We start from the raw sequence: 115,343 nt of genomic DNA, 5'->3' as shown, positions 1-115,343 counted from the left end.
TTTCTTCTGATGTTGCTTGATTTACGGTTCCATTCCCATTACTTTGTTCCTTCGTAGCAGTACCCGTCCCGCTTGAGCAAGCACCTAATAATAGAGAACCGCAAAGCAGTAAAGCCGCCGTCGTCTGAGAGTGTGTCATTTTAAACATAGGTAATTCCCCTTTTTCCGTATTATGATAATGATTATCATTATTAATATACTGTTGAACGATGGGTTCAAAAATAGAGGATGTGGGGAAGTTTAATGGACTTTCAGCAACTTTAGGCCGCTGTAACTCTCTTGTTCTAAAATGTGCAGGGGATTCACCTTTTCTTTTCTTAAAAATTCGGCTGAAATAATATACGTCTTTATAACCAACGCTTGCTGATATTTCTCCGACCGAAGCATCTGTTGTCATTAAAAGCTCCGTTGCAAGTTCAAGCCGAAACCGAATTAAGTAATCAATCGGGCTCATACCTGTGTGCTCTTTAAACAAGGATGACAAATGATAAGCACTGAAATTAAATACTTCCGCAAGAGAATCTAATGTAATGGGCTCCGCATAGTAGTCCTGAATGTAGGTGATTACCTGGACTGCAACACTGGTTTGTTTCACCTCAGTCTCTTTTCTATGTAATTCATTTAAGACCTGATGAATAAATTGATAAAAAAGTGATTTTACGTTGAGTCTCTCTTCTTGCTCGTTCCATTTTTGATACATCAACTGCATTTTGTTATAAAGTAAAATGGGTGCATCAGGGGAAAAACAATATTGTAGTTGAAACAGATCCTCCTCTTGCATCCATGCACGGTAATAAATGATATAGTAAACAAAATTTTTGCTTGTCGGAACAATATTAAGGGTCGCTCCTTTCCCGCTATGCAGGACATGAAATCCTGTAAAAGAAAATTCAGACTGATCTAACTGAACATGAGCGCTCCCTTGTGCCGAAAGTAAAAATATATTGGCAGGAATCTTATACTTATGAAGAATTTCCCCCTGAACCCTTTCAATACGGCGCACATCCAATAACTTGACCGTCGCTTGGTCCCAAAGCAATATTTGATTGCTTTTGTGCATAATGACTACCCCTCCGTTATCTGTCTAATCCTCATCATAAATGATAACCATTATCAATAACAGTCAAGATATTTAACTTAATAACAAAAATCCGATCGCCCTATAGGGTGCAATCGGATTTTGTAATATAAATTTATTGTTCAGACGCCAATTGCAGAAAATGATCTGCAGCCAAACGGACAGCCAGAATACTTGCGCTATTGAGTGAGTTATCAAAGATAAGTACATGATTGTTTTTCACTGCTTCCAGTGAGTTCCACACGTTCGAAGTTTCCTTGTCCTTGATGGCTGCCTTTGCGATATCCATATCATGCTGGATAATAATATAATCAGGATTCATGCTGTATATCCCCTCCAGAGAAAGTGCCCCTCCCTCTTCAGGATATCCCTTCGGTGGCAACAACCCAAAGCCTACAGTTTGATTGTAGTACATTGTGTTTTTAGAGCCTTGCGCATTGAAATTGGCTTTTCCGTCGACCCGTAGTAAAGCAAAGGTTTTATTCTCAAGACTACTTAACTGTTCTTTTGTTTTTGCAATCATTTCCTGGGTTTCCTTAATGGTTTGTTCCGCTAATGTCTCTTTACCAACAATCTGAGCACACAGCATCGCCGTTTTTTCCCAGGTATCGGTGTAGTCAATTAAGATGACTGGTGCAATCTTATTCAACTCTTCATAATTGCTATCAACAGAACCCTTGAAGGTTACAATCACATCTGGCTTGGCATCCATGATCATTTCCAGATTCGCATTGCTGCTGCCCAAATCAATAATTTCAGCAGTTCCAGCGTAGGGCTGTAACGTAGCAAAATCCTTCATAGCTTCCGCTGCGTTGGTTGATGCGATTGGAGGCGTATCTAGAGCAAAAAAGTAATCTAAATACAAGGGATGCAAAACCGCTATACGCTCAGGTCGTGTCTTGAGCACCACTCCATTGTCGCTGGCATCCGCAATTGTTCTTGGCCATCCCGCTTCTTCGATCTTGCTGGCATCTGGTGTAGGCGTGACTGAAGTTTCGGAACATCCAGACAGTAATCCTGCAAGTATAATTAAGGATGCAATCCATCCATATAGTCTTTTCATTTGGCTCCCCCTTGAGTTGTTATCATTACTGTCTGTATAAATGCTTCATTTAATCACGGTTTTTCTGCGTGAACAGGTCATTATGTGAAGACACCATCCCGGATGAATTAGCCTCCGGTGTGATGTATTGTTTGGCTTGGTTTACCGCATTGGCAGCATCCTGGAATGCCCCCGCGATCAGGTGCAATTTCCCATCATGATGTAGAACATCACCTGCCGCATAAATACCCGGCATGGATGTCCCGCTCATTACTGAGCCTGAAATCCGGTGTTCCCACAGATCCATTTTAATTTCACTGTTCACCAGCAGTTCTTTGTCGCGCTCATAACCGTGATTAATGATGACCTCATCGACAGACAGCTCAAATGCCTCTCCGTTGTCATTACTTTTCAGCAGTACAGTCCCTATTCTTTCGTGATCCGGTGTGGCAATCAACTTTTCGATTGAAGAATTTAATAAGCACTCTACGCCATTGTTTGCCAAGCGTGAAATATCTGCTTCGTGCCCCTTTAAGTTCTCTTTCCGGTACGTCAGAAAGACCTTTTTGGCAATCGGAGCCAGTTCATTCGCCCAGTCAACAGCAGAATGACCGCCTCCCGAGATTAGGATAGTCTTCTCTTTAAATCGGGCAAGTGACTTCACCGTATAATGCAAATTTGTGATTTCGAATCTTTCGGCACCCTCGATTTCAAGCTTGATCGGCTTCAGAATGCCTCCTCCAATGGCTAATATGACAGTTTTAGTGAAATGCTTCCGGTTTGCGGCTGTGTGTAAAATAAAGTAACCTGTTTCATCTTGCGAGATGGATGTGACCTTTTCATTAAAGGCAACCTCCGGTTGGAAAGTCATCCCTTGACCAACCATTTGTTCAATAAGCTGCGAGCCAAGAATAGGCTGTAAGCCTCCCACGTCCCAGATCATCTTTTCCGGATAGACATGCACCTTGCCGCCAAGCACAGGTTGGAATTCTATGATTTTGGTTTTCATTTCACGGAGTCCGCTATAAAATGCAGCAAATAATCCAGCCGGACCGCCGCCAATAATCGTAACATCAAACAAATCCTCTTCATGCATCGTTCAATCGCCTCATTTCTCTTTTTTAAATCCCTAAATGCTCACGGAAAGTGCTACCCGTATATTCGCTCCGGAATAAGCCGCTCTTAACCAGCTGCGGTACCAACTTCTCAAAAAACAGCTCCATAGATTGTTCTGAACCGCCTGGCAGGGCGATGAAGCCATCTATAGCTCCCGCTTCAAACCGTTCAATAATATCGTTCAGCACATCCTCGACTGTCCCGACAGATACCCAATGTGCAGATCCGACAACCTCCGGCCTGTCCAAGATTTCTTTCACTGTAGGCTGGGTTTTGATCATATACCGCCGTAACAATTCGGCATGAGTCCGGCTGCGGACGGCCTGACTGGAATCGGGTAACATATCGGCAGTTACTCGCTTATCTAAGGGATAACCGCTTAAATCAAGACCCAGCACCGATTTGAGTGAAGCATGTCTGCGTTCAAGGCTTAAATTCGCATGTGCAGCCTTATGTAATTCAAGTGCTTCTTCGCGTGTATCGGCCAGGAAAAAATATAAGCCCGGCAAAACTTTGATAGCATCCGGAACACGACCCTGCTCAGCCGCTCTTCTTCTCAGATCATTCCTTAGTTCCACTCCCGATTCGATATCCGGCATTGCTGCAAAAATAGCATCAGCTACAGATGAGGCAAAATTCCGTCCAATATCCGAAGCACCAGCTTGGAATAGCGGCGGCGTTCCTGACTTGTGAGCAGGCAAAGTAAGTGGCCCTTTTACACTGAAAAATTCCCCAGAATGATTAATGGCAGTGATTTTATCCTTATCCGAAAACATACCTGACTGACGGTCGATAACAATCGCTTCATTCGGAAAACTCTCCCAAAGCTTGCGTACAACATCCGTGAACTCCATAGCCTTGGCATATCTTTCTTCCGGTGACGGCATAGGTGAGTCGCTGAAATTATCGGCGCCTTCAATAGAAGTGACAATATTCCAGCCGGCGCGTCCATTGCTCAGCCAGTGTAAGGACTGCAGCTGCCTTGCAACAACATACGGCGGATTAAAAGTAGTGGAAATCGTCGTTACCAGGCCGATTCGCTCGGTTTCACGAGCTATCGCTGCAAAAAACAATGCAGGATCTGGGCTGCCGAAATTTGAGGAATCTCCTAACATCTGCGGGCTAACATACAGATAATCAGCCCTGAAAAGAAAATCGAGCTTTGAATTCTCAGCCATTTTTGCCAAATCAATATAGTAATCAATAGTCTCCATCTTCTCTACTCCGCTATCCGGGTGCCGCCAGCCGTCTCCTTTCATCCAGGTTGCATTTAAGGACAGGCCAATACATAATTGTCTTGGTCTTTTTTCTGTCATATCTACCAGCCTTTCATTTATAAATCAATTTACTGATAATGATTCTCAGTTACAAAGGTGAGTTTATCAAAAATTTAAATAAATTCAAATGTACAAATCTCAAATCCAGCATGCATCATTATTTAATCTAAATAAAAAAAGTCTGCACTTCTGGCTTATCACCAGTAGCTGCAGACGTAATTCAAGTACAAGAAGCTCATTATGTACATTATTTATAGGCAGAGGGAGAAACACCGAATTTCTTTTTGAATAATCGGCTGAAATATAGTGGATTGTCATAACCAACACGGTCAGCAATCTCACGGATAGGAAAATTACCTGCTTTGAGTAATTCACAGGCCCGTTCCAAACGATAATTAACGACATAGTCGATTGGTCGTAGTCCCGTATATTTATGAAAGAGGTAAGAGAAGCGGTTGGCACTCATTGCATGCTGTTCCGCTAACTCACCGAGTGTAAGTGAATTCATATAATGAAGTTTAATATACGCAAGGGCTTCGTCTACCATCCTTTGATTCGGAGAACTATCGTTCTCTCTGTAACTGCACGCAATCAGAACCTGGTGCATCAGGCTTAAGAACAACTCCTTGATACGCAGCTTCCCAATCTCACCGGATGGATGGGTATTCTGATGGAGCATAATTAGTAATTCAATAATTTTTAGATTCGCCCCCGGCTCCAGCTTGAAATGAGAGTCAAATTCGTAAATACTATTTTTTTCTTCCGGCATATCCAATTTATAAAAAAGTGAGTAATACTCGAGCTCAGATTGTCCTATAACCTGCGAATCCATCTGCATGCCCGGAGCAGCATGAAAAACTGAGCCTGCCCGTAATTCATATACCGTTCCATTCACACGTATTCTGGCTCCCCCGCGAATGATAAATAGAAATCCATGCTTAACGGTGGTGAATTCACTTAATAAGCTTTTGGGCTGGATGACTAAGCGGCTTCTATTTTCTATTTCATAGACACCTTTAGTAAATGCCTTTGCTAATTTGTCCAAATTTATCAATGTTCTGCACCTGCTTCCAAACCCCATTCATTCTTAAATGGATCCAATGCTTTTTTGGATACTGCAAATGATATCATTCCTCTTCTCTCCTTTCTGCTGATTAATCACATTTTTTTATTTCGCCACGGTAATTGGCCATTCTAAAACTGGCTCCGCATCCACATGAAGCTTTTGCATTAGGGTTATTCATAGTTTATCCGCCTACCATTCCACTCTCTTCATAGTCAATTTCAAGACCGTCAATATACGGAATACTATTCGGGTGAACCAATATACTAAAATCTTTTTTATTTAAAATAATATCCTCTTCTGCTTGCTGCTCATCCACGACTAGGGTATAGGATAATCCACTGCATCCCTCTTCATCTACACCCACTCTTAGAAATGGATTTCGGATATTCGCACTTAATAAAATTTCGGCGATTTTATCTGATGCCTTATCACTGACCTCGATGATCATTGTGAACTCCTCCTTCGTTTCGAGAGCTCTCTTCTTAATTTATCTACCCTGGCTCTACACATGAGCAGCCCAATCGATTCGAAATTGTTTTCTTAATGTCCATTCCTTTCTTCTATTAAACTGCATACTTTATTCTATCAAAAAGAAAGGAGCTGAATGCAATGGGACTTAGTTTTCGTAATAGTACCAGTGTAACCATATATGTTGCCTTCGCATATTACTCCTCTGCAAGCTGTAATAAGGGCTCTATCCCCTTAATACCTTGGCCCAGCTGGTATGAAGCGGTTGGTTGGTACACAATTAATCCAGGTCAAACGGTAGAGGTATTGAATGGGGCAGTCAACAATCGTGAGATATATTACTATGCCGAATCTGCAGATAGGCGTCTTGTATGGTCAGGTGTTAACTATCTTACTCTACCGCAAAATGCTTTCAAACTTTGTGGTGGCGCAGGTTACTGTGCTGCTCCGCTTTGTAGAAGGCTTGGATTGAGAAAAATCAGTATTGGTAACTACAGAAATTACACGGTCAATATTGTATCCACTAGTATTCAAAGTCAATCTAAGTTTTCAAATGTCAACACGGCAGTTCCTGGTAAAAGGAAAAATGTTGGCCGGAGTACCTCTCCTATTAAAGGTCTTCGAGTTGTACGGCCTACTGCAGGCAGGAAATCTATCTCGAAACAATAGGCGAAAATTAGAACCATTCTTGGACTTTCTTATTCAGTCCAAGACTGTGTTGCTGGAAAAAATCGGTGGACTGGAGCCGGGAGATCCCGTTGACCCAAGAACTCCTACATATGGTGATTAAAAGTGATAGAAATCGTCGTTATCAGTCCGATTCGCTTGGTTTTATGGGCTATCCCTACGAAAACAATACGGAACTGGGCTGCCTAGATTAGAAGAAGCTAGAGGAGTAGATTTGTTTATGTTTATCCTTACTGTTTATTTGAGTGATATTTCACAAATGGGAAATTTAGCGGAAAGTTATGGATAGCTTTGTTCATGGGAAAATGGTAGATTATTCTATGGTTAATCCCTCAGCTTGTTCGTGTTCGATATATGTTATTGGGATTACGCGCAAGCCGGGAGATATGTTTAGGCTTATATAATCTATATTTGGGGCGGGTGTCTGCATGGACAAAAATTCTGGTTATAGAACAAACGTTATAGGCGCTGGTGAGGTTGGCATCGCCATCTCGGTCGATATGGATAGGAATACTATTCATGAAACAAACAGCTTATTTTGGGATACGAAAGGAAATGAAGTTTTAGGAGCTACTGCACTCCCTCTTTATGGAGCATTTGTATCGGAAGAACAATGCCAACTTTTTGGTGATGTCTCAGGTAAAAAGGTGCTGGAGATAGGCTGTGGAAGCGGTCAATCTTTGCAATATCTGGGGGAACGCAATGCATCTGAACTATGGGGTACGGATATATCGGAAAACCAAATCGAAAAGACTAGGCAACTTTTGACGGCGCACGGTCTTTCAGCAAAATTGAGCTGTTCTCCCATGGAAGAAGAATGTGGCCTGCCAGAGGATTATTTTGACTTTGTTTATTCGGTTTATGCCATAGGCTGGACAACTGACCTTGAGGGTACTTTTAGCCGGATTGCTTCTTATCTTAAAAAAGATGGATCATTTATTTTCAGCTGGTCTCACCCTATACACAAATGTGTTGTTGCAGAAAATGATATGCTTGTTTTTAAAAAATGTTATTTTGATGAATCTTGGTATTCAGTATCTCTTGACGAAAGTACGCTAACTTTATCAGATCGTAAATTATCAACCTATGTGAATGCGCTCTCTAAAGCGGGATTTGTTATTGAGCAAATGATTGAGCAATCTGATGACGAACTTATGCAGTCGCGGGACGATAGAAGCGATTTTGCAAAAAAAGCAAAGATGCTTCCTGTAACTTTTGTAATTAAAGCAAGAAAACTCTAGCATCCGATACTTATTGAACAACTTACAACGTAAAAATTATTTTTCTAAGCCGATCCAGAAAAGGATCGGCTTATTTGATAGCTTTTTTAAGATCAATCTTGTCTGTTCTCAACAGATTTCATGCGGTTTTGATCGTCAGGCACTCGGTCATTACTGAATTCCTGGCCTGCTTCTGCTTCTCCATGACCGGAAGCACTTCGGGCAAAATTTGTGAACTGCCTCTTCTGCTCATCCAGCTTGTGTTTGCTTTTAAGAAGCTCCTGCGGATCTTGATTTGTCATCATTATCACCTCGCAAAATAAATTCATGCTGTTTATTCGCACTACATAAGTTTTCCATAATAGGGCGGTGCTTATGCAAGATAAAAAAACTCCTGCTCACCATAAGCAGAAGTTTCTAAATGAATTTCTAGTTAACGAAAAATATCAATTATTTTATGCAAAACAAGGTATTCCAAAACAACAATCCCACCGCAAATGAGTATAAAAAACTGAAGTCTTGCCGTATTCATTCTATCCTTCCAATACTCTCCCCGGAATAATGAAATGATATTAGGTGTAAAAGTATGCCTAATCGATTCGCTATAATCATCATTATCCACGAAGAACACGCGAAACAAAAATTTATATACTGGAATATTTAAGAACAGTAATAAAATGATCATCACAAGATTCAATGTCCTCGCCTCCCAAGATCCAATTATCCTAATTTTACCACATGGATAACTGTAGAAATCGGAAACTGATGACAACTTTATAACCGCTCCATTAAAAAAGACCTTCCTTTTAGGAAGGCCCTTTTGAGTTATATTCACTTTCAGCTGCGTAAACGACTATTTATGCTCCAACCACTTACAATCTGTAATTTCCATTTCCGTGAAAACACCTTTAAATGAAGAATTCTCTGGGCTACAAGCATATAAGCCAAAATTTATTTCCTCATTCCCTTCAAACAAATGAAAAATACGCATCTGTTCAAATGTAGTCCCGTCCAAAGAGCTTTCAATACAGAAATCACTTTCACGTCGACTTAGTCTATAATACATAGTTTTAATGTTTGCATCGATATCTGTTGTTGCCCAATCTGAATATCCGTGATTTGTAACCACACTTCCAAGTCTTTGGAATTCCTCATTTTCATATTCTACCGATGCCTTGAACCAATTGTCACTGTCCTGATAGATGACTATCCCACACTGCTCGTATCTATGTGTACTATCATAATCTGTTCTTACTATAAATGAAAAATACTTCTCAGCAGTTTTCATTAACAGTGCAGGTGAATTATCATTTCTAAAACCATAATAAGTTCGTTGCCAAAAATCTGTATTCGGCATCGTTACAAATTCAATCCTGTTTTCTGAAATAGAATAATCATTGATTGGATTTATCCAAAAAAGCTGTTCTTTATCAAAGTTCATTGCTATACTCCTCACTTTTTATAAAGATTTGTCAACCATTTTCATTTGCCAAGATTCCAAATACAATTTAAATAGTTTTCAGCAGTTCATCCTAATAATACCATTTGAAAAATATAACGCACATCATTTTTAAATCTTTTATATTGAAATATCCAGAGAATTAAATAAAAAGGTTGTCCCGTTCACATAAGCTCTCAAAATCGCTTGAGCATATGGCTGCTCTTCAATCAAACCCTCGGTCTCAAGCGGATTCTCTGCATGAAAGCTATAGGCTTCGATTATTGCCATGACTAAGAAGCACTCTAGCTTCATTGTGTGTTCATCTTCAAGCTTCCTGATTCTCTGATATCCTTCGACGAAATAAGCTCTTTGTGTTGGGTATAATCCCATAATAGCCTGTGCTATATCATAAAGATGATAGCCGAAGCCACACCTGCCAAAATCGATAGGATACGGTTCATTATCCCGAAAAATGACATTTCCATTATGTAAGTCCGCGTGGATCATCCCATAATTTTGTTCATGTCTTGTGAACCTTTCGAGACATGTTGCCATTTTAGTGGCAGCTATGGAATACAACTTAAAATCCTCATCCGATATGAAATGTTTGCGATGTAGACTTAGGTGATTCCAGTCCCGTTTAAAGCTCAGTGCCCCCCAAGAAGGACGAGTAAAGCCGCTGGAAGGACTAAAATCAGAGCTGGCCTCATGAAGCTTTGCCATCAATGATCCGGTTTTACGGATGCCTTCCTCCGTTAGTTCACTTTTGTCAACATGCTTTCCCTCAACCCATCGCATTAAGCTCGAATAAAACCGTTGTCCGTCACGCGCCGATGTTTCCGTAATAAAGGCTCCTTCACGATTGATTACAGCTTCGGGCAATATGAGGCCCTTGCTCTTCAAAGCGAACAACCACTCAATTTCTGATATGGTTCCTTCGCGTTGTTTGTTATCCGGGTGAATGCGGAGCAAGAACTGTTCCCCTACATCGCTTACAATACGGAAGGTGACATGTTCGGATATTTGTATGAAGTGAATGGAGTTCCAGTCTATTTCATATTCCTGCAAAGCATGAAACGCCGCTTGCTTTACTTGCCTCAGAGTTCGGTGTCGGTTCTCCTCAGTATTGATCCGAAAGCCGTTATTCATTGCTTATCTCCTTTGTCTATCATACTTCCATCATTTTAACAGTCTAGACGGATAGCTGTAATGATAAAGAATGAATATGAAAAGAGTTTTCTCTTTTTGAATCACCTATAAAAATAGGGAATTCATTGCCACTTAGGCATGAAATTCCCTACTCTTCAAATCTAATTAGATTGTTCTACAAGTGAAATTGCAACAGGTTCTATGACATTAGTATAAGTGCCATCACCAAGCTGGGCTAACCCATTATACCCCCAGGTCAGCAAGGTTCCCTCCTCACTAACCGCACCGCCGCTCATATAACCTGCACTAATAGCGACGATACGAGTGCCAATGTTGAGCTTAGATGCGAGGGAACGCTCCGACTCAGTACTACCACCGAGCTGGCCCTCATTGTTCGCTCCCCATAGCCATACGTTTCCATCGCTTTTCAGAGCCATGCTATGTAAGGCACCAGCGGATACACTGATAACTGAACCAAGATCCAAGGCTTGAACGGGAGTATAATGATCTTCGGTTGTCCCATCCCCCAAGATTCCCTTAACGTTCGTTCCCCAGCTCCATACGGTTCCGTCTTTTTTCACTGCCATGCTGTGATAAAAGCCGGCAGCTACGGAAGTAACGCTGCTTAACTCAGCAACCTGCACGGGAGTTGAGCGATCGCTCTTTGTGTTATCACCGAGCTGACCGTAAGCATTGAACCCCCATGCATAAACCTGACCATCGTAGCTAACCGCTAGATTATGAAAGGCTCCGGCTGAGATCGATGCGATTGATTCCAAACCTGCAACCTGCACTGGTAATGCACTATCCTCGGTGGTTCCATCTCCAAGCTGACTATATGTGTTAAGTCCCCATGCCCACACCGTTCCATCGGACAATAATGCTAACGAATGCTGCTCACCTGCTTGAACCGCTATGACATTCACCAATCCAGGCACTTGCTGCGGCACAAGCTGGGGCTCCGACGTACCATTACCCAGCTGGCCCACGCTATTGCTTCCCCATGTCCAAACCGTTCCGTCCGTCGCGAGCGCGATGGAATGGTCTTGTCCAACGGATGTGGCGCTTATCTCCGGCAAGCCTATAATTCGCACAGGCTTATTACGAGCAATAGTTGTGCTATCACCGAGCTGGCCCTTCCTATTATTGCCCCAAGCCCATACGGTACCATCCGGTTGTACAGTCAATGTATGAAAGGAATTCCCGTTGCCCATGCTCATAATGGGGCCAACATTACTTACAACATCAAGTGTACTAACCTTCAACTCGTTACTATTTGCTGATTTGTTCCCTGCTTCGTCTATAGCTTGTACTAGAAAGGTATACTCCTGTCCAGGCTTCAAATCGACGGCCGTGTAGACCGTTGTACTAACCGTTACTTCTGCCAACAGATCAGAGTCCTTATATAGAACATATTCCGCAACTCCGACATTATCCTCGGATGGACTCCATGCCAAGCTAATGTTATCTGATGTGCGACTGAAAAGAGTTAGCTCGGGCGTACTCGGCGATTCTTGATCGGCTAGTGGGAGTTCCTCATCCTTCGTTGTTGATGGGTGCGCTTCCGCTGGAAGCGTACTTGCGATTAAAGGTGGACTTGTTTTTGACACGGGTCCGGATATGTTTACGGCTTGGACCGTAAATGTATAGCTCCGGTCGGAAACCAATCCCTTCACCGTATACTCCGTTAATTCGCCTGCATCGAAGGTATAGACCACATCGGTTATGCTAGGAATGGTAGACTCCATTAGATTTACCTTATAACTCACATCCGTGTTAGAGGTTCCCTCTACGGCATCCCAGGTAAGGCGAATACTCGTGGAGGTTGAATCGCTGACTGCCAGATTCGTTGGTGCAGCCAATAGCTTTACTTGTTCAAAAGAGCGTCCTTTTGCATCTCCTACAGACGGGAATTGAATGACGGATGGAAATATAAGAACTAACACCAACATTAAGCTCAATTTTTTTATCGGAAATAGCTTCCTTGCCATTTTCAATCACTTCCTATCAAATAAAATGGATGGTTCCTACCTCAAGTCTTGAATTACTTAATCTCAATTCCGGCGCTCGCATAACCTGTTAGTGTAGTTCTCAAGTCTAGACCCGCAGTTATGGTAGGGAACAGTACTAACATTAAGCGATCGCCAGCATGAACAGCCGTATTAAAGCCTGTGGATGCTCCGTTACTAGTAGATCCAGTAGAAATTATTCCTGTCAAACTAGGCAACAAGGTTACTGTTGGACCACTAATAGGTGTAAAACTGTTACTGTTACTTGCCGCTTTAAATAATTGTGCTTGAACGTTTACGGACGTGCCTACTAAACTCAAAGCTACAGTTGTGCTGAAGAAAGCATATATTGAAGTGATCGTACCATCACGTGGAACGATAAACGCCTGGTTGTATGGATCATTTGTAGGATTCGAACTATTACTTTTAGACAAATCTATTATTCCACCTGATATACTAGCACCTGAGAAGGAATTGCCAAATCCGAGCATCGCCACTGTGTTGTTTAATCCCCCGAGGGCAGTCGTTATGGTAATTGGTGCTCCTGAAGAGAATGGAATTATCGTTGATGCGCCAGATGCCCCGGTAGCTCCGGTTATCCCTTGAATCCCTTGTACACCCGTAGCTCCGGTTGCGCCAGTTACGCCTTGAATTCCTATTGCCCCTATGGCTCCGGTTGCGCCAGTTGCTCCAGTTGCTCCAGTTACCCCTTGAATTCCCTGAACTCCTTGGGCCCCGGTAGCTCCGGGTTCACCTTTAGAGACAAGCAGGGTAAAGTCGTTATTTATATCAGAAGGTACTCCAGATGGGTTGTTTATGGTAACGATGTAGATACTTCCTAAATAAGTAACGACTTGTCCTGCATGATAGGAAATCGCTGAACTAAACGGAGTAATGCTATCAAGACCAATGCCAGTTGCACCAGTCGATCCGTTAGCACCGGTTATCCCTTGGATACCCTGTGCACCTGTTACGCCAGTTGACCCCATCGCTCCATTAGCGCCAGTTACACCGTTAGCACCAGTCGCCCCATTTGCTCCGGCTGCTCCAGTAGCCCCGACAGCACCAGTCGCTCCATTAGCACCAGTTGCTCCGATTGCACCCGTAGCACCTACAGCACCAGTTGCTCCGGTTGCGCCAGTCGCTCCGATAGCACCAGTAGCTCCGATAGCACCAGTAGCTCCAACAGCCCCAGTAGCCCCGACAGCGCCAGTAGCCCCGGTTGCGCCAGTCGCTCCGATATTACCAGTAGCTCCAACAGCCCCAGTAGCCCCGACAGCGCCAGTAGCCCCGGTTACGCCAGTCGCTCCGATAGCACCAGTAGCTCCAACAGCCCCAGTCGCGCCGACAGCTCCGGTAGCCCCAGTGACACCTTGCGGTCCAATTGAACCAGAAGCCCCGTTTTGACCCGCTGCGCCGGTTGCACCTGTGTCTCCTTTTTCCCCTTTCGGACTAGTCTGACCTACAGCCCCTAATCCCAACACTTCAACGAAGGATGCCATTCCTCCATTATGAATGAGCGTCACCAAAGACCCCGTAGGAAACACTCCCTTGCCATTGTCCCCGAACAGAACAGATTTGCTATTGATTTCGAACTTCTCCGTCTGACCGCTGCTGCTCAAGAGTTCGATCGAATTTTTGGACATCGAGACGACAGAGCCATGGATAATCCGATCGGATACCTTGCTCGCAAATATTTCCGTCTTAGACAAGATAGCTGCAAACTCGGCGCGAGTAGCCGTTTGCTTAGGCTTGAAAGTATTATTAGGGAAGCCAGATATGACATTGCGGTTAACTGCGGCATTAATGTAGCCTGCTGCCCAGTCCGATGCGTCTGATGCATCTAAGAAACCTATGTCGCTATCCTTAAACTCGATGGCCTCGGATTCTTTGCCTGCGGCACGAATAATTAGACGTGTTATCCACTCTCGACTTGCTTGCTCTTTTCCCCAGATGACGGTGTTGGGTCTTACTTCCTCGCTTGGAATCACGAGGCCGATGTCAATCGCTTGTTGAATCCAAACAGTAGCCCAAGAATCTACGGTGAAGGGCAGGCTGCCGCTAGTAGCCTTAGGCTGCTCATATCCCATGAACCTTAGCGCCATAACAACCGCTTCCTGATTCGTGACTGGTCGGTTAGGGCTAAAGTTTCCGGAACCGTCTCCTTCGATTACCCCAAGCGCTGAAGCTTTAGTGATATACTGATATGCCCATGAGGTAGAGTCGACATCACTGTAAGCTGCTGCACTTGCCCGGGGTAGAAAACTACTATAAGCAGGGCTCAAGGGAGCAATTAACTGACTCATCAGAATAAATGCCATTGAACTCTTGTAAGCTAACCGCTTGCTACTTTTCTTGCCACTTGCTTTCGTCCTCTTCAATCTTGCCATTACTAAATCCCCCTCAAATTTATAAAGTTATGTATTGCTTCAAATAATCGCGATTAGCCATGACGCTCGGAGAATCTGGTACATAGCTCCCAGCTATCTCGTTGTGACAGTGAGCTTGTTCGTATTGTCCTAAGCGATCGTAACAGACGCATAATTGCAAATGCGGCAGCCACGTCCATGCCGGAACGTCTACTCTAGCGTTAGGCTCAGTCGGCTTTGGTACTTCCGTGGCTAGCTTGTACCAAAAAGCAGCATTCTCAAACCGTTGTTCGATTAGCTCATAAGACCCTAATTGACAACAGGCTTCGGCTCGGGGAGGCGACAAGGCAAAAGCTTGAAGTACTTTAAGCTTGGCTTCTTGAAAGAGACCTAATTGTGACAATGCATCGCCGGCACGCCGACTTGCAAGTAGCTTGTCCTCCATCCAGCCATTCGTCATGGCAATGAAGGCATCGTATTGCTCTATCGCTCGCTGCCATTGGCCGTGATCGTATAACTCGTTGGCATAATAAAATAAATCCCGCGGAGTGAACCTCGTTTGCGCTTTCAACATCTCCTCATAGATGAGAAGATTACGCGAGGACTGCGTATGCTTTCGACCATGTGTTATACCTAACTCGGCATAGAACACATTGCCTGCGACCTCAAGGTACTCATGAACGACTCCAATCCAACGGAAATCACAACTTCGTCTTACCAGACGATTACGTCTCAAGCTCGAAGTTACACTTCCGTCTTTGTCATGGTCGAGATAATAATGCATCGATACAGCATCGATATCCCATGGTAGTTCGGATACGATGGACTGGAGAGCCTTTGTATCCTCTAATTGCAGATAATCGTCCGCATCCAACCACAGCAGGTACTCTTGAGTAGCGAGACTGAAGGCATAATTTCTTGCCTTGGAGAAATCGTTCACCCATTCGAAATCATAAACCCGTGCTCCATAAGATGCCGCAAGCTCTTTGGTCCCATCACTCGAACCTGTATCCACAATAATGATCTCATCGACAAGCTCCCTCACGCTGGATAAACAACGTCCTAAGGTGTGCTCTTCATTTTTTACAATCATGCATAGGCTGACAGTGACTTTCCTTGTGCCGCTATGCAAGGAAGAAGTTAAATCGAATCCCCACTTGCTTATGGCCATAGCACGATTCAAGATTAATCGGTTATTGTACCAATCAGGATCATTGAGATCTACTGAAGGAGGTTCCTTCCGGAAGACTACGCATCCTTCGGCTATGTAAATATCCAGGTTCATAGATAACGTACGATAACACAGATCGTCATCCTCGTAAGATTCGACCTCAAATCGCTCATCAAAGGACCCAATCTGCTCAAAGTAGCGACGGGGTATCATCATTAGTAAACTGACAAGTCTAGGAACCCGGGTCCAAGACTTTGACTTTCCGATGGCAAGCATCGATGACGACTGATAGAGTTGCTCCATGTTCTGATATACAATCGGAATTCGTTGAGCGCCGCTAACATCATTCATCCTCGGACCCACGATTGCAGCATTCGAATGATGGTCCAGACAGCCCGACAACTCTTCTAACCATCCCTCGTTTACCATAATCTGATCGCGGATGAATACAAGACGGTCTCCCGAAGATGACACCGCGCCCAGATTGAATGCTGCTGCAACCCCTTTGCTCCGGCTATGAATGACATGAACGCCGCATTCATACGCAAGGTAATTCGACAATTCGGCAGATTTGTTATCCGAGACGACAATCAGCTCATAGGACATAGACGTATATTTCTTAATCCGATCCAGACATTGTGCGGTCAGGTTAAAGTGCTGAGCCAACAATATGATGCTAATATTCAATCGCTTTTCCTCCTATATTCGATATTTCCCCTAAATCTACCACTCTATTAGCGTTGCATTCAAGACAACCAAAGTTGCTATTAGCCCGTTTCACAAATAATGATAAGCTCAAAAAGACAGCCGGGAATCTAACTTTACTTTATTAATGTAATAAAGAGTTTTTTCAGGATGACAGAATTTTTCACCTAATAATTCTGGCTTGCGACGTATACCGTATTTGTTACGACTGGCTACGAAGGTATCGCTGTTTCCATATTCCAACAATATATATGTATAAAGGACATTTAAATAGTGTGGGTTGTCATCACTTTTGTCATATGACAATATGGAACATAATGGATGTTACATAAAAAAACTGCCTCTGAGGGCAGCTTTTTTTCTTAATATATCGTTTTTACGTACGGAGCGAATGAACCTCTGAAGCGTTCTTGTATCGGGAATTTGCTTAGTATTTGCTATATAACTCAACACACCTGATAGTGATTGAAAGGAATAGAGATTTCATATATCATAATCGGATTGTATTTATTCACAGGGAACTCTCATAAAAAAAGGATATCCCAAACTGGGACACCCTTGGATCAGCTTATCGCCTCACTCGTCGAGCAAAATCCACGAACTGGAATTTATCCAGCCGGTGTCTAGACTCGGTATATTGGTAAAGCACCGTGTTCTCCAAATAAACATAGTTTCGTACTACTACAATATGCGTAAAATTCTTCAAATCGAGCAGTCTATGATCCTCCTCGGTAGAAGGCTCAACGGATATCAGCTTCTTCGCATAACTGATTTTAAGCCCCAATTCCAGCTCCAGATAATCATAGATTGAGCCTTCCGCGATTTCCTCACTGAGAAAGGAAACAATATCCGCACGAAAATAATCCTTATCCAAAATGATCCGTTCACCTTCAATTTCTCTAGCGCGAACAACCTTCCAAATCAGAGTTTCAGGTGGAATCTGCAGATGTCTGGCGATTGCGGAGCCTGCCGGCTCTTGTATTGTCCGCTCTACCAGTGTCCGTGAGGCAGTACCCAGGGTATCGGCCATCTCTTTAAATGAAATCAAACCGGTAACAGGGAAATCCATTCGGGTCATGTCAAGCACAAAGGAGCCTCTGCCCTTAATTTTGTGAATATATCCTTCACGGAAAAGTAGATTCAGCGCTTTGCGCACGGTCTCTCGTGAAGTGGCGTAAGCTTCGGCGAGTTCACTTTCGGAAGGCAGCTTGGTTCCCGGCAGCAGTTGTCCAGAATGGATTTGGTTGCTGTATTCATTATAAATTTGCAAATATTTATTTTCTCTCAATTTTGATCACCGCCCTTTATTGTATCACGTCATGCCTTTGGAAGCATCGATTCAATTGGAGGGGAATTCATAGCGTTGAACATATAAATTCTTATATTTATAGAAAGACAGCCCCCAAGGGGCTGTCTTTCTATAGTATAAAGTCTTTGCCAATATAGCCTTTATCAACCCTTGAGATGAATAGTCAAGACGCTTGTTTGTTTGGCCGTAGCTGGTCCGGTCTTCTCTTCAATCTTCTCGACCATCTCCTGACCTGCAGGAATGATGATTGGAGTAATCACCGGGTAACCTGCTGCGCGGATAGCTTCCATATCAAATTCTAGTAGAAGCTCGCCTGCCTGCACCTTATCACCAATATTCTTCAGACTGGTAAAACCGCTACCTTTAAGCGCCACCGTGTTAATTCCAACGTGGATTAATACCTGAACACCGCTGGCATGCTCCAGTATAAGCGCATGTTTGCTCTTAATCACATGAGCTACTGTAGCATCAAAGGGAGCATATACTTTCCCCTCAGAAGGTTCGATTGCAATTCCCTCACCCATTTGCTTTTCAGCAAAGGCAGGATCGGGTACCTGTTCTAGCGATACTGCAGTTCCACTAAGTGGGGAGACAAGCTCCAGAATATTAACTGATTCCTGTGACCCTTGAACTGAATGACGGCTGCTCAATTCCTCTGGTTCGCTCGTAGGACTAGAAGCCTCTGTAGCTGTGTTCTTTTCGGAACGACCCACTACAGAACGTCCGTACAATACTGTGGCGGCAAACGGCACAACGAGAACAATAACCATACCTATGAAGAATACGCCCCACTGGTTCGGGAAAATCGAAAGGAAACCGGGAATTCCCCCTACGCCAATGGATGAAGCGCGAACCTGGTTAACGGTAAGGAGCATACCGGCAATTGCTGAGCCGATCATCCCGAAGATGAAAGGGTAGCGATAGCGGATATTCACCCCAAAGATTGCCGGCTCAGTCACGCCGAGGAATGCAGAGACGGAAGACGTAGCCGCCAAACCTTTTGCCTTTTGTTCTCTAACAACGAACATCATCGCCAGTGCCGCAGCGCCTTGTGCAATATTGGAGAGCGCCAGCATCGGCCAGAGGAAGGTGCCTCCCTCACTGCCGATGAGCTGTACATCGACTGCCAGGAAAGTATGATGCATCCCAGTGATGACCAGAAGTGCATAGAATCCACCATAGATCAAACCACCAAGGAGCGCAAAATGATCAAATACATAGATCAAACCCGAGGTGATAGCATTGGCAATGGCGAACGTAACGGGTCCGATAATGGTGAAGGCCAGAAAACCTGTGACCAGCAGGGTCACTGGAGCAACAACCAGTAGTTTAATGGAATCAAGCACCCGGCGGTTGAGGAACTTCTCCAGTCTAGCCAGAATATAGGCCGAAACCAGTACAGGCAATACTTGCCCCTGATAACCGATCTTCTCCAAATGCCAGCCGAACAAATTCCAGGTCGGCACGGTTCCCTCAGTTTTAGCACTTGCATAACTGTACGCACTTAATAGATCCGGATGTACGAGAATTAAACCCAGCACGATTCCCAGCAGAGGACTGCCCCCGAAACGTGTAACAGCTGCCCAACCGATAAGGGCTGGTAAAAAGGTGAAGGCCGTGCTGGCAATCGTGTTAATAATCGCAGCAATGTCTTTCCATGCAGGATAGACATCTACCAATGACTTACTATCAAAGAAGATACCAGGTCCGGTCAAAATATTATTAATCCCAAGCAGCAAACCTGCGGTTACGATGGCCGGAAGAATCGGAATAAAAATATCAGCCAGTGTTTTGATCGCCCGCTGCAGTGGATTCTGTTTCCGTGCTGCCGCTGATTTCACGTCATCCTTGGAAGAGCGGGCACCACCAGTGATCTGAATCATTTCATCGTATACTTTATCTACAGTTCCTGGTCCAATAACGATCTGGAACTGCCCCTGCGTAGAGAATTGTCCTTTTACGAGTTCGTTACGGTCCAGAGCTTCCGAATCCACCTTGCTCTCGTCATACAGCGAGAATCTCAGCCGGGTTACACAATGCGTCGCAACCTCAATATTCTCCTTGCCCCCAACCGCCCGTACAATATCTTCAACATTTTTGCGGTCTATAGCCATATCTTCACTCCTTACAAAATTGATGTGTGCTCCTTCTCAAGTACACCTCGTTAGCGGACTAACCACATGTAGGAAGCATAAGGACTAAGCTGAAGCTCTTGTGTTAATGAAGGTGCATCTGCTGTATTCCCAATCAGAAGCTCGTCCTTACCACTTGGCGACAATTCAGTCCAGTGATTATCTTTAAAGCGGAAAGAGATCTCTTTACTGCTGAAGTTCGAGACCACAACAAGTGTCTCTCCAACTCCTGTTCTGGCGTAAGCGAAGACTTCAGGATGACCTTCATCGAGTCTCTTGAAAATACCTTCTATGAATACTCCATACTCCTTGCGTAGAGCAATCAGTTTGCGGTAATGGTGAAAGATGGAATCAGGGTTTTCAAGTTCCTTCTGCACATTGATGTCTGGATACCGCTCATCTACCTTCAACCAAGGAGTACCAGTGGTAAATCCGGCATTCCGGCTGTCATCCCACTGCATCGGCGTACGTGAATTGTCCCGCGAACGTTCTTGGAGAATGCTGAGAGCAACCTCCGGGCTTTTCCCCTGTTCACACAGAATGCGGTACATATTTAGTGACTCAATGTCGCGGAACTCATCGATGCTTTTCCATACCGGATTCGGCATACCGATTTCTTCCCCTTGATATACATAAGGTGTTCCCTGAAGGCCATGCAGAGTTGTCGCGAGCAGCTTGGCGCTTTCCACACGGTAGAACTTATCATCTGTGAATCTGGAAAGAGCACGCGGTTGATCATGATTGTTAAAAAATAGTGCGTTCCAGCCTCCGCCTTTCTGCATTCCGGTCTGCCACTGCGCGAATAACCGTTTCATTGCCTCGAAATCATAAGGCATCAGTTCCCACTTCTGTCCATTCGGATAGTCGACTTTTAAATGATGAAAATTGAAGGTCATGGAAAATTCCCGCTCTTCGGGACTTGAGTACCGGATACAATGCTCCAGTGTAGTTGAGGACATCTCTCCTACAGTCACCATCTCAAACGGACCAAACACCTCTTCATACATTGCTTTGATGTATGCATGGACCTGTGGACCGTCAGTATAGAATTTACGTCCATCCCCCGGTGGAACACTCCCGTCATCATTAGGGAAGCGCTGATCTTTGGAGATTAAATTAATTACATCCATGCGGAAGCCGTCGACACCCTTTTTAGCCCAGAATAACATCATATCATTCACTGCTCTACGTACCTTCTCATTCTCCCAGTTCAGATCCGCTTGGGTTTTATCGAAGAGAGTAAGATAATATTGTCCCGACGCTTCGTCGAACTGCCAGGCAGGCCCACCGAACTTCGACTGCCAGTTGTTGGGTAAGCCGCCGTCCGGAGCCGGGTCCTTCCAGATATAGTAATCACGGAAAGGGTTGTTCCTGCTTGAAATGGACTGTTTGAACCACTCATGTTCAGTCGAGGTATGGTTAACCACGATATCAATCATTAGCTTCATTTCGCGTCTATGCAGTTCCTGTATTAGCTCGTCAAAATCCTCCATCGTACCGAAATCCGGGTTAATATTTTCATAATCTGCCACATCGTAACCGTTATCATGTTGCGGCGAAACATAAACCGGCTGTAACCAGACAATATCGATTCCAAGCTTCTGCAAATAATCTAATTTCTCAATAAGTCCTTTAATATCTCCTGTTCCGTTGCCTGTAGTGTCCTTAAAGCTCTTCGGGTACACCTGATACACCGTGGAGCGGCGCCACCATTCCGAATACTGGGACTGACTCAAGTTGAACACCTCCAAAAAGAATTCCTTTATTTCAACCATTAAACCTGTATATACAAGTTCAAACACTTCACACAGTTTAAACCTGTATATACAGGTTGTCAATACTATTACTACCGAAGGAGTGGCATGAGTAGAAACTAGATTATTTATAACGTTGTATTAGAATGCGATTCATCGAAAAAAGGTTAACGACAGGTGGCTCTAAAATTAACCCCTTTAATAATTGATTATTACCCTAATATTTGATCCGTAATAACAAAAAAAAGCCGATTTCTCGGCAGCTTTTTAGATACAAAGATATGTAGATAAAAAAACAAACAGGATCCCTTTTACTAATACAAGTTAGGTATCCTGTTTCTATTCAAAGTGTCTATTCAAATTATAGTTTATTTAAGCTCCTGTAGGAGGCTCTGACCAAATTGGGGCATGGTCACAACAAAGTTATCAGCAATTGTTGCTCCAATATCCGAAAAAGTTTTCGATATAGACAGCTCCCCTTGTCGATTGAAACTCTTACTGTAGAGAAGTAAAGGAACATATTCACGGGTGTGATCCGTACCGGCATGAATGGGATCATTCCCATGGTCTGCCGTAATTATTAGAAGATCGTCTTCACATAGCTCCGTTAGAACTTCATGTAATCGATCATCAAATTCTTCTAGCGCTTTCCCATACCCGATCGGATCTCTACGATGGCCATAAAGTGCATCAAAATCCACAAGATTCAAGAAACTGAGTCCTGTAAAATCAGTATGAAGGGTCTCCATGAGCTTATCCATGCCATCCATGTTAGACACTGTGCGAAAAGACTTGGTGACACCCTCCCCATCGTATATATCTGAGATCTTGCCAATCGCTAGTACATCGAACCCGGCATCCTTGAGCTCATTCATCACGGTTCTTCCATAAGGCTTCAAGGCATAATCATGGCGGTTCGATGTTCTTTTGAAATTTCCGGGCTGGCCGAGGAATGGTCTAGCAATCACTCTGCCTAGCATGTACTCCTCACGTAAAGTAATCTCTCTGGCAATCTCGCAGATTTGATACAGTTCTTCCAAAGGAATAACCTCTTCATGAGCCGCAATCTGAATCACGGAATCTGCAGAAGTATAGACAATGAGTGCACCTGTGTTCATATGCTCTTGTCCAAGCTCATCAAGAATAGCTGTACCACTAGCGGGTTTATTCCCAATCACCTTTCGTCCTGTTCTTTCTTCTAATTCATTAATTAATTCATAAGGAAACCCTTCAGGAAACACTTTGAAAGGAACATCAATTCGTAGGCCCATGATTTCCCAGTGACCTGTCATCGTATCCTTTCCATTAGAAGCTTCCTGCATTTTGGTCCAATAAGCTAAAGGGTGCTCTACTTTGGGAACTCCGGGTATAGAGTCAATATGGCTTAACCCTAGCTTGGATAACGCAGGAACATGTAGCCCATTCATTTTTTCTGCAATATGCCGTAATGTATGTGATCCTGCATCCCCAAACTTTTCAGCATCTGGGGCTTCACCAATGCCTACAGAATCCATAACGATGACGAAAATCCGCTTAAACCGGGGTGTTTGTTTCATGTTAATACTCCTTGCTACAACTAGAATATGATACCGATAATCAAAGCTGATAAAACGCTTACAAGTGTGGCGCCAAATAACAGCTTTAATCCAAATCGTGCGACGATATTCCCTTGCTTTTCATTCAATCCCTTCACTGCACCCACAATGGTACCAATCGACCCAAAGTTAGCAAATGAGATTAGAAAAACGGAGACAATGGCTGTAGTACGGCCACTTAAACCTTCTTGAATCTTAACAAAGTCAAGCATAGCAACGAATTCATTCGCAACAAGCTTTGTCGCCATAATACTACCGGCCTCAACAGCTTCATGCCATGGCACACCGATAAGAAAGGCGATGGGTGCAAAGACGTAGCCTAACACTCCTTGGAACGAGATTCCGAATATGCCACTGAAGACACCGTTAATTAAAGCAATGATTCCCACAAAACCAACTAACATTACCCCAACTACTATGGCTACTTTAAAGCCATCCATAATATATTCGCCCAGCATTTCAAAAAACGTTTGTTTTTCTTCTATCTGAACTTCAACAATATCTTCTTCAGGTGTAACTTCATACGGATTAATGATGGATGAAATGATAAATCCGCCAAATAGGTTTAATATCAATGCAGCTACTACATACCGAGGTTCTAGCATCGTCATATAGGAACCAACGATTGACATGGATACCGTAGACATTGCAGACGCACATAATGTATACAAGCGATGTTTTGGCAATAGTCCAAGCTGGTTTTTCACCGAAATAAATACTTCATTTTGTCCGACAATTGCGGCTGCAACTGCATTATAAGATTCCAATTTACCCATGCCATTTATTTTACTCAGCACCAAACCAATATACTTTATAATGAATGGCAGTATTTTGTAATGTTGCAAAATCCCAATCAATGCTGACATAAAAACAATGGGCATCAAAACATAAAGGAAAAATGTATGCGCCCCTTCATTTGCAATCCCGCCAAACACAAAATCAGTACCTTCATTGGCGTATCCAAGTAATTTTGCAAAACTATCAGCAAACCCTTTGATCAAAAATTCTCCAATGCTCGTTTTTAGGATAATTAATCCCAAACCTATCTGAATAGCAATCATTACAATGATTGGACGATATTTAATCTTTTTCTTATTGTTACTTCCTAGCCATGCCAGTAATAGAACAATAACCAAACCAGCAATAGAAATTAGATAATGCATTTTTAGCCCTCCAAATTATCGGTTAATTTTCTTGGAATCCTCATATCGAAATGCATCTTTCCACATTAACCCTTGTTCCAAAATAATTGCTAACAGGCTTCCGCATATTAATCCATTATTTAAAATGGCTATCACGATCGGAGATAAATGGGCTGTAGCTGATGCAGGAACAAACATTAAACCTACACCTACTAAAAGGGAAAGCCCACTGACAATAAATGTTCGCTCTTCATGAATAACCGTTTTCAATTCCTTTAGCGCTAGTCCGACCATCTTCACAAAAATGACGAAGGTAACAGAATAGCCTATGGGAGCTGGAATCGCAGATATGAAATTCATTATGGGCGGGAACAAGGATATTGAGATCACTAAGCTGCATCCTATTAAAAATGATCTGCGCTCCCTCATCCCCGTTTGCTCAACATATCCCGCTGCTCCCGAAATAGGGACTGAGCCGACCGCTCCTAAACCACCACTGATAAGATGCGTAATTCCAGAAGTTAACCCGGCGCGCAAATAACGACGATGATCCCCTTGCTTTGGTTTCATAACAGTTTCCATCAAACGGATGGATGCCACTGCATTGGTTATTAATAATAGGGTTAGTAAAAATGCAGTAGTAATTGTCCCGGCATCGAACCGGGGTGTTCCAAATGGGAATATTTCCGGCAGCTTAAATAGAGTATCCGCACGAGAAACCGCCGGCATACTACCGCAGATTATAAATAATAGGCAGCCTATCACTATACTGAAAATTATTGAAAACTGGCTGAGTAATACAAAGCGGCTGTTGCCTAACCAAAAGGTAATGCAGACCACAATCACACTAAGGATGAACACTTTAACATCTAACATGGTGTGGGCTATGGTAATCCCCATCATCCCTTTCATAAAAGATCCACTTAATTGAAAGATCAATAAAAGTAAATAAATAAAGGTGATGGTCGGAGTGAATAGACGAGCGATTTTATCCATTAGCTTAAATGCTGAAATTAGGATAAACAACACTCCGCTAATGATCATCGCTCCACTTAAAGCCTGTAAAGCGCCGTTGTTAGAGGAATAGATCCCTCCCACTAAACTCGCGTAAATGGTAAAAATGCTCCACCATAACCCTGCCGGACCTTCATGAATAGGGAACTTATGACCCATCAGGCCTTGTAAAAATCCAGCTATTGCTAAAGTAATCATGGTGCTCTGAATGAGTCCGGAAGTCTCTATGGGTGTTAAGTTATATAAATCTGCGATAGCAATGGGTGCAGCAATTGCACCAGCAATCATAAAAATCATCCACTGCAATCCTGACAGTATTACCTTCATTTCTTTCTCACTCTCTTTTCTAACAACACTGCACTCTTATCAATAAATCAGCCATCAATGACTGTGTTAAGAGCTACTTCTACCATTTCATAAAAGGATTGTTCACTTTCTTTATGAGTTAGGTGTTCCTGTCTTAACAATTGACTGCCGACGGTCAAAATCGATAAAGCTTTTACACCATATTTAGCGGCTAAAGTGTATAGGGCGGTACTTTCCATTTCTACAGCTAATACACCGAAATCCATAAACTTGTGAAGCCGATCTAAATTTTCACGATAAAATTCATCAGAATTATAGATGTTACCAACAAACACATTGGCATTTTTAGCTTGTGCTTGTTGATATGCTTTCATTAGCAATGAGAAATCTGCCGTTGGTGCAAAATTACAGCCATGAAAGATCTTTTCCGTCATATTACTGTCTGAAGATACTGCTTGGGCTAATATAATATCGCGGATATTGATTTCTTCCTGCATCGCGCCACATGTACCAATGCGAATCAATTTCTTAACTTCATAATCGACGATCAATTCTGTCGCGTAGATACTCATCGATGGATTTCCCATCCCTGTCCCCTGAACCGACACAGGCACACCCTTGTATAATCCAGTGTATCCATACATCCCTCTTACTTCGTTATAACAATAAGCCTCCTCTAAAAAGTGTTCTGCCACAAACTTTGCACGCAAGGGATCTCCTGGGAGCAACACGAGCTCTGCTATTTCTCCCTTATTTGCACCTAAATGCCTACTCATAGTTCTTCCTCCAACTTTTAATAGTAAACTGAGGTTTACCGAAATCGCTTTCCACTTGCCTTCAAGTAAAATCAGTTTCGAAACTAGATTGAGCATAAGGTTTTTTAAAATTACAAACTAGACCAAAAACTTACGGAGCTTACGGAAAATAATTGGTCAAATTATAAAAGCAGTTCTTTACGAATGTTGTCTAAGTCTCTTTTAGAGGGGATCGTAGAAATAATAACAACAGGCACTGTCTTTAATGCAACCGGGATATTACTAATGACAAGATCGATATTATTTTGCTGCATGATCTCGTCGGTCAGGCCTTTCATTATGGAAGTATTAAGGATCAACTGATCCCCAATTTCTTTTTTTATCAAATCTGCTATGTAATGACGAATTGAAAATTCTTCCCCGATCACTAAAAAAGCCCTCTTACTTTTGTAACGTAAACTCGAACGGACAATTAAGGTTAGTTTTGTTAAATGAAAATTATTGAAGAGAACGGAAGGGTAAGTTTTATTCCACGTTTGCATACAGGTTTGCATTTCTTGATAAATCTGCTGGCACTCCTGCTCTACATATGTTGTTAAATGACTTTTCGAAATCATCATCCATTCCGGAATGGCATTTTCGATTAATAGCTTGTCAAAGAACCCGTAAATCTCCAAAATAAACCGTTCTTGCATATGCAAGTTCGGGTATACCTTTGCTAATAACATTAGAAGCAGATTCCCCATTTGATATTCTTCTTTATCCTTATGTAATTCGACTTCTTTCATCGGAGTGATCTCTGACCCTTCATAATAATGATATTGGCTGAGGCTAACCATGGATTGCATAAAGAATATTTCACTGTTTGGAAATTCAAGGGACAGCTTGTCCTCAAGACATTTTGCAATAGTTTTCACTGGAAAATAAAACATCCCCTTTTCCCAAGGGTAAGCATTTTCGTCGATTTTCACACATTTTCCTTTAGCCACTCTTTCTATAACAATGGCCAACAAAAACGATAATCTCCTTTTGGAATTGATAAAATATACAATGTTATTCTCATTTTCTATATTTGTGATTAACTGATTAATATAAGCAAAATCAACATTCGCAAAGGGCCATCCTGTAAACTCATACGCATCACCATATAACTTCCAATAAAAATATCGAATATTCATTTCATTCCCTTTGATCATGGGGGTAGAAAAACTAATGCGAAGCTTATAAGCTTTTAGATCATCATTATTTAATTGCACAATCAATTTCTTCAAAGACGAGGTACTCATAAACATGGCTTCGGAGAGCTCCTCCACAGACAGTCGATCCACATTCGTAAATAAAAAATCCATCAGCCGATAAAAGATGGTTTGTCTGAACATAGAAGAAATCACTTCACTAATCGTACTTCGCCCATCACGTTGAAGAACTATTCCCTTTCCTCTAGAAACCTCAATGGTTACAGTAGATGGTAATTGCTTGCTGATTTCCTCCACCATCTTCCGGATGGTCTTATCAGAGATCCCTAAACTTTTTTCAATTTCCGCTAAGGTAAACCATCTATGTTCCGTATCAAGCAGCGTTAATAGTTGACTAGCTAAATTAAATCCCTTATCCATTTTTTCCACACCCACTTCAATTTCGTTTTAATTTTTATAGTATAAACAAATTCGCAACCATAACCCTATTATTTTTCAATAAAAAAACCCGGGTTTTATTTACCCGAGTTTCAAATCACATTATATTTGTGTTTTTTCTTCAATAGGGCTAATTGCTTTCAGCTGCATCGTTATGACGGCTGCAATAACGGATTTGATGATGTCTCCCGGAAGAAAGGCTAATGCTCCGACAAGACCAGCCCAGATCGAAGTATTGGTTATCAATGCCATGACAGGGGCACCAATCAGACTCACTAGTAATACACCGAAGATTATGTTGATAGCTACCAGCTTCCAAGTTCGAACCTTCGGCCAGATTTTTTCGGAATACCAGCCAATAAGGCCGGCCGCGATTGGAAAGCTAAATATGTATCCTGCAGAAGGTCCAACTAGCACCGCGATTCCGCCGCGACCGCCAGTCAGTACAGGCAGCCCAATGGCTACTAGTATGATGAAAATAATTAGACTGAGGGCTCCCATCCGTTTCCCCAGAAAACATCCGGCCAACATGACACCAAGCGTCTGGGCAGTGATCGGAACGGGGATGAAGCCGAGTGGGATGGGCGGTATCATCCCCAACACCGCGATAAGTGCTGCGAATAATGCAGCATAAATAAGTTCTTTTGTCTTCAAAAGAATGACCTCCATTGGTTATCAATGATTGTATTCTGGTCAGTAAATACGTCCAGTAAGCTGAATTATAATGGAGATATTCTTTATTGTAAACCATAAATTATTATATGGTTTACAATAGAATAAAATACCATGCTTGAGTTTTTCCTATTGTTATATAGAATTAGAGTATTCAGTCGCAATCGTTGGATGTTAATCTATTCAATGGGTTTTGCTCGGAGAGTTATACTTTTGGAGGTTTAAGTTCATGACAGTAAAAGAACATATTCTTGCCTTGCTCGACAGTAATAAGGGTGAATATTTTTCCGGCGAGGAAATAGCCGTTCAGTTATCCGTGACGCGCAGCGCGGTCTGGAAAGCCATAAAATCTTTACAGACAGACGGTTATTCCATACAAGCTGTAACCAATAAAGGATACTCCATGTCACCACAAACGGATATCTTATCAGCCAGTGCAATTTCAAAGTACCTGGATACTCAGGGGCAAAAGTTACGAGTCGAAGTCTTTAAGACCATATCTTCCACGAATGAAGCCGTAAAAAACCTTGCCTCAAATGGAGAAGCTGAAGGTAAAGTGATCCTTTCGGAAGAACAAACAGCTGGTCGCGGGCGAATGGGCCGGAAGTTCTTTTCTCCACCTGGAACGGGTATCTATATGAGTATCCTGCTGCGTCCCAAGCTGTCCGCAACAGACTCAGCTTTATTGACCACTTGCGCCGCAGTAGCTGTAGCCCTTTCTATCGAGAGCGTATCCAGTAAAGAAACGCAGATTAAATGGGTGAATGACGTTTTCATGGAAGGGAAAAAAGTGTGCGGGATTCTTACCGAAGCATCCGTGTCACTGGAAAACGGCTGGCTTGATTATGCTGTTCTCGGCATCGGTATCAATGTAGTCCTCCCTTCCGAAGGCTTTCCCAATGATCTTACCGAGATTGCAACAACTGTAATTTCCGAAAACAATCCTTATGGTGATCTCCGCAACCGGCTCGTTGCAGAAGTACTAAACAATTTCATGAGATATTATGAGCATTTAACGGACAGATTGTTTCTTTCCGAATACAAAAAAAGGTTAATTTCACTTGGCGAACCTGTGACCGTGATAAAGGATAATGAACAACGTAAAGCAACAGCCATTGATATCGATGACGATTGCCATCTGAAAGTCAGATATGAGAATGGTGACGAGGAGTATCTTTCAAGTGGAGAAGTCAGCATTAAAATTTAACTGGAGCTTCGCCTCCAAAGCAGCTATGTGCTGACACATGGCAGGCTGCATCATCATACGAGCCAAAAAAACCTTGCTGATCCAAGGTTTTTTTAGATGAACTTAAAATATCTACTTAAAGCTCAGGATTCTACTGAACTAAAGTATCTAAATCAGGCTGCAATTTGTTCCGCAGAACATACAGCATGATGGCACCCACAAGGAACGCAACAGCATCCGAAATGACGAGCGACCAGACTACTCCGTGAAAACCGTTCATTCGATTAGCGATATACAATACTGGAATCAGAGTAATACCTTGAATAATTGACATAATAAAGGCGGCGGTTCCTTGTGCTGTCGCTTGGAATATCCCTGTAAACAACGCGGTCGTTCCTGAAATGAACAGGGATAAGAACGTTACATGAAGAATGTAGCTGCCCAGTTCAATTAATTGCGGGTCATTCGTAAATAAACCGATTAAGTGGTCGGAAATCAGATATACAATAATGCCGAACACGGCAGCTAATGCTACAGTCACTTTGATTGTGAATGTAATGGTATGCTTCATGCGTAATTTATTGGCTGTAAAAGAGAAGGCAATCAGCGGCACAACTCCCTCGCATAAGCCCATTAGAATAACCTCTGGAAATTGTAATAAACGTGATGAAATTCCGAAAGCCGCAATGGCCTGCTCCCCATATTCGACCAGAAAACGGTTAAAGATGAGTGACATTGCACCCATGAAGAGACTCATAACAAAGACTGGAACTCCAATTTTAAATACATTGCTGAGAATGTCTTTGGAAGCTTTGAACCATTTTACAGAGATGGTTAAGAATTGGCTCTTATATCCCATGTGGAAGGCGTAGAATGCACTTGCAACCAAGTTAGAAATGACTGTAGCAGATGCAACCCCGATCACGTCCCAATGGAAGACGAAAATGACTAGCGCATCGAGAATAATATTCACAACAACACTGAGAAGCATGCCGATCATCGAAGTGATCGCTGCCCCCTCCGAGCGCACAATATTCTCCAGCGTGAAGAATAGAACGACGAAAGGTGAACCAATAAGCATAATCGTGACATAGTCCTTCGTAAATCCGAAGGAGTCAGGCGTCGCTCCCAAGCCATGAACGATTGAATCGATCAACGGGATGCCGGCAGCCATCAAAATAAGACCGAGAGCTAAACTGCTGTAAAAGGCGAATGAAGACACATGCTTTACATCATCATATTTTTTCTCTCCCAGCAAACGGGAGATGAATGCACTGCTACCGATGCCAATCAAGTTACCTAGCGCCATAATGGCAGCGAATAACGGTAAAGTTAGTGCGAGTGCGGTTAACATCGCAGTATTGCCCAGTGTACCTAGGAAATAGGCGTTCAAAATGGAGTATATGACACTCATCGACATGCCTAGCATCATCGGTACTGCGAAGTGAGCTACGGCTTTTGCGACAGGTGCTTTTTCAAAGTAATGGAGGTTTTCTGCATCCATAGAGTTCACCACTATCTTTCTTTATTTTGTTTTTTGAAATTACTTAGAATTCTAACTATCGGTCCAATATGAACCGTGACGCAGCAACAAGCAAACCTGTACCCTAACGACGAGTTTTCAGATTTGGCGTACGAAATTTGACTATTCTTCAGTTTCACATTACGCTGCCTTTGCCGTTCATCTTTCTCTGGTGGAAAGGCAGCGCCTCAGCTATGTTTGCTAAAAGACTTTAATTACTTATCGTCCGGGCCATGTGGCTTGTCAGGTGACGAATTACTGTCATCGCTGGAAGGCCAGCCGAATCCGTGCATGTCACCACGACCTTCTTCGCCAAACCCTGGGAACCTTCCGCTAAAGCGTTCGTCCCTAGAATTTCCCCACATTCTATGCATTTGTCCGCGCATAGCCATCATTTTTTCAAATTCCTCTGTTCCCATACGTGCCTTGGCAGCTTCCATCCACATAGCCATCACATCACGTTCTCCGTCCGATCCAAGTTCTTCCTCCAAAGCTGTTATGACGCGAGTTAGGTAATCCCCGAAAGCTATCTGCTCATCTGGCAATAAGCGAGAAAATATGTTGCCGCTGTCTCTCTCTTGTTTCTCTTCCTCTTGTCCTTTTTGCGTTAGGTATATCAACATGATACGTTTGTCTGTTTCTGAGGGTTTACGGGTGATGTATTCTGCTTTCTCCAGTTTACCAAGCAATTCATTGAGGGATGATACACGGATGTCCAGCATATAGGATAAGTCTTTGGTGCTGATACCGTCTTTCATCCGAAGAAACGCTAATATCCTCCCTTGCCCACGTGATGCGTCGGCCATAGGACCAACCGCGGCATGAGACTTCAAGTGTTGCCTTTGCAACAGCCATTGCAGTTTCGCAAGTTTTTCGTACAATTCAGTATTCATGTCCATAATGAATCCTCCATTGAGTTTTTACGGTACCTGTTGAACTTTATAACGGTACCTGTTGATTTGTATTATAACGGTACCTGTTAAATATGTCAAAATGTTTTTTACAGGTACCGTTAATATGTTGTTTTACTGTTTATTGACGTGGCTTATAAGCTTGCAAACAAATACAAAACCCGCGCGGTGCGCGGGTTATTTTAAAATTATATTGTGATCAGTTTTCATTTTTTATATCTGCAAGCAATCCTTCAAACCACTTCAGAACGGTTTGCTCGCCTGTTCGATGTGCCTTGATATTCTACTTATCACCGGCAAGTGTAAGCCACTTGCGGTTATGATGTTCTTGTACTTCAACGGGAGTATCGAAGAAATCGCTCAAAACATCTGACTGCAAGCAGTTTACTGTCACGTCACCTTTGTAGATTTCACCGTTCTTTACCAGCAGTGTGTGCGTGAAGCATGGTGTTATCTCCTCGATATGATGGGTTACATACAGCAAGGTTGGTCCACCGGGTTGCTTCGTAATCTTCTCGATCATCTGCAGCAGCTGTTCACGGGCAAAAATATCTAGTCCCGTGCACGGCTCATCAAGGATTAGTAGATCTGGATTGGCCATTAGTGCGCGTGCAATGAGGACTTTCTGACGCTGTCCTTGCGACAAGGTATCATATGTACGACCAGCCAAAGAAGAGCAGTCTAGAAACTCCATTAACTCCTCGGCTTGCTTTTGATCCTCTTCATTCGTCTTATCATACAGACCTATCGTCGCGAATTTTCCGCTTAGGACGATGTTCAGGGCAGTCTGATGGCCGTACAGCTTCTGCTGCAAGGAGGTGCTTACCCAACCGATTCGTTTGCGTAGCTCTCTCAAGTCCACATCGCCAAAGCGATGGTCCAGCACCTCGACTTGTCCTGTTGTCGGCCAGATATAGCCGTTCACGACGTTTAGCATCGTCGTTTTCCCTGATCCGTTCAGACCGACGATACACCAGTGTTGTCCCTGCTTCACTTCCCAATTCATATGGCGTAAGATCATTGTCGTATCACGCTGCCATGATACATTTTTGAGTGATATAATCATGCCCAATTTCCCCTCCTTAAACATGCCTCAATGAGTTCAATATTATCATGGTACAGCCCTTCCCGTAAAAAAACATAACCGCACGATTTTTTCGCCCGAGGTTCTAAGGGATAATTAATCTTTGATTCTCTGTTTGTTCCGGTATACTGTTGGAGGGATCCCGTTAAGCTGTTTAAAAATTTTGCTGAAATGATATTCTTCGTAGTACCCGCATAATTTGGCGATTTCCTTAACTGGATAATCGGTAAAAACCAGATAACGACAAGCTTGCTGGTTCTGTATGTGCATATGGTATTCCTTCGGCCCCATCCCCGTAAATTTCAGGAACATCTTCCGCAAGTAAGATGGCGAAATGCCGTATTTCTCTGCCAATTTCTCGATCCGGTGATGATTCTTATAGTCGTTCTCGAGTGTTTTCTTGATCTGTTCGAAGGCAGCGAAAGCTCCTGAATCCATCAGATTCCAATCCGGTTGCACGGTCTGGTGCAGCATATGCAGCAGGATCTGCATTTTAGCCCGGGAGACAGCTATGCCATCGGTTAGTCCGGGCAGCCAGTCCTGGTGAATCCCCCAGACCAGCTGGCTAATTTCCTCAGCTTGCTGTTGATTATATTGGCTTAAGAAAGGAAGTCTCAGTTTTCCGATTGGCTTGACTTCCTTCCATACCGCATCATAACTAAGCTCTGCACAATCGAAGAGCAGCATCGTAATGCGAAGTGGAGCATCCATCTGCGAACGCATGGACAGTTTAAGGCCTGGTTTTAAATAGATTAGCATACCAGCCTCTACTTTGTGCTCAACATTGGTCAGAAAAACCCCTTTACCTTCATGAATCCAGTACAAGCTGTGCACATTTACCATGTTACGGATGTCCTCCCAGCCGGGATAAGTAGCTTTATCGAGTACAAAATGGATATGCACTGTGAGGTCATTCAGCTTATAATCATTTTCTTCCAATTATTATTCCCTCCAGCTGCTAAAAGAGCGATTTAAACAAGACGGTAACGTTTTTTTCTATTCAATGCTTAAACTCCAAATGTTACTATCCATATTATCAAGATGTCTGAAATTCACAATACATTACAGAAAAAAAAGGAGGAACACACTTGTTAAGGACTTTTAGGGAGTATCAAATTCGGAGTACTGAGCTGTTGGATGGGCCTTGGGATTTCATAATGGATCCGTTAAATACGGGTGTTCAAGAAAAATGGTTTGAGCGATTTCCACATTCTCAAATGTCTCTTTATGTGCCCTCATGCTGGAATAATGAATTGGGAATGTACGATTATGAAGGTGTGGGATGGTATCGTAAAAAAATACAGACTGTAAATGCGCAGCATGTCAGACTCATCTTTCATGCCGTGCTGGGCCATGCCGATGTCTATTTGGACGGGCAGCACCTTGGTTATCACTATGGAGGATTTACGCCCTTTGAATTTATTGTCCCTTCCTTAGGGGCAGGAGAACATGAGATTGTCATCCGGACGGACAGCACCTTGGACCGACTTACGATTCCTACGGAGCAGGTGGATTGGTTTCATTATGGGGGTATCATACGGCCGGTAGAGCTGCAATATTTGCCTGATCTTTACATCGAACAACTGAAGATTGATTATGAACTGCATGGACCAGATGCCGATGTCACTGTTCAGGTGCAGCTCCATTCATTCTATAATGAGCAGCACACTACAAAAATCACATTCTCCGAAAGCGGACATGAATTGCACTCGGAAGAAGTACGAATTGAGACTGGCCAGACCCTCAGTCATACGTTCAAGTTGCTTCTGCCTGAAGTACGTTTGTGGAACGTAGGTCTTCCAGAACTGTATACCTTTCAACTACGGACAGAGGAAGACGACAAGATTGAACGGATCGGTTTTCGCTGTATTGAGACAAAGGATCATCGGATTCTAATTAACGGTTCACCCGTATATCTTAAGGGGGTGAACCGACATGAAGAGCATCCTGAGTGGGGTTTTGCCTTCCCTCCGAAGCTGATGCACAAGGAGCTCAGTATCATTTTGGAGTTAGGTTGCAATTCCGTCCGGGGTTCTCATTATCCCCAAAGCCCATATTGGCTTGATCTACTCGATGAGCAAGGGATTGTATACTGGAGCGAAATTCCGATATGGGGTGCCTTTCTGCCGAACGAAACAGTAAGTGAGCCGCTCTTCCAGGAGCGTGCACTGACTATGATTGAAGAAATGATCAGCTTGCATATGCATCACCCAAGTGTGATCTTCTGGTCTGTTCATAATGAGATTGATACCCGGACCCAAGAAGCATATGCTTTTACACAAGCTCTAGTCGGATTGGTGAAGAAACTCGACAGCACTAGGCTCGTCACCTACGCTACGATGCATCCACTCGAAGATATTCTACTTCCTTTATTCGATGTTATCGGTATTAATAAATATTTTGGTTGGTACGAAGGCGATACAGCCAGCTTCAAAGACATGCTGGAACAGTTCCATGTGCGTGCGGAGCAGATGGGAGCCGGTGACAAGGTAGTGCTCATGACGGAATTCGGTGGTGCTGGACTATTTGGGGATGTGGGCTGGGAGCCGAGATTGTTCAGCGAGGATTATCAGGCAGATATTGTAACTGAAGCACTGGCGATCTTCAAAAATGATTCGAAAATTGGCGGGACTTACATCTGGCAGTTTGCAGACATCCGCGGCGATCTGAAGAGCAGCAGCAAGAACTTTCGCGACCGTGCCCGCGGCTTCAACAATAAGGGTCTGGTTAATGAATACCGCAAACCTAAACAATCCTTCCGTGAAGTGCGCCGTATCTATCGATCTTGGACAGATTAATATCCACATTGACTAAGAAGCCCATCGTCAGCGTGGGCTTCTTAGCGTACTCGTATAGATTTTTCTTTCTACAGAAAAGTCCTTTCTAAAAATTGTAAGCGCTAATGGTGTAAGTGCTGCAATTTTCGTGTTTTTTGTGGGCATGATAATGTTTGTTCAAATCTAATAATAAAGGAGCCTATTTATGACAGGAATTTTAGGCGGTAACCCTAAAGAAGAACCGATGCATTATGGAGAAATCTTCACGGTTTGGCAAGCCTCAATGGTTGCAAAGGGAGCGCTCTCTTGTTACAGAGCTTATTTGTATCATGCTGGAGATAGTGATCTGAAAAAAATATTAGGAGCATTAATTGATCAAGCGGAGCTTGAAATCAGCGAGTGTGATACACTGCTCTCAGAGCAAGGTATTGCATCTGCACCAGTAATGCCAAATCGGCCCGATGCTAAACTTGAAGATATTCCTGTAGGGGCACGTTTCACAGATCCTGAAATTGCAGCCAAACTTGCAGCTGATAATGCTGTTGGACTTGTGGCATGTAGTCAGGCAATGGGACAATCGATCAGAGAAGATATAGGGGCTTTGTTTGCTAAATATCACCTTACCAAAGCAGCCATCGGTCTTAAAATTCTACATTTGACTAAGAAAAAAGGCTGGTTGATTCCTCCACCTCTTCTTGTCAAAAGACCTGAATCCGTTAAGGCGTAATCCTACTCACTCTTCAACTTCTTATAAAAGAAAGAAGGCCTGCGATCATCCGAGGGCCTTCTTTTGGTTGTCCTACTACTACCTTTATTGGAATATGTTATCTATATAAAGGAGGAGGACAACATAAACGTATTTATAGGTTATATGATTCTAGGATTATCCCTCTCGGCACCTCTCGGACCCATTAATGCAGCACAGTTGGACAAGGGACTCCGCGGAGGATTTATGCCTGCCTGGATAGTTGGTTTAGGGGCGGTTAGTGCCGATATCATCTATATGCTGCTTGTTTATTTTGGCCTCATTCATCTGCTGAATGCTCCGTTTGTTAAAGTGTTTTTATGGTTGTTCGGATTCTTTGTCCTTGTCTATTCAGGTGTAGACAGCATTAAAAATACAAGAGAAATTTCAGGGATCGAGATGAGGGGAAACGATGTCTCACTGTCCAAATCTTATCTTTCGGGATTTCTGATGTCCTTGTTTAATCCCCTCTCCATCCTTTTTTGGCTGGGGATATACGGCTCAATATTAGCAAAGGTGGTTAGCGAGTATCCAATGCAGCAGTTATTGATCTACAGTGGAGCGATCGTCCTCGGGATCTTATTCTGGGATGTAGCCATGGCTGCCGCCTCCAGCCTCTTCCGTAGATTTTTGACCGTCCAGGTATTAAGGGTGATTTCTATTCTATCGGGTCTCTCACTGATTGGCTTTGGTTTTTATTTTGGTGTACAGGCTGCCCGACTTCTCTTTTTTCATTAAACCTTGTTTCTTCGCATCCTGATGCCCTTAATCCGAAATTCAGGACCGCCCGGTAAAGAATGATATTCATTGGACTGTTCGTCCGTACTGTGATCCTTAACAGAACCGCCATTCTTGTTATGGATATGTTGAACAATCCAATCACTCAACGCAATCAGTGAAACAATTAACAGACTGATGTAGAAGCCTGGACGGCTGAGCGCGTGAAAAAGCGTACCTGCTACAGCTGTAGCGATCAGCACTAAGCCTAGCCAGCGTTTCACCCCGTTTAGAAGACTGGGCTTAAGCAGCTTGCGGGAGGAGAGCAATATAAAGGACCAGTTATAGAGGATCATCAGTCCGGCAGCAGTTGTAATGTATTCATATACTTTTCCTGGCAACCACAATGACATCATAATGGCACACCCTAAACCTCCAGCTATTAAACAAAGGGCAAAAAACGGATATTTATCCTTCCATTTCTTCGAAAAAACCTTGGGTGCATCCCCTTCCTGTGAAAGAGTGATCATCATCGAGGTAATGGCATAAAGCGAAGCTGTCATCGTGGAGAACCCAGCTATGATCAACACCCCGTTAAACAAATGCGGTATAAAGGTCAGATGGTCGCTGCTGAGCGCGAGCACAAAAGGACTTTCTTTTGGATTAAAAGCACTAAGCGGCACCATGATTACTGCAAGCCCGATTGAGAGAACGTATACTGTAGCCAGTCCCAGCAACATCACCTTTCCTGCTTTTTGAGCTTCCTCAGGTTTCTTTAGCCTGTAGGACATAATTCCCAGCACCTCAATGCCACCATAGGCATAAAAAGCAAAAATAAAGGCAGACCACAACCCGATACCTCCTGACGGAAATAACGCTTTGAACCCAAGTGGAACTTTCGGTGAGAACTTAGAACCGCCGATCCAACCCGTCAGAAGTACGGCAGCAATAACTAGGAACATTAGTATAGCCGCCACTTTAATGATGGCCAGTATATTTTCAACCCTGTCAAAGCCCTTATTGCCAAAAAACACAATCAACAGGCTCACAACAGCGTAACCGGCAGCAAATATCCACATCGGTACGGCCGGGAACCAAAATCGTGAGAAAATGGACAATGCTGTGAGCTGACTTCCCATAATCAACAGTTCCGAAAACCAATATACCCAGCCGCTCCCGAACCCTGCCCAATTTCCAAATGCTTTTTTTGCATAGGATCGAAATGAACCCTGCTCCGGATCTTCCGCTGTCATCTGAGCCAGTGCATCAAATACGACATATGTTCCAATAGCAGCTAAAATGTAGGCTAGCAGCACTGCTGGCCCTCCCATAGAAATTGCTAGACCTGAACCCAAAAAGTACCCGGTTCCTATAGTGCCAGCAATGCCTAACAAGCTTAGTTGCCACCATTTCAGTTTATCTTCTTCTTCAGTTTTACTGGAAGGTTGCTTCATGAATTCCGTCCTCATCCTGATTAGAATTTGAGATGTCTCTCATCTCTAGAATTCCCTTCAGGCGGGTCCGTTATTTACAGGAATCATAATAAATAAGCTTCCTGACCAGAAAGGCTGAGAGGCTTATAGTTATTCATACCGGGTGCTGTTCTTTTAAGAATAGCTAGGATACCCAAACGTGCTTCTACGATCATTTATCTCACTCCTAAATACTCCAAACCGTATCCAGCAGCTCGTCAACTGCTTGAATTCTGGTCACAGATGGTGTTTGTATTAAATTTCCTCTGACCATAACCATAGCTACATCAGACAAAGCTTTTATGTTCTCTAATGGGTTTTGCTCCATCATGATTAAATCCGCATATTTGCCAACTTCTATTGTCCCTGTCTGGTGATCGATTCCCAAAATATCTGCATTTGATTTGGTTACTAGTTCAATAACCTGACTTGCGTTCAACTTTGTTTGTCGCATGAAATGATCAAGCTCACGCCAAAGATCATAGTGGGTTACATAGGACATAGCGGCATCTGTGCCCACACCAATTTTGATATCATGTTTTATAGCCTGCTGTAGACCTGTTAACATAGAGTCATACACAAGCCGGGCATTTTCCTTAACGGTTGTATTCAACTTTGTCAGGCTCGGATCTAATTTCGCACTGGGATAAGCTGCTTGTAAAGTAGGGATCACAGCGGTGTAGCCCTTTAAGGCTCTGGGATTATTTTTGTACAGCCTGATCATTTCCTCATCCATCTCCGCGCCGTGTTCAATAGTATCCACCCCACCCTTTAAAGCAACTCTTACACCTTCGGTACTTTCTGCATGTGCCGCCACACGCATCCCAATTTTATGAGCTTCCTCGCAAATCGCAGCCACCTCTTCTTCTGTCATTTGCAAGCGGCCAGCTTCTCCGACCCTTTTGGCATCGGTAACCCCGCCAGTTACACATATTTTGATTAGGTCTACTCCGTTTTTTACATTGATTCTTACATTTCTTCTCCCTTCCCATGGTGAATCACCGACTAATGCCAAATAAGGTGCACCGTGGCCATCCGTTACGCTCAGGAAATACCCAGACACCAAAAGATTAGGTCCAATAAATTGATTTGCCTTAATCTCATCCCTCAAAAGAACATCAGTATAAAAAAATTCACCTACGCTACGCATCGTTGTTACTCCGGAATGCAGTGCGGTTAGGGCATTTTTTTTCATCCGTTTCTTCAACACGTTTCTGCCCAGTCTCGTATCCAAAATATGATGAAACGCAAAATTCAGCAGCCCTTCACTGGCAGACAGCGTAAACGGCTTGCCATCGGCAAAAAGATGGACATGCGCATTGATGAGACCGGGCATCACATATTTCCCCGAACAATCGATCGTTTGGTAATGGGTCGGGACAGTTACAGCGCTTACTTTCCCGATCTCCTCAATCAATCCGCTTTCATGAATCAAAATAGTCATATGGGTGTCCGTGCCTTTTATTGCATCTCCATAAATAACATTGCAGTCCTTAAATGCATAACCTATCTTCATCGTAGCTTCCTCCGTTTCATGATTGCACTATTCAATAATGAATAAATTATTCATTATTGAATTAAAAAAATAGGGACCCTCATAGATGCTAAATATGCATATCTACTTGGTTGTCCCTAATTGCAGCATTATGCGCCAGTTCCACCCCACACCTAAATTCGGAGCATTGACGTTATTCGTTTAAGCTTTTTAGTCCATGCAGCCAGTATAAGCTTAATGCCTCAAAAATCCGTTTCCGGCTATCGGCGCTCATCTCGTGCTTTAATAAATCCAGAATCATATTGATGACATTGTTCGCGATGATCTTCAGCAGAATCATATTTTCTTCGGTTCCGATTTCGTATCTTTTATAATGATCCTTAATATAGGGCCTTTTAGTTTCGATCATCAGATCGATCAGCTCGTTTTTGGCATTGCTATATACGGTCCCTTTATTCTTTTCAAAAATAATGACAATCTGCCTGCTGTACTGGGTTAATATAGTTATTTGCTCTTGAACGATAGCTGATTTTTTCTCATTATTAACATCATCAAAAAAAGTCTGGTTATCGATGCGAATATTTTCCACTAACACATTCTTCAAATAGTCCACTAAAGACGGCGGAACAACCGAATAGAACAACTCTTTTTTATTTTTAAAATAAGTATAAATATTTCCAACAGAAATTTGAATTTCATCGGCAATATCATTCATTTTGGCATCAGAGAAGCCTTTTTGGAAAAATACCTTTAAAGCGGCAGATTCAATTTCCTGTTTCACTTCATCTTTTTTAGACTGCATATTGCCCCTCACTTTAATAATGAATTGATTATTCACTATTAAAAATAATTCAAAAGATTGAATTTGTCAAACCACTAACGTGATTCAGTCATTACAATATCTCGATATAGCCTTCTGTTCCATGCACACGAATTCGTTGCCCTTCTTTTATCAATTTGGTAGCATTCTCCACTCCGACAACTGCTGGCAAGCCATATTCACGCGCAATAACTGCCCCATGGGTCATTAGTCCACCAACTTCAGTAACTAGGCCTTTTACAGATACAAACAATGGAGTCCAGCTAGGGTCAGTAAATAAGGTAACTAATATATCTCCGTTTTCCAGATCAGCTTCCTCCATGTTTAAGATGACACGCGCACGTCCCTCTATAACACCAGAAGAAACCGCTAAACCTACAATAGCTTCTGTTGGGAGGTTTTCTCGTTTATACTTCTCCGCAATGATTTCACCATCAGACGTAATAACACGTGGTGGAGTTAGTTTTTCAAATGATTTGTACTCTTCTTTGCGTTTGCTGATGATCTGGTAATCCAATTTATTTGTACTTACGACTCCGCGTAGTTCTTCAAAAGTGAGATAGTATATATCTCCTTTTTCAGGAATAACTCCCGCTTGTACTAGTTGTTCTGCTTCTTTCAGTAAAGCTTGTTTATAAACGAAGTAGCGATTAACCATACCGTATTTTGGGTATTCTCTAAACCCGCTGTAATTCCGCATGAGATCAATCATTCGTTTTGTTTCATTCGCTTTTTGTTCACCATCGGGTAATTGCTTCAATCGATCTAATAGCTCTTGTTCTTTTTTCAAAGCTTCCTGTCGACCTTGTTCAAATTTCCGATGGCCAGCATTAGGTTCAAAGTTTTTGATATTACTGAGAATCATGGGGACAAGTGTAGTTGGTTTTTCGCTCCAACGAGTTCTTGTAAGATCGATTTCTCCGGTACATCGCATTCCGTATTTACTGAGATAGTCATAGAAAGCGTCTTGGGTTTCCTGCCCACCCTCAAAACTAACCAGTTCATCTAAGAAATTATCGTCTTTAACCTGCTGTAAATAATCAATGACTTCCGGATAAGGCCGAATCACATCAGCGAGATGGAGTAGCGCCAAACCCATTTCTGAAGTTATATTGCCCTGTACAGATTGAGAAAGCGTATCCGCTACGTTTTTTTCACCCAACCACTCATTTATTTTTTCATTGATCCATGCTGAAGCATCCATAGCCGCCATAATCACACGCATACTTTGTGGGTTGAATAGAATCTTCTTTAATTGCTGCATATCTTCCAGAATAAAATCAAACAACTCCGCCCCTGATTTGGTTTGAATGTTTTGTTGCAACTCTTCTATCGATGCTTGGTTGCTCTTAATGAGGTCAGAAACGATTGTCGGATCATTTTCGAGTTGTACTTGAGAATTACTAGGTGGCAGGCTTGTATTGCTCTTATTCGGAGTAGAAGCTTTTTCATTATCTGCCGAAAATTTTATAAAATCTTCCCGCTCTACGATGGTTATGAGTGCGTCTTTTATGAGGGGATCAGATTTACCTAAGGCTTCTATGATCATTTCTCTGCTGCCAGGTGAAGCAAGACTTGATGTGACATCAACAAACAATCTTCCGCCAGCTGTACGCATAGGTGCAGGAGTCGTTAACAGGTAAAAAGCCAATCCCAGCGGTTTCATGGGATCTGTCATCATTTGTTGATGACCAACAGATACATAAACGTGGTTTTCTTGATCATTCGCTTCAGGGATGGGGAATAAAGTCGTGATTGGCCGACTCTGGACGATATAAAATGTATCCTCGGCCAAACACCACTCGATATCTTGTGGGCAACCAAAATAGGCTTCAATCTGTCTGCCTATCCTTGCTATTTGTAAAATTTGTTGTTCAGTAAGTGTTTGAGTCTTTTGCTGTTCGAGGTCGATCTGCCGGGTCTCTGTTCCGCCTTCTTTTAGTCCGTAAATAGCCAATTTTTTGGTTGCTATTCTCTTATCGACAATTTTCTCTTGCTGTACTTTATAACCATCGGCAGATACTAAGCCAGAGACCAGTGCTTCGCCAAGTCCATAACTGGCATCGATGGATAGCAGCTTCCGGTTAGAAGTAATCGGATCAGCGGTAAATAAAATCCCTGAAGCCTGTGGGAAAACCATCCTTTGAACGATAACGGATAAATAAACTTGACTGTGGTCAAATCCATTTTGCATACGGTAGATTACGGCACGATCCGTAAATAGAGAAGCCCAACATTTGCTGATATGCTGAAGGATTGCTTCTATGCCGATGATATTTAAAAAGGTATCTTGTTGACCTGCAAAAGAGGCATGTGGTAAATCTTCAGCGGTGGCACTAGAACGCACTGCATAAGCATGTTCATCACCAAGCTGGGTGAGATTGTGAGAAACTGCCTTCACAACATCGGAAGGAATTTCTGCTTCCATAATGATTTGCCGAATCTTCCTACTGATTTCACCGATTTGATCTCGATCTTCTACTTTTAGCATAGTTAGTTGATCCAACAAAGCATGATACGTTTGGTTCTGTTCGAGGGCTTGGTGATATCCTACTGTTGTAATACAGAATCCTTCTGGTACTTGTATTCCTTCTATTTTTGATAATCTCCCTAAATTTAACCCTTTTCCGCCAACGAGCAAAAGCTGTGTATTGTCCACTTCCTGAAAACCGAGAACTAAAGAACGCATTTATTATCGCTCCTAACTATTAAATTGAGAAAAAAATTGACAAGAATTTAACGGCATGATAAACTAAATATATAAAATGCATTTATTATGCCTAACTATTGGATTTCAGTCGTTAGTTGATTATATCATCGTGTCTTTTCATATGCAATATATAAGAATCTGATGAGATAAATCAGGTTCTTTTTTTGATTTCAGCTATCATTAGTGTTAAAGCAAATAAACCGTAGCCCCTCAAGTGGGCTACGGTTTATTTGCTTTAATATTAGAATGTCGTAATAGGGTATATTATAATCCCTTCACTTCAAACTCATAGATCCGCGCTGCCGTATCGGCTCCCTGCGTAGGTTTGAGAATCAATAATTTTACATAGCGGGCTTTTACTAACGCAATTGAATCAGTCGACTCGGCAGCCGAGTTTCCTTGGACGTTGACGACATCCGTCCAGTTCATTCCGTCGCTGCTGACCTGAATCGTATAATCACTGGTATTAAAACCGGACCACTCTCCTCCGCTCTCAGCATGCTTGATGACAAAAGTGCTGAGTTGATGTTCGGCCCCGAGGTCTACCTGAAGCCAATGGGGCAGATTACCAATTGCGCACCATTTACTGTTATCCGTCACTTTACCATCTACGGCATTAGGTGCACCTTCCTTTTCCCCGCAGGCATGATCGGCTGTTGCAGCTTTACCAAGTGCCAGATTTTTCACTGCGCCAGCTTCCTTGCTCACTGTGATGAGCGCTTTTTTCGTAATTGTGTCTTGGCCCGAGCTGTTAGTTGCAGTCAGTGTCACACTATAAACGCCTTCCTGAGCGAACGTCACAACTGGGTTCTTTGATGTGCTGAACGCGGGGCTTCCGCTTTCGAAGGTCCATGACCATCCTTCTGTCACTTCAGTCGACAGGTCGGTGAAGTTTACGCTCTCGCCTGGAGCGACTAGGGTTCGATCAGTTTTGAACTCCGCAGTCGGCTTTGGATAATCCGGCCAGCTGATCTTCACGCTAGAGGATTGACCTTGCTCGTATCTTCCATTAACAGCAACAACCTTCAATACTGTGATAGTTTCTTTGTCTATTCTTCGCATTTCAGGAACGTAAAACACATGATTTGGTGTTGCACCTATGAACATCTCACTACCATCTGGAAGTACTCGATAGACTTCGTATTGCTTGACCTGTTGGTCAAGCTGTTTCCACAGTAATCTGGCATCTCCATAAATACCATTGCGAAAATCAGTTTGAGTGACCTTAAGATCGCGAACCGCGGGTAGTGGTTTGATCGGGTCATTCGCATTTTGAATGGAGAGCTGGCCAATTTGAATGTTGTAATTATTAATCGCATTCTTAGAATCAAAATACAGGGACAACGCTACGATCCGTTTCCCTTTGTATGGGGTCAAATTCAATGTTTCAGTTGTCCAGTCTGGCGATGTCTTATCCCTCACATTAAGGAAGATATATTGATCGGGCTGATCAGCGAATGCAAGACCAACCTTTAGGCTTGGCTTATCTTGTGTTTTGTACGTAATAGACAGCTTTGTGCTTGCTTCGATCTTAAGGTCGGTCTTGTAGAGCTTCAGATGTGTCGCATTGGTAGGGTTCAGCACGCCTGATACCTTCAGCGAACTGCCGCCGTAATAGGCATCGGACCAATCGAGCACTGGTGAAAGCGGGGTACCTTTGCTGTCTGCAATCCAGCGCCAGGAGGGAAGAATATCCTGCAGACTCCGGTTGTTCCAGCCTTTATCCCGCACCTGCTTCCCTCTTACAAAATATTTCTGTCCGCTTCCCGTGTTGAAGTTGGTGGTGAAAGGCAGCTCATTTATTGATGATGATTCGATCACATCGTTAGCGATACCTTTCCAGGCTTGATCGCTCGAGGTGTTACTCGGATTCCCGTTTGGACCCACCCAGAATTTGTTCTCGCGTACGAAGAAATCTTCCATACTCTCTGCGCTGTTAAAAGCCCAATCCGGGCGGTAAATACCAAGGGAAGTAACGGCAGGATCTTTATCCGGAAACAACAGATTCCAGTTCACCTTTGTATCGTAACCCTTGGCTTCGACATCGATGCCTGCATACAAGTCATAGGGACTTCTACCCAAGCTTCTAGCCTTCTCTGCCGAGCTTTTAAGATCCTTCCACCAAAAGTTCAGGAACATATTGTTTGTTATTTGCTTTTTATTGTCTTGCAGGAACATCGCATTCTTGTCGTTAAGTGCATTTTGCCAACTGATACTGCCCTCATTGGTCATGGAATCATACCATACGATGTGCATAGAATTTGGCTTGTGCGATTCCAGATAACTTAGGAAAGCTTTCATTTGCTGTGCGTCAGCCGGCGTTCCACCCTCAGTCTCCTGGTTAATAAACCAGCCGTCAAATCCGTAATGGCTCGCAACCTGGATCAACTTGTCAGCAGCAGGAAAGGAACCGTCACTATTCTGCTGAAGCATCTGCTTGACCCATTCATACTTCCCGCCATATACGGTTGGTGGGAAGAACACCGTTCCGATGATCGGCACGCCATTTTTATGAGCCGCGTCGATCGTATCAGCGCTTGGAGGTACGATGATCCCTTCGCCCGCGGAACCACCCCAATAGACCAGCTTGTCAACATATTGCCAATAGGTAAATGTGTTAGCTTCGAATTTGCTTGAACCCTGCGATGGAACTCCGCTTGTTCCCGGGTTTAGTGCTGATAAAGCCATGATTTTTGGCGCTTTGGTTGCATGAGCGTTGACTCCATCTGCTACAAACCGGTCCTGCAGCGGGACTGTGCTCCGGTTAAATGCCGCATCCGGGTCGGATGCCGGACTCCACTGAAGCAGTTGCTCCGGAAACCAATAGGATGAATAAGGCTGTTTAGCGAACGCAGTTGTGGATAAGGCTGCGCACATCACAAGTAAGAATATAAAACCTGCACCAATCTTTTTCATGCCATACTCCTCCAATCGATAGATTAAATGATTGCGCTTACATTTTATCAAGTTGGACAAAGCTATAGATAGTGGATTAATGGCAAGTTCAGGTGCAATTATTACAGGTCGTCAGCCTAGGCTATAATCCCAGTGGGGAATTTGATATTTATATACAAAAAAGCCGCAACTATGCGGCTATTAAATGTATAGGATAAGGTAAAGTGCTTAGATATTACCCTTTCAGGTTTAAAAGAAAATGCCGTGTGCCCTGATAAGCATCTGTCCAGCCCATCTTAGCATAGAATCGAAGTCCATCGAGTCCCTTAAAATAATAGGCACCGATTAGCCGCTCCTCAAAATTGGGGGTCACTATTCTAGCTTTCTCTTGATAGTTTTGATACGCGTTAATGACGTTACACCAAGGCATATGCTTGTCGAGAATCGCAAGGTCTATGAGAGAATCGCCATACATGCAATTTCCATCAATAATGCCGGTTATCCGTGTTCCGTTGGACAACATATTCCACTGTTGAAAATCTCCGTGTATAAAGCTTCTATTAGATTCATTATAGGGTACATAGGCCATCAAACGGCTATAGATTTCTTCGTATACGTCTCTTTCCAAGCAAGACGTGCGGAAGAGTTCATGCCAATTCTCCCAGAATGTTCCCGTCTGATCTTCCGCATTTACGGCAATGACGAAGTCTTTCCAAGATGGATAGGAACCATTGCCGTCAGGTCCGATCCAACCATAACCGTTAGTTCCCTCAATGTCCGTTTCGGCCATCCTTGTTAAAATGCCGATAATTTCCGGCATCAGACGGGTTTGTTCCTCTGCTGTACAATCGGATAGATTGCGACCTTCCATTCGCTCCATGATCAAATAGGTTAACTGATTAGTCCTCCCTAACCCCAAACATTTTGGGAAAGGGATACCTTGGTCGAGTAGCAAATTGGATACAAATTGTTCGGTCTCATATGCTCGTTCCAAATCGCTGAATTTCACAACATAGTCTTTTCCTTCTAAAATAAAAGAAAACACGTTGCTTATATTGCCGCCAGACAACGGTGTAATCTCAGCCGCTCCCTGTCCAAGATGATTCCACAGTACTTTTTCAATTTCACTCATGGTCAATTCCGGTTTTTCGTAAGCCATTTTTACTCCAACTCCTGCTTGTTTGAGTCTACTATGAATTTATCCGCAGCATATCATAAACACCATCATCCTAAATATTTCGTTCCTCATACTCAAAGGGTTCATCACATGAGTAAATTTCATGGAAAAATCCTACATATGGGATATCGTCTTCTAGACATTTTATACGATATGACAGCTCTTCATCGCATTCCGGCTCTTCACCATTGTTCCGCATTACCTCGAATGCATCAACGATGTTTTCCATGAGGGTTACTTGGATAAATAATGGCAATGTGTCTAACATTGAATCTTCGATCCTGGTCTCGGATCTGTAGCCATCAAGGACTGTTTTAAAATAATCATCCATAAACTTTTTGCGTTTATCATTGTCTTGTTCAAATTGTATCCAGCCCACTCCAAGTGTCCAGAGATTTGCCAGGTCATACATATACCAACAAAAGCAGGAGTTATCGAAATCAAAAACAGTTATTTGCCCTGTATTAAAATCGATCATATAATTCCCATCGCAGTAATCAAAATGAACCATCCCAAAAGACTCGTGATTCCTGTCCATCTCTTCTAAGATTGTAAGGAGATCTACCAGCTTCCCCTTCAGCAGAGATAACGAGTCAGGTATTAGCTTATTTATATAATCGGCATTGTATTTATCGGAAAAATCATACCGAGAATGGACAGGTGTATAACCCTTCGATAATTGATGCATTTTTCCAAGGACTTTACCGCAGTTATAATAGTATTCCGTAATAGGAACGCCTTCCCGATACTGATAATTATTTTCCACGAGCATACCCCCCTTGGCCTTTTCAAACAAGCAGACAAAAAAGGTATGATTATTAAGCGTTATCGTTTCCAGCAGATTCCCCTTCTGGGAGTTGACCACATTCGAAACACTGCCGCCATGCTCGAACAAATACCTGATATATTCCACTTCACCCAGAATATCTTCTCGGCTTCTGTCACTTAAGAAGGCAATTCTGATTATTTTTGCTTCAGAATCAGCTTTATCACAGTTATATGCGATATTCCGTCCTCCTTCATGTGCATTGATAAGCCTGATTTCATAACCTTCCAATCCGTACAATTCCATCACTAATGGAAGTAAGTGTGTATCAGCGATTTTAATAACCTCGTTATAATTCAGAATATCTCTCCTCTCAACTCCTTCAATATATGGATAGTTTACCAGTTCCAGCTGATAAACTGGATGGAGAAAACAACTATAACTGAAATATCCTGCTTCATTAGGTCATCGTTCCTAGGTACACACGAATTAAAATATCTTGGTCATGGTTACCGAATCCAGCCCCATAAAGTGTCAAACCACCAACATTAGCAGCCTTCTCGTCAACTGCGAACCGAAGCGTCCAGAATTGTTCCCGTAGCAAAATATCTGCGACAGTAATGTCCGACATCCGTTCTTCATCAATAAATGTGCCCGAAGTGTCAATGCGGATCGTCTTCAATAACCCGTATTGATTTACATTCCGATGCCACCAATCCGGAGTATATATGCCTCGTGCCGCTCTTCCAAAGTCTGCCGGACTGGTCCAAGTTCCAAGCTTCACACCGTTAAAAAAGAACTCAATATCCGAAGGCCAATGATCTCTCAAGCCTGGCGCTTCAGAAGCAATTTCCATTGAAATCTCGATGGCCTCGGGCATTTGACCGGGAAGTAAGTAGTTAGGCGTTTTGTACTCTACGTAACCTCTCCCAAACCACAAAATGCCGGCGTTGACCCGTTCGGGATCGAGAAAATAGCGGGGATCGTCCCAAACCCCAATTTCTTTCTCTTGTGTCCCAAGACCACATGTAGGATGGACATCAAACGAGGTATAATGACCGACTGAAATGGTCTGCTCTCTGATCCTCGGGGTTTGAGTGGCAGTGGGGAGTTCGATTTCAACTTTTTTTTGTTCAAGGAAACACATTTTGTGTGTTCCTCCGTTTAGGCGTACCCTGTGGCTTCCTGTAAGTCCAGCTTGTTCGAGCTTTCGGATATGCATAGTAACTATGGAAGGGCTAAGCTCTAACTTAGCCGCGATCTCCTTCACATTCATTTCATTATCTGCAATGAGGCTCATAATCCTCCATCTGACTTCGCTTGCCAGCGCTTCATATAATGCCATGAATTTTGCTTCGCCGTTTGCTTTGATCATCATCATAATCACCTGACCTGTGCTTATTGAAATTACATATATATTAATTTAATAAATATAATGTATATCTTCAACCCCGATTCATTGAAAACCTATAAGCAATAGTGTTTAATTTTCTTAGTAGTTAAATATATTGAATTCATATTTATATGTATTTATTAATGAGGTGGAGAAATGAAATACAATAACCCGGTCATCAAAGGGTTTTATCCTGATCCCAGCGCATGTAAAGTTGAAGACACTTATTATTTGGTCTGCAGTTCCTTTCAGTATTTTCCCGGTGTTCCGATTTTTGAAAGCAAAGATTTAATTAATTGGACCCAAATCGGTCATTGCTTAACCCGAAAAAACCAGATTCAACTGGATACTGTGGACAGCTCCGGTGGTGTATTTGCCCCCACCCTGCGGTACAATAATGGACGATTCTACATGACGACCACTAATGACACTTTGCGCCAGAACTTTTATGTCTGGACTGACAATATTTACGGCGAATGGTCTGATCCGATTAATGTAGATCAAGGCGGTATTGATCCGGATTTGTATTTTGAAGACGGCAAAACGTATTTCATGAGTAATGGGACCGACGATTACGGAGTAAATGGTATAGTCCAATGTGAAATTGAAATTGAAACTGGGCAGAAGCTGTCGCCAAGCCGTTCAATTTGGCAAGGATCCGGTGGGCGTTATTTGGAGAGTCCTCATTTATACAAAATTAATGGACAATACTATCTGCTAGCAGCTGAGGGCGGAACCGAATATGGGCATATGGTCACTTATGCAAGAGGCAATTCTCCTACTGGCCCATTCGAAGCCTATCCGCGTAACCCCGTATTGACTAATCGAAATTTAGGCGGTTACGAGCTTCAGGGTGTTGGCCACGGAGATTTGGTACAAGATCATGAGGGGGATTGGTGGCTGTTACATCTTGGATTCCGTCAGACTGGCCAGTATCTTACCTATCACCATTTGGGGCGCGAGGTTTTTCTAACTCCGATTACCTTTGGCGAGGATGGATGGTTTACAGCAGGTCATGAAGGTACCACACTTATAAGTTTCGAGACTGATCGTATTGCGGACACAGTCATTCAGCAGGAGAAAAGAGTCTTTACGTTCGAGAACACAGATTGGAATTTGGACTGGTGTTACCTGCGTCACCCGGTTACAGAAAATTATCGGTTAGAAGCTGATAAAATAAAGCTTAAAGGAACTGCAGTTACGTTAGATATCCCGGCTACTCCGACATTTATTGGTATTCGTCAAAAAGATTTTAACGCAATTATTTCGTGCCAAGTCAGCCTTACGAATGGTGAAGCCGGAATTACACTTTACATGGACGAAAATCACCATTATGACTTGGCCTTGCGTAAATATCCAGAGGGTTATGAGATTATCGAACGGCTGAATATCGGAGATATCAAATCCATTGAAAAAACAAAAATTATAGGTCAATGCAACCATGCTTTATTAGTTGTCAAAAGCAGTCCAACGCATTATCACTTTTATATCCAAGTAGACGGTACTGAGATCTTACTCGGAGCTGCGCAAACCAAATATCTATCCTCTGAAATAGCCGGAGGATTCACAGGTGTGCTTATTGGTTTGTACGCCACTGGAGAAGATCAAGATTATAATGCGATATTCACAAACTTTAGCTGCCTTTATTCTTAAACCTTCAAATTAGAATGAACTGTTCAAGGCTAAGGGTGTTCTTATAAATAAAAGAGGGGTTAACCCCTTAATTATGGTTAACCCCTCTTTTATCATAACCAACAAGATCCTAAGAAAAATTAGATATCCAGCTTCCTGGTACTTAACGCTTTTACCATTACAGGATCTCTATGTGAAAAGAACAAACTCTCTTTTGTGTCTAACAGCGCAATTTGTTCTATATCCTCTGAGTTTAATTCAAAGTCAAAGATATTAAAGTTTTCAATTATTCTTTCTTTCCGGACAGACTTTGGAATCACAACAACTCCTCTTTGCGTCAACCAGCGTAAAACCACTTGGGCAACAGATTTATTATATTTTTGAGCTATTGATACTAAAACTTCGTTCTGGAACATGTTGTTTTTACCTTCAGCAAATGGACCCCATGATTCAATCTGAACATTGTTTTCTTTCATGAATGCAGCACTTTCAATTTGTTGACAGAATGGATGTGTCTCAACTTGATTAACGGCAGGTGTTACTTCATTATGAATAATCAAATCAATCAGACGATCGTTCTGGAAGTTACTTACGCCAATCGCTCTGATTTTTCCTTCACGGTACAATTCCTCCAGCGCCCGCCAAGAACCATGCACATCGCCAAAGGGCTGATGAATTAAATACAAATCCAAATAATCAAGTTGCAATCTTGAAAGGGATTTTTCAAATGCTTCCTTTGTACGTTCGTATCCTGTATCTTGAACCCATAATTTGGTAGTGATAAATAGATCCTCTCTTGGTACTCCACTCCGTTTGATGGCTCTTCCCACCGCTTCTTCGTTTAGGTAAGAGGCTGCGGTATCTATCAGTCGATAACCTGACATGATCGCATCGTAAACAGCTTGTTCACATTCAGCTTCATCTTGAATTTGAAAAACTCCAAAACCAAGTATCGGCATTTCAACACCATTGTTCAAAATAACTTTTTGCATAAAAAAATCCTCCTATTAGTTGATGATATAGCTCTAGTTAAAAGTGTAATACGACTTGAGCTGGTGTTGCATTTTTACTTTCTGCAACTTGAGTAATTAAATCTAATAACACTTGATTATGATCAATCACATCAGGTTTGAATCTTCCCATGAAACTTCGATAGTCACCTTCATCATATTTGGTTTCCTTTGTATATTTACCACTTAAGAAACCATTTCCTGATGGACTGTAAGCGATAAAAGCAATTCCTAACTCTTCACAAAGTTGAAACAACTCTTTTTCTGGTTCACGCCTCATCATGGAGTACTGATTTTGGGTTGCAGTAATCGAACATACAGCATGAGTCGTTTCATATAGTCAATCGGTGCATTTGAGACTCCCCATGTTTTAATCTTCCCTTCAGCTACTAAATCTTTCATTGTTTCTGCAACAGCTTCAGGTTCGACATTCGGATCCACTCGGTGCTGATCATATAAATCAATGCAATTGACCTTCAACCTTTTTAATGAACCTTCTATTTGTTCACGAATAGAATCTGGTCTGCTATTCAAAATAAGTTGAGGTTGACCGTCTACAGCTTCTTGTCCTAAAATTCTAAATTTAGCCCTAGTGCCGAAACTTCCAAGCCACTATTTCCTAATCTGCGCATTTGCATCTGTGATCTTCCTTTCGCATGAAGTTCAGTCAAAATTTCAACGTAAGCTGCACTATTGATCAGCACGTTAATCCAGCTAAATTAGTTTGGGTACTATTTTAGTATGCAACATTTTTTTACAAAACAGATATCCTAATAGTATTAAATCATTGCCTATTCCTCTCATTTCATTGAATCCTCCCTATGTATGAGTCACTTTATATCGACTACAAGGATTTCAAACCAAATCTTAAGATTAGATAAATATTGATTCTGCTCCCTTTAAAACAAATTCCCCACAGGTAATAATGGATACAAACCTACTATTGGAGTGAACAGTAATGATTAACATACTCGTAGTTGAAGATGATAAACATGTAAGGAGACTTCTTGAAGCTGTTCTGAAACGCGAAGGATATGATGTTGTAACTGCTGAAGACGGAGTTAAAGCTTTGGAGGTCCTAGATTCACAACATATTGATCTAATCATTCTGGATATTATGATGCCTAATATGGATGGTTATGAATTCGCCAAGGAAGTAAGAGATGCCGATAGCTTGGTCCCCATTCTTATGGCTACAGCAAAACAGCAGCCTGAAGATAAGAAAAAGGGGTTCCGGATCGGAACTGATGATTATATGACCAAACCCATTGATACCGAAGAAATGCTGCTCAGAATCCAAGCGCTGCTTCGCCGTTCGCAAATCGCAAGTGCCCGTAAATTAGTAGTGGGTAAAGTAATCCTTGATTATGACGCATTGACAGTAACCCGGGAGGACGAGAAACAAACGCTTCCGCAAAAAGAATTCTATTTGTTGTATAAGTTATTGTCCTATCCTGAACGGATTTTCACGCGCATCCAGCTTATGGACGAAATATGGGGCATGGAAAGTGAAAGTACGGATACAACCGTTAATGTGCACATTAATCGTTTGCGGAAACGGTTTGACGCTTATCCTGAGTTTGAACTGGTTTCCGTCAGAGGTCTTGGATACAAGGCGGTGCGAAGCCAGTGAGCAAAATAAGTAACAAGCTCAGCAACAGAATAAGCCTTCCCATCTATTTTTCCCTTATCATATTTTTCATCTTTCTTATTACCGTTGTGATTACAGGACTACTCTTCTTTCTCGCACAGGTTTTTGGTTTGTTGAACGAAGAGCTTGCCCAGGATGGATTCGTACTCCCCATAATGGTATTAATCGCTTGTACAATTATCGGTACCACGATATCCGCCATCACAAGCCGGAAAATGGTAAAATCCATCCGGTTATTTATTGAGGCCACAGAGCGTCTTGCCAGCGGTGACTTCTCCATGCGGCTCCAGCTTAAAAGCCCGCCAGAGTTTGAAATTTTATCAGAGAATTTTAACCGGATGGCTGAAGAGCTTGGGGGTATCGAAATTCTGCGAACCGATTTTGTGAATAATTTTTCCCATGAATTCAAAACACCGATTGTATCTATTAAAGGGTTTGCCGAAGTCTTAAAGAACGATGATCTTACCAAAGAAGAACGGAATGAATATCTAGATATTGTCATTGAGGAATCGACCAGACTTGCCTCCCTTGCCTCGAATGTGCTGGAGCTGACGCAGGTTGAGACGCAAAAGATTCTGACAAACAAAATGAGGTTTAATGTTGGGGAACAAATTCGCCAATCTGTGCTTTTGCTGGCTGCCAAATTTGAGAAGAAGCACCTGAAGCTAAACGTTAATATTCAGGATTATGAACTCTCCGGCAATAAAGAGCTTTTAAATCAGGTTTGGTTAAATTTATTAGATAACGCGATTAAATTCACTCCTGAACATGGCGAAATTGAAGTTAACATGAAGAAAAACGAAGATAACCTGGTGATTCTAGTTCGTGACTGCGGAAGCGGTATTCATCCGGAGGCTCTTCCCAAGATATTCGATAAATTTTATCAGCAGGATACTTCCCACTCGACTGCGGGCAATGGACTTGGATTAGCAATTGTTAAAAAAATCATTCATCTACACAATGGAACCATTTCTTGCGAAAGCATTCCATTACAAGGAACCACATTTACAGTTACGATTCCGATTGGAATGTAGTACGAGCCCTGGAGAACCTCATCGTTCTTTCAGGGTTTTTTCATTTTTCAGAAAAGTTAACTTTCAGTTTATCTTCTTTCGTTATCATTTAAGCAACGCCACATAAAGGAGTCAGATGTATGGTAACTATACTTAAGTACTTAAAGCCGAAGGAATGGACCCTAATCGGTATCAGCATCCTGTTCATTGTCACACAGGTATGGCTGGATCTGGAATTGCCCGGTTATATGAGCGAGATTACTCGTCTTGTACAGATACCAGGAAGTGAAATGAGCGAAATCATTGCAGCCGGAGGCTGGATGTTGCTCTGTGCTCTCGGCAGCTTAGCTACATCAATCATAGTGGCAGGGATCGCCGCTAAAATTGCCGCTAACTTCTCTTCAAGATTACGCTCCAAATTGTTTGATAAGGTACAATCTTTTTCTATGGAAGAAATCAACAACTTCTCTACAGATAGTTTAATTACTCGTTCGACGAATGACATTACGCAAGTGCAAATGCTGATTGTCATTGGTCTGCAACTGCTGGTGAAGGCTCCCATCCTTGCCGTTTGGGCAATGCTCAAAATTACAGGCAAGAGTTGGCAGTGGTCGCTTGCTACCGGTGTCGCCATTGGGGTATTGATTCTTATTGTCGGCATAGTGATCGTGCTTGTGCTTCCGAAATTCCAAAAATTGCAGCAACTGACTGATAATCTTAATCGTGTTGCAAGAGAGAATCTTACCGGCCTTCGTGTCATTCGTGCTTATAATGCGGAAAGTTACCAGGAAGATAAATTTAGCGTAGCCAACAGCGAGCTTACCCGAACGAATTTATTTGCCAATAATGTACTGTCCATGATGATGCCAAGTATTTCTCTCATTATGAGCGGTTTAAGTCTCGCAATATATTGGATTGGTGCTATTTTGATTCAAAATGCCAATGGTACGGCGAAGATGGGCTTATTTTCAGATATGATTGTCTTCTCATCCTATGCGATGCAGGTGGTTATGGCATTCATGATGCTGATCATGATTTTTATCCTGATGCCTCGTGCCCATGTATCCGCTAAAAGAATCAATGAAGTGCTGGATACTAAGCCAAGCTTAGAGAACGGATCACTTACTTCCTCTAAGACAAATCGGTTGGGTGAAGTCGAATTCAAAAAAGTCAGCTTTAAATATCCGGATGCAGAAGAATACGTTATTGAGGATATCAGCTTTACGGTGAAAAAAGGAGAAACTGTGGCCTTCATCGGTTCAACCGGATGCGGAAAAAGTACCGTAGTGAACCTGATCCCTCGCTTTTATGATGCTACAGCAGGTGAAGTGTTGGTGGACGGTATTAATGTTAACCAATATGAGCAAACTGCACTGCGCAATAAAATGGGATATGTATCTCAGAAAGCGATTTTGTTTGGCGGCACGGTGAGCTCTAATGTTGCTTTTGGCGACAATGGCAGTGATCTGTCCTCTGATGTTGTAGATGCCATTTACACCTCTCAAGCTTCAGATTTTGTTGAAAAGATGGAAGGAAGCTATGAGGCTCATGTCTCTCAAGGCGGTACGAACTTGTCTGGCGGTCAAAAACAACGTCTTTCCATTGCCCGAGCCATTGCCCGTCGTCCTGAAATATTGATCTTCGACGATTCCTTCTCAGCGCTTGATTATAAGACGGATCGCAAATTGCGAAGTGAATTGAAGAAAAAATCCAGCGGTACAACGATACTAATCGTTGCTCAACGGATCGGTACAATCAAAGATGCAGATAAAATCATTGTACTGGAAGCCGGACGAATGGCAGGCATGGGAACACATGATGAATTGATGCAGACCTGTGATGTCTACCAAGAGATTGCTTACTCACAACTTTCAAAGGAGGAGCTAGCTTAATGAACAAAAGCAAAGAGCAACTCAACACTTGGAGCAAACTTCTCCACTATTGCAGAAAATATATCCCTGTAGTTCTTATAGCTATTATTAGTGCAGCAATCGGTACGGTTCTGACTTTGCTTGGACCGGATAAGCTTTCAGAGATGACAGACTTGATCACGGCGGGCCTCGTCACCGGAATTGATATGGAAGCAGTAACTTCTATCGGCCTTTTCCTTGTATTTATCTATATCCTTAGCGCTGTGTTATCTTTGGTACAAGGATTAATTATGTCCGCAGTTACGCAAAAGGTCTCCAAAAACTTAAGAGCCGATCTCTCACGCAAAATGAACAAACTTCCGATCTCTTATTATAATAATTCTACAACCGGTGACATCCTGTCCCGGGTTACCAACGATGTGGATACGATCGGGCAAGCTTTAAATCAAAGCGTCGGCACACTGGTAACTGCCCTTGCCCTCTTTACGGGATCCATCATCATGATGTTCAAAACAAATGTGATCATGACTATTACGGCGGTTGTTGCAACTATCGTTGGCTTTGGCCTCATAGCGGCAATTATGAAAAAATCCCAAAAGTATTTTCAAAGTCAGCAAGAATACTTAGGGAAAATCAATGGCCATGTGGAGGAAGTATATACAGGACATACAGTAGTGAAAGCCTACAATGGTGAATCACAAATGCGCAATACATTTGAATCCCTGAATATGAATCTTAAAGATAGTGCATTTAAAGCGCAGTTCCTCTCCGGTCTTATGATGCCGATTATGATGTTTATAGGCAATCTAGGTTTTGTGGCCGTTTGTGTCGTTGGTGCTGTACTTGCTATGAACGGAACGATATCCTTTGGGGTCATTGTAGCCTTTATACTGTATGTGCGTTATTTTACACAACCGCTCTCTCAAATTGCTCAAGCCGCACAAAGTCTGCAATCGGCTTCCGCAGCAAGCAAACGTGTCTTTGAGTTCCTCGATGCTGATGAAATGGACAATGAAAGTCATAAAGAAAGACATCTTAAAACTGCAGTGGGCAAAGTGGATTTTGAACATGTGCAATTTGCTTATGAAAATTCAGATAAACTTGTGATTAAAGATTTTTCTGCAGGGATTAAGCCTGGGCAAAAAATTGCTATAGTCGGTCCTACCGGCGCAGGTAAAACTACACTGATAAATCTTCTAATACGTTTTAATGAATTAAGAGGCGGAGAAATATATATAGATGATACCCCCATCAGCAGCTTAACAAGAGAAAATATCCATGATCTATTCTGTATGGTCCTGCAGGACACCTGGCTTTTTGAGGGCACTATCAGGGAAAATCTAGTGTACAACAAAACAGGTGTAACCGATAAAGAAGTTGAAGATGCTTGTAAGTCGGTAGGCTTGCATCATTTCATTCAGACCTTAAGTGCCGGTTACAATACCATACTAAATGACAAGGTTAATTTATCCACCGGCCAAAAGCAACAGCTTACCATCGCCCGTGCGATGCTCAAGAATGCTCCAATGCTCATCCTCGATGAAGCCACAAGCTCAGTCGATACAAGAACAGAGCTCTTGATTCAGCAGGCAATGGATAAGCTTATGGAAGGAAGAACCTCCTTTGTGATTGCGCATAGACTCTCAACCATTAAGAACGCCGATGTGATTCTGGTTTTGAAGGAAGGCGATATACTGGAAAGCGGCAGCCACGAAGAACTACTTGCCAAAAATGGTTTCTATGCTGAGCTTTATAATAGCCAATTTGATCAAGCCTCTTAAATCCTAGTTGAACTATGAATTATATAGCAAAAGTCAAAAGGACCTACTCATTGTTCTTATCCAGAACAATGAGTAGGTCCTTTATTCGCTATGAACGCATATTACCTACTGGCAAGGAATTCATCAAGCTGTTTTTGCTTTTCAGCAATGACTTTATCTAGTCCGGCCGATTTTTGGGCGGCGATAAATTTAGGCAATTCTTTATCCAGATCAACCGAGCCTGTCTCAAGCATCTTCTGATATTCTCTTAGGACGTTTGCTAGTGCTCCAACTTCTGATTTGACTGGCTCACTGTCAAAGGTGAAGCCCAGCGCCGGTGACGATTTGGCCCCTTCGTTGAACTTTTTGAACTGCTCCCACTTGTCCGGAGCTTCCGAGCTCCAGACATAGTTCAGGAATTGATTTCCCAGCTCCCAAGCGACGCCCGGTGCGTACTGTCCTGACTTCTCCGTCTGCGTCATAACATTACCATTAAGTGTAAAATGCGTACCTTCAATACCGAAGTTAAGCAGATTAATAATCTCTTGATCTGTATGAAGCAGGTTAATCAGCATCATGGCGCGTTCCGGGTTCTTAGACGTTGATGAGATGGCTAACATGGCGCCGGTAGTCTCCGATGTGGCGACCGTTTTACCTGTCAAAGTAATTTGTGCAAGCTTGCCATCAAGTCCTGTCGCGGATGCGATTTCCTCTGCTTTGCCTGGCTTGAGAGGCTCTACGGTGGAGAATACGTTGCCCGTCTTATAAGCATCAAGGGATGACGTTTGGGAAGTGGCCGCATCTTTGTTAAGATACCCCTTCTGGAAGAAATCACGGGTTACTTTTAATGCATTTAAGTATTGGGGATACTCTTCGGCCGGTTTGACTGTCGCTTCCGTGCCATTCTTATCGATAGCGCCAGGTATCGTCGTATCACCTAAAAAATCCAATTCCACAAAGGAGTGAGAGGCGAACGTACCACCAGTTGTATACAGCGGATACATGGTTGGCTTCTTCTCTTTAACGATCTTATAAACGGCATCTAAATCTTCGATTTTTTGCACTTTACTCATGTCGATGCCGAGTTCATCGGCAATGTCCTTCCGGTACACAATGCCCCCTGACGATGCCAATTCTTTATTAGTAGGGACTGCATAATTTTTGCCGCCGATTTTGGAGCCATCGAGAAAAGCTGGATCCAAGCTATCCTTAATGCCCTGGCCATATTGATCGAGCAAGGGACCGAGATCTAAGTAAGCACCTTTGGCAACGTTCTTTGCATACCCGTTCCATGAAGCTGTAAATAGAATGTCTACGGGCTCTCGAGAAGCGATAATGAGGTTAGTCTTATCATCCCATGCTCCCCAATCGATTGGTGCGATATCTACCGTCGCGTTGATTTTTTCAGTCAAGATCTTGTTCAGCGCTTCCTCGACGATAGCCTCGTCCGCCTGAGGAGCTCCTTCGTAGACCAGCTTTAGTTTATAGGGCTCCAGCTTCGAGGGCTCATTGGATGTATTATTTGTGGTTGAATTCGCTGATGAGCTCGGTGCGGCGCTTTCTTTTCCGGCATTATCCGGTGTAGCGTTGTTCGAGTTGTTTGAATTGCCGCAAGCCGTAGTGGCTAATGCTGAGATAAGCATCAGTGTGAGAAGCAGTGAAGCCTTGCTTTTCGTATCCTTCATTTTCAAGTAATCCCCCCATAAAATAGAATGATATGCTAAACCATATACTGGTTTTAGCCGTTTCCGTGCCCACGTAAGTGATCGGCAATCTTAGCCTTTAACGGAGCCTACTGTCAGGCCTCTGATAAAGTATTTCTGGAAGAACGGGTAAGCAAATACAATAGGTCCAACACCTACAACCACCATCGCCATACGCACGGTTTCACTCGGGAAGTTGATCATTCCGCCAGCTCGGGTAATTTCAGCCATCGCGTTCGGGTTACTGGATAAGTACTGGATGTTGACCATCATCTTGTAAAGAAAGTACTGCACGGATATATTGTGGTTGTCTGTAATAAACATTAGACTTAGGAACCAGTCGTTCCAATATGTCAGTGTTTGGAACAGTGCAACGGTTGCCAGAACCGGCAGAGATAAGGGCAATACAATTCGGATAAATATCCGTAGCTCCCCTGCCCCATCTATTTTGGCTGACTCCAGCACAGCTTCAGGTACAGTCTCCTTAAAGAAAGTGCGCATGATCAGTACCCAGAATGCGGACATGATCAGCGGCATGATCAGTGCCCAAAGTGTATCTTTTAATTCCAGCATCTGAACGTATACCAAGTACCAAGGGACTAAGCCGCCGGAAATCAGCATCGTTAGAAAAACAAAAAATGTAAAATACTTAGCCTGTGGAAAATTATTCCGAGAAATGGGGTACGCATACAGCGCTATTATGATGACGCTTAGTATCGTACCGATCACCGTGACGGTTAGTGAGATTCCATAGGAATGAACGATTTGACTGATATCTTTCATTAGGAATCGATAGGCTGCTAGATTGAAATTTTCGGGCATAAATCGATATCCGTGTGTCATAACGGACTGCTCATCGGAGAACGATACCGAAAGAATCAGCAAAAGCGGTAGGATACAGAGCGCCGAATAGATAACGAAGAAGATGTTTATGAGGGTTGACGCCCATCCCGACAGCTGATTCTTTGGATTGGACCCAGATAGGGATTTACTCTTTGTATTGGTCATAAGGGCTCCTCTCTTAGAACAGCGCGTTCTCGCGGTTAAAGCGGCGAACGACCCAATTGGATACAAAAACCAAGATGAAACCAACGACTGATTGGAACAGGCCTGCTGCTGAGGAAAGTCCGATATCCCCAACGGTCAGAAAGGTGCGGTAGACATAGGTATCGATAACGTTTGTCACAGGGAACAATGCCCCCGATTCACGCGGCACTTGGAAGAATAGGCCAAAGTCGGCATTGAAGATCCGCCCAACCTGCAGCAACGTCATAATCGTGAGGACTGGCATGATCAAAGGAATCGTGATTTTCTTGATCTGTTGCCACTTGTTCGCCCCGTCTATCGTCGCTGCTTCGTAGTACTCCTCGTCGATACCAATAATTGCCGCCATGTACACAACCGTGTAGTACCCCATGTTCTTCCACGTGTTTATGATCGGCAAGACGATCGGCCACACTTCTTTCGTGAAGTACCAGCGTACGGAATCAAGACCAAGCGCCGGCAGCAACGTGCCGTTGAAGTATCCTCGCTCGTCGCTCATGAACCCATACACTAAGTACGAGATGACGATCATCGACAGGAAGTATGGCAGGAACATGATCGTTTGGTGTAGCTTCGAGAGAAAGCGGTTCTTCATCTCGTTAAGCATCAAGGCGAACCCCAGTGGAAGCGCCATGTTCAATACAATAAACAGCGAGTTATAAAGCAATGTGTTGCGAATGATGATGTACGAATCCTTCGAGGCAAACAGGTATTCGAAATTTTTCATCCCTGTCCAAGGGCTTCCCAAGATACCGTCTTGGTAATTAATTGTTTTAAAGGCAATAACGATTCCGAATAAAGGGATGTAGTTATTTATAACAAGCAGAACGATTCCCGGCAGCATCATTGCGTAGAACATCCAGTAAGTACGAAGATTCTTCACGATGGAAAAATTACGTACAGTACGTATTGGTTTCCTATTTGTAGGAAGTGGCATAGCTTTCAATAGAGTTGTTGCACTCCTTTCACTGTCTTACACACTCCCCACACCGTTGTTTAGGCGGTAATGGGGAGTTCAGGTTTTCACTATTGAGATGTAACGGCAATTGTGTCGTTACTTATTGAGGTTCTGTTCCCCACTGAAGAGCGCCTGCGATATAGCCAGTTGTATGGCTCCAATCGGTGTAAGTCGAACTGGTCGGATCGAAGGAGTAATCCCCCGTCTGCGTGTAGTTCGTCCAATCGGTCTTGTTCATGCGGATCTGAAGCTCAATGCTGGCTCCAGCTGCCAAACTTCCGGCTCCGCTCGTAAAGCCGAGTTCCAGATAATGATCAGCTCCTGTCAAAGGAGCCGGCAACTTGACGAAGGCGCCAGTTACGTTGCTGCTGCCGACAGTGGACCAATCGCACCAGAAATTCTGGTCCTTCTCCCCATCGATCGTGTAATAATAATGAAGCTTCACGTCGGACAGATTGATGGCAGTGGTACCGGTGTTCTTCAGCTTTATCCGTGGGTTTAACGAATTGCTCGTTGCCGTAACAGGAGAATTGTACTGCTGAACTGTGATAGAACCACTTCCGGTAGAGGAGGTATCGACCACGGAGACCGCAAGATTCGCACTTGCTCCTGCGCTAAAGTTGAACGTCAACGTGGTTGTTCCCACCGGTTGGGAAGCCAGATAAGCCTTCTGGATCGTCACTGTCGTGCCTGATACGGTGTAGTCCGTACCAGCAACTAGAGCAGTCGTGCCATTATTAATGCCGATGAGTGTGTTATCGTTCAGCGTCAAGGTCACCGGAATGTCGGTCTGATTCGCGGTTTGCTTGTCAAAGGTAGCGGTCGGCGGACTGATCGTCGAGTTATTAACCGACGAATCGTTCACAGCAACGGATAGCGTAGCAGATGAACCGGCGTTAAACAGGAAAGTGAGGTTCGCCGTGCCGATTGGCTGCTGCGCGAGATAGCTCTTGTGTAGAGTGACCGTGTTACCCGAAACGGTATAGTCCGTGTCCACAACCAGAGATGTCGTACCGTTCTTAATGTCGGTGAGCGTGTTGCCGTTCAACGTTAGGGTCACCGGAATATCAGCTTGATTTGTGGTTTTCTTATCAAAGGCAGCAGTCGTTGGATTAATGGTCGAGTTGCTGCTATTTCCGGTTGCGAATGCGGCAATGAATACCAACCCTGAATTCCAATAAACGGTATGTTCATTTGTAGTCCATTCTTGGAAGTTATCGGTATAGTTCTTGGCTGCAAATCTTGATATCTGGTTTCCTACAGTTATGTCGTTGGAGTATTTATTCGGTCCTCCGACCAGATATCCCTTAGGTACACCAGGTAAACCATCCGTTCTATACATGATGCTGAACGGATATTTCACGCTGTTATCGCCGTAACCTGATACAAAAGATACGCCTACCGGGTTCTGCCCCAGAATCCAGTCTAACTGGCTATTGTTAATCTCATTAATGATAGCGCGGTTGCTCTCAAAGGTTCCCAGCAATTTCGTACCGATGATCATTTCCATCGGTGTGTCCGCAACCTGCATGGTGATTCCCCAATAGTAGTTACCATCTTTAATGATGCTTTTCCAAGGGCTATCGTTATATCTGCTCACTTTGTCATTGAACCATTGCTGGAATTTATCTGAATACCAGCTTAAGACTCCGGAGTCCGGATTAGCGGCTTTCAGATAGCTGAAGAAGCCAGTATTCCAGGTGTTTGCCCAACCACTGGCGAAATCAAGGGTATCCTCAAAAAATATTCCCATATCAGTGTAATTCGCCAGGAAATAATCGTTGTATTCGGCATCGCCGGTCGATCGGTACAGGGAGCCTGCAGCCCAAAGACGATTCGAAGCGTCATCCGTCACATCGTAAGGCCATCTGCCCGTATTAGGCGTCCGAATATTTTCCGGATGTGCTTCCAGGTACCCCCATGCGTCTATTGCCGCATCCAAGCAACTTTGGGCAAAAGCCGGATCAATATTCTGATAAATTAAGTAGGCATGTGCCAATACACCTGCTGCGGTAGCTGTATCGGCGGTCGTTTTGATATCAGTCCGCGAGCTTACCGTATCCTTATCGATAATTTCTCTGTCTACCATATTGTCGTCATCCTGAAAGGTCACTCGCGCATAGAAACCGCCAGTTGCAGCATCCTGCATTTTGAGCATCCATTCCAGTTCCCACCTTGCCTCATCCAGGATGTCGGGAATGCCGTTTCCGCTCTCAGGAATATTAAATTGATTGTCCGTAAATTTCTCCGGCATCATTTCATAGGCCCAGAAGAGATCCGACAAGGCTTTGGCTCCTGCGTTAACGTACTTGCCTTTATCGCCCGCATCATACCATCCCTTGGAAACATCTTTTTTGATGGAAGGATTGGACATTAAAGGTACTGCGGTGTCAGGAGTAAAATCTGTTCTTTGATAATTTTGAGTGTATGGGCTGGTAATATTAATCCCGGTTCTCTGGTAATAGAAGTATCTCGTTACGTCATTTAAAAAGGGTTCATAGATTTCGTTAGCTTCGCCGATAGTGAACTTGGGCGAATTCTGGAGACCCTGCACTGAAACATAATATTTTCCCGGAATCGTTAAATTCGTGAAATCGGCGGTGAAAATACGCTCCCCGCTATCGATAGCATCATAATTTTTGGTGAGTACAAGCGTTCCGGAATAAGCTGTGGAATTGTTTGTGGCGTTAATAATGTTAAACGGAGTACCTGCATCGACCGTGAGCACATCCTCAAAACCGGTTACGAGCGCTTGCTTTACTCCATCTACGGGATACCCTAATTGATTGACCTTGATGGGTGCGTACTCTTTCTCCTTATCGGGAGACGTAACCCTAATGTCATTAAGCCAGACTTTTAAAGGTTGAAAACCATTATTCTTGATGGATAATGCATCTATTGAAGATACATCAATTCCTTGGGAGACCTGAATTAGATCCTTTAACGGGATCTTCACATGGGTCCAACTTGTAGTAATGTTGACGTAGTTGTTAATGTTTACTGTAGTGGTAATTTCATTGCCGGCAGCTCTTTCGAATACCCGGTCTTTGAAGCCCAGTAAAAAGGACTCTCCACCCGCATTTCCTTTGATATTAAACTCAAGGAATCCATTTGGATGATAAGAGGTAAAGTCATACGCTTTCCAGCCTGCAACCGTAATTAAAGCGTTGTACCAGGAAGGACTGGTAGGCGTTTTCGCATTCAACAATAATGAAGGCAATCCATTGTACATTGCTGTAGAATCTATGGGCAGCTTACTGTTCTCCGTCTCCAATCCAAACCCGCTATCTCCTGCCCAGCCGTCGGATATATTACTGAATATTTGGTAATCCAGTAAGTCTCTCCACCCTGCAGGCGCTTCGGGGGTTGCCGCATTAGTCTTGATCGGATTTGAAAAAAAGATAGTCACAAACATAGTTAATGCCAGAAACACGCTTACTTTTTTCCTCATTACCTCTCCTCCTAAAAAGTTTTGTGAGCATAATTTGCCTCGCTCCGCTTCATACAAAACTCAGTTCGAAAGTCTATACTTAGTTGTGAGAGTTACTCTATGATTGTCTGCGTATACCATCACCTCTTTTTTATTGAAAACGCTTTCTAATAAAATCATTTTAATTCACGAAGTTAATCCTGTTATATAGAAGAAATAAAGGAACATAGAAGAAAACAAGCCACAATATTATGGCTTGTTTTCCATGTACCAATTATTTACTTCCCTCGTGATTACGTCGCCGCCATTCTTGTAAAATTGGGCTACGAACTCATCAAAGTAGGAGAGCGGCTTCTCGCCATAAATGATGCTCAGATAACTCTCCGTTGCGAGTTTCTGCAGGAACACTCCGTGTTTCTCCATCCCGTCCGTTAAAGGTCCGTGGTATCGGTTCGGGATTTCGAGTCCCTGCTCGGCAATCGCCACCCCAGCCGCCGTAAGTTGAGCCGAATTTAAACCTTTAATGGCCTGTTCGATCGGCGTCGTCACTATGGCTTCCGAATTTTCAGATAATTTTCTGATTGCATCCGCATTCATATAAGGCAAGGCTGGAGCGCCACCTGTCAGCGGATAGAGCATCCAGCGCATATCCATTGAAGACCCGTCCGCAAGCGGCCACTTTGCATTCGGCACGCCTTCAGTCGCGAAATTGACAGTAATGACCTTGTCGTTCATGATCACATAATCGTAACCTTCGTGAAACCCTGGTGCGAATCGGGGATCGAAGTACGGATCATCCGGTCCAAAATTTTTGGCAAGCAACTTGTTATAATAAGCGAACCAGGCTTCCATATTCGTGAAATCCTTGCTGAACACCGTGTAGATACCGTACAACGGCTTTTGTGCTTTGCCCTTTAACCCATCCGGTCCGGCAGGAAGGGAATAAGCCTGCCAATCCGCTTCCGGGTCGACCTTCACTGTATCGCCGAGCGGCCAGGCTCCCATCCAAAACGGGCCGAACATGACACCAGCCATTCCGTTAACCGCCAGTTCGGACGCTTGGCTCGGGTCCTGCATGCCTGCATCCCTGTCCATGTAGCCCTTCGCCATCCAGGACGCCATCGTTTCCAGGTATTTCTTAGCATCCGGATGTACGGCGCCAAAGATCAAGCTGCCCTTCTCGTCCTCATTCCAGAACAGTTTGATGTCAGACGTGCTAATCATCTGCCTTGAAAAAGCTCCGACGATCGCATCTGTCTGCCCCATCCAGCTCCAGGGACCTTCCTTTAGCGGAACCGCCAGACCAACTTCGTCATCATCGCCATTCCCATTAGGATCTTGTTCAGAAAATGCCTTCAGCACGTTCTCCAACTCACTTATCGTCGTAGGCGGGTTCAGCGACAGTTTCTTAAGCCAATCCTTACGGATCCACATGACCGTTCCCTCATCTCCTGCACTAAAACGGGGAAGTCCATATATCTTGCCGTCTTTGGTTACTTCTGTCATAGTATAAGCATACTTCTCGAGCGCTTCTTTTAGCTTAGGATGCGCATACTTCTCGATGGCATCATCAAGCGGAAGCAGCTTGTCGGCTTTCAGCAGATACTTCAGGATGTCTCCTTCAGCGCTAAGGGTGTCCGGCAGCTTGCCATTCACAGCCAGCGCCAGCCGAATTTTGGTATCTGCATCTTCGAACTTGCTGACAATCCAATCAAACTTCGTGACGATTCCCAGATTATCTTCCATCCAGCGGGTATGCACGTTGTCTGTAAGGCTCTCATCTGGCTTGAATGCGTTAGGCCGATTCTCGTCCACGATTCCTGTAGTGATCGTTATAGGCGGATCGTATTTAAAGTCCCATACCGGCTTCGTTTCCCCATTGGATGTACTGTTCTGTGCGGTTTTCCCTGTGTTACTTAAACAGCCGGAAACTAGCAGCATTCCGCTCAGAACTGCCCATAGAAAGATGACCTTTCTTTTTTGCTTCTTCACCGGCTCAATCACTCCATTCCCGATCGGTATCTATCCCTGAATTCCTGCGGCGTCACCTGATAATAGTCACGAAATTTTCGAATAAACCAGTTGGTATTGGGATAGCCAATGCTTTCACCAATATGGTAGATTTTATTATTTGTATGCTTGAGCACTTCGCAGGCTTTGAGCATACGCTGCTCGTAAATAAATTGGGATACGGTAGTGCCTGTACACTGCTTAAAGATTTTTGACAGATGATTAGGATGTATGAAGACGCGTTTGGCCAGCAAAGTAAGTGACAAGTCCTTGTCCAGCTCCTTCTGGATGTAAAGTTGCGTCTTCCGGACGATCACCTGGCTGTGGTCCTCGGTCTCCTCCCCTAGCTTATCGCGAAGTGTGCGTAGTAAGTCGAGCGCCCAGCTTTCCAACTGCGACGCGTGCAGCATCGCTTTTCCTTTAACGAAAGCCGATTGCTCAGGAGTGAGCATTTGGGCCAGCGTCCTGCCACTGCGATTCGCGATATACTGGAAGGCATTGGAGAGAAAGAAAAAGACGTCGCGCATGAGGTAAGGTGAACCCGTATGCATTAGCGGTGACACGAACGCTCGGATTTTAGTTTCCGCCGCTTCCCATTGCTCCGTTTCCAAAAGATGTGTCAGCAGAGGCGTTTCGTAGAGCTTGCGCATAAGACGCGCTTCCTCTTCATTCCGCTCAGGCACCTGCCCACCCGAAAAACCGTCACTATCCAATCGCGATTTAGCTGTCATATAACTAGCTTGCAGTCCTTCCGGGAATAAGCAGTCGGTTTCCCCTACAGAAATTTTACCTTTAAGCAAACTCTGTACTTCTTGCTTTAATCGCTCTATCCGCTCAAGCACCCATTCCGGATCGGGTGGTGCTCCTGATAGGTCGTATACCAGAGCGAGCAGGTTTCCTTCATCATCCGCAGCCGACCAGCAGTCATAGCGGTCCATTAGCAATTCTTCCAGCATGTTTGTTACCGCGAACCGGATCAGTGACTGTGAATAGAGATCTTGTCCGTCGAAAGGGGAACCCAACCGAACAAGGCACATTGAGACGTGACCTGGTATGGGAAGAGGGAGGTCAAACAGCTTTAACTTCTCTGCAAGCGCCTTGCTATTCAGATTTCCGCTGAGCACTTTGAGTAACAACCCTGCTTTCAATTCTGCACTATTATCTCGGTAGATACGGAAGCCCTGTTCGATTGATCGCTCCTGCTCAAGCTGCTTAATGATCCGGCTCATTGCCGTAAGTAGCTGCTCGTCCTTCGCGGGCTTCATCAGGTAATCGAGCGCTTGCAGCTCAATCGCTTTTCGGGCGTAATCGAAGTCCGCATAACCTGTGAGCAGCAGGCACTTCAGCCCTGGAATACGTAGCCTGGCCTGTTCGATCAGTTCCAGGCCGTTCATGCGCGGCATACGGATATCCGTCATAAGGATGTCAATGGGGAAGGAGTCTATCAGAGCAAGTGCCTCACTCGCGCTGTAAGCCTTCCAAACGCGGGAGATACCAAGTGTCGCCCATGGAATCGTATCTGCCAGACTGTCCGCATAATGTTTCTCATCATCAACTACAAGCAGGCTATTCATTGCTCTTCCTCCTTCGTTTCGTCTTTTATCCCCATACTCCAAATCAGCCTGACGTTTAGCCCCCCCAGTCTGGACGGGCAAAACTCAATTTGAGCGTCTGAACCGAAGTTGCCTTGCAGTCTTTGATATACGTTCCAAAGACCGCAGCCTGCATATTCGCTGGCCGGAATATGAAGCTCCATTTGCAGTTGGTCCATCCGTTCTTTATTTAATCCTTTTCCGTTATCCTCCACTTCCAAGAGTAATTGGTCTTCATTGACGTAAACTCTAATTTCAACCCGGCCTGGATATTCGACGTTCTCAAGTCCATGCACGATCGCATTCTCCACGATCGGTTGGATAAGAAGCCGGGGAATTCGCAGCTCCGCCAACTCTTCAGGCAGTTCGATGCTGTAGGACAGCGTCTCATTGCGAAGCCGAAGAATCTCGAGGTGAATGCGCACGAACGCCAGTTCTTCACTCAGGCTGACTCCTTGATTATCCATTCGTGTCGTATACCGGTAATAGTCAGCCAGATGATACGCCATGTCTATGACAGCCCGATTCTTCCCCATCTTGGTCATATTAATGATGAAACCTAAACAATTGTACAGAAAATGAGGATGGATCTGTGCTTGTAGCTGCTTTAGCGTAGCATCGCGCGCAAGGATACGCGATTGTAGGACATTCTCGATGAGATCTTGGATCTGTGTCGCCATCTCGTTAAAGTTCTGCATCAGGAACGTGAATTCATTGTTTGATTTCTTCGGCAGCCGGTAGGCGTAATCGCCTTCCTTAATCCGCTGCACCGCACGCACAAGTTGGAAAATAGGTCGATGTACGTTCCAGTACAAGGCAGACGCGGCGGTAATACAGGATAGGAGCAAAATAATCGAAGAAGCTCCAAACAATAACCGCTGTTGCTTGATAGGTCCGATAATCTGGTTAAGTGGAACAGAATCGACGAGATGCCACTCAAGAATATTGGAATAATAATAGGTAATCAGATAAGGCCTGCCGTCGAAGGAATGAATTAAAAAACTTGAATCCCGGCTATTGATCCTGCCGCCTAATTCCGCGATGATTTGGTCCATCTTGGGCCCATCTGCGGATCGGCTGGCGATGATGGCATGTCCTTCTTTGTAAAAAAATGGGTTGTCAGAGTGACCAGATTTGTAGGTATCAAGCAAATTTTCGAAGCTCCACTTGTAGAGGTTAATGCGAACGGCAACATCCAAATCGTCCGGACGGGCTGGTTTGTAACCCGTAGTGACATAAGTTCGAGTAAAACTGGAGCCAATTTCCAAATCTTCGCTGTAGCTCCACCCTAGCGAAAATCGGCTTTCAAACTCTTTAAGGTCATATTCATAGGAGGGGGAAGAAGAAATACTATCGTCTCGTTGCGGGAAATAGACGGTCACGTCATTGCGCCAGTTGCCCGATGCGCTGGCCAGCGACAGCTTCTCTTGGATCAGCAGCCTTGTTTTCATTAGGGAATAATCGCTCATGTTGAAGTTGTAAAGGTACTCCAGCACGTTCGTGTCAACGAGCATAGGTGCGGAGACTAAGTCGAACTTCTCAATGCTGGCATCCAGTTGTGCCACGAAAAGCTCCATCCGGTTCAGGCTGGCTTTGATAAGCTCCTCCTGTATAACGTTGATGCTCTTAGAGGTAGAATAATAGTACAGCGCCACGACCGGGGTTAGCAGAATCAGCAACAACACTAGCATTTTCTGAAAAATATTAAATTTGATCCGCATGGGATTTCCATCCTTGTTTTGTAATTACACCTCAACCTGTATTTTACAATGGATAGAAAGCGTTTTCTATACAAATTCTTTGCGTTTCAACAAATTAAAATAACCTCATTCCCAATGAACTCTACTTAGGAATGAGGCTTCGTTAAAATTTAAAGGCATTATCAACCGTTATTTTAGGACTCCCCAAAAAGAATCTCCGCATTAAATATCTAGCGATCCTGCTATTTCCCATCAGTTTCATGCACGCTAGCGAGAAGTTTTTAATCCCTTTAGGGGATTTAACGATCATGCTGATTATCAACTGTTGAGCAAAATGCACAAAACGAATTTCCCGATTACGAATGGGCTGCAAACGATCTAAACGCTTGTATTCATGATTTGGCTCTAATTTTGATGCAACAATAAGTTCAGCTGTGACCAGCGCTGTTTCAAAAGCCAAGGACAATCCGATAGCTCCGAGTGGAGAAGAACAATGTGCAGCATCACCGATTAGAATACAACCCTTATCATGCCAATTGTCCACCATAAAAGTCTCTGATTGGATAGAAACGAACGATTTGAAATCACCGATTTTTTCAATGTCTTCTTTAAGCTCAGGAAAGGCCTTTATGAATTCAAGCTTTAATGGTTCGATGCCTTTGCTTTTTACGGTATTCCATTGGTCTTTCTTCATTGTGAAACCTATTTGCACACAATCAGAGGAATAAGGAAGCCCTATGAAGTTACTAAAATCAGACAATCTGAAAAGGAGCTTTTGATTTAGCTTGAACTCATTAGTCGATATTTTGCACCAGATTAAATCAAAATCTTCTTTTTTATACTTAAAAGAAAAATCGCTTGTCTTCCTAACCGTGGACATCCGTCCATCCGCTCCGACTACTAAAGAAGCATGGATCTCAGTCATTTGTCCATCTACTAAGGCGTTTACCCCGACTGTTCGATTTGTACTTTTAATAGTTGAAGTGACCTTAGCGTTAAAAATGAGCTCGAAATTAGTATAATCCTTTGCTAGATCATAAAGAAAAGTTAACAGGACGGATTGTTTTATTTTAATTGCGTAAGGTGCCTCCGGCATTTCTTTTTCATAATCAATTTGAGTGATATATTTCTTATTATTCCATATCTCAGCATTAAATAATTTTATATGCTCATACTTTTCAAGACACTGTTCCAGGTTCAGCTCTTTCATGAGCTTTACAAATCGAGGCTGAAGAACTTCTCCTCTAAACTTGCGATTAAAGCTTGTTTGACTTTCCAGTACGGTAACTCTAATTCCGTTTTTGGCTAACAGCAGCCCTAGAAAGAGGCCAGAAGGTCCACCACCAACAATGCAAATCTCCGTTTCTTTAATCATTCCTATCACTCTGTGGGTAAAGAAGCAGCCCGTTCATTTTTTACTGCGGGTTCCCTAGCCGATAATCTAAGAAAAAGTGAGATTAAAAAACCTAATAAAAGAATAGAACCTAATATAGTAAAGGATAACGAATAATTTTCTGTTTTTAATAATTTCAAAGCTAATATCGGGCCTGTGCTAGCGCCTAGGAATAGAATAAATGCATTGAATGAAATAGCAGACCCTCTTGCATTTCCCCCTAATTGACTGACGATTGAGATGATAACGGGAGTTACCAGCGCGATACCAGCCACAAATACGACGCTCATTAGGACAAGAAGTGGCAGGTTCGTGCTAAAACCTAGAGCAAGCAACCCAATTGCAGCTAGCGCTAAGCCCCCTCTTAGAACAGCGGCCATTCCAAGTTTTTGAGCAATTCTTCCGGAAAAGGGTGCTAAAAGCATCCCCGCGATTCCAAATGCACGAATATAAAGGATATCCTGTGAGGAAAGTCCAAACTTAGCTGAGCTTAAATAACTTCCCAAAACGGTGTACATGCCAACTAAAGTTAATAGGAGCATAAAGGTTATCGCAAAAGCCAAAAGCAATTGTGATTGTTTTAGCAGAATTGTCATTTGTTTAAACTTCCGCAGAACATTTTCTTTCGGTCTTAGCATTTCATCTTTAGGAAGGAACCTCATTACAATCACTGAAGTAATACCATACACAATCCCCAAAATAAAGAAAATAGCACGCCAGCCCAGAGCTTCGTTAACAATCCCACTAAAAACCTGGCCTACTATGCCTGCCATTAACAGTCCTGAGCTTATAAATCCAACGGCTGTTAATCTTTTATGAGGAGGGAACATTTCCCCTGCATACACTAGCGCAATAGGTGCAAAAGCAGCAGCCACTAGGCCTTGCACTCCTCTGAGCATAATAAGCCCGTAAAAACTATCCACAAATCCTAGCGCAAGCGTAACTACGGTTAACCCAATAATGCTGGCTACTAAAAATACTTTACGTCCATATCTGTCTGAGAAAGGTCCATACAAAAGACAACCCAGAGCATAACAAAGAGAAAATGAACTCCCAATCCAAGCCGCCTCACTCGGGCTAATCTGAAAGGCATGTGAAAATACTTGGGATAATGGAATTGTAATATACATGCTAGTTAAAATAACTAATCCACACCAAAATAAAATAATCGTCATTAATGAATAGTTCTTATTGTAATTCTGAACATCTATCGTCTGATTCATAAAGTGAATATCCCCCGGTTTACTATTAATTTGCAACAGTGATGCCTTCTAAGACATGGATCAACAAATCGTTTATGTAATCCGCATCCGGATTTTTTTTGTAGATAAGAATTTGAAAGTAAATGGGACCATAAAGCAGATCTAAAGTTATATCCAGGTTAATTGCTGATTTCAATTCTCCCTTATCTATGGCTGCTTGGAGTAATTGTTTGGCTTCATTTCTTTTTGTCATTAAAAACAATATGTAAAAATCTTTCGCGATTTCTTCGCTCTCTGTAACTATAGTTAAAGTGGATTTCCCGATTTTGCTATTGAGGATACGAGCTAAAGCTTCAAGCTGTTGTTTGAAGTTAACCTCAATGGATTTATTGCTATCAAATTCAAACACTGATTCTACGGTCATTAGAAAAGCGTCCAGTACAAGACGTGCTTTATTTTCCCACCATCTATAGATGGTTGTTTTACCTACTCCAGCTTGTGCTGCAATCGCCTCAATCGTTAAAGATGAATAACTGTTGGATTCTAACATTTCAAGAGTTGCAGTAAGAATCTCCTTTTTACTTCGAGGTTCTTTGTTTTTCCCGTTCATATTCATTTCACCTCCTAGATGTTATTTAAGTTAATAAAAACCTGTAATTATAGAACGATACGTTTCGTATTGTTTCGTTTGTTACCTTATCTTATATCATTTTAATAAAATTTAAAATAGTTAATTTGAGAATTATTATTTTCTGAATTTAGGCATGCATTAGACCACGAAACATAACTTGCGAATACAAAAACTAACGCTTCGGAAGAGTCCGAAGCGTTAGTTTTTGTGGATATTTGCAATTTAGGATTTGATGACTAGTTTATCAACTATAAACTTAATAAAAATAATAACAAAAATAATTACGATAATTATACCTACTGGTGATTTGAAAAAAATGAGCATGAAATAAAGTAATACCGTCTCCCAAAATGACCAGTCAAAATCAACCATAGGTTCCACCTTTCTAATAATCTTGGCGAAGTGATTAAACTTTCCTGTTCGTGTGACTTATCCCGAGTGTTATGCCTTTAAGCGCTCCTATTCTATCTTATCAAGAGTCCCAGGCCACTCATTACATAAGGACGAACAATGTCCACAAGTAAATCGGTCTGATCATCCTCTCCCTCAATTAACCAAGAAAATGCAGCGCCATAGATCGCTGAACCTGTCATTGCTGAAATGATCTTTGTATGTTGGCGGTCTGCAATATCGTAATTAACCCCTTTTAAAAATATGTTTTCTATGATTTGCTGCAGCATATTTTTCACTTTCTCATCCACCAGCTTAGCAATGGATTTGGAATCCATTCTGCATTTCTGATAAAAATCAACGATGTACTGATGAGTCAACAAGATCAACTGATTACATATTTCATCTGAAAACTCCCGTGCATTATTTACTTGTTCAGGAATCATTTGATGAAAAGACTGTTCTGTAAATTCATCGAGTAAAGCATATTTATCTTCATAATGGGCATAAAAAGTAGCCCGGTTTATCGTAGCTTTCTGTGAGATATCTTTTATTGTCATTGAATCAAATCCTTTAGTCTTTAAAAGATTTCTGAAAGCTTCTCTTATTAACAGGCGAGTCCGTAATACTCTCGGATCTTCTTGATGTACCATCTGAGTCTCCCCTTTCTAAAACATCAATTATCGGAATTTGTTGTCTATGCAACTCTTTTCTTACATTGACGGTTGTAAGCATAATCTTGCCATACTATTATCTTATCAAACAGATGTTGCTTAAACAATCAGTGACTAGTTAGTCGGAAGGAATGATAATAGTGAATATAAAACAAAATAGACTTCTAATATTTGGCGCTGGTGTAATTGGCAGTTTATATGCTCTTAGATTTGCACAATCAGGGTTTGACGTCACTTTACTGGCTCGGGGAGAAAGGCTGGATGAACTTAAGCGGAAGGGTTTGAGATACAACGACAACGGAACGATAAAGCAACTATCCATTAAGACGGTCGAAAAGCTTGCAGATGATGACATCTATGATTTTATCTTTGTTCCTGTACGATATGATCAGGCAGAATCTGCCCTGTCTGCGATCAAAAATAATCAGAGCAAAACAATAATTACACTGACCAACACTATTGGTTATAATTCCTGGCTTGAAATCGTGGGTGATCGTTTACTTCCAGGATTCCCTGGTGCAGGTGGAGACATTAAAGAGGATATTTTATACGCTCAATTTGGTTCCAAAACTTATTTTGGTGAAATAAATGGACAAACGACCGAAAGAGTTCAGGAGCTTGCTTTGATATTCGAAACAGCTGAAATGCAGTATGAAATACAAAAAGATATTCAAGCATTTCATGTTTCACATGCTGCACTCGCTGCAGTCAACAAGCATTTTTATACAAATGAAGGAATGGTAGATATTGAGACAGCAATAAGCGAAAGCATTCTTAGCAAAGTTGCTACAGATATCAAACAAAATCTTCGCTTGGTAGAGCAAGCTGGAATCTCTGTAATCCCGACTGAAACGAAGTCAATGGGAGAATTGATGGAAGAAGAAATTATATCCCGGTATCGGCAGATGCTGAGTGATGAGTTTATCATTGATGTTAAGTTTGGAAACCAAGCTGTCAGCAGAAAAGCAGAAATTATGTTATTGGATAAAAGGTTTCATGAGAAGTTTTCGTTTTCGTCCAAGCAAATTTTTTCCATAAAAGTTATCAAATGAGTTCATAACCCATATTACTTAATACTAAAACAACGTAAATATGGAGGTGTTAGATTGCCACTCAATCAAGATCAGCAGATCTTTCAACAAAGTACAATAACTCAAAGCTGGGGAAATATTCAGGGACAGACCTTAGTTGCGGGCCAGGGTAGCATGAGAAGAGGAATGAACTATAAGTTAGGCGCACAGGCTATGGCTCAAATCAATAATTTATTAAATAAATGGGCTGAATTAAAAATATTGGGGAGTGCCGAAGTTTCGCTTCTTCTCCAAGTACAGATACAAACGCCCCTGGATCTATTCGACGAAGCCGGGCTAGCCGGTCGACTTCAAGCCGTTCTTAAAGCGGCGGTAGCGGCTGGATTAAGCATGAATATGACAGTTAAAGAGTTATTGAAAATCCTGAAGAATAAACCGTCAGGAAATGGTTTATCCGGTGAATTGATTGAGCTATTGTTAGAAGAATCAAAGCTCGAAGGTTATTTGTACGCCCAATTTGCGGTTGGTTTTATGGCGTATGCCAATTTTGTTATGCTTGGTAATTTACATAAGACAGCTACTCTAGGGGAATCTGGATTCCAATTTGTCTATGAGGCGGGAATGGGATTTATTGCGGGGGGTGGCTATAGAGGTGGCATCAATTTTAAATTCCCCGATTCTGCAAAACTGGTCAATCGTTATGGGGACCGCTTAATTGAGGGTATTGTTAATAAAGCTATTGACACACAGCAGGAACAAGCATTAATGCTCGGTACTATGCTAAGGATAGGAGTGAATTCAGCCTATGAGGTCAGTAGACAATTAAATGAAGGTACCGGGAGCAATAACGAAAAACTAGCGCAAACCGTTCTTACATTTATTGGCGGACAGTTCCAATCGTTGTTCTTCTTGACTATGAATGTGTTCTTTAAGGAAGAGATCCTTCGTTTAATTGGCCTTGCTTCTTTACCAGCTGAACAAACCTCAGAAGTCATTCAAACCCTGAAAGGTTTTAATTCTTTTCAGTTAGTGCCGGATAACCATGAAATTTTTGTTCGTTTAGACTCATTATCAGCATTAATTCAAAACGAGCAGCTTAAGAAGGAGTTTGTCAGAAGTATTTCTGCTTTGTGGGTATCAGCTTTGTTGCTCCCCCTTGCAGTGCAAGCGGCAGATAAAGCAACCATGCCTACTTTTACGGCACAATTGTCTTACCAGCCTCCTCCCGCTGTCAAAAGTGCAATTAATACAGATCTGAACCGTCCTTCTGACACAAATTTGAACCAGGGGGATCTTCTATCATTTCTACTTGATAAACCTTTGACGCTTACCATACAACATGTAGATAGCGTTCGGGAGATAGCAGCAATTCTCAAACCTGCCGTTTCAGGAACGGCCCAAGATGCAATGAAGTTCTTATTTAGTCCCTCATTTCCTTCGACTACAGGGGAAAACTCTTTTAGATCAACACTTGGAGCCATAAATCAAGCTTTCGATCATTACGTGGATACGGAAATAAGTGCCAGAAAAACTGCAATCTCGAACACTTTGGCTGGCGAGGAAGAGATTAAGATTCTATTTGAGCAAGCCCTGATTCCCTGCATACAACTGACTTCTGATGTTCTAATTCCAGAGATCGTTAATGGATTTCAAAATTTTGACATAAAAACTATGCAAGAAGCATTATCCAGCGTATTACTCACAATGCTTGGAAGAAGCGTTATTCATGTCATGGACGGAATTCAGACTTCAGTTAATAAACAAATCGAGGGTCTTCTTCGCGAAGCTGCTGGTCAGGCTGCAAATGTTCTTGGACCACTTGGAGCTCAAGATATTTTAAAGAAACCGTTGGAGGCAGCTGTTAAAATTATTGCGGAAATGGTAGCGCCTTTGACACCTGAAGCACAAGAACAACTTTTTGAGAATGCTCTAAACATATTTACTCCAATAAAAGGTAACGCCGTGGACTTCGCCAACCATTTGCAAAGCGATCCGATGTGGATGCCTCAAATGGCTGAAATAGAAGCAATAGCCAAAATTTTGATAAATCATTTAACTGATCATATGATTCAATTCGCTCTAAAACTGATTCCAGCGTTGTTTCAAGCCTTGATCGATGAGCTCCTGGCCATAATCGAACACTGGCTAAATGTAATAGCCAAGATATTAAATACTATTACCGATTTCATAACTAAGTTAATGCAAGAAAAATTAATGAAAGAACTGATTGAACCTGTAATGGAAATCGCTGAAAAAGCCGCTGACGTACTAACGTTTAACATTTTTTCTCTAATCGGTGCCGGTAAAGTAAAAGATGAATTTTTCAAAGGGTTAAGAGGAGCAGTCGAAGCTATAATTCAAGAAGCAATCATCCCTCCTGTTGTTATGACAGTGAAAGAAATCAAGTTCAATCCTCGTAAGCTCGTGGATCTTTGCCGAGACGTTTCCGACTTTACTTTTACTAAATTTTCTGAGATTTTTAACGATTATATTTTTGGGGAGATCCAGAATCAACTTGAAAAAGGTTTAAATATGAAAAATTTCAAATTGGATATTAAAGTGCCCGTTTCTTTTTCGATTGACTTACCATGGCCTTTAGGGTCACAATCCTTATCTCATACGTTTAGACTTACAGATGTCCTCATTCCGTCATCAATCGTTTTGGACATTGTAATGAATTTAATACGTAACAATCTAAAATTAGGAGGAACATCGGAGTATCTTTTCCAAATGGTAGTAACCACTATCGATAATTTCAATAAAGTAGATCAATATAAATTGGATATGGCAGATGCTTTGAAAAAGTATAGTAATTAAAGGAATATTCAAGAATCCAGTTCCGTGATAATGCATTTTATAACTCAAAAGGCAACCAGTCATCCCTGTTTTTTCGGCGACTGGTTGCCTAAATTTGTGTTTTTTTGTCCCTGTTCTATTCCTTAACGATTACGGTCATTTCTTTGCTACGTGTGATCCCGCTGCTGTTCACCAGCTCAGCCATATTCATCGTGATTTTGAAGCTGCCGTCACCGTCCCAATTATCATTTCCGAAAGCAAAAAAAGCTGGAGCCAAGTGAACTTGGCTCCTGCTCTTCTCTGGTGCTTACAATTCCATTACTCTGTAAATTAAAGCAGCGGCTTCCGCACGTGTGGTCAGGCTCAGTGGTCTGAAGGTACCGTCGGTATAACCGTTGATAATTCCTGTATCCCGCAGGTACTCAACCGCATCCATCGCGTAAGACCCGATTTGCTTCTCATCGGCAAAAGTTGCTGCCTTGCCGGAGATATCCGACTGGAGAGCAGATAATCTCAGAGTGCGAAAAAGAATAACAGCCATTTCTTGGCGGGAAATAGGTTCTTTTGCGGCAAATACGCCTTCGCTACGTCCGTTAACAAGCTTTAGCGCCTGAGCAGTTGAGACAGCTTGGTAATACCAAGCATTTGAACTCACATCTTTGAAAGTACTGCTACTCTCGGCTTGAAGTTCTAGCGCTGATACTAACAGCTGAACAAATTCCGCTCTTGTAATTTGCCGGGCAGGCTCGAATTTGCCCCCGCCTGTGCCATGAATAAGATCACGGGAAGCCAAAGCTTCCAAGATGACTGTGGAGCCTGAATCAACATCAGAGAAGTGGATATTTGCATTAGCTGCAGCATAGAGTCCAAAATCACTTGATGTAAACGTAATTTTTCCAGTACCTGATACGTATTTGGAGTTTTTGACCACTTTGACCACTCCCTCTCCGGTAACAGAGTAGACGATGGCTTGATGTGGGACCTCGTCAGGGGTTAATTTATATCCAAATGATACCTTCATTGCCGCAGAAGGGCTTAATGTTTCTTTGGACTTGCCGTCTACCGTCATTGAGATCCGGAACAAAGCATGCGTTTTCCATTTCTCTTTTAAGGCAACTGGAAGGGTTGACGCATCAACAAAATGGATAGATAGCTCCAACTGCCGGGCACCCTCTGGAATATTCTCACCTAAAGTGTTAATTGGAAGTGTTATTGTGGCAGCACCTGCTTTTACAGTTAGGGAAGTAACATTATCTTTTAGTTCGGGAATGGGCACTTGAAAAGCCACACCGCTGGCAGTCGCATCCTCTTCAGCAAGCTCAAGTACTAAAGCTCCATCTTGCACTCCCTTCATCGCTTTTTGGAGTTCTCCTGTGGGAAGCTGTGCAATTTTCATTCCTTCAGCACCGGGTGAACCCTGAATGCGAATACGGCCCGCTGAAATTATATTCACTGGATTAACTATTTTTCCTCCACTACTTTCATTTGTGTTGCCACTATTATTGCTGCCGGACGAATTGCCGGGCGTATCTGTTCCCCCACCTACTTCACTCCGCACTACATTCAAAGTGTAGGTCTTAGTTGTTATGCCGTTCGCAGCGGTAACTTTAACATCGATTCTGTTATCTCCTACCTTAAGTTCACTTCCACCTGTTACCGTCAATTTGGCTTCTGCATCTGAAGGTGTCCCAGTTACAGCCACCGCTGTCTTGGCAAAGGGCACATTTATTGTATAGTTCAGTTTCTTACGGTCAAACTCAGGGATGTCTGTACCGTCCATTCTCAAAACGCTCAAATCGGCATTATCACTCAGCGGTGTCTCTTCTTCACCTTCTACGTTCATAAACTGGAAGGTGCGGAAAAGTGAGGCGTCCTTCGCAGCGCCAATGCCTGATCCCCATTCAATATATCCTTTTCGACCCGCGCCATCATTATCGTTAACCAGCATGGAGAAGCTTAAGATATCGCTCGCCGCTGGACGGATCGGGCTTATTTCGCTCCAAGGTAGTGCCAGAGCATATGATGTAACCTTGGTCGCCTCATCTCTGGCCACACTTAAAGTTCCCTTAGTCAACACTCCGGTAGCTGCACCTTTCATGGACAGCCAGCGATATATTTGCGGCCCCTCTGGTGTTTGCGAGATTCCGTATTCATACCAGGATTGACTATCGCCCGGGACACCGGGAGCAAGACTGAACTGAATACTGTCATTTTGCCAAATATTAATCCCGGCAGCATTATGGCTGAATACATCATCGCGGATACCGGCGGTCAAATAAATGTGTTCTTCATCCCAGCGTAGCTGCGCTGTTCCGCTAAGATCATCCGAACCATTATATCCGTTGAGCAAAGGGGTTCCGTCCGCAAGATCAATCAGAGCGGGACTACGTGTATCGGACTGATGCTGCATCCGGTTAATATCTATATTTTGCTTGAGGTGAATTGCCTCATAGCCTTCTAGATCAACCTTCAACTCTAGGGGATATTTAACGCCTTCTGAGAATCCCGGCAGTGGAATTGAATAAGTAAATCCACTATTTGGGGCAATTTCAGACAATTGCGATTCACTACCGCTGATCTGACCAGTCTCTTTCCCTAGGGTCCAGGAAATCTTTTTAATTCTCAGAGGATCCACACTAGAACTGTTTGTAAATTGAAGTTGCAGCGACATGCCGCCGTTATTACCATCTGTAATATGAGGAGCAATTTTTAAACCTTGAAAATATAGTCGCAGATCATCTACAGGAGCTTCTGGAAGCGTAGCAGGATCAAGTCCAGGTCCATTATAAGCTCCGATATTCGGTGGAGTTGCTGCTGAAACGGGATTGCCCCAGTAGTCCCGCCCACCGTTGTCTGCAATGATAGCACCGGCCCCAAGTGCAGGAGACCCCTCTCTCAGCTTGTAACCGTCCACTGTATTCCAACCAATTCCGGCGGTGCCCTGAGCAACTAAGAGTGGATTTGCTGTGATAGGATTGGTATTTTCCGGCTCGCTTACTGGATGGTTGCCATATAATAGATTATGGTCGAAGCTACCGTTCACCCCTGGCAGATTATAACCTCCTTGACCAAGGTTGTAGACTAGATTGTTCCTAAAAGAATATGGAGCGTTAATATTTCCTGCGTCATCCCATTCATGATCGATAATTTTGGTGTTTTGCCCAGCTCCGATATAGATAGTATTGTTATAGATTTGTGTATCTGGCGTAACCCCGCCTGCAAAATTAAACGTATGCGTTAGATCATTCTGGCTGATGTTGTATCTGACTACATTGTTAGAGGAGCCTGTCAGCACGCCTGGAGTCAAACGGGCATCGACAAAAAGCATGAATCCGCCTTTGTTGCCATGGCTGTAATTATATTGAACCACACTGTCCATCGTATCGATATCCAGATTGAAGCCCTGACCATCTCCCTCTGGTTTGTTCGTGTTAAAAGACTCATTGAACTGGACGATATTATTCTTGCCGCGAGTCGGCCAGATTGCGGCAGAGCCGTTAAACTCGCCTTCTTCGGAATAATTTCCGCCTTCCTCCGCTATGTTATGCTCAATCACCGCTCCATCCGCACCGAAGGTGAGAATACCGTCGCTGTCGGCTTGTTTGACATAATTTCCACGGATCGTAACATTGACCGTAGCATAGTCTGCTCCGTTAAAACGCTGATCCCATACCACAATACCGGTCCGGCCTATCCGTTCCACTGTATTGCCCTCGATCCATACCCCATCGAACTTGTCCGTGCCCGTCGTACCGCCCACATATACGGAGATACCTCCAAATGCATGCGGACCACCTTCGGCTCCGGAAACCGTCGGATAACGGAAACTGCTTGATACATCATGGACATAGTTATCCTGGATGCGGATATTACTTAATGTTCCTCCATTTGCGTTCTCCACCATGATACCTTCCCGGTAAACAGTTCCCCTCTCGGAAGCATAATTAGTGACCTCAAGATCCCGAATCACCCAGTTCGAGGCGTTACGTAGGTATACAGCTGCTCCGGCCATGCCTCCACCGTTGATAATCGGTTTGCTTCCATTCCCATAGGCAGATATTGTAATCGGTTCTTCATCTGTGCCGCTGCCCTTAGGATATAATTGTTCGTTCCAGATTCCACCCTTCTTTAACAAAATACGATCCCCAGCTTCAAAGGTAGTCTGATTCACTACAGAGAAGGTCTTCCAGGCAGTCTCCGGTGTTTTTCCATCGTTGTTGTCGCTGCCTGCAAATGAATCCAAATAATATTCTCCGTCTCCACCGCTGCTCCCTCCATCTCCAGGCAAGCGGTTGGATAAAGTGACCGATCCTAGTTGCATCAGCCAGGGTGCGGAATCACCGCTAAGCTCGATTTTTAAATAATGAATGCCGGAAGGAATCCCTTGTGCCGGAGTATAATTCGTCCCAGTCCAAGCCGCATCACCAGTGGCCTGTGGAGGTTCATGAACAGCAGAAAGTTCTGTCCAAGTGGATGCATCCGCCGAACCATAGAAGTTGATAGTCCCGCTAGACCCGGCAAAGGAATGCATGCGGGCTGTGAAATGTTGCAGATTATGCAAATGGTACACGAGTGATTCTGCTGAGTCTGCTGTTCTCACCGCACGAGAATGATCTCCACCAAAAAAAGCGGGATTGCTTGTATCTAAAGACCAATTTGTACTGTGTGCATAAAGCTGTGCAATGTCGTCAAGCTCATCAACAATCGTTTGTGGTGCAAGCGACACATTGGAGAGCGTAAGGTGCCCAAGCTGCATCAGCCAGGTATCGAGGTCACCACTGACTTCAATTTTGAGATAATTGACACCATCCGGCAGCGCCCCCGAGGGTGTATATACTGTTCCGTACCAGCCAGAACCGGTTGCGGTGGGACTGTCGTTGATGGCTGGAAGCTCCGTCCAGATATCTGCATCTGGCGATCCGTAGAACTTGATAACAGCCGTGGAACCTGAGAAATAATACGCTTGAAGCGTAAACGACTGAACTCCAGTCAAAGGGTAAATGGCATAGCCAGTTTCCGTGGAGGTTCTGACCAGCCGGGCTGCATCTCCTTCGAAAAACTGAGGATTACTACTGTCAATTAGCCAGTTCTCGGACCTGTGTTCCGCTGCCGGTAGGGTTGAGAAATCATCGGCATTCGTCTCTTCAGCATGGGCAGAAACGCCCATTACGGGAAGCACCGCTGTGAAGATCAGCACCATTATAAGCAGTGATTTTACGAGTTTTTTGAACATTATTGTATTATTCCCCCTTGAACATTTATTGGATGGTATGGTTTGCGAGATCTTCAGCCATCGGGTAATTCCATTCCACGACAGCTTCGGACAGCTTTTCGTCCACAATGGATCTATACTTCTGCTGCGCCAAATTCAGTGCGATGGCATCCTTCACATGATCGAACGGCTGAATAGCTGCATCATCTGCCGACAGGCAGTAAAGTAGGTGGATAGCCCCATTTTCAGTAAACAAACCGCTAAATTCTCCCGGCGCCAGTTGCTCTGCGGTAAGCAATACCTTTGGATTTTCCAGAGCTGCTGTTCGACGTGAAGCACTTGTTATTTTCACCTCGCCAACGTTTACGCCAAACTCCTTTGCCTGGCCTTGGAAGCCTGTGCCTGAAGAATCTGTTGCTGCTGTCGCTGTTGCTATTGCATGGAGCTTTTCCATTCTTTCTAAGGCTTTTTGCTGATCTTTGTACTCTGTTTCTGGGCCAAAGGGAAGCGTTGCCCATTCCAGACGAATCGTTCCCGGCAGAGAATATTTCGCAATTAGATTTCCTTCATATTCCAATTTCACCTGTTCGTCTGAAATCACGATACTTCCGTTACTGCGCATTTCCTCAATCGTGGCATCCTCAAGGTTGCTCATGTAATAACTGAAATAGGCCTGCGCCTCCAGATGAAGAGGACCATACACCACCTCCTTATTCGCTGCTGCCTGACTCCGCCGATTATTCTCGCGCTCCATTTCCTTGAGAAAACCTTCAAAACTGATATCCGTTACGACTCCTGCTTCTTGAGCAAGCTGTAGCTCCATCCGCTTCGTCAAAAGCTGAGTTTGAGCTGTATTGATCCATCTCTGCATTGGATTTTCGCCGGAATAGTAGGCAGACCAGAAGTCTATTGAATAGTCGGCGTTGTAAGTTTGTTTAAAATAATCAACAATCAGTGCCCGATTCATTTGAAGATGCCAGTTGAACTCCGCTGCTGTCGCCTCCTGCCCGTTAAGGGTCAGAAGCATTTCTTCTGCTTGTGGAGCTTGCATATTCTTCGCACCAATCAGCAGCAGGCTTCCTGCTAACAGAGCGGTCAGAATAACGATTAGCTGATTTCTTTTGGAATGAAGTTTTAGAGTCATAAGTTATTTCCTCCTCTCTCATCCTCGATGTTAAGCGCTTTCATTCTCTTCGATATTAGACATGTTTACATTGAAATAACAGGCGAGAAAGCTGCGAAATGGTTTGCCATTTCACGATTTGACCGTAAAGCCCAGTTTTCGCCCTATAAAAAAATGCTGTCGGAGAATAGAGAAGTTACGTAGCCTGTACGGTTGTAAAGGTGAACTCCTTTGATTGATAGTGGCGCTGGTGACTCCCCACTTCTATTTCAAGCTGCGTAAAATTTTGCACAGATGGCGCGATTCGAACGTGGAATGTTGTACAATGTGCAAAAATTCAGCGCGTTTGTCGGGATTGGGCAGCAGATTGTTGTATATCAAGCATGATTTCCATACAATTACGGGATCGGAGTGATTTATAGAAAAGTCGATTTGCATTCATCACTGATTCAGTGTGTTCCTCAATTTTTTTTGATTGTAAAATCATCTAATAAAAACAAAGGCAGTCCGGAATTTTCCAGACTGCCTTGCATTGTTCTTAAGACGGATCTGTGCCCGAAAACATACAGAAATTCAAGACTCCACCTTTGACAATCTCGTCATGTGACAGAGAGTGGTGCTCCCATAGCGATCCTTTCCATTGGACCGATTTGCTGTACACATTGGCGGGGCTGTTGTTCTCTGCGTCAATGATCCATTGCTGCCCATTTTCAAGCTGAATAGTTACCTTATCAAAAAGTGGGCTGCCGAGCACATATTCAGGAATTCCGGGACTTAACGGGTATAGGCCGATGGCGCTCCAAATAAACCAAGCACCCATGCTGCCGTTATCTTCGTCGCCGGGTAAACCATCCATCTGGCTGCTGAACAGTTCGGCCATGGTTTTGCGGACCCAATACTGCGTTTTGGACAGCACACCGAGTCTGGCAAATATATAAGGAATGTGGAAGCTCGGCTGATTGCTGATGGCAAACTGACCCAGATCGGCGGAGGCCATTTCCGACATTTCGTGTATTTCCAAACCATAGGATCCCACTTTAAATACCGGTTCCTCAGCCATCAACTGATCCAGACGCTGGACAAAAGCCTCTTCACCGCCCATCAGCCCGGCTAGTCCAGGGAAGTCGTGGGGCACAGCCCAGCTCCCCTGCCAAGCCCCGCCCTCACAAAACGGATTACCCCACTCCAGAGGATCAAATGCTTCCTGCCAAGTCCCGTCCTCGTTACGACCTCTCATAAACCCAACTGTCGGATCAAACAGCAGCTTATAATTCTGCGCCCGAGTCATAAAACGCTCATAATCATCCATTTTGCCAAGTGTTTTGGCCATCTGGGCAATACAGAAATCTCCGTATACATAATCCAATGTGTTGCTTACACTTTCATGGAAACGGTCATGCGGCAGATAACCATGCTGCAAGTACAATTCAAGGCCCCTTCTGCCCAGCTTCTCGTCCACTGACGGACGATCTGCATGCTTCAGAAGACCTTCATACAGTACCTCTGTATCAAAACCGCCGATGCCCTTAACCACGGCATCCGCAGCTGCGGCATCAATCAGAGTGCCGGGCATGGCACTGCGCTCCCCTGGTGACAGCCACTTTGGCAGCCAGCCGCTCTCCTTGTATGCCAATGTCCACGCCTGCATAATCTCACCCAATAAAGATGGAAATAGGATACTGTATAAAGGAAGGCTGGTTCGGTATATATCCCACAGCCCGATATCCGAATACATTGGACCCTGGCAGATGCTTCCATTAAAAGGGCTGTAATGGATCTGCTCGTTCTGCTGGTTATATTCATGCCACGTTCTTGGGAATAGGCAGATTCGGTACATGCAGCTGTAAAAGGTGCGGAGGTTCTCTTCATCTGCGCTTTCAGCAACAATGCGCCCCAACCGTTCTTCCCAGCTTGCCTCTGCTCTATTCAAGATCTCTCCGAAGCTGTCTTCACCAATCTCTCGGTTCAGATTAAGCAGCGCCTGCTCTCCGCTAATAAAGGAAGTCCCGCACTTCACTCCCACTATGCCAGATTCCGGTGCAGCTATTCCTACGTAAGCGCCCAGTCGTTCGCCAGTCCCTTCATGGATCCCCAGTGGCTGATAATCTCCGTTAAAGATTCCCGACTCCTCCATGTGAAAATCCCTGTCGAACTGGAACACGAAATACATCGCGAAATTATCGGGAACCCCGGCGGTATGGCCTCTTGTGTAGCCGGTAATTCTACGTTTATCCGGCTGGAAGGTGATATGTGACTCACCTTTCAGAGGTGCTATAATAAGCCTGTTCTGCTGCCTCTCAGCGAAAGTTATTCTTATCGCTGCACAACGTTCGGTTGGAGTCAGCTCCAGCCGGGTGCGGTAACGTTGAAGAAACACATCGAAATAGTGAGGGGACACTTGCATCTCTTCCGTTTTGAAGGAAGAAGAACGTGAACCGGGACTGAGGAGCAGTGGACCTGTCTGCGGCAACAGGGTCAGATGCCCATAATCTCCGATCCACGGGCTGGGCTGATGGGTCAGCCGGATGCCCTCTAGGTGGCGATGGCGCGGGTGGAAGAACCAGGTTCCACCTGCTTCATAGGTTTGCGGGCACCAAGCCGCCATACCAAATGGCATCGCTGTAAGTGGCAGTGTATTGCCATGTGAAAACCGGAAATCTGACTCCGTCCCCTGTAATGGATTTACATAATCTAACCAACCCAAATAGATACACTCCTTTGGCCAGTTTTCACCGGCTCTATATTCTCCGTTCTTTATTGACACCGGTTAAGATAATCGGAATACTTGAACATCTCCAGCTTCCACAAGCACAGTCAGTTTTGTAGTTGTGGGTTTCAATAGATTCATTGGTTGAATTTCAGCGCTGCCGTCATCAAACCACGGTTCAACTGAAGTATAAATGATACCCAGCGTAACTTCGGCTTCAACCGCCGCGTCCCCTTCATTATGAACATACAGAAATGCCCCTCGGTCCTTCTCGCCTTCCCACTCGGAGAGATCCGCGCGGACACCAACGCTTGCTTGCACAAACGGCTGCAGCTTCATTTCCTTCTGCAATAGATCCCGTACCAGCTGAAGCGTTCCGGGATGTCCATCCTGCCAGTAGGCAGCCGCAAGCAAGGTACCGAACCATACGGCACTCCCGTTGCCATAAGCGGCGGTAGTCAACACAGGCATGCGGTCCTCGGCAAATTCAGCCAGTACCTTCACATGGCTTTCCAGCTCGATATCCGATTTGTAATAGGATCCGTGCGCCGTATCGCCTGCTGCCGAGTCCTCCGCCTTGCTGTGCTCCATAACATTCCGCAACGGAATCGCTGTCCGAGATTCGAACGCTACCTGATGATAGCTGTGATCGAGGTTCTCAGCGGAATGAATCCAAGTCTCACGGACCCCGAACACCTGGTCAAATCCATAACCGGGCACCGTATAGCTGTGGCAGCCATTCTCTGCCTGAAGTGCTCCGAACGAGCATTCCGAGATCAAGATCCCGCCCTTTTCCACCCACTGGCGCAGGATGTCACACAGTTTGCGGTTCAAATATAGAGGATAAGGCATCCACAAGCAGTGGTATTGCTCCAGTGTCTTCTCGTTAACATCCGTCTCATGCAGAAATTCAACTTTATAATTGAGCTCATGCAGTAGTTTATGGACGCCTTGTAAGGAATCGTTGTAGGTGTCCAGATGATCATGTGCTGCAAAGTTAGCAACCTGGTTCTGCGGACTGAACAGAATAGCAATCCCGTCTCCGCGCCGTTTTGCACGCATCAGCTCTTGCTTGTTGTTTTGCACCAGCTTATTTAGATGAGCCATATCCTTGTACCATGGGGTTGGACTTCCGTCCAAATATACACTGCCCCATGCAGGGGCCTCCTGTCCCAATATCTCTGGTCTGTACTGCCAGAACAAATATCCCGTGATGCCACGAGCGAGCGGGGTCAGAATATGCCGTTTCATTTCCCGCAGGTCCGGCTGACGCGGCTTCATTGCAGTATTGCCTGGCAAAGCATGAATCTCCGAATTGATAATGGGTTTACCTTTGGCGGCAGAGATCAGTAGATCAGCAGACCAGGCCGAGGACCCAAGGCTATTGCCTGTCAGGTCACAGGGCTCAGCCAGCTTGAAGTCGTCCGAACCCGCTGTAATCATATTAAAGATAGGAGCGGGCACAGTGTGGGCCATAACAGGATGCAAAAGATCCAGTGACTTCACTATATCTACCCGGCTCCGCAGCTCATCCGTTAAAGTACCGGACATGAACAGGCGCCAGTCCACCAGATCATTAAATACGCCTTGTCCACGCGGTGCCTCTACTTCCTCCCAGCTTCCGTAAGTCCGCTGCCATGATTCATTGAGGGCTTCCAGAGTAACATATTTATTTTCCAGCCATTCTTGGAACACCCACAGCGATTGCTCGCAATAACACACCTGGTTGTCAAAAGACAGCTTGCGCTTGATTCCTGTGGTTAGTTCAGGCTCATTCCATAAATCCCAGACCCAGAGCGCGGGATGATCCTTAAAAGTCTTCACCGTCTCCGCCAGAAACTTTGCCTTTTCTTCGGCGGCAGCTGCATGATGATAACAGGGCCCCGGCGCTCCGCCGATCTGGCGGCAGTTAATCGCCCTTGGTTCCAGAATGGAACCGTCCGCTGTAACCATTTTGGAATCAGGATATTTTTTATAGAACCAGGCCGGCGCCACGTCGAAAATCACATTCAAAATGACCTTCAAACCATTCCTCTGCGCAATATCCATCAGCTGCTGAATATCATCGAAATGATAGGTCCCTTCTTTAGACACACTCGCACGCCATTGTACCCAATATTTCACACAATTGAAGCCCTGTCCGGCAATATTGCTTAGGTCTTGTTCCCATTGATCACGGAAGGGGGTCGGGGAACGGTAATATTGAAACCCAAATGGAATAAATGAATATGAATCTTGCATCTAGTGTACTCCTCCTACAACGTTCAATTTCGAGCTCTCTATGTTTATAAAAGCGCTTACTGCTCTTTTACGCTTAAAGTCTATCACAGTGGATTTTGCAAAAGTTAGGATGGAATCCTATGAAACGGTTTGCGAAGCTGTTGAAATGTTTGATCCTTACGCTACGTGGCAGTCACTGCGCAGAGTCACCGGGGAACATACTGCGAAATCGTTTGCGATCCTGACAACCTCAGAAATTATACCTCCTCTTTAAGAGGTTTCATGTTTATAATGGCTGTAAGACATATTAGAAACTACTTCGAGGTGAAGCCAATGTTGAAAGCGCTTGTAGTGGATGACGAATATCTGGTCCGCATGGGCATCACCCAGACCATAGACTGGGCAGAATATAACGTCGAGATCATAGGAGAAGCCAGCAATGGCGAGGAAGGATTGGAGCTTGCCCTACAGCACCGTCCAGATGTGATCATTACCGATATTCGTATGCCGTATATGAACGGTCTTGAGCTCATCGAAAAAATACGGGAACAGGACATGCTCGTAGGGATTGTCGTGCTCAGCGGTTATGACGAATTTCAATATGCGCAGGCTGCTTTGCGTTATGGCGCCTCCACCTATTTGCTAAAGCCCATTAATATAGAAGAACTTGCAAATACAGTTCGAAGCGTCGGGGATGAAATCCTTGGCAAAAAGCAACTCTCCAAGCGGTATTCACAGCTTAACGAGGAATTGGCCTCGATCTCCAAGCAGTTCTGGCAGGATTTACTGCATGACCAACTGCATGACGAAGAGTTTATTGCAAATAAGATAAAATTACTGGAACTGCAATTGGAACCTGGAAAAGCTATCATACCGCTGTCCATTACCTTCCCTCCTGATAACGGCCTTCAAGGAAATACTGTAGGCAAAGTGCTAGAGGATGCAGCGGCGACTATTCTGGAAGCGCATTCTTTTGAGCAACTGTGTCTATTCAGGGACAGCCATCTGGAGTGGGTTATGATCCTTCGGACCGAGGATCCAGAGCTGGCCGGAGATTCTGCACGAAAATTGGGCAAACAACTATCTGAATGGAGCCAACAGCACTTCGGCCAGGCCTTAAGCGTCGGCATAGGTAAACCTGCGGGAGAATGGAACGGGATCGTAGATTCATACCGGCAGGCTGTACTTGCTGCGCAGCGTGCCCTTTCTGGCATTGAACGTGTGCTGTATGCTGAAGAAGAGGCTGGGGCTCGGTGCCGGCGTGAAATCAGGGACGCACTCGCTTTTATCCGGGAGCACTATGCCGGGAACATTACCGTTGAGATGGTTGCTGCGGCGGTCTTCGTCAGTCCAACCCATTTGATGCATCTGTTCCGTAAAGATCTGAACAAAACCTTTTACGAATGTCTGACGGAATACCGTATCGAGGAGGCCAAACGTATGCTGCGCAATCCGAAGTATCGGGTGTACGAGGTTGGCAATCAGGTCGGCTTCACCGACTCCAAATACTTTAGCCAGATCTTCAAAAAAATGACGGGCATCCCGCCGAGCGAATATGCAAAAACCTATGGGTAAGCGGAGACTAGCCAACCGGATTGATTCCTGGATGAGGCGGTTCAAGATCAAAAGCCGGATTGTTGTTGTTCTGTTAGCAGGACTGTCTCTGCATCTGGTGCTGATGCTCGTTATTTTCAATTTTTATTCCTATACCTACCTGCAAAAGGATCTGTACCGCCATGTCGTTCAGACTCAGCGCCAAATTGGGCTTAGCGTGGAGCTCATGGTCGATGACATTCAAATGTTGTTTCTGCGGTTTCTGGTGAACAGTGATATCTACCAAATCATCAATAACGATTCCCTGCCGTCAGCTGACAAGGAATCGCGAATCGGAGCTATCATCGACGGTATGCTGGCCCAGAACGATCTGGTGGGTAACGTGATTATCAGCACCAACGATAATATGCTTTATTCTTACCAGTCTAAGGAGCAGATGCTGGAGGTACCTGAAGCCCTGTTCATCAAACGCATTCAGGAGAGCAGCATGCCTGTTGTCGGTGAGATCAAACGGGATGGAGAAGGCAATGCGTATATTCCCTTCGGCCAGCAGTTCCGCAATTTCAATACAGGGCAAAATATCGGGGTCGTCATCATTTATGTCAGGGAGGCTGCTTTGGCGGACCTGTATTCCTCCAGCTTCACTGGCATCGGCTACTCCTTCCTGACTTCCGACAATCGGATTATTTCTCACCCCGATAAACGGCTCTTGGGCAATTTTTTGGAGGAAAACGCCCCTCTTCGCCCAGGTAAAAAAGAAGGCTACCGTACCTGGTCAGATAACGGAAATTCCTACATCATTGCTACTTATCCTTTGAATCCCCGGTTGGAGACACTTGGGGTCAGCTGGGAATTCACCAGCGTGATTTCCAATCACAAACTGCTCTCGGGAATCGCCAAAGGCAATCAAAATGCGCTTTTGTTCGCCAGCGTTACCTTTATTGTACTGCTGATTTTTTCCTTCTATCTGGCAGCCAAAATCACCCGTCCACTGCTGATCTTGAAGAAGAAGCTGAGCCTGTTTGGCAAAAAAAATCTGGCCGCTGTTTATGAACAGCGCGGTCAGGTTGATGAGATTTTTCAGCTTGAGAACAGCTACTATCAGATGGTGGAGCGGATCAGCCAATTAATGCTGGAGAAAGATGAGGAGAAAGAAAAGCAACGGAAAGCCGAGCTGACCGCACTTCAATCACAGATCAATCCCCATTTTCTCTACAACACACTGGATGCAATTGCCTGGATTGCCCGACTGAAGAAGCAGCCCGATATCGAGCGGCTGATTTCTTCACTAGCTACCTTTTTTCGAATCAGCCTGCATAAAGGCGACAAGTTCGTGACCGTGGACGAAGAAATCCGCTTGGTGCAGAGTTTTGTGACAGTTGAGCAAATGAGGTTTCCGGATAAGTTCGAGATTGAATACGAGATTGAGGAATCGCTGCGCAAGGTTCGCATTCTGAAGCTGATTCTTCAGCCTATTGCAGAGAATGCGATCAAACACGGCATCAGTGAGAAACGCGGGATGGGCCGAATCTGGATTAAAGGCGAATTAGTGGCAGATGAGATTCGCTTCACAGTGACTGATGACGGGGTGGGCTTTTCCAACGGTGCGACGCTTAGCCAAGCCAAGGAAGATGTGTTGTTTCAGAGCGGGTATGGACTAAGAAATGTGGACGAACGAATTAAACTGGAATATGGTCCTCAATATGGTTTAAGTATCTCCAGCACGCCGGGGCAAGGCACCACGGTTACGATCAACTTGAAGAAGGAACTGCCTAATTAGCGAAATTAGTTTATAAATGCGGACATCACAAAGAAATCGATCCTTTTTGAGTTGGTAGGCGGGACTTCTACTTTGCTTAAAAAGACGATTTCTTGTTTTTTTCTGAGTAGTGGCAAATTAAAGATACTTTCGAAAAATATAGGTGCTTTAGTTGTATTTAATATAGGCCTGTTGATTAACCAATAAAAGGTAGAAAAAAGGCCGCTCATTCGGTAAAGTGTTTGTACCCCTACAAACATCCGAAACGAGGCGACCTCATGAGAAAGTCTACTTCATTATCAAATATTCTGCAATTGGTGATTCCCGAGGAAAAGATACTCCATCTTCTTAAAGAGCTGAAGTATATTGATGTGGCAAGAAAGTTTACGGTATATGATTTGTTTCTATTTTTGGGCGAAGCTGCCTTCCAGCAGTGGGATGGATACCGGGACGGAGAACAGCGGATGGCCCTTTGTGGGCAACGTTCTGTAGATCATTCTACTCTCTCCAAAAAAGCCAAAGACGTTCCTTTTGAATTATTCAAGCGTTTGCTGGATCTCATGATTGGGTTGTGTAATCGAAAGACTCGGCGTGTACTTGGTATTCCAAAAGAGTTGCTGGTCGTTGATTCTACCACAATTACGGTAGGTTTGGGACGACTGCCTTGGGCTCCACACAAAGGTCAAAAAGCGGGTGTTAAGCTACACGTAGGGATCGTTGGAGACCACGGCGAATTGCACAGAGTCACCGAAACGACGGGATATGAACCTGATTTGAAGAGTTGCCCAGACTTATTGGACTGGAGATATATTTTGGTAGCAGACCGAGCGTATGGCAAGCATAAGGGATTTGACAACTATCAAGAGCAAGAAAATCGGCAATATTTTGTAATTCGCCTTCGTGACAATACGACCTTCCAGAATCCGATCCCAAGAGAACGAAAAAGCCCTTTTACGGGAACGATTGAACAGGATCTGACCTGCCAATTAGGTAAGACAAAGGCGCTCACTCAGAACAGGTTTCGGGTGGTGATCCTAAAAGATCCGAAAGACAATCCCGTCATTCTCGCTACAAATCTGCATTGGCATTCAGCCGAACGAATCGCAGATATCTACAAGAAACGGTGGCAGATTGAGGTCTTTTTTCGTTGGATCAAGCAACATCTCAACATTCCGAAATTATTTGGAACAACGCCAAATGCAGTGTATGGACAGTTGTACACGGCGTTACTCATTTATGTTTTGCTTAAATTCCTGTTTGAGCAAGGAAATACAGTTGTGCATGGAAGCGCTAAATTGACATTCGCCGACTTTGATCGGTTATTTACTTTACAAACTTTACCACCGGAGTGGAGGATTTATTTAGCTAATGCAGTGTTTTTTCCTGCCATAATTTAGCTAATCAACAGGCCTGTATTTAATACAGCTAAAGCACCCTTTTTTTGCAGCGAGCAGAAGTTTAAGTGTATTTGGTACATCAATACGTTCCAATTCTGTTGGCAGCAACTAACTTTCCGAATAATAAGTATACTGAATACAACTATATCTTACTTCATCCGTATCTTATTTTAGTCTTTCATTGTTGAATTAATCTTCAGGTACAACTGCTTCAGTGGATTAACAATACTGCCGCTAAGCACTGAGATCAGCAGCCAGAACACTATGAACACTACGAGGTTCAGGGCGAGCATTAAATACTTAAAGGTCCGCAGCTCTGCATTCATGCCGTCTGCTGAGATATAGGTGACAATCCGCTCTGCCGATTCCGGCAGTGGATAGAGCAAAATCAGGCCGTCAGCCGTTTCTCGCTCCAGCAGATCTGCATCAGCTCTGCCTGTACTATTTTGATCGATACCCTGTGTCACAGGCTCAGCCAAGGTAGCTTTTTCCGAGGTTGCTAGTGCTGCTTTGATCTCCTGCAGGCGCTCCTTCGGGACATCGGCAGCACTCAATAGCTTCCCGTTTCCGGTCAGTAGGTAAACTTCATTTTCCCCGTAGATTGTATTCTCGCCAGAAAGGTAGAAGCTGTAAAGCTTGTCAATCTCCACTTCGAGCGAGAGCAGACCGAGGACGTCTCCCATCGAACCCTGAATTTTCACTTCAAGTAACAGACGGTCGCGCAGATCCGAAGGTGCATACATTAGATGCTCCCGGTTCAGCACCGTCCAGCGCAAAGCCTGCTCTCGGTTATTTAGAAATTGTTCCATGCCTGGCTCTTTTTTGATCTCTGCAAAGGGCAGCAACCCGGAAACATTGCTCGAGGAGTAAGTTCCCCCTGCTTCTCCCCAAATGTAAATGCCGAGAATGTCACTACTGGAAGAACGTATGCCCTCAAGTATCGGAGAGATTGCCCCGTCATATGTTGGTTTTTTCAGCGCATTCTGCACCACCTGGTTGTTGGATATAAGCTTCGAGGTCTCCTCCAGCCAGTTCATGAACAGAAGTGTGTTCTTATGCTGCTGGCCAGTGTACTGAACGGATAGCTGCCGCAGCATGTCAAGGCTTCTATGCTCCATAGTACGGTACAGAATGAAGCTCGAAGTGACAATATAGACAGTAATGAACAACACCAGGACTAGGCGGATATTGCGGCCGAACGATCTGAACATATGACTTCCCCATCCCCCTCCGGTGTATGAATCAATGAAAACAAAATCAACTGAAATCAGACTAACAGCTAAGGTGACTAATGTCGATCTCCTTGTAAAAGGAACCCTCATCTGTCTCATGCACTTCATTATTAGGCAGAATTATTATAATTGCCGATCCGGCTTGCCAGAAAGCTTTCATGTGGAAGATCTCCTGTCCTGTTACTGAACGGATTTCCCATTTGATGTTTATTGGGCCGATACTTGTACTTACGGTTCCGCTGGCCTGCCGCAGTTCTCCATAGTGGGGCTTTATAGTTATTCCCTCTATTCCTTGTTGGACACCCAATATCCCTCTGGTGAACTCAGTGATCGGCAGTGCGCTCCAGGCGTGGCAGTCACTTCTGGTGCCGGTTGAATCTATTTCTGGAAGTGTAGTGAGATTAAGCTCCAACTGCTTCAACCACCGTGTCCATAGTCCGAATGAGCGGTCATACATTCCGCATTTCTCTAGCGCGCGGAATAGATAGTAGCTCATCGGCAACGAAAGCTTAGCCAGTGATGTGTCTGTTAACGTAGACTCCAGCAGTGCCGCCCCTTCTACAACATCCACTGTGCCCGCCAAAACCGCCCAGACCTGCGTGTGCTGGCTATGCTGCGTTCCCGCAGTTGCCTCCGGACTGTCGCGGAACAGCAGACTGTTCGCTAGCCGGCAGCAATCCATTACCGCAGCGTTGACCGCCGCTTTGCATTGACGCAGTTCTCCAGCAATCTGTGTCCAACCGCTGGCTGCAAGCAATTCAGCCGCTTGCTCCAACGCGGCCGCATACATCAGGCTCAGTACGGTTGCGGGTGCATCATCCGTACAATCCGGTGCGCCGAGCGGCCATTCCTCCACCCAATCGAAGTAATTCCAATATTGGCGGGGCGTTCTGTCCACCAGACCCTCCGGAGTCAGGCGCTGATCGAACCAATCCAGCACAGATAACAGCGCTAACCGGTACTGATTCACCAAGGCCATATCCCCGAAGGATCTGTAGTGGTCATGAATCATTCCGATCCAATATAGGGAGAAGGAAGGAATGACCTGCGGCAGCACAGAGGGATAGCGACTTTGTAGCATCCCGTTTGGTAGCTGAGAGGCCTTATAATCTTCCATAGCTCTCCGCGCTAACCGGTCGTCCCCTGATAGTAGGTACGTAAACTCCATCATCAGTTTGGTATCCATGGTATACTGCAGTTGTTCATAATAAGGAGTATCCTCGTAGGTCTCATGCATGCAGCGCTGTAGTGTTCGTACACTGAGCTCCCATAGTTGGTTATATCGTTCATCGGAGCAGTGAAAGTTTCCTTCCGGCTGAAGTGGATATCCGGTCTCCCTATAGCTAAAGCTGGAAATCGTTAGAGGCTCGGCACCAGCCTGCACTTCCAGCCGTACATAGCGGAAGGTACGGAACCAGAACGGTTCGTAGATTTCCATCCGCGCAGAGATGCCGTAACCTGCCGGGTGATAGCTGTCGTAACCCCCTCTTAATACATGTTCCTTTGTATCATCACGGACAGCTTTGCGGCGAATCTCATCATCCCCCGTTTCTTCTTCATAGCACTCAGCGCATAGTAGGGTAATCCGGCTACCTTTGCCCCCGAGAAGTCTAAGCTGCAAATACCCTGTGGTTAGCTCGCCAGCATCCAACTCCAACCAGAAATGTTGCCCAGATTCCACAGTTATTCCAGCGGAAGGCACTGCTGCGTTGGGTGAAGCGCCGCCATCTCCATTTCGCAGCTCCAGACTATGTCCTTCCTCAAAAAAGGCATGCCCTTCCCCGCTACTGCTGCGCATTAGCTTCAGAAAAAATTGCTCCCGCTCATACAACAGCGGAATCGGTCGCCGGGCCAGCTGCCAAGGGTTTAATTGGCCATATTCATCCCGCACCGGTTGTACAATTCCGGTAGCAAGCCAGGCACTGTCATCATATTCGGGCATTGTCCAATCCAGCAGCGCTGCGTCACCCTCCACCTCTTCCAGTCCACCCATCCAGCGTATGATCGGAAACTGCTGGAGCTTATAGCTGCGATCCTTAATACTTTTCCATGAGCTATCCGTATTTAACTCCTGTACTGGCAGCCCGCCTTGTGTAACTGCCGCTTCCACAAGCAGCCCGCCTTTTTGCGAGCGCCAGACGGACAAAGGTCCGTCTTCACCCAGTTCAAAGGGCGTAGTCCCTGCATAATGAACGACCACAACAGCAAGCACATTTATACCTGGTTGTAGAACATTGTCCAGACTGAATTCTTCATAATACTGTACATGACCATGTCCTTTACAAGGACCGGCCCATAAACGCTGCCCATTGACGAACAGCCTGTAGCGGCTGTCTGCGGTAATGGCCAAATCCAGGCTGTAGGTCTTTCCGATACCAGCTGGCAGTTCGAACACTCTGCGAAAGTACGCACGCTCGTGCTGCTGTTCCCTATCCGCTGATCCCTGCTCCTCCTGCGGCCAGATCCAGCGTGCTCCCCAGTCTCCCCATTCTTTTGCTGCCATGTTATGCATATCTCCTTTATCTCATTTAAGTAGTTAAGGCAATCTACGCAGAAACGGCATCGCCGCCCTTCAGAAGGACGACGTCGCCGTTTGTCTGCGTTTTATTTAACCTTATCGAGATAATCACGTTGGAATTCTTCGGCAGCCCTATCCAAGATCTGTTGCGGATCTGCGTTCTTGTCCGTCAGTACGGTTTGCAGTACGATATCCAGCTTTTGGTACAATTCCTGTGCGTTGACTGGTTCTTCTGCCCGCATACCCTTGCTGCCATTGTCCATATAATCACGGAACAAATCCAGATTGACATTGTTGTATTTGTCGAGAATCTTTTGTTCTTCTCCAATCCGTTTCTCATCAGTCCAAATCCGCAGCCCGTAAGGCCCTACGATCAGCCCTTGATCGCTCAGTGTCTTCTTCTCAATATCCCAACCGGTCAGTGCCTCTTCAGAGGACTCTGGTGTAAATCCGTAGGTTTTTAGCCATTTGAATCCGGCATCAATCTGCTCAGGTGTTACATTAGGCGAGAACATATATAGGCCGCCACCGAGCAGGGTTACAGGTTTCCCGATCGGTCCTACTGGAAGCGCGGACATTGCCACATTGTCCTTGGACATCTTTGTCTGTTGCTGGATGACCGGTGACCAGTCATTCGTGCCGAAGCTCATAGCGACCTGATCGGTTCCGAACAAGCGGAACATGTCGTTCGTAACATCGACCAGATTGTTGTCGGGCAGTACATCATATTTCCATTTTAAGTCCTTCACATATTGCAGGGCCGCTGCTGCTTCCGGGGAATTGAACACCGCCTGCCATTTCCCGTCTACCTGTTTTTCAAATTCTGCTCCGTATGCCCAGGCAATGTTCATGAACATCCAACCGCCTTGACCACTTTTTGTCGGCAAGAACATTCCGGCTTTACCGGTCTTTTGTTTAATAATCTGCGCAGTTTCTGCTAACTCTTCATATGTTTTAGGAAATTTAGGAATCCCCTTGTCGTCCAGCAGTCCAGCCTCCTTGAAAAGATTCATATTGTAGAGCATACCGATGACGTATCCGTCCTTCGGAATCCCATAATACTTGTCGTCCTTGGTAACCATTTTCAGCAGATCTGGATTGATCGCCTTGTCGTAGCCATATTTTTTCATCGTATCCGTTATGTCAGCTGCGTAATTTGCCTTGATGATTTTGCTTGTTTCTGTAAAAAAGGTTTCGTATACCGTAGGAAGCTGGCCGCTGGCCGCTTTTGGCAGGAATGAGCTGACGTCATAACCCCATTCATCTTTGTCCACAATAATTTCCGGATAATTGGCTTTCATCTTCGCCATGACCTGCTCATACTGGGCGATTTTGGCTTCCTCATTCGGCTTTGGCCAGTTACTGACCTTGATCGTCACCTGTTGATTGCCCGCTGTCTCCGTCTTTCCTCCGGCATTCTTCTCATTGGAGCCGCCTCCGCAGCCGGCCAGTCCCGCAGAAAAAAGCAGCGTAAGTGCCAGTGTAGCTGTCAGGTTCTTGGTGTGTCCTTTTTTCAATGTAATTCCCCCTAGTCTTATTGTTAAAGCATTCTTCGCAACATGTAAAGCGCTTTCTTTTTAAATCTGAAATCATCTTAACATGCACCTTCTGCAGCACCCTACGGGGCAAAACTGTGAAATGGTTTGTGATCGGGTGATGTTACCCTTTAATGCTGCCGCCGAAGGATTGCCCGTTCATAATGTACTTTTGGAAAAAAATAAACAGGATAATCGGCGGTAGAATCGCAAACGTCAACGCAATAAACTGTATATCCTGCGGCAATGTCGCCTTCAGATTGTAAATAGCCACAATGACCGACCAGGTCGATTTATCCTTCAGCACCATAAAAGGCCAGAAGAAGTCCTGCCAGACACTGTTCATCGTAAGGATTGTAATTGTAGCCATAACTGGTCCGCTGAGCGGGAGAATGACTCGAATAAAAATACCGATGGTGCTCGCTCCGTCAATTTTGGCTGCTTCCAGCAGCGCTTGTGGGATGGTATCGAAAAAGTTTTTGAAGATCAGAATTACAACCGGATTCACAGCAGCCATAAACCACATCGGCCAGTAAGTATTAGTCAGGTTCAAGTGTAACAGCGGAAAATCAATCAGATTCTTGAACAGCGGCACCATGCCCACTGTATTCGGCACCATCATGGTCCACACGATCAGGGCAAACAGCAGGGCACTGCCCCGTGGCTTTAGCTTGGAGAAGAAATATCCGGCCAGTCCGTTAAAAGTAAGGCAGAACAGTACAGAACCTGCGGCCAGATAAGCCGTATTCAGATAATAACTGAGGAAGTTAAATTCCTGCCAGGTCTCCCATAGCTTGCCAACATTGAACGAGCGGGGGATCAGGGTGGGCGGGATTGCATAAAACTCTTTGATGTCCTTTAGACTTGAGACCATAATCCAGACCGGGGGCAAAATACAGACAGCGGCCAGCACAATCATCAGAATGAACATGCACCAATACAGCAGACGCACCCAAGATGATCTGTATTCTATATTGCCGATAATGCCATATGCTTCTTTAGTTTTCATAGCTTCTACTCCCTGTTCAATTTCTTATCCAGCCGGAAATAAATAATGGTAAGCACCATCAGGACTAGAAAAGTAATAACCCCGAGCGCCATTGAATGGCCTGCTTCAAAACTCCGGAACGCATAATAATAGCTTTGCAGCATCAAGGTCATTGAGGCATTGTTCGGTCCACCCTCAGTCATTACCAGGGGTTCATTGAAGATCTGGAATACACCGCTGATCTGCAAAATCATCATCAGTCCGATCATGCTAGAGATTTGCGGAATGGTGATACTTTTGAATCTCCGCCATACATTAGCACCGTCAATCGAGGCTGCTTCGTACAGATCATGATTAATACTCTGTAGACTTGCCAGATAAAGCAGCACTGTTCCCCCGAAATTTCGCCAGGTAATCGTGAAGATAATCAGCATTATCGTCATTTGCGGATCCTGAAGCCATTGCTGCACCGGAAATCCCATGGCACTCAGCATAATATTCAGCACGCCACCCTTTCCGGGCTCAAACAAAAACATCCATAACATCGAAGCGGCAATGCCGGGAACCATACTCGGAAAAAAGACCGAAAAGCGAAAAAATGACTTCCCATGTCTCAATTCATTAATCACGACAGCGACAATAATGGGCACGGCAAAACCGATCAGTAGTGACCAGAAAACATACACAAAAGAGTTGGTCAATATCTGTTGAAACGCCGAGTTCTGTATAACATCCTTGTAATTCTGCAGTCCGGCGAAACTTACGGCATTATAACCCTCAGTATTGAAAAAAGAGAGCACAATGCCCTTGACGAGCGGCTGCCAGGAAAAAAAGAAAAAGGCAAACAGTGTGGGTACAATTAATATCCAGGATGACCAATCTTTGAATAAACGCCGTACAGGATAACCTTTCTTTTTCTCTGTCATTAAAGGATTTAGTTCACTGGTTTTTCCAATCATGCTCCTGTCCTTCCTTCCTCCCGGAATCAAGCTTTAATCCGGTCAGGCGTTGTATAGTTGTTATACCTAAATGATAGCGCTTCCTACTGAGCGCCGAAATCCGGTAACCCTGCGAAAGCGTTTGTAAAGCTACTTATTTGTTGGCAAAAAAAAAGCAGTGCACGCACCGGAATGGCCGCACACCGCTTATGTTCATGTTATGGCGAATTGTTTAGGCCTCACTTAACCCTGCGCTGATGCAGAGGACGGCCGCTTCCGCCCGAAACGCTTCGCTCGCCGGATTGGGCTGCTCCTCCAAAATACGAAGCACCGACTGAGGCTCTACGCCAGGCTGTGGCACACGGGAGGGAGAAACTACGCTCCACTTCTGCTCACCCTTGAGCCTGTATGACAGCTCATAAAGATAAAAGCCCGCATGTTGTCCGTCAGTGAGCTGGCTTACGCCATCCTGCCACGAGCAGAGTTCAAGCGGATGCTGTTTGTCCGGCAATACACCGGACGCAAGTGTGATGCGCTCATTTCTAACTACCTGCCGCTTCTGTTCCCAAGCCTGCTGATCTAGGATTCCCAGATCCAGGCGGTATTCCATTCCCGGCTCACCATACAGAGTCCAAGCCACAGGGCTACCCACCGCTACGAACTTAGGTGCTTCCAGAAAAACGGGTTGATGAGTTGGGACAAAACGTTCGGTCTGCTCCCACTCTCTCGCAGCCGGACTGCGTCTGCGATAATGCACCGTGCCCGTGAATTCGAGCTCCTGTTCCTGTAGCAGAGCTTTTAGACATAGAGTAGCCTGTTCGTAAAGATTTGTGCAGTTGTTATGGCCGAAGCGGTATCCGATCTCATGGCGAAGCGGAATACCGCGACTCCGGACCAAAGCCGCGAAGGAAAAGCTGAAGCGGCTAAGGGTAAAGGCATCATGCGTGCCATGGTTAATCAGCAGCTTTGTGCCACTTGCTTTAAGACCCTCCAGAAAAAATTCGGATTCCAGTCCGGTCGTTTCCTTTAGACTTGCAGAGTCAATAGTTCCCGTCAGAGTCTGTAGCAGAGTCTCGATCCCCGTGCTGCCGTTCTGTGGATGCTGCCAATCTTTCTTCCAGATTTCCCGGTAACCGGTGTCTACTTCCGCCACATGCCAGATCAGTGGGCAAGCTCCTTCGGCAAACTCACGGGTAAGCCCGTTCAGAATCAACGGCGGTGCATAACACAGTGTGTAGCGCACCCGGTAGGGTAAGCAAAGCGGATTGCCTCCAGCCAGCAGTGCAGTTAAGCCGCCGCGCGAACCACCTACAGCCACTACCTGCTCCGCATCACCACCATAACTTTCTTGGCCTCTGGTAATTGCCGCCCCAATGCCAGCATAGACGGAGCCTTGCAAGGAACGGCTGCCGATATATCCTCCTCCGTTCCACAGAATGCCGACAACACCTTTGCCGGTGCTGGCCAGAGTCTTGCCGATGATTTCCAGAAATGAGGGACCTACCGTGCTGAAGGTATTCTCATTGGCATCATAATAACCATTGAATAACAGTGGATAACCCTTAACATTTGCCGCACTCCAGAAGGGCGGCAGAATATAGGAAGCAAGGCTATGCTGGTCATTCTCTGTAACTAGCAGACTGCCGCTGATGAGCTGAAATACAGGCGCATTGCTTAATAGTGCAGCATTGTCTGTGGATGCATTGCGGAAAACCACCGGAAATCCGAAGGTCTTTAGGATGCGGTCGCTCAGGGAAACTGCAACTAGATCATCTACAGCATAGAGACTGTAGCGGTCACCGATATAATGCTCGAATTGCGGAGTTTTAAGATTCTTATTCCCCTCGTTGCCTCCGAACAGCTGATGATCTTCCGTATTGTATACATAAGGGCTATCTGGGTCGCTATTGTAGAGCCGTGCATGCTCGGAAACAACCTTTTCCCCGGCTTCGTCCCTCCGCAATGTCCCTATGCCATCTGTTCCGCCATAACGGAAGCCTCCTTTTCCCTCAGCAACGCTATTATCCCAGTGAGACACTACAGGAAGCATATTGGTCAGCAAAGGACTGACTAATACAAATACACCCTCCTCTTTCTCGGAGATCCCTTCTGCTGCTTCAGCTTCAACAGTGTCTTCATGGAGGGTTGACCAATTCGCTTTCTGATAAGCTAATTCGCCGCCTCGCAGGCAAGCAAGCAGCAGTGGAGCGTTGTGAAGCCTTAAGTAATCAGCCACTGCTCTGCTAACAGGTATAGCGACAGGTGTAGATCCCTCGGCTTGAATAAACCGACTTAGCGGAACATATGCCTCCGGTACAAAACACAATGTTTTACTCACGATTTTTTTCTCCTCCAACCTGTATCATTCTGCTCTGTGCTGTTAGGAACGACATGAATCTAATTTCTGGCAAGCCATCTGTGATCCTATAATTTTCCCCAGACAGGAATCCTCCTGAGAGTTTAGGAATGCAAGTAACCGTTACTGTTTTGGTCTCACCCGGAAAGAGGGTATGGAACTGCTCATCCGCTTCCATCCAGTAGCGGTCTCCCCTTTCCTCTGCATGTATATGCAGCAAAACTTCACTACCGGTATTTTGGACTGTAAAACGGGCCTGCTGGCTCTTCTCCTGAGCACCCGTCGGCTGCCATAAACTCTCCTGACGCACCTCAAGATTGCCTCCTGTAAGTGCAAGCGCGGGAGCATATGGATGCTTTTTGTTGGTAGAGAATACATATAAATTCTGCTGTGGTGCTTCATCGCCGTCCTGATAGGACAATCTGACGAAATATAAAGCATGCTCATGCTCTGGCACGTTGAAATTCAGCACCCCAGCGCCGACAGCCTGATCTTTGTTTCCTTCTGCCTCAAATGATTGCTGATAGATGCACCGTCCGACTGCATCGAAGACTTCCGCGTCGACTTCTACCCTGCGTCCATTTCCTCCATGCACGTATACATCTCCCTGAAATCCGGTGCTTGGCGTAAGCAGTAGACTGCGGTAGTCCAGCGAAACATGTAGCGGACGAAAGGCAGACTTCACCCAATGGTAGGCCATCTTCGTTTCACCGTAATAATCGACAAGATTAGTGCAGGACACATTCGGCCACGGCTCGTTGAACTGCCAGACAATGCTGCCGCTGTTTCGGAACTTACGGCGGCGGTTAGCTTCCAGCACGAACCGGATTCCTTCCGCCTGTATCCATTGGCTGCAGGCGGAGAACTGCTCCAAATCTGTCATGCTGCCGAACATTTCTTCTTCACGGCTCAGCGTATCCCACCACTCCCCGTGATGTCTCCATATCGCGTTGTTCTCCATAGAGACCGGTTGCCGGTTGGTCTCACTCAGAAATTTCTCCAGACTTTTGAGAGAACTCAGACCGTCCACCCCAAATTCGCTGTGCAGCAGATTATCGTTGCTGCCATATAACTCGTAGTGATAAGGGTTGCCCATATACTTCCAGTAACCGTGCACATCATGCCCCTGACCTTTGGCTTCGGTAATATATTCTACCGGGCCGGAAGCTGAGGTCGGTAGGAAGAGTCGCTGCGGATCATACTGTTCTACCAGTTCTTTCAACATCGCCAGATTAGAATCGCTGCTGTCGGAAGGCTTATTCGGCTCGCTCATTAATTCATTGCCGCCGCTCCATACCGTTAGCGATACATGATTGCGTTTGTCACAGAGCGCTGTGCAGGCAGTCTTGTGAAGCAGCTCCAGAAACTCCGGCTGCTTCGAAGGGATATTGTCAATACCTGAACTCGACTGAATGAACTCCTGCCAGACCATAATGCCGTTCACATCACATAAGTCGTAAAAAGCCTTTTTCTCAATGATTCCACCGCCCCATACCCGAACGAGATTAATATGGGCCGCTTTCATCAGGCGAATCATCTGTTGATATTGTTCAACCGTTACATTCCCGTAGAGATGGTCCAGAGGGGTCATATTTACCCCTTTCATATAGATCTTGCTTCCGTTAATCACCACTGTATATGGCAGGGCGTTGTCTGGACTGTCTACATTGTGGATATAATCGAGCTTACGAATCCCCGTTTGAAAGCTCTGGGTATCCAACTCCGTTCCAGCTTCATCCAGTAGCTTTAGTTCAAGATTGTACAGTGGCTGCTTTCCATAACCGTTTGGGTACCATAGCTCAGGTTCGGATATTTCCAACTCCGCGTTCAAAAGCTCTCCAGCTCGAACTGGTCGCGATTGAACCAGCAGCGGATTCCCCTCCGGATCAGCACAGGTGATGCTTGCTGTCAATGTCCCATCATCTTCAGAGCCAGCCATTCGCTTGACTCCTGCTTGAATGGTAATTCGACCAGACGAGATCTGATTTCTATCGTTCTCACCAAACTCCGCATCTGTAGTGATCGACACATCATCCCAAGAGCACTGTTGATGTACCCTCAATACCACATCATCCCAGATTCCGACATTGACCAACCGGGTAGAGAAATCCCATTTATAATTAAAACGGCTCTTCTGCGTGAAGGTAGCCGAGGTTTTGCCGATTTGCCCCATTTCATCTGGCGCCTGCTTCAACAGCACTGAGATTTCAAGGCTTTCCCGTGCGGAGAGCAGGTCTGTAACATCAAATACAGCCGGCTCGAACATACCTTTATGTTCACCCAGCAATAAATGATCAGCGTATACGGCGGCTTCATAGTCCAGTCCCTGAAAGACCAGTTCAACTCTGGCTGCTCTCAGCTCAGGCTGCTTCAAGGTCGTACGATAAACCCACCAGCGGTTCTCTACCCATTCACAACTCAGGCTATTTAACTCTTGATAAGGGTTGGTAATCCAGCCCTGTCTGAAGAGATCATAGTGAACTCCGCCTGGCACAGTGGCAGGCATCCAGTCCGTAACCCCCATCAATTCCTGTCCCAGCTCCATACTGGTGCCCTTTAGCGGAACCCAAGGCCAATACCCTTTGACTTCCCACTTCAAATCGTTCAATAGAATTTCATTCATGTCTTCTCCCGTTCCCCCAAACCCTGCTAAATTTGGCGCTATTCATGACGATGAGCGGCTCTGGCGCCATTCGTTAATGCGCTTACAACTTTAGGTGTGCAGCTTCATTACCAATGATAGCACCGGGTTAATGTTTTCAAAGGTCTCCAACCCTGTGAAATCGTTTGTAAAACTGCTCAGTTGCTGATAAACACAAACAACCTAAGGGTTATCAGCAATCATCTATAGAGGTGGCTTTTTAAGGCTTGTTTTGTTTCGAAGCCTCTGACTCACGTGCTTTACCATTACGTGTAATATTTCGAACGCGAAAAAAGGAGTTCCCTTCAGCCGCGAAAGGCTGCTTGGAGAACTCCCTTACTTTTTGTTCGATAGAAGTTTTAAGAACTAATGCAACAATGAAGCACCACCTATCGGACATAGATGACGCTAAATGCAGTATTCTTGTACTTTTGGTGGGCTAACGGTCCCCATAGTCACTATTTGCATGAAATACACCACATATGAACCTCTTTATAAGCAATAGCGTCACTGGAGTCCGAAATGTTGTTCAAAAGGCTGGAAATTAGCAAATAGTGTCATCTGAGTCCGAAACCCTCAGAGGCTCAGATAACGATAACACTGTTGAAGCTGGCGGCTACCAATAAACTAAAAGCAGCAAAAAACTAAGAGCAGCGAATCTCTCTTTATTATGAGAATCGCTGCTCTAGAGTTTTTTACGATGAAACCGTCTGTCTTACTCAATGAAGTAAGTAGTTTTTAGTATAGCGCCCTTGGACTGTTCATCCATCTGAAATGCGATAAGGTGCCTTGTAATCGCCTGCCCCTGCCTATTGGATCAGCTCAAGAAGTTCTGCAACATTCGCCTTGTACTGTGGCTTGAAATCCTCTGATTTCATATAACACGCAAGGCTGGATAAGAACTGTCTGCCTTCCGGCGTATCGCTAACCTTATCAGCATCCAATGCGCATATCAGCAGGTTGCCTGCTCCTACACTGCATTCCACTAGGAAACTCAGCTTATGATTGCGTTCAAAATTATCGATAGTCTGCACAACGGGATTCCAATCGCGGTCAGCTGCATCCATGATGAGCGATTTCGAATTCTCAACAATACTCCACCAAGGATAAGTAGAATATTCCTCGCTCGGGAACTCACGAAGCACCGGGTGCTTGTTATCAATCAACAGCCCCATAGTACCAATGGGTACTGGCCGGTTCATGCTCTCTGAGATCGAGCGGAACATTGGATAACACCAGAAATCTGTGCAGTAATAACCTTCAACAGCATTTTGGAGAGATTCCGGTTTCGGCATAAGCAGTACATTCTCACCTTGCTCCAGCAATGCAAGCGCATCATCAGACAGCTTGTCGAAGACATGGACACCCTCCAGCATGTTGCCACTCTTCACTGGATAAATCCACAGGTTGTAACTCTTACGGATGTCTGTTCCCTGTATGGAGAGGGACAAGACGATAGTACTCATACGGTCAACTTCAGGTAGTTTTATTGCCAGATCGCAGATATCGATATAATTCGTTCCTGCAGGTACGTCCACCTCGGTTGAACCTGCGGCGAGTATACCATTATCCGCGGTAAGCTCCCAATGCAGTTCAAATGCACTCGGCATACCACTGCGGAAACAGCTCAGTTCAACATGGGCATCGAACGTTTCACCAGAGACATAGTTATACTTGGGAAATCTCGCCAACAGAACGGCATCATTACAAAAAGTTCGCCAGTCCTCAGCACTTATCATTCCTTTGGAATCCATAAAGGCGTCAAGGACACCCACCAGCGCCGTTCCCTGGCCACTGAAATCCTGCAAATCAAGCAATTGGAAACCCGCAAGCCTCCGGGAGCGGAATGCCGCCTCGAGTTCCTCTTTGTAGCAAGCTACTGCCAGTTGCCCCGAGCATTCGAAATATTTGGCGGCCAAATGACCCAGCCCTTTACTTTCCAGTCGTTCACGGAAAATTTTGAAATTCTCGGCTTTGAGCGGACCGTTGTATTTATCGATTTCCTCATAATTTGGATAGGTAGCATACTGTCCAATCTCATGCGAGATTACCGGAATGTGCGGTATCCATTCTGCGGAAGCATCTCCAGCCTTCACCGTCTTGGCTTCCGTACCATACTGGATCTGGATCTCGCCACCAGCGGCAGCTTCCATCCCCTCTCCGTTGAAGAAATCCTGAGGGATGATCTGATCGTCATAGTCTTTCATCGTGCCTGGCAGATCAATCTGGACATGACCTAATGGAGCATCACACATCGCATAGGAGCCTCTGAACAGCCGATCTCTGGAGAAGCGCACGCCGCTGAAGAAATCGTCATGTTCCAGAATTTCTGGCACCCATTGGTGGTTATTGGACCCCTGTGTATAGAGAATCCGATTATCAAATGCTTTATAGTCCTTTAGGAAGGAATCAATCTTGGCTTTGCTGCCCCATAGCTCGTTGCCAAGAGACATCATCACGAAGGAGGGGTGATTGCCAAAAGCCTGAAGTATGGCATAGCCTTCGCTGATCAGATAGTCCTGCTCCGCTTGATTATGTCCCTCGTCGGTTTCTTCTGTGATTGTTCCCCAGAATGGAAGCTCTGGTTGCATGTAGATACCTAGCATATCCGCTGCGGTGAAAGCAGCTTCCGGCGGACAGCAGGTATGAAAGCGATAATGATTGATGCCGTAAGACTTGGAGATGCCAAGGATTCTTACCCATTCCTCGACGTCAGTCGGGGCATAACCGGTAAGCGGGAAGATCAGGCCGTCATGTTTGCCGCGGAGGAAGGTTTTTTCTCCGTTGATTGTAAACTTATCGCCCTCTGCCCGGAATTCCTTCAATCCAAAAACGAGCTCCTGTCGGTCCATTATATATCCATCGCTGTCTTTCAAAACAAGGTTTATGTTATAAAGATTGGGAGCGCCTTCACTCCAGAGCAGCGCGTCTTGACCAAGCTCATAGTTGACGGAAAAACGACCCGGTGAGACTGGGTACTCCCGCTGGTCCACAGCATGTGCATTGTCGCTGTTGAAGCTCTGCGCAGACACTGTAAGTATAGATTCGTTCCTGCTGTCCAAGGTTGCCGTGATTCGGACTGAGCGGGCTGAGAGATCCGGATCGAGCCGGATGCCGCTGAGCCGTGACTCACCATAGAACTGAAGCTCCATACGTCCGGTAATCCCATTCCAGTTAGTCTGGGTATCCTGCGACGTTAAATGTCCACCTTTGGTTGGGTAACCCGTATTGTCCACACGGATGGTGAGCGTATGATTCCCAGGTTGAAGCTGCGGCAACTCGTATATATGTGGGGTGTTCAGACTGTTACGGCTGCCTATTTCCTGATTGTCCAGCCATAGAGTCGTCAGCCTCGTGCGTTCCAAATATAGAAAGCAGACTTTGCCGGCTAGTTCTTCCGGAATGACGACCTCTTTTGAATACCAGACTTGCCCTTCAAACAAATACTCATCCGTTAATGCGCTTACTAAAACATCCTCGTTCTTCGAACCTTTGCGTGCGTAGGACGTTGTTCCCGGCAGTGTGATAACATCTGTAAAAGGCAATGCCAGTCCTTGATTTCCCTCATCCAATTGCAACTTCCATTCGCCTTCCAGGCTGATCTTTGTCTGCAAAATATCACTCCTAATAATGATAATCTCTGAACTCCTGAGGTGTAGTGCCGGTTGTTTTTTTAAAAAGGAAGGCAAAATAAGCCGCGGTTTGAAAGCCCACTTGCTCGGCAACCTCGTAGACTTTAATATTGGGGTCACGAAGTAGTTCCTTGGCTTTGTTCATACGCGCTTCCTGCACGAAGTCGGAAATCGTACGGCCCATTTCTTTTTTGAAGAGCACACTTAAATAGCTGTGATTCAAGTGAAACTGCTCAGCAAGCTGCTTTACAGTCATGTTCTCATGCAGATGCTCCTCCAGTTGGCGGGCGACCCGCTGGATAAGGTTATGCTGCTGAGCGACCTGCTCTCTTTGATTAAGCTTAGCATATTGCGCCAAATATTCCAGTACGACCTTCCTGACTTCATCTACGCCTGTACAGTCGATCAGCCGCTGCCACATGAGGATGTTCATCTCTGTATCCTTTTCATGTATACGCTTCAGTTTTCTGGCTAGTTCGCTAAGCAAACCCATTCCGAAAGCCTGCACATAGGAAAAGGATACAGGCTCTCGCGCAAGTAACACTTCGAAAGCATGATTGAAATATGCGGAAGCTTTATCGTTCTCTCCTCTGTCCAGTAGCTTAACGATTTCCGGAATGTATTCTTCACGCAACCGGAAATCATGATATTCATTCATCAAGTTCCGGTCGAAATAGAGGATTTGTCCGTAGCCGGCCAGCCTGGCACCGGTCATCATATGCCTTACTTCCTTATAAAGCAACGGTATTTCCGTCCAGAACAAACACTCTCTGCTGATTCCGACCGAGACGGAAGCTTTATACTGCTCTCTTAGGATATCTTGGATAAACGCAAGCTGCTTCTCAAGTCTTGCCCGCACCAATGGCGTTGCGTTCAGCACAATGACGGCCAATTCATCCGCTCCTGTCTTCCCTATATAGGTACCGGAGAAGCCAGATAGACCCGTCTTAACGCAGTTCAATAACCCTTCGCTAAGCAGGATCCGATCCTTGGCATCATGCGGATTATCTAGGAACCTGCGGTCATATCCGAACAGGAATAATGTTGTCTGCCATTCCCCAATAGGCAGATCCAGCAGACGCCGCCAGGATTCGAGTAGCTCATCACTGTGGATCCAGCCTTCGACCATATCTTTGACGAAACGTTCCTGCAGCACCTCATAGCTCTCTGTAACTTTCTCCCTAAGTACAGAGGTTTCCTGTTCAATCTGTTTTTTCTTCTCAACTACTTCTCTGAACGCCGCCAGTTTCATTTCGAGTTCTTCCGTCTTGATGGGCTTCAGAACGTAAGCTTTAGCTCCCAGATGTATAGCCTCCTGCACAAATTCAAACTCGTCATATCCACTGATCATCACAGTCTGTAAAGACTGGAGTAACGGATAATCCGCTCTGCATCTGGCGAGCAGTTCGATCCCTGTCATACCGGGCATCGAGACGTCAGCGATCAGCACATCCACAGGAGTTTCTCCTAGGATTGTTAGTGCTTCTTCACCAGATAATGCAGTTAACGGTTCCTCATACCCCAGAGCTTTCCAGCCAATATGACGAAGAAGCCCTTGAATCTGCATAGGCTCGTCGTCGACAATTAATGCCCTCATTAAGCTCCATCCCCCTTTTTTATCTCAGGACTTTCCTTGCAAGCAGGGATATCAATGGTTACACAAGTCCATTCGTCTTCTACACTGTCAATCTCAAAGCGGCCCTCTGTGCCAAAATACAATGCAAGACGTTCACGGATATTGTTCATCCCGAATCCGTTTTGCGTCCCCGTGTAGCTGCCGGCACGGATCTGATCCAGCTTCTCACTGCCAATCCCTTTTCCATTATCAAAAATCTGAAACTGCACCGTATTCTCCACTCGTTTGATCGTAATTTGTATAAAAGCATGAGTTCTAGTTGTGATGCCCCCGTGCAGATAACAGTTCTCGACCGTTGGCTGTAGGATCAGCTTAATGCTGTACAGGTCAAGAACGTCAGGCTCTACCAGCCACTCTACGGATACCTGACCGGGATAACGCAGCTGCTGAATTTCGATATACGCCTTAAGATGCTCAATTTCGTCACGAATCAGCGTCACATTAACCCGGTTATTGAGTGCCAGCCGATAGAATGTCGTCAGCGCATCTATGGTTCGGATTTGCAATTCGTCCTGCTGATCTAATGCCCGCCAACGGATCAGACTTAGCGAATTATAGATGAAATGAGGGTTAATCTGTGCCTGCAACGCCCTAAATGATTGCTCCCGCTCTTTGAGCATGGCCTCTGTATGTTCTTCGACCAGTTTTCTCAAACGGCCAGACATGGAATTGAACAATATCTCAAGCTCACCCAGCTCATCGTTGTCACGGTTTCTCACTGTAACTTCGAAATAGCCCTGTGAGATATCTGTCATTCGGGTGCCCAGCTTGCGGATCCGCCAAATCACATTTTTAAGTACAATCATGATTAGAAAGATGGACAGCAGCAGGAAAAATGCAATACCTGCTCCGATATAGTACATAATCCGCGTAGACTGCTCCTCAAGTCGGTCAAGATGCACAAGCGCGGCAACCGTCCAGCCAGACTTAATCTCCTGAGTGATCAGCATCATCCCGCTTTTTGTCGCCGATGTTTCCAACGAGTTGTTCCAGTACTGACCTAAGGAGGATGAGGATAACCGGCTGCCAATTTCAGAGGGCTCCGAGGATGCAATAATTCGATCGTTGTCGTCAACAATATACAATTCTCCGGCCCCTTCAAAAGGATGCTCGAACGATTCCATGAAGACACCGTTATAGTTCAGTAACAGGTACACAATCCCGTAAACATCTCCATACGCGTTCAGAATTTTATGGGACACCACTAGCTTAGTCCTGTCGTCCGCTGCATTAGTCCATACCAGATTGTCTGTTGTGCGAAGCATTTTCGTATACCAATCCCGCTCTCGAATGCCCGAAAGGCTACGTTCTTCCGGCTTCCACAGAAGCCCTCCATCTTGAACTAGTGTATCGTTGGTATGATAGATCCGGAAATTCTCAATACCTGGCAAGTATTTGCTGGTGAGCAGAAAGGATCGGTCCACATAATTGACCGTACCCAATTGTTCATCGATATCCGCATAGTCCCTGGCTAATCTAGAGATCAGCTCACCATCCGTAGCCGTCCGGGTAGCCAGCAGATCATAGCTTTGCTTCCTGAATTCAATACTCTGCGCACTTTGCCGAACGGCTTCCCTGATCGTAAGCATATAATTGGCCCGCACCGTATGAAGCATCATGTAC

General features: G+C 44.5%; 77 protein-coding genes and 1 pseudogene (2 of these 78 only partly in view). 16 read left to right on the top strand and 62 right to left on the bottom strand.

From position 1 onward, the window contains the following. From MKZ09_RS18030 to MKZ09_RS18005, 6 genes are all read right to left on the bottom strand, one after another. A protein-coding gene (locus MKZ09_RS18030; RefSeq protein WP_076201244.1) for an AraC family transcriptional regulator crosses the window boundary here: on the bottom strand, positions 1 to 1,060 show its 5' portion. 863 nt of this gene lie to the left of the window's left edge; only the first 1,060 of its 1,923 coding nucleotides appear in the window; its start codon is at positions 1,058 to 1,060; its stop codon lies beyond the left edge, outside the window. Positions 1,061 to 1,193: 133 nt separating this feature from the next. After that, a complete protein-coding gene (locus tag MKZ09_RS18025) occupies positions 1,194 to 2,141 on the bottom strand; it encodes an ABC transporter substrate-binding protein (protein WP_076201247.1) in 948 nt (315 codons plus the stop codon). A gap of 49 nt (positions 2,142 to 2,190) precedes the next feature. Continuing rightward, the gene (locus MKZ09_RS18020; RefSeq protein ID WP_076201249.1) at positions 2,191 to 3,216 is read right to left on the bottom strand and encodes an NAD(P)/FAD-dependent oxidoreductase; all 1,026 of its coding nucleotides are present in this window, start codon (positions 3,214 to 3,216) and stop codon (positions 2,191 to 2,193) included. Positions 3,217 to 3,241: 25 nt separating this feature from the next. Next, positions 3,242 to 4,552: an NtaA/DmoA family FMN-dependent monooxygenase gene (locus MKZ09_RS18015; RefSeq protein ID WP_076201251.1), complete on the bottom strand. Its 1,311-nt coding sequence runs from the start codon at positions 4,550 to 4,552 to the stop codon at positions 3,242 to 3,244. 208 nt (positions 4,553 to 4,760) lie between these two features. Further along, positions 4,761 to 5,567 carry a helix-turn-helix domain-containing protein gene (locus tag MKZ09_RS18010; RefSeq protein WP_076133122.1) on the bottom strand — a complete coding sequence of 269 codons (807 nt, stop codon included), beginning with the start codon at positions 5,565 to 5,567 and terminating at the stop codon, positions 4,761 to 4,763. 193 nt (positions 5,568 to 5,760) lie between these two features. Beyond that, a complete protein-coding gene (locus MKZ09_RS18005) occupies positions 5,761 to 6,027 on the bottom strand; it encodes a HesB/IscA family protein (RefSeq protein ID WP_256719134.1) in 267 nt (88 codons plus the stop codon). Between the two features lie 161 nt (positions 6,028 to 6,188). Between MKZ09_RS18005 and MKZ09_RS34475 the strand changes: the two genes are divergently transcribed. Then, positions 6,189 to 6,716 carry a DUF1036 domain-containing protein gene (locus MKZ09_RS34475; protein WP_076133123.1) on the top strand — a complete coding sequence of 176 codons (528 nt, stop codon included), beginning with the start codon at positions 6,189 to 6,191 and terminating at the stop codon, positions 6,714 to 6,716. A 446-nt stretch (positions 6,717 to 7,162) separates the two neighbouring features. After that, the gene (locus MKZ09_RS17995; RefSeq protein ID WP_076201253.1) at positions 7,163 to 7,975 is read left to right on the top strand and encodes a class I SAM-dependent methyltransferase; all 813 of its coding nucleotides are present in this window, start codon (positions 7,163 to 7,165) and stop codon (positions 7,973 to 7,975) included. Between the two features lie 92 nt (positions 7,976 to 8,067). Here MKZ09_RS17995 and MKZ09_RS17990 read toward each other — a convergent pair whose 3' ends face one another. The 16 genes from MKZ09_RS17990 to MKZ09_RS17915 form a co-directional block, all read right to left on the bottom strand. Next, positions 8,068 to 8,259, bottom strand: a complete 192-nt coding sequence (locus MKZ09_RS17990) for a hypothetical protein (RefSeq protein ID WP_076130505.1) — start codon at positions 8,257 to 8,259, stop codon at positions 8,068 to 8,070. 128 nt (positions 8,260 to 8,387) lie between these two features. Continuing rightward, positions 8,388 to 8,651 (bottom strand): hypothetical protein, encoded by a 264-nt coding sequence (locus MKZ09_RS17985; RefSeq protein ID WP_081394139.1) that lies wholly within the window; start codon positions 8,649 to 8,651, stop codon positions 8,388 to 8,390. A gap of 156 nt (positions 8,652 to 8,807) precedes the next feature. Continuing rightward, positions 8,808 to 9,395 carry a DUF1349 domain-containing protein gene (locus tag MKZ09_RS17980; RefSeq protein ID WP_076201255.1) on the bottom strand — a complete coding sequence of 196 codons (588 nt, stop codon included), beginning with the start codon at positions 9,393 to 9,395 and terminating at the stop codon, positions 8,808 to 8,810. 138 nt (positions 9,396 to 9,533) lie between these two features. Next, on the bottom strand, positions 9,534 to 10,544 hold the full coding sequence (locus tag MKZ09_RS17975; RefSeq protein ID WP_076201257.1) for a phosphotransferase enzyme family protein: 1,011 nt from the start codon (positions 10,542 to 10,544) through the stop codon (positions 9,534 to 9,536). Positions 10,545 to 10,705: 161 nt separating this feature from the next. Further along, positions 10,706 to 12,535 carry an RCC1 domain-containing protein gene (locus MKZ09_RS17970; RefSeq protein WP_076201259.1) on the bottom strand — a complete coding sequence of 610 codons (1,830 nt, stop codon included), beginning with the start codon at positions 12,533 to 12,535 and terminating at the stop codon, positions 10,706 to 10,708. 53 nt (positions 12,536 to 12,588) lie between these two features. Then, the gene (locus tag MKZ09_RS17965) at positions 12,589 to 14,943 is read right to left on the bottom strand and encodes an exosporium glycoprotein BclB-related protein (RefSeq protein ID WP_081394140.1); all 2,355 of its coding nucleotides are present in this window, start codon (positions 14,941 to 14,943) and stop codon (positions 12,589 to 12,591) included. A gap of 19 nt (positions 14,944 to 14,962) precedes the next feature. Next, positions 14,963 to 16,780, bottom strand: a complete 1,818-nt coding sequence (locus tag MKZ09_RS17960; protein ID WP_081394141.1) for a glycosyltransferase — start codon at positions 16,778 to 16,780, stop codon at positions 14,963 to 14,965. A gap of 586 nt (positions 16,781 to 17,366) precedes the next feature. Continuing rightward, complete coding sequence (gene treR, locus MKZ09_RS17955) at positions 17,367 to 18,086, bottom strand: trehalose operon repressor (RefSeq protein WP_076133134.1); 720 nt, start codon at positions 18,084 to 18,086, stop codon at positions 17,367 to 17,369. A gap of 164 nt (positions 18,087 to 18,250) precedes the next feature. After that, positions 18,251 to 20,221 carry a PTS system trehalose-specific EIIBC component gene (gene treP, locus MKZ09_RS17950; protein ID WP_076201262.1) on the bottom strand — a complete coding sequence of 657 codons (1,971 nt, stop codon included), beginning with the start codon at positions 20,219 to 20,221 and terminating at the stop codon, positions 18,251 to 18,253. A 50-nt stretch (positions 20,222 to 20,271) separates the two neighbouring features. Beyond that, positions 20,272 to 21,975 (bottom strand): alpha,alpha-phosphotrehalase, encoded by a 1,704-nt coding sequence (gene treC, locus MKZ09_RS17945; RefSeq protein WP_256719135.1) that lies wholly within the window; start codon positions 21,973 to 21,975, stop codon positions 20,272 to 20,274. Positions 21,976 to 22,361: 386 nt separating this feature from the next. Beyond that, a complete protein-coding gene (deoB, locus tag MKZ09_RS17940) occupies positions 22,362 to 23,549 on the bottom strand; it encodes a phosphopentomutase (RefSeq protein ID WP_076201264.1) in 1,188 nt (395 codons plus the stop codon). 20 nt (positions 23,550 to 23,569) lie between these two features. Beyond that, the gene (locus MKZ09_RS17935) at positions 23,570 to 24,751 is read right to left on the bottom strand and encodes a NupC/NupG family nucleoside CNT transporter (RefSeq protein ID WP_076201266.1); all 1,182 of its coding nucleotides are present in this window, start codon (positions 24,749 to 24,751) and stop codon (positions 23,570 to 23,572) included. Between the two features lie 15 nt (positions 24,752 to 24,766). Beyond that, entirely contained in the window at positions 24,767 to 26,071 is a 1,305-nt protein-coding gene (locus MKZ09_RS17930) for a purine/pyrimidine permease (protein WP_076201268.1), read from the bottom strand. Positions 26,072 to 26,118: 47 nt separating this feature from the next. Continuing rightward, the gene (gene deoD / locus MKZ09_RS17925) at positions 26,119 to 26,826 is read right to left on the bottom strand and encodes a purine-nucleoside phosphorylase (protein WP_076201270.1); all 708 of its coding nucleotides are present in this window, start codon (positions 26,824 to 26,826) and stop codon (positions 26,119 to 26,121) included. Positions 26,827 to 26,987: 161 nt separating this feature from the next. Further along, complete coding sequence (locus MKZ09_RS17920) at positions 26,988 to 28,421, bottom strand: helix-turn-helix domain-containing protein (RefSeq protein WP_076201272.1); 1,434 nt, start codon at positions 28,419 to 28,421, stop codon at positions 26,988 to 26,990. Positions 28,422 to 28,541: 120 nt separating this feature from the next. Continuing rightward, positions 28,542 to 29,093, bottom strand: a complete 552-nt coding sequence (locus MKZ09_RS17915; RefSeq protein ID WP_076133143.1) for a biotin transporter BioY — start codon at positions 29,091 to 29,093, stop codon at positions 28,542 to 28,544. A gap of 247 nt (positions 29,094 to 29,340) precedes the next feature. Here MKZ09_RS17915 and MKZ09_RS17910 point away from each other — a divergent pair, with 247 nt between their 5' ends. Further along, a complete protein-coding gene (locus MKZ09_RS17910; RefSeq protein WP_076201274.1) occupies positions 29,341 to 30,318 on the top strand; it encodes a biotin--[acetyl-CoA-carboxylase] ligase in 978 nt (325 codons plus the stop codon). 130 nt (positions 30,319 to 30,448) lie between these two features. Here the strand turns inward: MKZ09_RS17910 and MKZ09_RS17905 are convergent, their stop codons facing one another. From MKZ09_RS17905 to MKZ09_RS17890, 4 genes are all read right to left on the bottom strand, one after another. Then, positions 30,449 to 31,801 carry an MATE family efflux transporter gene (locus MKZ09_RS17905; RefSeq protein ID WP_076201276.1) on the bottom strand — a complete coding sequence of 451 codons (1,353 nt, stop codon included), beginning with the start codon at positions 31,799 to 31,801 and terminating at the stop codon, positions 30,449 to 30,451. 233 nt (positions 31,802 to 32,034) lie between these two features. Next, entirely contained in the window at positions 32,035 to 32,718 is a 684-nt protein-coding gene (locus tag MKZ09_RS17900) for a MarR family winged helix-turn-helix transcriptional regulator (RefSeq protein WP_076201278.1), read from the bottom strand. 295 nt (positions 32,719 to 33,013) lie between these two features. Then, positions 33,014 to 33,796: an ABC transporter ATP-binding protein gene (locus MKZ09_RS17895; protein WP_076201280.1), complete on the bottom strand. Its 783-nt coding sequence runs from the start codon at positions 33,794 to 33,796 to the stop codon at positions 33,014 to 33,016. A 114-nt stretch (positions 33,797 to 33,910) separates the two neighbouring features. Next, positions 33,911 to 34,753, bottom strand: a complete 843-nt coding sequence (locus MKZ09_RS17890) for a helix-turn-helix transcriptional regulator (RefSeq protein WP_076201282.1) — start codon at positions 34,751 to 34,753, stop codon at positions 33,911 to 33,913. 149 nt (positions 34,754 to 34,902) lie between these two features. Here MKZ09_RS17890 and MKZ09_RS17885 point away from each other — a divergent pair, with 149 nt between their 5' ends. From MKZ09_RS17885 to MKZ09_RS17875, 3 genes are all read left to right on the top strand, one after another. Continuing rightward, positions 34,903 to 36,612 (top strand): glycoside hydrolase family 2 TIM barrel-domain containing protein, encoded by a 1,710-nt coding sequence (locus MKZ09_RS17885; RefSeq protein ID WP_076201284.1) that lies wholly within the window; start codon positions 34,903 to 34,905, stop codon positions 36,610 to 36,612. 184 nt (positions 36,613 to 36,796) lie between these two features. Beyond that, a complete protein-coding gene (locus MKZ09_RS17880; RefSeq protein WP_076133156.1) occupies positions 36,797 to 37,318 on the top strand; it encodes a DUF3231 family protein in 522 nt (173 codons plus the stop codon). Between the two features lie 123 nt (positions 37,319 to 37,441). Beyond that, positions 37,442 to 38,074, top strand: coding sequence for a LysE family transporter (locus MKZ09_RS17875; protein WP_076133437.1), 633 nt, complete (start codon positions 37,442 to 37,444; stop codon positions 38,072 to 38,074). Here the strand turns inward: MKZ09_RS17875 and MKZ09_RS17870 are convergent. The 8 genes from MKZ09_RS17870 to MKZ09_RS17835 form a co-directional block, all read right to left on the bottom strand. Next, complete coding sequence (locus MKZ09_RS17870; RefSeq protein ID WP_076201286.1) at positions 38,071 to 39,507, bottom strand: amino acid permease; 1,437 nt, start codon at positions 39,505 to 39,507, stop codon at positions 38,071 to 38,073. The genes MKZ09_RS17875 and MKZ09_RS17870 overlap by 4 nt on opposite strands. 205 nt (positions 39,508 to 39,712) lie before the next feature. Continuing rightward, entirely contained in the window at positions 39,713 to 41,041 is a 1,329-nt protein-coding gene (locus MKZ09_RS17865) for a metal-dependent hydrolase family protein (RefSeq protein WP_076201288.1), read from the bottom strand. Between the two features lie 172 nt (positions 41,042 to 41,213). Further along, positions 41,214 to 41,822 carry a TetR/AcrR family transcriptional regulator gene (locus MKZ09_RS17860; RefSeq protein ID WP_076133162.1) on the bottom strand — a complete coding sequence of 203 codons (609 nt, stop codon included), beginning with the start codon at positions 41,820 to 41,822 and terminating at the stop codon, positions 41,214 to 41,216. A gap of 91 nt (positions 41,823 to 41,913) precedes the next feature. Continuing rightward, entirely contained in the window at positions 41,914 to 44,529 is a 2,616-nt protein-coding gene (ppsA, locus tag MKZ09_RS17855; protein ID WP_076201290.1) for a phosphoenolpyruvate synthase, read from the bottom strand. Between the two features lie 285 nt (positions 44,530 to 44,814). Then, positions 44,815 to 47,466, bottom strand: a complete 2,652-nt coding sequence (locus MKZ09_RS17850; protein ID WP_076201292.1) for an endo-beta-N-acetylglucosaminidase — start codon at positions 47,464 to 47,466, stop codon at positions 44,815 to 44,817. Positions 47,467 to 47,680: 214 nt separating this feature from the next. Continuing rightward, positions 47,681 to 48,604 carry an aminoglycoside phosphotransferase family protein gene (locus tag MKZ09_RS17845; protein WP_076133168.1) on the bottom strand — a complete coding sequence of 308 codons (924 nt, stop codon included), beginning with the start codon at positions 48,602 to 48,604 and terminating at the stop codon, positions 47,681 to 47,683. A 70-nt stretch (positions 48,605 to 48,674) separates the two neighbouring features. After that, positions 48,675 to 49,694, bottom strand: coding sequence for a phosphotransferase enzyme family protein (locus MKZ09_RS17840; RefSeq protein WP_179089502.1), 1,020 nt, complete (start codon positions 49,692 to 49,694; stop codon positions 48,675 to 48,677). A gap of 154 nt (positions 49,695 to 49,848) precedes the next feature. Next, positions 49,849 to 50,763: an ArsR/SmtB family transcription factor gene (locus MKZ09_RS17835; RefSeq protein ID WP_076133172.1), complete on the bottom strand. Its 915-nt coding sequence runs from the start codon at positions 50,761 to 50,763 to the stop codon at positions 49,849 to 49,851. Positions 50,764 to 50,937: 174 nt separating this feature from the next. On the opposite strand from MKZ09_RS17835, the gene MKZ09_RS17830 reads away from it, so the two are divergent. Next, positions 50,938 to 52,434: a glycoside hydrolase family 43 protein gene (locus tag MKZ09_RS17830; protein ID WP_076201297.1), complete on the top strand. Its 1,497-nt coding sequence runs from the start codon at positions 50,938 to 50,940 to the stop codon at positions 52,432 to 52,434. 119 nt (positions 52,435 to 52,553) lie between these two features. Here the strand turns inward: MKZ09_RS17830 and MKZ09_RS17825 are convergent, their stop codons facing one another. Next, a complete protein-coding gene (locus MKZ09_RS17825) occupies positions 52,554 to 53,405 on the bottom strand; it encodes an aldo/keto reductase (protein ID WP_076133176.1) in 852 nt (283 codons plus the stop codon). Positions 53,406 to 53,442: 37 nt separating this feature from the next. Beyond that, positions 53,443 to 53,903, bottom strand: a pseudogene (locus tag MKZ09_RS17820) (aldo/keto reductase). Positions 53,904 to 54,381: 478 nt separating this feature from the next. On the opposite strand from MKZ09_RS17820, the gene MKZ09_RS17815 reads away from it, so the two are divergent. The 4 genes from MKZ09_RS17815 to MKZ09_RS17800 all read left to right on the top strand — a co-directional run bounded on the left by MKZ09_RS17815 (position 54,382) and on the right by MKZ09_RS17800 (position 59,739). Beyond that, the gene (locus MKZ09_RS17815; protein ID WP_076133178.1) at positions 54,382 to 55,056 is read left to right on the top strand and encodes a response regulator transcription factor; all 675 of its coding nucleotides are present in this window, start codon (positions 54,382 to 54,384) and stop codon (positions 55,054 to 55,056) included. Then, positions 55,053 to 56,108, top strand: coding sequence for a HAMP domain-containing sensor histidine kinase (locus tag MKZ09_RS17810; protein WP_081388830.1), 1,056 nt, complete (start codon positions 55,053 to 55,055; stop codon positions 56,106 to 56,108). The genes MKZ09_RS17815 and MKZ09_RS17810 overlap by 4 nt, the downstream gene beginning before the upstream one ends. Before the next feature lie 119 nt (positions 56,109 to 56,227). Beyond that, positions 56,228 to 57,979, top strand: a complete 1,752-nt coding sequence (locus MKZ09_RS17805) for an ABC transporter ATP-binding protein (protein ID WP_076201299.1) — start codon at positions 56,228 to 56,230, stop codon at positions 57,977 to 57,979. After that, positions 57,979 to 59,739, top strand: a complete 1,761-nt coding sequence (locus MKZ09_RS17800; protein WP_076133182.1) for an ABC transporter ATP-binding protein — start codon at positions 57,979 to 57,981, stop codon at positions 59,737 to 59,739. Before MKZ09_RS17805 ends, MKZ09_RS17800 begins: the two co-directional genes overlap by 1 nt. 101 nt (positions 59,740 to 59,840) lie before the next feature. Here the strand turns inward: MKZ09_RS17800 and MKZ09_RS17795 are convergent, their stop codons facing one another. The 11 genes from MKZ09_RS17795 to MKZ09_RS17745 all read right to left on the bottom strand — a co-directional run bounded on the left by MKZ09_RS17795 (position 59,841) and on the right by MKZ09_RS17745 (position 76,424). After that, on the bottom strand, positions 59,841 to 61,403 hold the full coding sequence (locus MKZ09_RS17795) for an ABC transporter substrate-binding protein (RefSeq protein WP_076133184.1): 1,563 nt from the start codon (positions 61,401 to 61,403) through the stop codon (positions 59,841 to 59,843). Between the two features lie 90 nt (positions 61,404 to 61,493). Further along, entirely contained in the window at positions 61,494 to 62,429 is a 936-nt protein-coding gene (locus MKZ09_RS17790) for a carbohydrate ABC transporter permease (protein ID WP_038571187.1), read from the bottom strand. A gap of 13 nt (positions 62,430 to 62,442) precedes the next feature. Continuing rightward, entirely contained in the window at positions 62,443 to 63,402 is a 960-nt protein-coding gene (locus MKZ09_RS17785; protein WP_038574490.1) for an ABC transporter permease, read from the bottom strand. A gap of 121 nt (positions 63,403 to 63,523) precedes the next feature. Then, positions 63,524 to 66,874, bottom strand: a complete 3,351-nt coding sequence (locus MKZ09_RS17780; RefSeq protein WP_076133186.1) for a glycoside hydrolase family 9 protein — start codon at positions 66,872 to 66,874, stop codon at positions 63,524 to 63,526. Positions 66,875 to 67,102: 228 nt separating this feature from the next. Next, the gene (locus MKZ09_RS17775; protein ID WP_076133188.1) at positions 67,103 to 68,845 is read right to left on the bottom strand and encodes an extracellular solute-binding protein; all 1,743 of its coding nucleotides are present in this window, start codon (positions 68,843 to 68,845) and stop codon (positions 67,103 to 67,105) included. Between the two features lie 8 nt (positions 68,846 to 68,853). After that, positions 68,854 to 70,518, bottom strand: coding sequence for a response regulator (locus MKZ09_RS17770; protein ID WP_143767278.1), 1,665 nt, complete (start codon positions 70,516 to 70,518; stop codon positions 68,854 to 68,856). Further along, on the bottom strand, positions 70,434 to 72,176 hold the full coding sequence (locus tag MKZ09_RS17765) for a sensor histidine kinase (RefSeq protein WP_076201303.1): 1,743 nt from the start codon (positions 72,174 to 72,176) through the stop codon (positions 70,434 to 70,436). The genes MKZ09_RS17770 and MKZ09_RS17765 overlap by 85 nt, the downstream gene beginning before the upstream one ends. Before the next feature lie 142 nt (positions 72,177 to 72,318). Further along, positions 72,319 to 73,530 carry an FAD-dependent monooxygenase gene (locus MKZ09_RS17760; RefSeq protein WP_076201305.1) on the bottom strand — a complete coding sequence of 404 codons (1,212 nt, stop codon included), beginning with the start codon at positions 73,528 to 73,530 and terminating at the stop codon, positions 72,319 to 72,321. A gap of 5 nt (positions 73,531 to 73,535) precedes the next feature. Next, positions 73,536 to 74,723 (bottom strand): MFS transporter, encoded by a 1,188-nt coding sequence (locus tag MKZ09_RS17755; protein WP_256715046.1) that lies wholly within the window; start codon positions 74,721 to 74,723, stop codon positions 73,536 to 73,538. A gap of 73 nt (positions 74,724 to 74,796) precedes the next feature. Beyond that, on the bottom strand, positions 74,797 to 75,360 hold the full coding sequence (locus MKZ09_RS17750; protein WP_076201307.1) for a TetR/AcrR family transcriptional regulator: 564 nt from the start codon (positions 75,358 to 75,360) through the stop codon (positions 74,797 to 74,799). Between the two features lie 485 nt (positions 75,361 to 75,845). Beyond that, positions 75,846 to 76,424: a TetR/AcrR family transcriptional regulator gene (locus MKZ09_RS17745; protein WP_076201310.1), complete on the bottom strand. Its 579-nt coding sequence runs from the start codon at positions 76,422 to 76,424 to the stop codon at positions 75,846 to 75,848. 161 nt (positions 76,425 to 76,585) lie between these two features. On the opposite strand from MKZ09_RS17745, the gene MKZ09_RS17740 reads away from it, so the two are divergent. Both MKZ09_RS17740 and MKZ09_RS17735 read left to right on the top strand, forming a co-directional pair. Further along, positions 76,586 to 77,497 carry a ketopantoate reductase family protein gene (locus MKZ09_RS17740; RefSeq protein ID WP_076201312.1) on the top strand — a complete coding sequence of 304 codons (912 nt, stop codon included), beginning with the start codon at positions 76,586 to 76,588 and terminating at the stop codon, positions 77,495 to 77,497. A 54-nt stretch (positions 77,498 to 77,551) separates the two neighbouring features. Beyond that, on the top strand, positions 77,552 to 80,293 hold the full coding sequence (locus MKZ09_RS17735) for a hypothetical protein (protein ID WP_076201314.1): 2,742 nt from the start codon (positions 77,552 to 77,554) through the stop codon (positions 80,291 to 80,293). Positions 80,294 to 80,408: 115 nt separating this feature from the next. Here the strand turns inward: MKZ09_RS17735 and MKZ09_RS17730 are convergent, their stop codons facing one another. The 5 genes from MKZ09_RS17730 to MKZ09_RS17710 form a co-directional block, all read right to left on the bottom strand. Beyond that, complete coding sequence (locus tag MKZ09_RS17730; protein WP_162636744.1) at positions 80,409 to 80,549, bottom strand: hypothetical protein; 141 nt, start codon at positions 80,547 to 80,549, stop codon at positions 80,409 to 80,411. A 30-nt stretch (positions 80,550 to 80,579) separates the two neighbouring features. Next, on the bottom strand, positions 80,580 to 85,505 hold the full coding sequence (locus tag MKZ09_RS17725) for an S-layer homology domain-containing protein (RefSeq protein ID WP_076201316.1): 4,926 nt from the start codon (positions 85,503 to 85,505) through the stop codon (positions 80,580 to 80,582). Between the two features lie 25 nt (positions 85,506 to 85,530). Next, positions 85,531 to 86,628, bottom strand: coding sequence for a hypothetical protein (locus MKZ09_RS17720; protein WP_076201318.1), 1,098 nt, complete (start codon positions 86,626 to 86,628; stop codon positions 85,531 to 85,533). Positions 86,629 to 87,145: 517 nt separating this feature from the next. After that, entirely contained in the window at positions 87,146 to 89,311 is a 2,166-nt protein-coding gene (locus MKZ09_RS17715) for a GH92 family glycosyl hydrolase (protein ID WP_076201320.1), read from the bottom strand. Between the two features lie 63 nt (positions 89,312 to 89,374). Next, on the bottom strand, positions 89,375 to 91,555 hold the full coding sequence (locus MKZ09_RS17710) for a beta-galactosidase (protein ID WP_076201322.1): 2,181 nt from the start codon (positions 91,553 to 91,555) through the stop codon (positions 89,375 to 89,377). Positions 91,556 to 91,825: 270 nt separating this feature from the next. Here MKZ09_RS17710 and MKZ09_RS17705 point away from each other — a divergent pair, with 270 nt between their 5' ends. The 3 genes from MKZ09_RS17705 (at position 91,826) to MKZ09_RS17695 (ending at position 96,244) form a co-directional block, all read left to right on the top strand. Then, positions 91,826 to 93,109: a response regulator gene (locus tag MKZ09_RS17705; RefSeq protein ID WP_076201324.1), complete on the top strand. Its 1,284-nt coding sequence runs from the start codon at positions 91,826 to 91,828 to the stop codon at positions 93,107 to 93,109. Between the two features lie 31 nt (positions 93,110 to 93,140). Then, a complete protein-coding gene (locus MKZ09_RS17700; RefSeq protein WP_076201327.1) occupies positions 93,141 to 94,868 on the top strand; it encodes a cache domain-containing sensor histidine kinase in 1,728 nt (575 codons plus the stop codon). A 257-nt stretch (positions 94,869 to 95,125) separates the two neighbouring features. Further along, positions 95,126 to 96,244 (top strand): IS4 family transposase, encoded by a 1,119-nt coding sequence (locus tag MKZ09_RS17695; RefSeq protein WP_076137728.1) that lies wholly within the window; start codon positions 95,126 to 95,128, stop codon positions 96,242 to 96,244. A 170-nt stretch (positions 96,245 to 96,414) separates the two neighbouring features. Here the strand turns inward: MKZ09_RS17695 and MKZ09_RS17690 are convergent, their stop codons facing one another. From MKZ09_RS17690 to MKZ09_RS17645, 10 genes are all read right to left on the bottom strand, one after another. Beyond that, positions 96,415 to 97,455 carry a hypothetical protein gene (locus MKZ09_RS17690; RefSeq protein WP_076203669.1) on the bottom strand — a complete coding sequence of 347 codons (1,041 nt, stop codon included), beginning with the start codon at positions 97,453 to 97,455 and terminating at the stop codon, positions 96,415 to 96,417. A 61-nt stretch (positions 97,456 to 97,516) separates the two neighbouring features. After that, positions 97,517 to 99,979 carry an alpha-L-rhamnosidase-related protein gene (locus MKZ09_RS17685; protein WP_076203673.1) on the bottom strand — a complete coding sequence of 821 codons (2,463 nt, stop codon included), beginning with the start codon at positions 99,977 to 99,979 and terminating at the stop codon, positions 97,517 to 97,519. Between the two features lie 101 nt (positions 99,980 to 100,080). Next, positions 100,081 to 101,511 (bottom strand): ABC transporter substrate-binding protein, encoded by a 1,431-nt coding sequence (locus tag MKZ09_RS17680; protein WP_081383668.1) that lies wholly within the window; start codon positions 101,509 to 101,511, stop codon positions 100,081 to 100,083. A gap of 142 nt (positions 101,512 to 101,653) precedes the next feature. Then, positions 101,654 to 102,538, bottom strand: coding sequence for a carbohydrate ABC transporter permease (locus MKZ09_RS17675; RefSeq protein WP_076203677.1), 885 nt, complete (start codon positions 102,536 to 102,538; stop codon positions 101,654 to 101,656). Positions 102,539 to 102,543: 5 nt separating this feature from the next. After that, positions 102,544 to 103,476 carry a carbohydrate ABC transporter permease gene (locus MKZ09_RS17670; RefSeq protein ID WP_341041114.1) on the bottom strand — a complete coding sequence of 311 codons (933 nt, stop codon included), beginning with the start codon at positions 103,474 to 103,476 and terminating at the stop codon, positions 102,544 to 102,546. Between the two features lie 211 nt (positions 103,477 to 103,687). Further along, positions 103,688 to 105,793 carry a hypothetical protein gene (locus tag MKZ09_RS17665; protein WP_076203681.1) on the bottom strand — a complete coding sequence of 702 codons (2,106 nt, stop codon included), beginning with the start codon at positions 105,791 to 105,793 and terminating at the stop codon, positions 103,688 to 103,690. Then, positions 105,786 to 108,434, bottom strand: a complete 2,649-nt coding sequence (locus MKZ09_RS17660; RefSeq protein ID WP_076203685.1) for a glycoside hydrolase family 2 protein — start codon at positions 108,432 to 108,434, stop codon at positions 105,786 to 105,788. Before MKZ09_RS17660 ends, MKZ09_RS17665 begins: the two co-directional genes overlap by 8 nt. An 827-nt stretch (positions 108,435 to 109,261) precedes the next feature. Then, positions 109,262 to 112,066: a glycoside hydrolase family 2 TIM barrel-domain containing protein gene (locus MKZ09_RS17655; protein ID WP_076203689.1), complete on the bottom strand. Its 2,805-nt coding sequence runs from the start codon at positions 112,064 to 112,066 to the stop codon at positions 109,262 to 109,264. 10 nt (positions 112,067 to 112,076) lie between these two features. Next, the gene (locus MKZ09_RS17650) at positions 112,077 to 113,681 is read right to left on the bottom strand and encodes a response regulator (RefSeq protein WP_076203693.1); all 1,605 of its coding nucleotides are present in this window, start codon (positions 113,679 to 113,681) and stop codon (positions 112,077 to 112,079) included. Continuing rightward, positions 113,681 to 115,343, bottom strand: the 3' portion of a protein-coding gene (locus MKZ09_RS17645; RefSeq protein WP_076203696.1) for a cache domain-containing sensor histidine kinase. Its footprint extends 128 nt past the window's final position; 1,663 of the gene's 1,791 nt are visible here — the last part of the coding sequence; its start codon lies off the right edge, out of view; its stop codon occupies positions 113,681 to 113,683. Before MKZ09_RS17645 ends, MKZ09_RS17650 begins: the two co-directional genes overlap by 1 nt.

The sequence above is a fragment of the Paenibacillus sp. FSL R5-0908 genome (genome assembly GCF_038006245.1).
In the GTDB taxonomy this organism is placed as follows: domain Bacteria; phylum Bacillota; class Bacilli; order Paenibacillales; family Paenibacillaceae; genus Paenibacillus_AQ; species Paenibacillus_AQ odorifer.
Note: the sequence above shows the minus strand (reverse complement) of the source record. Positions and strands in the feature narration are given on the sequence as shown.

What these genes read in the sequence shown, in the direction of transcription:
- MKZ09_RS18025 (WP_076201247.1), bottom strand. Translation starts at nt 2,141, where the DNA reads ATGAAAAGACTATATGGATGGATTGCATCCTTAATTATACTTGCAGGA.
- MKZ09_RS18020 (WP_076201249.1), bottom strand. Translation starts at nt 3,216, where the DNA reads ATGCATGAAGAGGATTTGTTTGATGTTACGATTATTGGCGGCGGTCCG.
- MKZ09_RS18015 (WP_076201251.1), bottom strand. Translation starts at nt 4,552, where the DNA reads ATGACAGAAAAAAGACCAAGACAATTATGTATTGGCCTGTCCTTAAAT.
- MKZ09_RS18005 (WP_256719134.1), bottom strand. Translation starts at nt 6,027, where the DNA reads ATGATCATCGAGGTCAGTGATAAGGCATCAGATAAAATCGCCGAAATT.
- MKZ09_RS34475 (WP_076133123.1), top strand. Translation starts at nt 6,189, where the DNA reads ATGGGACTTAGTTTTCGTAATAGTACCAGTGTAACCATATATGTTGCC.
- MKZ09_RS17995 (WP_076201253.1), top strand. Translation starts at nt 7,163, where the DNA reads ATGGACAAAAATTCTGGTTATAGAACAAACGTTATAGGCGCTGGTGAG.
- MKZ09_RS17990 (WP_076130505.1), bottom strand. Translation starts at nt 8,259, where the DNA reads ATGATGACAAATCAAGATCCGCAGGAGCTTCTTAAAAGCAAACACAAG.
- MKZ09_RS17980 (WP_076201255.1), bottom strand. Translation starts at nt 9,395, where the DNA reads ATGAACTTTGATAAAGAACAGCTTTTTTGGATAAATCCAATCAATGAT.
- MKZ09_RS17975 (WP_076201257.1), bottom strand. Translation starts at nt 10,544, where the DNA reads ATGAATAACGGCTTTCGGATCAATACTGAGGAGAACCGACACCGAACT.
- MKZ09_RS17970 (WP_076201259.1), bottom strand. Translation starts at nt 12,535, where the DNA reads ATGGCAAGGAAGCTATTTCCGATAAAAAAATTGAGCTTAATGTTGGTG.
- MKZ09_RS17965 (WP_081394140.1), bottom strand. Translation starts at nt 14,943, where the DNA reads ATGGCAAGATTGAAGAGGACGAAAGCAAGTGGCAAGAAAAGTAGCAAG.
- treP (WP_076201262.1), bottom strand. Translation starts at nt 20,221, where the DNA reads ATGGCTATAGACCGCAAAAATGTTGAAGATATTGTACGGGCGGTTGGG.
- deoB (WP_076201264.1), bottom strand. Translation starts at nt 23,549, where the DNA reads ATGAAACAAACACCCCGGTTTAAGCGGATTTTCGTCATCGTTATGGAT.
- MKZ09_RS17935 (WP_076201266.1), bottom strand. Translation starts at nt 24,751, where the DNA reads ATGCATTATCTAATTTCTATTGCTGGTTTGGTTATTGTTCTATTACTG.
- MKZ09_RS17930 (WP_076201268.1), bottom strand. Translation starts at nt 26,071, where the DNA reads ATGAAGGTAATACTGTCAGGATTGCAGTGGATGATTTTTATGATTGCT.
- deoD (WP_076201270.1), bottom strand. Translation starts at nt 26,826, where the DNA reads ATGAGTAGGCATTTAGGTGCAAATAAGGGAGAAATAGCAGAGCTCGTG.
- MKZ09_RS17920 (WP_076201272.1), bottom strand. Translation starts at nt 28,421, where the DNA reads ATGGATAAGGGATTTAATTTAGCTAGTCAACTATTAACGCTGCTTGAT.
- MKZ09_RS17910 (WP_076201274.1), top strand. Translation starts at nt 29,341, where the DNA reads ATGACAGTAAAAGAACATATTCTTGCCTTGCTCGACAGTAATAAGGGT.
- MKZ09_RS17905 (WP_076201276.1), bottom strand. Translation starts at nt 31,801, where the DNA reads ATGGATGCAGAAAACCTCCATTACTTTGAAAAAGCACCTGTCGCAAAA.
- MKZ09_RS17900 (WP_076201278.1), bottom strand. Translation starts at nt 32,718, where the DNA reads ATGGACATGAATACTGAATTGTACGAAAAACTTGCGAAACTGCAATGG.
- MKZ09_RS17895 (WP_076201280.1), bottom strand. Translation starts at nt 33,796, where the DNA reads ATGATTATATCACTCAAAAATGTATCATGGCAGCGTGATACGACAATG.
- MKZ09_RS17880 (WP_076133156.1), top strand. Translation starts at nt 36,797, where the DNA reads ATGACAGGAATTTTAGGCGGTAACCCTAAAGAAGAACCGATGCATTAT.
- MKZ09_RS17870 (WP_076201286.1), bottom strand. Translation starts at nt 39,507, where the DNA reads ATGAAGCAACCTTCCAGTAAAACTGAAGAAGAAGATAAACTGAAATGG.
- MKZ09_RS17865 (WP_076201288.1), bottom strand. Translation starts at nt 41,041, where the DNA reads ATGAAGATAGGTTATGCATTTAAGGACTGCAATGTTATTTATGGAGAT.
- MKZ09_RS17860 (WP_076133162.1), bottom strand. Translation starts at nt 41,822, where the DNA reads ATGCAGTCTAAAAAAGATGAAGTGAAACAGGAAATTGAATCTGCCGCT.
- ppsA (WP_076201290.1), bottom strand. Translation starts at nt 44,529, where the DNA reads ATGCGTTCTTTAGTTCTCGGTTTTCAGGAAGTGGACAATACACAGCTT.
- MKZ09_RS17850 (WP_076201292.1), bottom strand. Translation starts at nt 47,466, where the DNA reads ATGAAAAAGATTGGTGCAGGTTTTATATTCTTACTTGTGATGTGCGCA.
- MKZ09_RS17845 (WP_076133168.1), bottom strand. Translation starts at nt 48,604, where the DNA reads ATGGCTTACGAAAAACCGGAATTGACCATGAGTGAAATTGAAAAAGTA.
- MKZ09_RS17840 (WP_179089502.1), bottom strand. Translation starts at nt 49,694, where the DNA reads ATGGAATTGTACGGATTGGAAGGTTATGAAATCAGGCTTATCAATGCA.
- MKZ09_RS17835 (WP_076133172.1), bottom strand. Translation starts at nt 50,763, where the DNA reads ATGATCAAAGCAAACGGCGAAGCAAAATTCATGGCATTATATGAAGCG.
- MKZ09_RS17830 (WP_076201297.1), top strand. Translation starts at nt 50,938, where the DNA reads ATGAAATACAATAACCCGGTCATCAAAGGGTTTTATCCTGATCCCAGC.
- MKZ09_RS17825 (WP_076133176.1), bottom strand. Translation starts at nt 53,405, where the DNA reads ATGCAAAAAGTTATTTTGAACAATGGTGTTGAAATGCCGATACTTGGT.
- MKZ09_RS17815 (WP_076133178.1), top strand. Translation starts at nt 54,382, where the DNA reads ATGATTAACATACTCGTAGTTGAAGATGATAAACATGTAAGGAGACTT.
- MKZ09_RS17805 (WP_076201299.1), top strand. Translation starts at nt 56,228, where the DNA reads ATGGTAACTATACTTAAGTACTTAAAGCCGAAGGAATGGACCCTAATC.
- MKZ09_RS17800 (WP_076133182.1), top strand. Translation starts at nt 57,979, where the DNA reads ATGAACAAAAGCAAAGAGCAACTCAACACTTGGAGCAAACTTCTCCAC.
- MKZ09_RS17795 (WP_076133184.1), bottom strand. Translation starts at nt 61,403, where the DNA reads ATGAAGGATACGAAAAGCAAGGCTTCACTGCTTCTCACACTGATGCTT.
- MKZ09_RS17790 (WP_038571187.1), bottom strand. Translation starts at nt 62,429, where the DNA reads ATGACCAATACAAAGAGTAAATCCCTATCTGGGTCCAATCCAAAGAAT.
- MKZ09_RS17785 (WP_038574490.1), bottom strand. Translation starts at nt 63,402, where the DNA reads ATGCCACTTCCTACAAATAGGAAACCAATACGTACTGTACGTAATTTT.
- MKZ09_RS17780 (WP_076133186.1), bottom strand. Translation starts at nt 66,874, where the DNA reads ATGAGGAAAAAAGTAAGCGTGTTTCTGGCATTAACTATGTTTGTGACT.
- MKZ09_RS17765 (WP_076201303.1), bottom strand. Translation starts at nt 72,176, where the DNA reads ATGCGGATCAAATTTAATATTTTTCAGAAAATGCTAGTGTTGTTGCTG.
- MKZ09_RS17760 (WP_076201305.1), bottom strand. Translation starts at nt 73,530, where the DNA reads ATGATTAAAGAAACGGAGATTTGCATTGTTGGTGGTGGACCTTCTGGC.
- MKZ09_RS17755 (WP_256715046.1), bottom strand. Translation starts at nt 74,723, where the DNA reads ATGACGATTATTTTATTTTGGTGTGGATTAGTTATTTTAACTAGCATG.
- MKZ09_RS17750 (WP_076201307.1), bottom strand. Translation starts at nt 75,360, where the DNA reads ATGAACGGGAAAAACAAAGAACCTCGAAGTAAAAAGGAGATTCTTACT.
- MKZ09_RS17745 (WP_076201310.1), bottom strand. Translation starts at nt 76,424, where the DNA reads ATGGTACATCAAGAAGATCCGAGAGTATTACGGACTCGCCTGTTAATA.
- MKZ09_RS17725 (WP_076201316.1), bottom strand. Translation starts at nt 85,505, where the DNA reads ATGTTCAAAAAACTCGTAAAATCACTGCTTATAATGGTGCTGATCTTC.
- MKZ09_RS17720 (WP_076201318.1), bottom strand. Translation starts at nt 86,628, where the DNA reads ATGACTCTAAAACTTCATTCCAAAAGAAATCAGCTAATCGTTATTCTG.
- MKZ09_RS17710 (WP_076201322.1), bottom strand. Translation starts at nt 91,555, where the DNA reads ATGCAAGATTCATATTCATTTATTCCATTTGGGTTTCAATATTACCGT.
- MKZ09_RS17705 (WP_076201324.1), top strand. Translation starts at nt 91,826, where the DNA reads ATGGCTGTAAGACATATTAGAAACTACTTCGAGGTGAAGCCAATGTTG.
- MKZ09_RS17700 (WP_076201327.1), top strand. Translation starts at nt 93,141, where the DNA reads ATGAGGCGGTTCAAGATCAAAAGCCGGATTGTTGTTGTTCTGTTAGCA.
- MKZ09_RS17695 (WP_076137728.1), top strand. Translation starts at nt 95,126, where the DNA reads ATGAGAAAGTCTACTTCATTATCAAATATTCTGCAATTGGTGATTCCC.
- MKZ09_RS17690 (WP_076203669.1), bottom strand. Translation starts at nt 97,455, where the DNA reads ATGTTCAGATCGTTCGGCCGCAATATCCGCCTAGTCCTGGTGTTGTTC.
- MKZ09_RS17685 (WP_076203673.1), bottom strand. Translation starts at nt 99,979, where the DNA reads ATGGCAGCAAAAGAATGGGGAGACTGGGGAGCACGCTGGATCTGGCCG.
- MKZ09_RS17675 (WP_076203677.1), bottom strand. Translation starts at nt 102,538, where the DNA reads ATGAAAACTAAAGAAGCATATGGCATTATCGGCAATATAGAATACAGA.
- MKZ09_RS17670 (WP_341041114.1), bottom strand. Translation starts at nt 103,476, where the DNA reads ATGATTGGAAAAACCAGTGAACTAAATCCTTTAATGACAGAGAAAAAG.
- MKZ09_RS17660 (WP_076203685.1), bottom strand. Translation starts at nt 108,434, where the DNA reads ATGAATGAAATTCTATTGAACGATTTGAAGTGGGAAGTCAAAGGGTAT.
- MKZ09_RS17650 (WP_076203693.1), bottom strand. Translation starts at nt 113,681, where the DNA reads ATGAGGGCATTAATTGTCGACGACGAGCCTATGCAGATTCAAGGGCTT.